This window comes from Pseudomonas sp. NBRC 111143 (assembly GCF_001320965.1).
GTDB lineage: Bacteria > Pseudomonadota > Gammaproteobacteria > Pseudomonadales > Pseudomonadaceae > Aquipseudomonas > Aquipseudomonas machongensis.
This window is the reverse complement of sequence record NZ_BCBT01000003.1, coordinates 56,149-171,491: the sequence shown is the minus strand read 5'-3', so window position 1 is coordinate 171,491 and position 115,343 is coordinate 56,149. Positions and strand designations below refer to the sequence as shown.

Sequence of the window (115,343 nt, the reverse complement as noted above, 5' to 3'; positions counted from 1 at the left end):
AGCTCGAAGATGCGCACCCGCACAGGTGCCGGCGTGCCATCGGCACCGGGGTTGAGCCCGGCGGCGGCGCTGAAGTACAGGGTGACGCCTGGCTCTGCCGGCTCAGCGTCGGAGCTCGGCACCACCGACGCATCCTTGCTGCAGGCACTGAGCAGCACGAAGGCCAGGGCTGCCATCAGTCTTGTTGCACTCATCCTCGTCCTCATGACGTATTGGTGTTCTTCCTGCCTTGAGAATCAGCCTCAAGAGCGTTGCAGTCGGGCGTTGTGTGCCTCGTAGGCACGGCTGAACTCGCGGCCGAACAAGTCCTGGAAATCGTCCTGGGCTTCAGCTGATATCTGCCCGTACAGCTCGGTGAACTGCTGCCAGCAATGGGCCTGGCGCGAGCCGCCGAATACCTTCGACAGGCCTGTGGCCGGCGCCAGGCGAGCCTCCAGGCGGGCGGGCTCGAAACGCGTCAGCACGTGCTTGATCGCCGCCTCGACGCCGGCCATGACCGCCAACTGGTGGGCGCGCAGGTCATCGAAACTGTCGCGTACCGCCTGGTCGGCGGGCATGAACGCCTGGTTGCCCTGGCGCAGCAGCAGCAACAGCGCCTCATCGGCGTTGGGGGCGAATTTCAGCGGGTTGTTCTGCACCGGCGCGATGGTGGTCTGCTGCATGCGGAACTCGCCCTTGAGGCTGCTGCGCGCGCGCAGCACGTCGATCAGGCCCTCGACCATCAGGCGGTAGCTGCGGCCCACCGCCTCCATCTGCGCTGCGGCATCGCCAGCGTCGATGCGCAGGTGCTCGATGCCCGCACCGCGCAGGAACGCCTGCAGCAGTGCCTGGTCGGGCATAGCCTGGGTGGGGGGCGGGGCGGGTGCGGGTGCGGGTGCGGGTGCGGCGACAGGTGCAGGCGGCGGAGGCACTGCGGCAACAGGCGCGATTGGCTCTTGTGCAGGCAGCGGACTGGACGCCGGGGCCTCGTCGAACAGGTTCCAGTCCGCCGGAATCACCCCCGGGGCGGGTGCGGCAGGCGACACGACGGGCGTTACCGGCGCGGGCGGACGAAAGTCGTGCTGCTGGGCCGGCACATGGTCAGGTTGGCTCGCCGCCGGCACGCTGGCGGGTCCAAGGAAATCGAAGATGTCGGGCAGCGTGTCGTGGCTCGAAGCCCCTTGCAGGAAAGCAGCCGGGGCGGGTGCAAGGGGGGGCTCGGAGGGCGTCGCCTGCCCGGCCATCAGCGCCTCGAAGCTCTGTGCGCCAGGCTGGCGATTCTCCTCCAGCGAGAACCCCGAATCGATGCGCGCCTGGATCTCGTACTCGCCAATCCGGATAACTTCGCCATCCATCAAGGGCTCGCTGTTTCCGCGGCGCAAACGCACGCCAGCGTGTACCAACTCCACGCCATTGGTGCTGCTATCGGTCAGGTAATAACGGCCATCTCGAAACTGGATGACACAATGATTCGACGATACCAATCGCTCAGGATCCGGCAATACCCAATCATTGTCCGGACTTCGCCCGATGGTGACGGCACCAGTCTCCACAAGCATCTCCGCACGCTGGCCCGGAGTAATCTTGTGATAACTAGTGATAGTTAGGCAAAGTGCCATCACGCCTCCTGCATATAATGTGTATCGTGATTCCATTCAAATGAGTGGATAGCGAAAAGCACCAATAAATCCTTCAAAAACAACAACCTAAATAACGTCTTTAGCTGTTTTATCGCGACATATCGGCGAATTTAACCACAGCAGCAAGGCACATTGATGGCATCCGACAGATGGGCCTTCAAAGCTGCAAACTCGGTCACACCTCCACTCGGGGGCGGGTAGCTTACCTTGACAGCATTTTGGAAATAAACCATAAATGCGCAACTTTGGAGCCTGCCATTGATATCACGCTGACATCAATCGCCCGCTCCTCTACAAGTTTTTGTGCGCCAGTTCACATTTGCAACTTCGCGCAACTAACGCCCCGCCACGGGCCGATATGGAGATCGATTCCTGGTGAACTCGCCGCTGCTGCTCGCCGCTATTTCCGATGACTTCCCATGCGGTGAAGATCTCGAATACGACGCGGACTTCCTGCAACTCGAACGCGATGCGCAAGGGCGTCCGGAGCGGGTCATGGGCGATGCGGTACAACCTGCCGAACCGCCGCAGTGGCGCACCATCGAGCAGACCTGCACCGACCTGCTGCAACGGAGCAAGGACCTGCGCATTACCCACTTCCTGGTGCAGTCCAAACTCGCCTTGCAAGGCTTCGTCGGCCTGGCCGCCAGCCTGGAACTGATCCGCGACCTGCTCGGCGAATACTGGCTGCACCTGCATCCGCAACTCGACGCCTCCGACGACAACGACCCGACGGTGCGTGTCAACGCCCTGTCCGGCCTGACCTGCGACGCCAACATCGCCCTGCTGCGCGAAGCCGTGCTGGCACGCTCGCGCGCCTTCGGCCCGGTCACCTTGCGCGCGGCCTTGCACGCCGCCGGTCTTCAGCACTTCGCCAGCGAAGACCTGAGCGTCGAAGCGCTAGCCGCTGCGCTGCGTGATGCCGACCCCGATGAGCTCGAACAGACTCGCCAAGCCCTGAGCCTGGCCCGCGAGGCCTGCGAAGCGATCGAGCGCCGGGTCAGCGACCAGGTCGGTTCGGCCAGCGGCGTCGACCTGTCGGCACTCAAGCAACCGCTGCGCCTGGCACAGCAGGTGCTGGCCGACTACGCCCCTGGCGGCTCGCCGCCAGCCGCCGAGAACAGCGAAGCGCCGCAGGAAGATTTCCAGAACGACCATTCGACGTCCGCCGCCGCAGTGCCAGCCGCTCGTGCCGCTGCACGCCCTGGCGAGATCAACAACCGCGACGACGTTCAGCAAAGCCTCGAGCGCCTGCTCCAGTACTACGCCCGCCACGAGCCTTCCAGCCCGTTGCCGGTGCTGTTGCGCCGGGCCAAGAACCTGGTCAACGCCGATTTCGCGACCATCGTGCGCGACCTGATTCCCGAGGGCCTTTCGCAGTTCGAGAACCTGCGCGGGCCCCAGGACGACTGATACCACCGACAGCCGCAACGAACGACAGCGCCCCCAGCGGCGACCAGGAGGAACCACGTGGCCAAAGACAGCTCCCAGAAATTCATCGCGCGCAACCGCGCGCCGCGAGTGCAGATCGAGTACGACGTCGAACTGTATGGCGCCGAGAAGAAGGTACAGCTGCCCTTCGTCATGGGCGTGCTCTCCGACCTCGCCGGCAAGCCGGCCGAACCACTGCCCGCCGTGGCCGACCGCAAGTTCCTGGAAGTCGATGTCGACAATTTCGACTCGCGCCTCAAGGCCATGAAGCCACGGGTGGCATTCAACGTCCCCAACGAGCTGACCGGCGAAGGCAACCTGAGCCTGGACATCACCTTCGAGAGCATGGACGACTTCAGCCCGGCCGCCGTTGCGCGCAAGGTCGATGCCCTGAACCAGCTGCTCGAGGCGCGCACCCAACTGGCCAACCTGCTGACCTACATGGACGGCAAGACCGGTGCCGAGGACATCATCCTCAAGGCCATCAAGGACCCTGCCCTGCTGCAAGCCCTGGCCAGCGCCCCGAAACCTTCCGATAACGAGCCGAGCGCCTGAGGAGCCCGCCATGACCGATCCGTTGCGCGATACCCAGGCCCAGCCGGCCACCACCGAGCAGGCCAGCGAATTCGCCAACCTGCTGCTGCAGGAATTCAAACCCAAGACCGAGCGTGCCAAGGAAGCCGTCGAAAGCGCCGTGCGCACCCTGGCCGAACAGGCCCTGGCGCAGACCAACCTGGTCTCCAACGATGCCATCGGCTCGATCGAGCAGATCATCGCCGCCATCGACGCCAAGCTCACCGCACAGGTCAACCAGATCATCCACCACGATGACTTCCAGCAGCTGGAAAGCGCCTGGCGCGGCCTGCACTACCTGGTCAACAACACCGAGAGCGACGAGCAGCTGAAGATCCGCGTGCTCAACATCTCCAAGACCGACCTGCACAAGACCCTGAAGAAATTCAAGGGCACCGCCTGGGACCAGAGCCCGGTGTTCAAGAAGCTCTACGAAGAGGAATACGGTCAGTTCGGCGGCGAGCCCTACGGCTGCCTGGTGGGCGACTACTACTTCGATCAGTCGCCGCCCGATGTCGAGTTGCTGGGCGAGATGTCCAAGATCTGTGCGTCGATGCATGCGCCGTTCATTGCCGCTGCATCGCCAACGGTGATGGGCATGGGCTCGTGGCAGGAGCTGTCCAATCCGCGTGACCTGACCAAGATCTTCACCACTCCGGAGTATGCCGGCTGGCGTTCGCTGCGCGAATCGGAAGACTCGCGCTACATCGGCCTGACCATGCCACGCTTCCTGGCCCGCCTGCCCTATGGCGCCAAGACCGACCCGGTCGAGGCCTTCGCCTTCGAGGAAGATACCGACGGCGCCGACAGCAGCAAGTACACCTGGGCCAACGCCGCCTACGCCATGGCGGTCAACATCAACCGCTCGTTCAAGCACTACGGCTGGTGCTCGCGCATCCGCGGCGTCGAATCGGGCGGTGAAGTGCAGGATCTGCCGGCGCACACCTTCCCCACCGACGACGGTGGCGTGGACATGAAGTGCCCGACCGAAATCGCCATTTCCGACCGCCGCGAGGCGGAGCTGGCCAAGAACGGCTTCATGCCACTGCTGCACAAGAAGAACACCGACTTCGCCGCCTTCATCGGCGCGCAGTCCTTGCAGAAGCCGGCCGAGTACGACGACCCGGACGCCACCGCCAACGCCAACCTGGCTGCCCGCCTGCCGTACCTGTTCGCCACCTGCCGCTTCGCCCATTACCTGAAGTGCATCGTTCGCGACAAGATCGGCTCGTTCAAGGAAAAGGACGAGATGCAGCGCTGGCTGCAGGACTGGATCCTGAACTACGTCGACGGCGACCCGGCGCACTCCAGCGAAACCACCAAGGCACAGCACCCGTTGGCGGCGGCTGAAGTGGTGGTGGAAGAAGTCGAGGGCAACCCTGGCTACTACAACTCGCGCTTCTACCTGCGCCCGCACTACCAGCTCGAAGGGCTGACCGTGTCGTTGCGTCTGGTCTCGAAGCTGCCTTCGGCCAAAGGCGCCTGAGCCTGAACCGGGGCCGCTGCGCGCCCCATCGCGGGGCAAGCCCGCTCCTACAAGGGCCGCGCCGCCCCTCGGAACGGTGCGATCCCTGCAGGAGCGGGCTCACCCCGCGATGGGCTGCGCAGCAGCCCCGATAGAACTGCCAACCGACGCGAAATACCGAGGACATCATGGCTGTAGATATTTTCATCAAGATCGGCGACATCAAGGGCGAGTCCGCAGACAAGACCCACAAGGAAGAAATCGACGTGCTGAACTGGAGCTGGGGCATGTCCCAGTCCGGCAACATGCACATGGGCGGAGGCGGCGGTGCCGGCAAGGTCAACATCCAGGACCTGTCGATCACCAAGTACGTCGACAAGTCCAGCCCCAACCTGATGGCCCACTGCTCCAGCGGCAAGCACATCGACAAGGTCAAGCTGACCGTGCGCAAGGCCGGTGGCGAGAGCCAGGTCGAGTACCTGATCATCAACCTCGAAGAAGTGATCATCAGCTCGCTGAGCACCGGCGGTTCGGGCAGCGATGACCGCCTGACCGAGAACGTCACCCTGAACTTCGCCAAGGTCACCGTGGACTACCAGCCACAGAAAGCCGACGGCACCAAGGATGGCGGCGCCATCAAGTACGGCTGGAACGTGCGTCAGAACGTCAAGATCTGATAGCGCTGTCGACTGCTTCGCGGGCAAGCCCGCTCCCACCGGGAAAAGTGCGCACCCCTGCTCCTTTCTGGGAGTGGGCTTGCTCGCGAAGCAGTCGACACGACCCCGAACCCTTGAAGGAACCCGACCGTGGTAGCCGACATCGCCGCCCGTGACCGCCTGCAACCCTCGCTGCTGGATCGTCTGACCGACGATGATCCCGGCAACCCGCAGGAAGCCCCGGACAAGCGCGTGCTATCGCTGCAGCAGCTCAAGGCATCGGTACTGCGCGACCTGGCCTGGCTGCTCAACACCACGTCGCTGCTCGACAGCGCCAGCACTTTGAACACTCCCGCAGGCAACTCGGTGGTCAACTACGGCCTGCCCGCCCTGGCCGGCAACTGCGCCTCGAACATCGACCTGCTGGCCCTGGAGCGCATCATCCACCAGGCCATTTCCACCTACGAACCGCGCATCCTGGCCCACACCCTCAAGGTGCGCGCCATGGTCGCCCCCGGCGAGATGAACGCCAACGCCCTGAGCTTCGAGATCGAAGGTGATCTCTGGGCCCAGCCTGCGGCGCTGCCACTACTGCTGCAGACCGACCTGGACCTGGAGTCCGGACAAGTGCACGTAGCCCCCGCCGAACGCAGGAGACGCGCATGAACCCGCGCCTGCTCGACCTGTACAACCAGGAACTGCGGCACATCCGCGAAAGCGCGGCGGAGTTCTCCCGCGAGTACCCGAAGATCGCTGGGCGCCTGACCCTGTCCGGCATCGACTGTGCCGACCCGTACGTCGAGCGCCTGCTCGAAGGTTTCGCCTATCTCACCGCGCGCGTGCAGCTCAAGCTCGACGCCGAGTACCCGACCTTCACCCACAACCTGCTGGAAATCGCCTACCCGCACTACCTGGCGCCGACGCCCTCGATGACCGTGGTGCAGCTGCAGACCGATCCTGACGAAGGTTCGCTCAGCGCAGGTTTCCCGCTGCCACGCGGCAGCGTATTGCGCGCCAACCTTGGCCGCGACTCGCAGACCCCGTGCGAGTTTCGCAGCACCCAGGACGTCACCCTGTGGCCGCTGCAGGTGGCCCGCGCCGAATATTTCGGCAACCCTGGCACCGTGCTCGGCCGCCTCGCCGCCAGCGAACCCAAGGCCCGCGCCGCATTGCGGCTGACACTGCGCAGCGGTGCCGAGATCCCGTTCTCGAGCCTGCCGCTGACGCACCTGCCGCTGTACCTCAACGGTGCCGACGAAACGCCCTACCGTCTCTACGAACAACTGCTGGGCAACGCCTGTGCAGTGTTCGCCCGCCAGCCCGGCGCTGATTGGGTCGAGCGTATCCCGCTGGAGCACGCCCTGCGCCCCTGCGGTTTCGATGACAGCGAAGCGGCATTGCCGGTGGTGCCGCAGGCGTTCCAGGGCTACCGACTGCTGCAGGAATACTTTGCCCTGCCACAACGTTTTCTGTTCGTCGATTTCGCGGGCCTGGAACGGGCGGTCAAGCGCTGCAACGGCCAGGAGCTGGAGCTGCTGGTGCTGTTCGAGCGTTTCGACTCGGCGCTGGAAAGCAGCGTCGGCGCCGAGCGCCTGGTGCCCTTCTGTACCCCGGCGATCAACCTGTTCCCCCGCCGGGTCGACCGCATCCACCTGACCGATAAGGTCAACGAACACCATGTGATCGCCGACCGTACCCGCCCCACCGACTTCGAGATCCACTCGCTGCAGCGCGTCACCGGCCACGGCACCGGTGCAGACCAGGAGTTCCTGCCCTTCTACGCCGTGCGTGACCCCTCGCGCTATGGCCGCGATCAGGCCTACTACATCGTACGCCGCGAGCAGCGAGTGCTGTCGAGCGAACAGCGGCGCAACGGCACGCGCTCAAGCTACATGGGCAGCGAAACCTTCATCAGCCTGGTCGATGGCCAACAGGCGCCACACCGCCACGACCTGCGCCAGCTGGGCATCAGCGCGCTGTGCAGCAACCGCGACCTGCCGCTGTTCATGAGCGTGGGCGATGGGCGCAGCGACTTCAGCCTCGCCGACAGCGCACCCGTGTCTGCCGTGCGCTGCCTGGCCGGCCCCAGCCGCCCCAAAGCCAGCCATGCCCATGACAACCGCGCCTGGCGCCTGATCAGCCAACTGTCGCTGAACTACCTGTCGCTGGCCGAGCAAGGCCAGGGTGCCGCCGCCCTGCGCGAGCTGCTGCGCCTGTACGGCGACAGCCAGGACAGCGCACTGCACCTGCAGATCGACGGCCTGCGCGAGGTCAGCAGCAAGCCCTGCACCCGGCGCCTGCCGATGCCCGGCCCGATCGTTTTTGGCCGTGGCCTGGAAATTACCCTGGAATTCGACGAGAACGCTTTCCGCGGCACCGGCGTATTCCTGCTCGGCGCGGTGTTCGAACGCTTCCTGACCCGCTACGTGTCCATCAACAGCTTCACCGAAACCGTGCTGCGCACCAGCGAGCGCGGCGAGATCATGCGATGGAAAGCCAAGCCCGGACGCAGGCCGACCCTGTGAACATACTCGAGGCCATGCAGGCCGAACCCTGGGAGTTCGACTTCTTCCAGGCGCTGCGTCGCCTCGAGGCCGAGCACCCCGAGCTGCCTCGCTTCGGTCACGCCCAGCGCCTGGCCGATGAGCCGGTGCGCCTGGGCCAGCGCCTGGACTGCAGCTTCGCCCCGGCCACCCTGGCCTCGGTAACGCAAGACGGCGAAGGGCCGGCGCGCCTGGAACAGTTCTTCTTCGGCCTCGGCGGCCCCAACGGACCGCTGCCGTTGCACCTGACCGAGTACATGCGCGAACGCCAGCGCAACCACGCCGACCACACCAGCAAGCGCTTCCTCGACATCTTCCATCACCGCCTGCTGAGCCTGTTCTACCGTGCCTGGGCCGAAGCGCGGCCAACCGTCAGCCACGACCGCCCCGGCGATGACTACTGGGCCGCGCGTCTGGCGGCCCTGAGCGGGCGCGGCCAGCCCGAACTGCAGGACCAGGGCCCGCTGCCGCATACCGCCAAGCTGCACTACTCCGGCCACCTCGCCGCACAGACGCGCTATCCGGACGGGCTGGCGAGCATCCTGGCGAGCTATTTCGGCGTGCCAGTGCGCATCGAGGAGTACGTCGGCCAATGGCTGGAACTGCCCGAGCGCAGCCGCCTCGGCGTGCACGCCAACCGCCTGGGCATGGACCTGTGCCTGGGCCGCTACGTCTGGGATCGCCAGCACAAGTTCCGCCTGTGCCTCGGCCCGCTGACGCTGGAGCAATACCACGCGCTGCTGCCGGGCGGGCAGGCGTTCATCGAACTGGCGGCCTGGGTCGCCGAGTACCAGGGCCACGAACTGGACTGGGACCTGAACCTCATTCTCGCGCGCGAGCACGTGCCCGCGCTGGAACTCGATGCCGGCAGGCGCCTGGGTTTCGACACCTGGCTCGGCCGTCCACAACACGATGCCAACGACCTCAAGCTCGCTCGCTACTACGCCGCGCAGCCGGTCAAACCGTCTTGCACAAGGAGTCAGGAACATGGGTGAAATCAGCCGCGCCGCGCTGTTCGGCAAACTCAACAGCGTCGCCTACAAGGCCATCGAAGCCGCCACGGTGTTCTGCAAGCTGCGCGGCAATCCCTACGTGGAGCTGGTGCACTGGTTGCACCAGTTGCTGCAATTGCAGGACAGCGACCTGCACCGTATCGTGCGCCAGTTCAACGTCGAGCCGGCGCGCCTGGCCCGCGACCTGACCGACGCCCTCGACCGCCTGCCGCGGGGCTCTACCTCGATCACCGACCTGTCCTCGCAGGTCGAAGAGGCAGTGGAACGCGGTTGGGTCTACGGCAGCCTGATGTTCGGCGAGATCCAGGTGCGCACCGGCTACCTGCTGGTCGGCATCCTCAAGACCCCGAGCCTGCGCAATGCCCTGCTGGGTCTGTCGAGCGAGTTCGCCAAGCTCAAGGTCGAGGCCCTGAGTGAGCGCTTCGACGAGTACGTCGGCGACTCCCCCGAGAACAATCTGGCCGCCAGCGACGGCTTCACCGCGGCAGCGCCGGGCGAAGCCAGCGGCGCCGTGGCCCCCGCAGCGATGGGCAAGCAGGAAGCACTCAAGCGCTTCACCGTCGACCTGACCGAACAGGCGCGCAGTGGCAAGCTCGACCCGATCGTGGGCCGCGACGAAGAGATCCGCCAACTGGTCGACATCCTCATGCGTCGCCGCCAGAACAACCCGATCCTCACCGGCGAGGCCGGCGTCGGCAAAACCGCTGTCGTCGAAGGCTTCGCCTTGCGCATCGTTGCCGGCGACGTACCGCCTGCGCTCAAGGACGTCGAGTTGCGCAGCCTGGATGTCGGCCTGCTGCAAGCCGGCGCCAGCATGAAGGGTGAGTTCGAGCAGCGTCTGCGTCAGGTCATCGAGGACGTCCAGGCCTCGCCCAAGCCCATCATCCTGTTCATCGACGAAGCCCACACCCTGGTCGGTGCCGGTGGCGCTGCCGGGACCGGCGATGCCGCCAACCTGCTCAAGCCGGCACTGGCCCGTGGCAGCCTGCGCACCGTGGCCGCGACCACCTGGGCCGAGTACAAGAAACACATCGAGAAGGACCCGGCACTGACCCGCCGCTTCCAGGTGGTGCAGGTCGATGAGCCGAGCGAGCCAAAGGCGCTGCTGATGATGCGCGGCGTGGCCTCGACCATGGAGAAGCACCATCAGGTGCAGATCCTCGACGAAGCGCTGGAAGCCGCGGTCAAGCTGTCGCACCGCTACATCCCCGCACGCCAACTGCCGGACAAGTCGGTGAGCTTGCTCGATACCGCCTGCGCACGCGTGGCCATCAGCCTGCATGCAGTGCCTGCAGAGGTCGATGACAGCCGCCGGCGTATCGAGGCGCTGGAAGTCGAGCTGCAGATCATCGCCCGCGAAGCTGCCATTGGCGTCGCCACCGAGCAACGTCAGGCACAGGCCGACACGCTGTTGACCGAAGAGCGTCAGCGTCTGCTCGAGCTGGAAGGCCGCTGGGCCGAAGAAAAGACCCTGGTCGACGAACTGCTGGCCACCCGCGCCCAGTTGCGTGAGCAGGTCGGGGTGGTCGATCAGGAGGTCGATGCCCAAGGCAGCCATGAGCTGCGCGAGCGACTCGTCGACTTGCAGCAGCGCCTGAGCGCCCTGCAAGGCGAAAGCCCGCTGATCCTCCCGACCGTCGACTACCAGGCCGTGGCCTCTGTGGTTGCCGACTGGACCGGCATTCCGGTGGGGCGCATGGCACGCAACGAGATCGAGACGGTGCTCAACCTCGACAGTCACTTGGGCAAGCGCATCATCGGCCAGGACCACGCCTTGAAGATGATCGCCAAGCGTATCCAGACCTCCCGCGCCGGCCTCGACAACCCCAACAAACCCATTGGCGTGTTCATGCTTGCCGGCACCTCGGGTGTGGGCAAGACCGAGACCGCCCTGGCGCTGGCCGAGGCCATGTATGGCGGCGAGCAGAACCTGATCACCATCAACATGAGCGAGTTCCAGGAAGCGCACACCGTCTCCACCCTCAAGGGCGCACCGCCCGGCTATGTCGGTTACGGCGAAGGTGGCGTGCTGACCGAGGCCGTGCGCCGTCGCCCCTACAGCGTGGTGCTGCTCGACGAGGTGGAAAAGGCCCACCCTGACGTACACGAGATCTTCTTCCAGGTGTTCGACAAGGGCGTGATGGAAGATGGCGAGGGGCGCCAGATCGATTTTCGCAACACCCTGATCCTGCTCACCACCAATGCCGGCACCGAGCTGATCGCCGACATCTGCAAGGACCCGCAGACCTTGCCCGAACCGGATGCGGTCGCCACCTTGCTGCGCAAGCCGCTGCTGGAGATCTTCCCGCCCGCGCTGCTCGGTCGCCTGGTGACCATCCCCTACTACCCGCTCAGCGACGCCATGCTCAAGGCCATCACCCGCCTGCAACTGGAGCGCATCCGCAAGCGCGTGGAGGCTACGCACAAGGTCGGCTTCGCCTACGACGACGCGGTGGTGGACCTGATCGTCTCGCGCTGCACCGAGACCGAGAGCGGCGGGCGGATGATCGATGCGATCCTGACCAACGGCCTGCTGCCGGACATGAGCCGCGAGTTCCTCACCCGTCTGCTCGAAGGCAAGCCGCTGGCCAGCGTCAGCATCGGCGCGCGCGATAACGAACTGCACTATGACTTCAGCGCGGCCTGAGTCTCGCGCATACAGGAACATCCATGCTGTTCACGCAACTGACGCGCCTGGCGCAGATCAACAGCCCCCTGGGGCCGAACGTGCTGATCCTCAGCGAGATGGGCGGCAGCGAGGAGCTCGGCCGCCTGTTCGACTATGAGCTGCAGCTGACCAGCGACGATCCGGCCATCGACCTCAACCAGCTGCTCGGCAAGCCCATGAGCCTGTCGCTGCAATTGAGCGGCATGGCTTCGCGTCACTTCCACGGCATCGTCGCGCGCTGCAGCCAGTCGGTCGATCGCGGGCAGTTCGCCAGCTACCGCGTCACCCTGCGGCCTTGGCTGTGGCTGCTGACGCGCACCAGCGATTGCCGGATCTTCCAGCACCTGAGTGCACCGCAGATCATCAAGCAGGTATTCCGCGACCTGGGCTTTTCGGACTTCGAGGATTCCCTGAGCCGCAGCTATCGCGAGCGCGAGTACTGCGTGCAATACCGCGAGACCAGCTTCGACTTCGTCAGCCGGCTGATGGAAGAAGAAGGCATCTACTACTTCTTCCGCCATGAGGAGGCGCGTCACGTCCTGGTGCTGGCCGACGCCTATGGCGCACACCAGAAGGCACCCGGCTACGAGTCGGTGCCGTTCTATCCGCCCGACGGCCAGCACCGCGAGCGCGACCACATCAACGACTGGCACCTGGCGCAAGAGGTGCAGTCCGGCTCGATGGAGCTCAACGACTACGACTTCCAGCGGCCCAGCGCACGCATCGATGTGCGCTCGGCCATGCCACGCCCGCACCAGGCCGGCGACTACCCGCTGTACGACTACCCCGGCGCCTATGAGCAGACCCAGGACGGCGAGCACTATGCGCGCACCCGTCTCGAGTCGCTGCAGAGCCTGCATGAACGCGTGGAGCTGCGCGGCAACGCCCGTGGTCTTGGCAGTGGTCACCTGTTCAGCCTCAGCGGCTTCTCCCGCCAGGATCAGAACCGCGAGTACCTGATCGTCGCCGCCCGCTACTACGTGGTGCAGGAGCGCCTGGAAACCGGCGGCGGCAGCGGCTCGGCGCAGTTCGAGAGCAACCTGAGCTGCATCGACGCCCAGCAGAGCTACCGGCCGGTATCGAGCACCCTGCGCCCGCTGGTCAAGGGCCCGCAGACTGCCGTGGTGGTTGGCCCGGCCGGCGAGGAGATCTGGACCGACCAGTACGGTCGGGTGAAGGTGCACTTCCACTGGGACCGCCACGACCAGTCCAACGAGAACAGCTCGTGCTGGATCCGCGTATCCCAGGCCTGGGCCGGGAAGAACTGGGGCTCGATGCAGATCCCGCGGATCGGCCAGGAAGTGATCGTCAGCTTCCTCGAAGGCGACCCCGACCGGCCGATCATCACTGGCCGGGTGTACAACGCCGAGCAGGCCGTGCCCTACGATCTGCCCGGTAACGCCACCCAGAGTGGCATGAAGAGCCGTTCGAGCAAGGGGGGCAGCCCGGCCAACTTCAACGAGATCCGTATGGAGGACAAGCGCGGGCAGGAGCAGTTGTATGTGCATGCCGAGCGCAACATGGACACGGTGGTGGAGCAGAATGAGACGTTGTCGGTGGGCGCTAGTCGAGTGCAGACCGTCGGCATGCTGGAAACCATCACCATCGGCCAAGACCGCATCCGGGCGGTGCGCCGTGACGACATGCTGATGGTCGGGGCGAGCAAGACCGACAGCGTCAGCACCAGCTACCTGATCGAAGTCGGCGAGAACCTGCGCCTGGTCTGCGGCAAGAGCGTGATCGAGCTCAACGCCAGCGGCCAGATCAACATCAGTTGCGAGCAGTTCAGCTTTCACGCCAGCAAGGATGGGGAAATCAACACGGACGGCACCCTCGACCTGAACGTCGGAAGCGGCGCACAGACTGCGCCGGACAAACAAGGGGTGAAGAAGACCATCGATGACGCGGTGAAAGCGCTTTTCCCGAATACAGGCAAGTAACGAGAACGACCATGAGCTACCGCCTCAACGAATTCCGTCTGGTCCTGCCCGACGCCGACGTACGCGATACCAGCATCAATATCCTGCGCTTCGAAGCCCTGGGCACTTCGCTGATCGTCAGCCGCAGCCTACTCGCCGAAGGCGAGACCCTGCAGAGCAACTTCGATGGCCAGTTGCAGCGCCTGCAACAACAGGTCAAGGACCTGCAATTTCAGCCGGCCCAGGCGCTTCGGGTAGGCACATCGCAGGACATCGACGCTATCGAGTTGAGCAGTCAGTTCAGCAAGGGCCAGGAGAAGGTCTACCAGTATCAGCTCGCCCTGGTATTGCCCGGCACACGCAAGATGTTCGCGCTGAGCTACGTCAAGCCCACGCCGCTGGGGGCAGCGGAAGCGGCGCACTGGGCACGTCTGAAGCAGTCACTCGAATTCGACAACCTCGGTTGACCTGACCTATGTCCGACGCACTCTGGGCCGCACGCGAAGGCGACGCGCTGATGCATACCTCGATGATGGCCGATATCGTCGGAGGTGTGCTGGAGGTTGCCGCCAACATCGCCATCGGCGCCCTGGCCACGGCAGCGGTGGCAGCAGCGCTGGGCCTGACGGTGGCCACCGGCGGCCTGGGCTGCTTCGTGCTTGGCGCGGTGGTGGGGCTGGTGGTGGGCGTGGTGATGGCCAAGACCGGAGCGGACACCGGGCTCAGTCGATTATGCGAGGGCATCGGCAATGCCCTGTTCCCACCAAGCGTACAAGCCAACATCCTCACCGGCTCCTCCGACACCAAGACCAACGGCAAGCGTGCAGCACGCGCTGCCGGAATCGTCACCGGCCCTGCGCAAGCCTTGGCAGCGGGTGGCGAAGGCGCGCCGGGAGCGGAGAAGGAAGAAAGCTTCCTCGACATGGCCAAGGGCTTCTTCTCCCAGATGTGGCGACCGACCGTCGCCAGCCCTGCCGCCAACACGGAGCAGGCCGAAGACGACAAGATCCTCTGCAGCAAGCATCCACCAATGCCCCCGCAATACCTGGCGGAGGGCTCGAGCAAGGTGCTGATCAACGGTCATCCCGCCTGTCGCAGCGGTGATCGCAGCACCTGCGAGGCGGTCATCGTCGATGCCGGGGAAATTTCCGAAAACGTGCGCATCGGTGGCGAGCCGATCGTCGTGCGTGAGATCCGTAGCGGCAAGACCCCGGGCATCGGCCTGGCCATCACCGCCCTGCTGATGCTGCGCGGGCGCGGTGGCAAGTTCTACAGCCGCTTCGGCTGCATGCTGGTAGGGGGTGTAACCACGCTGATCACCAGCGAAGTGACCGGTGCCCTGACCTCGGCAATTGCCGGCTCGCCGAATCCGGTCCACGCTCCGACCGGCGCCAAGGTGCTCGCTGACGACCTGGATTTGGACTTCAGCCTGCAGAGCCTGCTGCCGCTGGACTGGCAGCGCTCCTACAACAGCCGCGACGAGCGTCGCGACGGCCTGTTCGGCGCCAGCTGGAGCGTACCTTACGAAGTCTTCGTGACCGTCCAGGCCGATCGCCTGCTGTACAACGATGAACAGATGCGGGTCATCGACATGGGCCAGATCCCGCCAGGTGATGCCGTGTTCAGCGCTGCCGAGGGCCTGAGCGTACGTCATGCCCTCAATGGCGAGCTGCTGATCGAGGATATCGAGACAGGCCTCTATCGCCTGTTCGAGCCTGCACCGACGAACCCTTCACACCTGCGCCTGAGCAAACTGGGCGACCGCAACGACAACCGCATTCATCTCGACTACGACGATCAAGGGCGCCTTTCAGGTCTGCGCGACACCTTTGATCGCGTCTGCGTCCAGCTCATTGCTCACGAGCGCTGGCCGCAACGCCTGGGTCGGATCGAACAAGTATTCGAAGACGGCAACCGCCAGACGCTCGTCAGCTACGGCTACGACCATCGCGGCGACCTGAACGAGGTGCGCGACGCGCTCGGCCAACTGCAGCGCCGATTCGCCTATGACGACGGCCAGCGCCTTATCGAACACCAGACTCCCGCAGGCCTGCGCTGCTTCTACGAGTGGATGCACAGCGAGGATGGCTGGCGGGTGTCACTGCACACCACCAGCGAGGGCGAGCGATACCAGTTTCGCTACGACATTGCCCAGGGTGTGACCGAGGTCACCGACAATCTTGGGCGTACCAGCATCCGTCACTGGAACCGCCAGTACCAGGTCGAACGTTATCTCGATGTGCTGGGCAACTGCTGGCAATTCCAGTGGAACGACGAACGCCAGTTGCTGGGTGCGACCGATCCGCTTGGCGGCCAGTGGCAGTATTTCTATGATGAGTCCGGCAACCTTGCCCAGACCATTGATCCACTGGGGCGAAGTGAATCGACCTTGTGGCTGGAACACTGGAGCCTGCCACGAGAGGAATGTGACAGCGCCGGGAATCGCTGGCGCTACCGTTATGACCAGCGTGGCAATTGCATCAGCGAAACCGATCCCTTGCACCAGGTGACCCGTTACCAGTACGACGAACGCGGGCAGGTCATCGTCATCACCGATGCCGCGGGGCGCCAGCGCCACCAGCGCTGGAACACCCGCGGCCTGCTGGTCGAGGATATCGATTGCTCCGGCTATCGCACCCGCTACGAGTACGATCGCCACGACTTTCCCTGCCGGATCACCGATGCCGATGGCGAAAGCACCACTTACACCTATGACGTGCTGGGGCGGATGATCGAGCAGGTCGAGCCCGATGGTCGGACCCACCGCTACAGCTACACCGTTGCCGGCCTGCTGTCGGCCTATGTCGACCCGCTGGGGCACCAGACCCTCTACCACTACGATCGGCACGGCCAGTTGACCGAGCAGCGCGATCCGCTGGGCCGCAGCGTACGCCTGGGTTACGACCTGTTCGCCCGCCTGGTGACGCTGACCAACGAGAACGGCGAACACTATCGGTTCGAATGGGATGCTGCTGATCGCCTGCAGCGCCAGCACAACCTGGACCTGAGCAGCAAAGGCTACCGCTATGACGCGCTCGGCGAGCTGCTGGAAATCGACTGGCACCCCATACCTGGCAGCCCCGAGCCGGTGCTGCGGCACACCTATGTGCGTGATGCCGGCAGTCGGCTGCTGTCATTCACCACCGACGATGGCTGTACCGAGTATTGCTACGACGGCGTGGATCAGTTGCTATCGGTCACCTTCACCGACACTCAGGGGCAGTCGACCAGTGTCGCTTTCGAATACGACGGCCTTGGCCAACGCCTGGCCGAAATCACCGACGCCGGCAAGCTGCTGCATCGCTACGATGAACTGGGCAACCTTATCCAGACACAACTGCCCGATGGCCGTACGGTGAACCGTCTGTATTACGGCAGCGGTCACCTGCATCAGGTCAACATTGATGGCACTGTGGTCTGCGACTTCGAGCGCGATCGCCTGCATCGAGAAGTCAGCCGGACTCAGGGGCGCATGAGTTTGACCCGCGAGTACGATCGCTGCGGCCGCCTGCGCACCCAATTACGCCGCAACGCGCAGCAGCCGGCTCACGGTCCGGCGCCCTGGCAGCAGCGTTTCGTGTTCGATGATCTGGACAATCTGGTCCAGCGCTACATCCAGCAACCCGGCAAGCAGCACCAGGTGCTGTTGCCGCACGATGCCAGCGGCCGGGTGATGGCCTGCCAGAGTGCCCTGGCCGGGCAGAACGAAAGCTTCCACTATGATCCCGCGGCCAACCTCACCGAGACGCCTGGCGTTGCAGTTCGCCACAACCAGTTGCAGCGCTATCGCGACAACCGCTATCGCTACGATGGCTTCGCTCGCCTCCTTGAGCGGCGCAGCAGCCAGTATGGATTGCAGACCTTTACCTACGATGCGCAAGAACGCCTGGTTCAAGTAGCGACCGTCCTTCACGGCAGGGAACGCAAGGTCAGCATGCACTACGACCCGCTGGGGCGACGCATTGGCAAGGACGAGCACGATGATCGCGGCAACCTGCTTGGCAGCACCCGGTTTCTCTGGGACGGCCTGCAACTGCTGGGCGAAACCCGCAACGGTCACAGCACCCTGTACCTGTATGGCGATGAGTACGAGCCCATGGCGCGGGTCGACGGGCTGGGTGAACACCAGCAGATCCGCTACTACCAGACCGACCTCAACGGCCAGCCTGTCGAGTTGAACGATACCGACGGCCAGACCTTGTGGGAATGCGAGTATCGAACCTGGGGGGCCACCTTGAACGAGCGCAATACCGCTCCGTTCAGCGAACAGCAGAACCTGCGTTTCCAGGGCCAATACCTGGACCGCGAAACCGGGCTTCACTACAACCTGTTCCGCTATTACGACCCGCAGGTAGGGCGATTCACCCAGCCGGACCCCATCGGCCTGGAAGGCGGCATCAACCTGTACCAGTACTCGCCGAACCCATTCACCTGGATCGACCCTCACGGGCTGGACTGGAACTACATCCTGACCGACCGCAACGGCAAGGCTTACTATCACGGCCGGGCTTCCGACAAGGCTTCGCTGGAAGATGTGATGCGTCGCCATGGCAAGACCAAAGGCACCGACGGCTATCGTTTCAGGTATGGCGACCGTATCAACCAGGTCACGCCCCATGGCACGCCCAAAGACGTGGCACGCGGTATCGAGAACGCCGGCATCCGCGAACGCAAGCAGGTGCTCGGACGCAAGAATCCCAAGGTCCGCGGCAACAAGATCCACGGTATTTCCGATGCCAAGGCCAAGACGGTGCGCGGCAGACGCAGGATCAAGGCTGCCAAGACCTATCTGCGCAATTCGGGCGTCAGCAAGGTCAGTTCACTGCCGGTCCTGGCCAGCAAGGCGGCACCGAGAAAGGTCAACACGAGGACATGTGGCAAATGACGACAAGCAAGCAACTGGCGGCGATTCGCGAGGCGCTGGAAGATTACGAAGAAGGCGAAGCGATCGACCCGGTGCTGAAGAAGGCCGGGCTGGCACCTGCAAGCCAGAAAATGTCCCACGACCAGGTAGTGCAGTGGCTGCTGCAGGAGCGTGACAAGGCTGACAAGGCAAATATCGTCGCCCAGTTCCTGCACGGTGTGGAAACGAACCAGGCACACTTGCGCGCCGGCCTTTCCTCACTCGCCAGCGCAACTCACTTCATGCAGCACCCGTTCAGCGTCGACAAGCAGCTCAACTGCCAGGTGTGCGGTGCCTTCGAGCATCTGGACATCGATTTCGTCCTGCTGAACCAGACACGCTACCTGTGCGGCAGCGTGCTGAGTGGCGATATCGCCGAGATGGCGTTCTTCCTGCAACAGGCCAACGCCATCGACAGCCCCCGACCTGAGGCACTGCCGCTCACGACCCGCATCTTCGAGATGATCCGGGCGATGCCAGACAGCGCCAGGCCCAAGGATATGCTCAAGCAACTGCGCAAGCTCAAGGGCGTGAAGATGAGCGAAGAGGAAGCGCGCAGCTTTATCGATCTGCTGGGGCATTGCGCCATCCTGCAGACGCCCGAACACCCTGGGCTTTTGCAGCGTTTCACCAATCAGGGTCTGGCGCCCAGCAGCTCGCGCTCGTCGGACTGGAGCTATCCGGTGGATTTCTGGACCGGGGCAAACGGTGTGGACGCCGACGCGATGGAATATTGGTTCGGCGACTATCCGCAACTGTTGGCGCGCTAGCCTTGAAACGAAACAGCCCCGGCAAATGCCGGGGCTGTTTCGTTACGCCAGATCAGTATCAGAAGATGCTGATCGGGTACTCGACGAACACGCGAACTTCGTTGCCGTCGTCGTTGTAGCCGTTCTGCTGGACGGCGTTGTTGGTGCGAACCCACGAGCCGCGCAGCTTGACCGACAGGTCCTTGGCTGGACCTTCCTGAACCACGTAACGCAGCTGGTTGAAGATCTCGCGCTCCTTTCCTTCGCCGAAGCCCTGCGGATTGCTCAGGTTGCGGGTGTTGATGTTGTCACCCACCACGTAAGCGATCTTGTAGGTCAGGCCTGGGATGCCGAAGGCACCGAAGTCCAGGCCGTAGCCCAGTTGCCAGGAACGCTCGTCTTCGGCGTTGAAGTCGGACCAGTACGAGTTGGCCAGGTAGATGGTCGAACCACCGTCACCCACGCCCCATGGCTGGTTCTTGTAACCGCCATAGTTGTAGCCGGTGCTGCCGGTGTTGCGCTGGTGCGCCAGGGTGATCGAGTGTGGGCCGAAGGCGTAGGTGGCCGCCAGGCTCCAGATGGTGTTGCTGTCGCCGTTCAGTTCGGCGCGCTGGACGAACTGCTTGTTCAGGCTCGACTTGTAGCCGTTGAAGTCCAGGGTCAGGGACTGGTCGGCCGCAATCGGGAAGACGTAGTTCAGGCCCAGGTAGTGCTTGCGCATCACGTCTTCGTTGTCGGCGGTGTACAGCGACGCGGTGAAGTTGTCGGTAAACTTGTAGCTACCACCGAAGACGTTGATCGACTTCAGTGCACCGCTGTCACGGCCCTGGGCGCTCTTGCGCGCTTCCTGGGTGAAGCGACCGGCGTTCAGCTCCAGGCCCTTGATCTCCTTGGAGGTCAGCAGGGCACCGGTGAAGCTTTCCGGCAGCAAACGCGAGTCGTCGTACTGCAGAACCGGAAGAGCCGGCATCTGGTCACCGTACTTCAGCACGGTGTTGGAGATGCGGAACTTGATCGCCGCGCCACCACGGGCCAGGTCGTTGGCTGCGGAGCTGCGACCATCGGCATCGACGGTGTTCTCGCGCTTGAAGAAGTCGATACCGGCGCCGCCGTTACGACCCTTGCCACCATCCAGACGCACGGCGTACAGGCCGAAGGCGTCGACACCGACACCCACGGTGCCTTGAGTGAAGCCGGAGGAGAAGTTGGCGATCACACCCTGGCCCCACTGGGACTGGTCGTTGGTGTGGTGCTTCTTGTCACGGTTGATGAAGGCGTTGCGCAGGAGGACGTTGGCGTGGCTGTCCTCGATGAAGCCTTTGCTTTCGGCCTGGTCGTTGGCCTGGGCCTGAGTGGCGGCGATGAGTGCCAGCGCTACCAGGCTGATCCTTGTATTCAACATGTTGTTTTCCTTATTACCGAATCAGAACGCTCTGCTACCTAAAACGCCAGGAACCAACGCCCCTTCGTAGGTTCGACGCTTGTATCCAAACTGAAAACCCCGCTCCTTTTGCAGGTAGCGGGCTTCGTCCGGCGCTCGGCCAACTGATGGCCGGCAGGCGTAGAGGCCGAATCCTAGCCGCGTGTGCTTCGCAATGTCAAAAAAACGTGAAATGAAGGTTGATATAACCAAATTAAAGGCCAGAGCTGGTGCAAAACTGTGCTGAATCGCAGAGCAGACAGTTATTCCCTCTCTTTTCTGTACTTTCGTACAGGCAACTCACTTCTGGTTGGCTTGACAAAAACACCTCGATAAAAGCGAATAATTATCAGTTACAATTTGATACATTCGTAAATACTCGCCTTTACAAATAGCCAAGCAAGAGCAAATAGCAAGCATTACCATTCGCATCCTTTTCATAACAATCTCTGCTGGATGCCTGCCGATGCTTGTCCCCTGCCGCTTGTCTCCCCTGTCTCTGGGCCTCTCACTGATGTTCAGCGCGGGCCTTGCCAGCGCTGCCACCACTACCCTGCCTGAGCTCTCGGTCACTGCTGAAAGTGAACGCGAGCGCGATAATCCGCGGGTCAAGGACGTCAGCACCGCCACCCGCACCTCGACGCCGGTGCGCTACGTTCCGCAGGCGATCGACACGGTCAAGACCGCCAACGTGCTGGACTACGGCAACAACAGCCTGGGCAAGACACTGGAAGGCATCCCCAACGTCAGCAGCGGCGCCGACACACGCTTCGACAGCCTGCGTATCCGCGGCTTCGACGCCAGCAACGACTTCTATCTGGACGGCGTGCGTGATGACAGCCAGTACGTACGCGACCTGCACAACATCGAGCGCATCGAGGTGCTCAAGGGCCCGGCAGCCGTGCTCTATGGCCGTGGCAGCCAGGGCGGCATCGTCAATCGGGTGAGCAAGGCGCCCGAGCATGGCCGGCGCTCGACCATCGAAGCCCAGGGCGGCAGCGAGGACCTGCGCAGCCTGTACGCCGATCTCAGTGCCGACCTGAACGACGACATCAGCGTGCGCCTGAACATGGGCAACCAGGACAACAACAGTTTCCGCGATGGGGTCGATGGCAACCGCCAACTGTTCGCCCCGTCGCTGAGCTGGCAACTGAACCCCGACCTGAACTGGCTGGTGCAGTACGAATACAGCCGCTACAACCGCACCCCGGATCGCGGCATTCCTGGCGTCGGCGGTCGTCCGGCGGATGTCGGGCGCAGCACTACGTACGGCGACACGCAGCGCGATTTCATCGACGACAAGTCGCAGTCGCTACGCTCGCGCCTGAACTACCAGCTCAGCGACAACTGGCAAGTGCGCCATACCCTGAGCCTGTTCAAGCTCGACAGCGACTTCGACAACACCTACCTCACCGGCTACACCCCCAGCACCAATCTGGTGACCCGCCAGCGCTGGCAGCAGGACCTGAACACCCGCAACCTTTTCAACAACCTCGAGGCCGAGGGCGATGTCAGCACCTGGGGCCTGGAGCACAAGCTGCTGCTGGGACTGGAATTCGGCAATCAGCGCCGCGATCCGCGCCTGTACACCGCGCGGGCGGTGAGTGCCGGTGGCCAGGCGGTGCCGTCGCTGAACCTGGACAACCCCAACCGGCGCCTGCAACACAACGGTCCCATGGTGCCGTCGAGCTACAACCACACGGTGGTCGATAGCCGTGGCGTCTACCTGCAGGACCAGATCCGCCTCAACGACCAATGGCAGATCCTGGCGGGCGTGCGCTTCGACCAATTCGAGGTGGAAACCACCAACAAGCTGCGCGGCATCTCGGAAAAACAGGACGACAACAGCACCAGCCCGCGCCTGGGAGTGGTCTATTCGCCATGGCAGGAACATTCGTTCTATGCCTCCTGGAGCAAGACCTATTCCCCGGTCGGCGGCGGCCTGATCGGTATCACCCCCGGCGCTGCCGGCAACACCAACGAAACGGCTCCGGAGAACACCCGGCAGAAGGAAATCGGGGTCAAGAGCGACTGGTTCGACGAGCGCCTGAGCACCACCCTCGCCGTCTACGAGCTGGAGCTCTACAACCGTCGCACCACTGACCCGGACAACCCTGGCATCACCATCCTCACCGGCCTGCAACGCTCGCGTGGCGTGGAGCTGACCGCCCAGGGCAATGTGGTCGGCAACTGGTACGTACGCGGCGGCATCGGCCTGCAGGATGCCATCATCGCCAAGGACAACAGCGGCCTGGAGGGTAACCGGGTCAACAACGTGGCGCGGCGCAACGCCAGCCTGTTCGTGACCTGGAAGCCGGAGCTGGGCTGGTACGCCGAAACCGGCCTGGTACTGGTCGGCGAACGCTACGCCGACAACCAGAACACCACGGTGCTGCCAGGCTATGGGCACTGGGATGCACTGGCCGGCTACCGCACCCACGACTGGGACGTTCGCGCTGCGCTGAACAACATCACCGACAAGACCTACTACAGCTCGGCGACCAGCGCCGCGCAGATCCAGTTCGGCGATCCGCGCAGCCTGGTGGTGACAGGCACCTACAGCTTCTGACCGATGGGCCCTATCCAGAACTGCGGCAACTAGGCTTCAATACGCGTTTTTTCCGGACACACCCAAGGATTCACCCATGGCTTCCAACACCAAGCAACAGAAACGCGCCAAGCGCGCCGCCTCCAAGGCCAAGCAGAACCGCATGGTCCGCGGCGGCCAGGCGGTCAAGGCCAGCGCTGGCGACAGCGCCAGTGTCGAGCAGGTGTACAACAAGGCCATGGAGTCTGGGAGCTATGACGCCCTGTTCGACAAGATGAAGGAGGCCCAGGAAGCCAGCCTGGTGTCGATGATCTCGGTGTTCCTGGTCGATCCATTGCTGGCGCTGGTACTCAAGGGGCACAAGGAAGAGCACGCCACCGACTACATCGTCCTGGTGTTCACCGCTTACCGCGCCTGGCTCGATGGCGCCGATGAAGCGGCGACCATGGCCTGGCTGGAGAGCGACGAGTTCCAGGAAGCCTACGTGGCAGCGTCGGAGGCAGTGGCCAAGCAGCAGCAACAACAGAAGCAGTTCGGCTGAAGTTCGGCTTGCGCCCATAAAAAAACCCTCGGGTCGATCCCGAGGGTTTTTTATGCCGCGCGATAACGATTACTGCAGGGAAGGCGCTTCGCCGGCTTCCTGCATGCGCTGCAGCTCCTGAGCGTACAGGGCATCGAAGTTCACCGGCGACAGCATCAGCGCCGGGAACGAGCCACGGGTCACCAGGCTGTCGAGGGTTTCACGCGCGTACGGGAACAGGATGTTCGGGCAGAACGCACCCAGGGTGTGGCTCATGGAAGCTGCGTCCAGACCCGAGATCAGGAAGATGCCCGCCTGCTGAACTTCAGCGATGAAGGCGACTTCTTCGCCGTTCTTGACGGTAACCGACAGAGTCAGCACGACCTCATGGAAGTCACCTTCCAGGGCCTTCTGGCGGGTGTTCAGGTCCAGCGCGACGCTGGGTTCCCACTGCTGGCGGAAGATCTGCGGGCTTTTCGGGGCTTCGAACGACAGGTCACGCACGTAGATGCGCTGCAGGGAGAATTGTGGGCTGTTCTCTTCGGCGGCGCCGTTGTTCTGTTGGTCAGTCATGGCAGATCCTTTTCTGAAAATGGTTGAAAGAGGCGTGAATCAGGCCTCGAGCAGGGCGTCGAGCTTGCCCGAGCGCTCCAGCGCAAACAAGTCATCGCAACCACCAACGTGGGTGCTGCCGATCCAGATCTGCGGCACCGAGGTACGCCCGGCCTTCTGCGCCATCTCGGCGCGCAGCTGGGGCTTGCCGTCGACACGGATTTCCTCGAACGCCACCTGCTTGCTCGCCAGCAGTTGCTTGGCGCGCATGCAGTAGGGGCAGTAGTCGCTGGAGTAGACGATGACGGGCTTCATATCACTTCACCAGGGGCAGGTTATCGGCTTTCCAGCTGGACACACCACCGCTGAGCTTGGCAGCGGTGAAGCCAGCCTTGAGCAGCTCGCGGCAGATGGTGCCGGACTGCTGGCCCATCGCATCGACGATGATCAGGGTCTTTTCTTTGTGTTTTTCCAGCTCGGCAATGCGGCCGATGACTTTGTCCTGCGGAATGTTCAGCGCCCCGACGATGTGGCCGGCGGAGTATTCCTTGCTGGGACGGATATCGATCACCACGCCCTTCTCGGCGTTGACCAGCGCGGTCAGTTGGCCGTTGCTCAGGCTCTGGCCGCCGCGGCGGATTTCATTGACCAGCAGCAGGATCAGCAGGACGAAGAAGATCGCAACCAGGATGAAGTGATCTGTCGCGAATTGAATCAGGTGAGCAACCATCAGGGGTGTTCCAGGCGATTGAAAATGCCGGCCAGTATACACAGCCACCCATGCCCGCCAAAGCCCGCCGGGCCGGCTCGGAAACAGCCTTCATCTGCAACCCGTCGGGACGCTGGTCGTACGAACCGACGAATATTCGCCGTCGCTGGCCGATTTGCCCTAAAATGCGTGTCTTTATCATCTTTGAACAACCGTGAGTTTGATTGATGACGAGCACGCCCAAGCCCCTGGTCCTGATCATCCTGGATGGTTTCGGTCACAGCGAAAGCCCCGAATACAACGCCATCTACGCCGCCAACACACCGGTCTATGACCGCCTGCGCGCCACTCAGCCGCATGGCCTGATCTCCGGTTCCGGCATGGATGTCGGCCTGCCGGACGGGCAGATGGGCAACTCCGAAGTCGGTCACATGAACCTCGGCGCCGGCCGTGTGGTGTACCAGGACTTCACCCGGGTCACCAAGGCTATCCGCGACGGCGAGTTCTTCGAAAACCCGGTGCTCACCGGCGCCGTGGACAAGGCAGTTGCAGCCGGCAAGGCCGTGCACCTGCTGGGCCTGCTCTCCGACGGCGGCGTGCACAGCCACCAGGACCACATCGTCGCCATGGCCGAACTGGCCGCCCAGCGTGGCGCCGAGAAAATCTACCTGCACGCCTTCCTCGACGGTCGCGACACCCCTCCGCGCAGCGCCCAGTCGTCCATCGAACTGCTCGATGCGACCTTCGCCAAGCTGGGCAAGGGCCGCATCGCCAGCCTGATCGGCCGTTACTACGCGATGGACCGTGACAACCGCTGGGACCGCGTCAGCGCCGCCTACAACCTGATCGTCGACAGCACCGCCGAGTACAGCGCAGACAGCGCCGTGGCTGGGCTGGAAGCAGCCTATGCACGCGATGAGAGCGACGAATTCGTCAAGGCCACGCGCATCGGCGAGGCGGTCAAGGTCGAAGACGGCGACGCGGTGATCTTCATGAACTTCCGCGCCGACCGCGCCCGCGAACTGTCGCGGGTATTCGTCGAAGCCGATTTCAACGAGTTCCCCCGTGCGCGCCTGCCGAAGCTCGCGGCCTACATCGGCCTGACCCAGTACTCGGCGAAGATCCCCGCCCCCGCGGCCTTCGCCCCAGCCAGCCTGAACAACGTGCTGGGCGAGTACCTGGCCAAGAACGGCAAGACCCAGCTGCGCATCGCCGAGACCGAAAAGTACGCCCACGTGACCTTCTTCTTCTCGGGCGGGCGTGAAGAGCCGTTCGAAGGCGAAGAGCGCATCCTGATCCCGTCGCCGAAGGTCGCCACCTACGACCTGCAGCCTGAAATGAGCGCGCCGGAAGTGACCGACCGCATCATCGAGGCCATCGAGCAACAGCGTTATGACGTGATCGTGGTCAACTACGCCAACGGCGACATGGTCGGCCACACCGGCGTATTCGACGCGGCGGTCAAGGCCGTCGAGGCACTGGACGGCTGTGTCGGGCGCATTGTCGAGGCGCTGGACAAGGTCGGTGGCGAAGCACTGATCACCGCCGATCACGGCAACGTCGAGCAGATGGAAGACGAGTCCACTGGCCAGGCGCACACCGCGCACACCACCGAGCCGGTACCGTTCATCTATGTCGGCAAGCGCAGCGTGAAGGTCCGTGACGGTGGCGTGCTGGCCGATGTGGCGCCGACCATGCTCAAGCTGCTGGGGCTGGAGAAGCCTGCCGAAATGACCGGAACATCGATCCTGATCGACGCTTGAGACTGCGCGTTGGGGCCGAGACGCAGCGCACCCTGACGTGATTTCCGGACAAACGCCCCGCCGCACCCGCAGCGGGGCGTTTTTTTTGCACGCTCAGGCGGGCATACTAGGCCAGTCTCCATCCCTGGTACGCCCGATTCCATGCGCCGCGCCCTCATACTCCTAGCCCTGTCATGCCTGCTCAGTCCGGCGTTCGCCGACGAGCGCGCGCAGACCCAGCAACAACTGGACGCCACTCGCCAGGACATCGCCGAGCTCAAGAAAATGCTGGGCAAGCTCCAGGAAGAGAAAGCCGGCGTGCAGAAAGACCTCAAATCCACCGAGACCGATATCGGCAATCTCGAAAAGCAGGTGGAGGGTCTTCAGCAAGAACTAAAAAAGACCGAGGGCGAACTGGAGCGCCTTGACCACGAGAAAAAAAAACTCCAGAGCGCCCGCGTTGAACAGCAACGACTGATCGCGATCCAGGCCCGCTCCGCTTACCAGAACGGTCGCGAGGAATACCTCAAGCTGCTGCTCAACCAGCAGAATCCCGAGAAGTTCGCTCGCACCCTCACGTACTACGACTACCTGAGCAAGGCGCGCCTGGAACAATTGCGCACCTTCAACGAAACCTTGCGCCAGCTGGCCAATGTCGAACTGGAAATTTCCGGCCAGCAGGAACAGCTGATGGCCCAGCGCGCCGACCTCGACAGCCGCCGCCAGGCACTGGAGGCCGAACGCAGCAAGCGCCAGCAGGTACTGGCCAAGCTCAACAGCGACGTCAAGGATCGCGACCAGAAGCTCCAGGCCCGCGAACAGGACCAGGCCGACCTCGCCAAGGTGCTCAAGACCATCGAGGAAACCCTCGCCCGCCAGGCCCGTGAAGCCGAAGAAGCGCGGCAGAAGGCGCTGCTGGCCAAGCAGGAAGAAGAGAAGCGGCGCAAGGAACAGGCGCTGGCCGACGCTCGCCGCGACGAGCCGCAAGAGCCACCGAAAAAGGCCCGCACCGTGCTCGGCCCGCTGGTGTCCAGCGATGGCGCCAACTACGGTGGTGCATTTTCCGCCGCCCGTGGAAAACTTCCATGGCCAGTCAATGGTCGATTGCTGGCACGCTTCGGCGACACGCGAGGCGGTGATGCGCGTGCCAAGTGGGACGGTGTGATGATCAGCGCCAGCGCCGGCACTCAGGTGCGCGCCGTACATGGCGGGCGCGTGGTGTTCGCCGACTGGTTGCGCGGCGCTGGACTTCTGGTCATTCTCGACCATGGTAATGGCTACCTGAGCCTGTACGGCCATAACCAGAGCCTGCTCAAGAGCGCCGGCGACATCGTCAAGGCCGGGGAAGCCATTTCTACCGTCGGCGACAGCGGCGGCCAGGACAGCGCAGGTTTGTACTTCGCGATTCGCCAGCAGGGCCGGCCCACCGACCCTGCGCAATGGTGCCGAGGCTAGGCACCGCAACATTTACGGTCAGGCCCGACGGTGGGCCGCACCGATGCTCCCGCGGGAGCACCTACAGGATCAGGAGTTCGTTCGACATGCTGCACTCGTCTCGCCTCACCCAGCTGGCCCTGACCATAGCTCTGGTCGTCGGCGCGCCCCTGGCCAGCGCCGCAGAGCCGGTCAAGCCCGCCAAGGCGGCTGCCGTGCCGGCCACCGAGGTGACGGCCAAGGCGCCGCTGCCGCTGGACGAACTGCGCACCTTCGCCGAGGTCATGGACCGCATCAAGGCAGCCTATGTCGAGCCGGTGGATGACAAGACCCTGCTGGAAAATGCCATCAAGGGCATGCTCAGCAACCTTGACCCGCACTCGGCCTACCTCGGCCCTGAAGACTTCCAGGAGCTGCAGGAAAGCACCAGCGGCGAGTTCGGCGGCCTGGGCATCGAGGTTGGCATGGAAGACGGCTTCGTCAAGGTGGTCTCGCCCATCGACGACACTCCGGCCTCACGCGCCGGCATCGAAGCGGGCGACCTGATCGTCAAGATCAACGGCGCCCCGACCCGTGGCCAGACCATGACCGAGGCCGTCGACAAGATGCGCGGCAAGATCGGCCAGAAGATCACCCTGACCCTGGTACGCGACGGCGGCACGCCCTTCGATGTGACGCTGGCCCGCGCGGTCATCCAGGTCAAGAGCGTGAAGAGCCAGTTGCTCGAGAACGACTACGGCTATATCCGTATCACCCAGTTCCAGGTCAAGACCGGCGAAGAAGTCGGCAAGGCGCTGGCCAAGCTGCGCAAGGATAACGGCAAGAAGCTGCGCGGCCTGGTGCTGGACCTGCGCAACAACCCCGGCGGCGTCCTGCAGTCGGCGGTGGAAGTGGCCGACCACTTCCTCACCAAAGGCCTGATCGTCTACACCAAGGGCCGTATCGCCAACTCCGAGCTGCGCTTCTCCGCCGACCCGGCCGACGCCAGCGAAGGCGTACCGCTGGTGGTGCTGATCAACGGCGGCAGCGCCTCGGCTTCGGAGATTGTCGCCGGTGCCCTGCAGGACCAGAAACGCGGCGTGCTGATGGGCACCGACAGCTTCGGCAAGGGCTCGGTACAGACCGTGCTGCCACTGGCCAACGACCGCGCACTGAAGCTCACCACCGCGCTGTACTTCACCCCCAACGGCCGCTCGATCCAGGCACAGGGTATCGTGCCGGACATCGAGGTACGCCAGGCCAAGCTCACTGCCGAAGCCGACACGGACAACTTCAAGGAAGCCGATCTGCAGGGTCACCTGGGCAACGGCAATGGCGGCGCTGACCGCCCGACCGGCAGCAGCAAGCGTACCGAGCGCCCGCAGGACAACGACTTCCAGCTGAGCCAGGCGCTCAGCCTGCTCAAGGGCCTGAACATCACCAAGGGTGATTGATAACCACCATGCGTTTTCTGCTGTTCACGCTGTTCTGCCTGCTGGCCGGTACCGCACATGCGGCACCGGCCAAGGCCTACATGAGCATCATCATCGACGACCTGGGCCAGAGCAGCGAGCGCGACAGCCGAACCCTCGCCCTGCCCGGGCCGGTCACCATGGCGATCATGCCCGACACCCCGCACGCCACCGAATTCGCCCGCCAGGCCCACAAGGCAGGGCGTACGGTGATCCTGCACATGCCCATGGACCCCGCCACCGGGCCCTATGCCTGGCATCCGGGGCTACCCCTCGAGGAGCTGGCACGACGCCTCGACGCCGCGCTGCTCAAGGTGCCCTTCGCCGCAGGCATCAACAACCACATGGGCAGCCGCATGACCGCACAGCGCGACGCCATGGCCTGGTTGATGGGTAACTTGCAGGGCCGCGAGCTGTTCTTCGTCGACAGCCGCACCAGCGCCGCCACGGTGGCGGCGGCCGAGGCCCAGGCGATTGGATTGGCGCACGTCTCGCGGGATGTGTTTCTGGATGACGTACGCACAACCGAAGCCATCGCCGGCCAATTGCGCCAAGGCATCGAGCTTGCCCGCAAGCAAGGTTCAGCGGTGCTGATCGGCCACCCCTACCCGCAGACTCTCGAAGTGCTCGAACGAGAGATGCCCGGGCTCAAGCGCCAGGGCATCGAGTTGATCGAACTGCGCCAGATGATCGCCGAGCGCAGCAACCAGGCCATGTCGGCGCACGGTCGCAATGGTCGCTACAGCAACCGTTGATCTCGTGGCCGTTCAGAGTGCCTACAGGCTGTTGAAGGGAATGACGTCCTTGGCCTGGGTGTAGGTCAGGTTGCCCCGGTAGATGCTCAGCACCTGTCCCTCGCTCGCAGCCCTCATCTGCTCCCTGTAGCCCATCTTGCGCTGGCTCCAGAGCTTCAGATGGCCTTTGCCGAATGCTGTGGGCGCCGCCTGTGAGTCGGCGAAGTGGAAGTGCGCGGCCCACAGGGGCCGGCCTTTGCTGTCGCCGGGTGACTTGAGCAGATTGATGCGGTATTCATCCAGATAGCCATCTGAAACCTGCTTGCGCGGCCCCACGTACTCAACCGTGATCAAGCCTTGCTGATGGAGGAAGCTCAGACCCCGGGCAGCGGGATAGCTCGTCTTGGTATAAAGCTCGATCAGGCATTCGCGCTTCTGCTCGCGCAACCGGATCACCGCGTCATCCAGGCGGCCTAACAGGCTGTCGGTGCTATCCGCGTCCGCCAACTGCTCGCGCAACTCCAGTACTTCAGCGATCTGCGCATCAAGCATCGAGATCAACCCGCTGTCCTGCGCGTCATTGCTCACCAATGCCTTGGCCTGCTCGATGACGCTCTCGTTTTGCGCCAGTATGCCTTCGGCCAGTTCACGGCTTTTCTTCTCGGATTCCGGCGTCGAGGTCCGCGACTGCGACTCAGGCTCCGTGCTCTCGACCTCCTCTAACCAGGTCCCGCCTACCTTTTGAAACCGGTGCTGGATCTTGGTGCTGAACGCGCCCTTGACCTGCAATTGCGCCTGCCCATCGAGCATCACCTCTGTACCTAGCACTGTCTGACCTGCAAGGGTCCGCGCCACTTGCAGTACCCGCAGTGGATAAACCATTCGGCGCGAGGCCTGGGTTTGTCCGGAAGCTTGCTCACGCATGGCTTCTACCAGCGCATCGCCTGCCATCTTCTTCAGGCTCACCATCTGCTCTCTGTAGGCTGCCAGGCGCTGGGTATCGACCAGCCCGCTGCCCAGCTTGCTGATGCGGTCGCAGTTGAGAATCGCCGCCAGATACTCATCCCAGGCACCTTGCAGCACCTCGATGCGCTCGGCGATAGGCAGTTCGCAGAACATCGACAGATGGTGGGCATTTGCGGCTACACGCAAACGGTAGCTGGCAATCGCGTCGCGGAAGATCGTGTAATGCTGGCTGGCGGCACCCTCCTCGAAGCGAAGTGCCAGTTCGGCCAGGCTCATCGCCTGGAAGAAGCGAATCATGACCGTAGAAGTCTTGCGCGAGGCGATGACCTGAGCGACGGTGACCGAGCCCCTGCTCGATTGGATGTTCATATCGATATCGCTGACCGCCAGCACATGATCCATTTGGCTTGAGACCTCCATGATCCTTGGTTGGTCCAGGACCATGCCCTCGAGCAACTCTCGACACTTGGCGTAGAGAACCGCGCGGTTTTCTGGCGTAGCTCCGCTCAGGTTGCGGACGATCTGGTCATACTCGCGGAAACTACCCACAGCCACCGCTTCATCCAGAAGGAACAGGCCATAGCCAATCAAGTCGTGACGTGCATTCGAAAGGGCTTGTCGCAGGTCCCTGCCATGGGCGGTTGTGCGCGTATAGTTGGGGTTATCCAGCAGCTCGACAATGCTCTGCTGCGCGCTGGCTTGGTGCTCGAACATGGAGTAGACCAGCTCGACACGCTGCCGGCGCAGGTCCTGCATCGCGCGCAATAGCTCATCGCGCTTTGCTGTGTACAGTTCGGACAACGTCTTGAATCGGGAGAGGTCTTCCGGGTTCGTGGGAGGAGGTTGGTTCAATGTTTCCTCCAGCTTCACGATCTTGGCCCGCAGCTCCTGGATCTGGCTGTTCTGTCTCAGGTACTCAGGAATCGGCTTGTTTGCCTCAAGCAAATGATGCTCCACCTCTTCCAGCGACTTTTGGATCGTAGCGGCAATCTTCTGGCGCAGCCGTTCCTGCGCAGCGCTGCGTCCACGCCCACCGCCCCCCTGCAACCGTGTATCGATGCGCCAGCCACCGCCATCGTTGTGCAGGCAAGGTCCTGACGTCAGGTCAGGCCCCACGATTCTCACCACCCCTTCATGGAGAACGACCTGATAGACCTCTTGCCCCAGCTTGACGTAGTACCTGCCCTCGACGGCAGTCAAGCCCGCCGTTGCGCCTTGCGTGTCGGGCGCGTGTCCAGCCAGCGATACCTCGACCGCCAATTCGCGCACGCGACTGCGTTGAGAAGCCGAAAGTCCGTTGAGGCCGCCAGCCCCACGCCACGAAAAGTCCAGGTGTGTCTGCGTGGTGCCGTACAAGTCACGCACCAGCACCGCAGGCTTGCGTTCAGGCTCCGGCAGCGGGTGAAGCGCTACGTCCTGCGCCGCGGGCAGTTCTTCGAGCGACGTAACATCGTACTGCGGCCCCAGCACAGTGTTCCTGGGGGTCTGCAGATGGATCAATGCCATCAAGGTATTGTTCAAAAGGTCGATCACGGCCTGAATGCGTTCCCCCGTGCTGTCACTGCCAAGCCCCTGTACATCGCTGGCCAGGCTGCGGATGCCCATGTACAGCCAGGCAATCGAAACCACCGGGCCTGGCAGCACAGGCAATACCGCATTGAGCAGCTCCCAGCCAAACGCGATCACTACCCCCCACCGCAACTCGCTGTTGCTCACCGCCGAACGGTCGGCAAGCTCGACCAACACCTGATGCCGCGCCTGGAACATCCGTGCGTCGATGTCCTGCTCCCAGAATTCCAGCGCCAGTTGAGCAGGATCAGGCTTGTCCAATGGACTGGAGGGGTCGAACACCCAATGCGGCAGGTGAGGTTCATTGAATCCACCATTGTCGTAAACAGGGCGCTCGTTCTGATCCATCCACATCAGCGCGAAATTCTGTAGTTTGCCAGGCTTGCGGATGGCCCCCATCAAAGTATCGACGTCCTTGAAGACATGGACCGCGCCGTCTGTGTACATAGGGCAATACAGCACAACCTGGCCGGAGTCGACGATTTCAATGACATAGAAACCGTGCACTCGATCCACTTTCTTCGAGGTCGGAGAACGCCTGAAGGCCAAGGGTGCAATTCTCACCCCGGCTGCTTGCGCGTCTCCATCGCGACAGAAGCGGGCGACTGCACCATAGGCAAACGTATCCAGGCGATTGACCACCACCGCCCGAGCGGTATCGAACATCAAAGTGATACGCCATTGGCGACCGAAACGGGCGATACGCTCGGCGTTGTCGGTGGCATCGGCGAGCAGGTCGTTGACGTAGGTCGGGTAGGTACCGCCGATATCGACGCGTGCGACCAGTTCACGGATGTAATCGACATTCATCCAGTCCATGATCAACTGTTCATTACGGTGGGCGATATGTGTCACCACGCCACCCTGCGACGCAGCCAGCCGACCGATGGCCAGCTCGGTCAGGGTCACGGTACGGCTGTCGATCTTTTGCCCAAAACCCAGGCCATGACCGTCGCTGACAAAAGTGTCGATGGTCAGGAGCAGATCATCGGCAAAGTAGTTGGCATCGACTGGATGATCGGCAAGCATCTCTTCGCGAAGACGACGGGCTGCATAGGTGTGCAGATCGTCCACGCCGTCCAGGGCGCGCTCACCACCGTCACTCCCCTGCAACAGCGTCAGATCGAGCATGGCCTGCAAGTAGGTGGCCTGCCCCTCAGACCCGGCCCTCCGAATCCCAGCAGGTAGCGACAGGGCCACCGGCTTGGCAGGCACATTGCTGCGCTGAGCAAAAAACTGCGAGGGGTCAAAGGCACCATCGACCCGGCGCTCCAGCTCGGCGACGCTATCAGCCGCCCCCCAGCGCACACGCGCCTGACGCTCGAGCAGGACCTCCAGCAGCAACCCGCTTTGCAGGGCGAACGCATCGCCCTCCGACGTGAAACCACTCCAGCTCATACGATCGAACTCGCAACGCCGCGCCATCTGCAGCTGCAGCCCTCGCCCAAAGGCACTCAGTGACTCGAAGCTACGCACCTCCCCATCCGGTTGGCACCACAAGACCAGCGGACGCGGTGTGTCGAGGGTCGTCACCAGTAAGCCGGGCAACAGTTCACTGCTTTGTCGATCGCCCAAGTGCATCTGCACGCGAACGGCCTGCACCTCGATGTTACGCGTGTTCCCCAACAGCAGTTGGCGCAGGCAGGCGCGCTCGGCCTCCTCAAGGTCAGCCTCGTCCAGGCCTTGCAGCAGGCTGGCACGCAGCACTTGCTGCAACCAGAGATCCAGGTTGCCCTGGCCGTCGCCATTCCAGTAGCCGATCTGCGCCTGCTGCAGATAGTGGGGCAACAGAGGCAGCATCTTCTCGAGCGGTTCGACCAGTTTCTCAGGCTTGACCAGGTCTCCATCACCGGTTTCGAAAGGCGACTTGATGGCGAAGAGGCGTTGGTACGGATTCAGGCTCAGCGCATAAGCGCCCATGCTGGCGAAATCCACGCGCTTGCCATCGAGGACCAACTGCAGCAGATGGTCGACCAGCAACTCATTGCTGTAAGTGTCATCTGCGGTGGAGCAAAGCAGCGAGAGAGGCTGTGCCGAAGTCATCTCGGGGCGATGAATCGCGATCAGCGGATACTGCTCGACGATTATCTTCATGACCTGCTGGTCGAGTACTTCGCGCAAGGTCGGTCGATTAGCGAACTGCGCAGCGACTGCGCTGTACAGGTCGTAGGGTGGGTGACTCACGGAGGTAGTAGACATGCTCAAGGCTCGTTGTGAAATGAAGCCAAAGCCTCCGCGCCAGTCGATATCACTGGGGGGTACATAATGCTTTTGCGCACCGGTTGACCATGGGCAACGGCAGTCGGCGGTCCGCCACGACGTGATCGCCCACTGAAGAAAAAAGGGCCCTGTCATTCGACAGAGCCCTTTTCACAACGATACGCCGCTTACGCAATCAGCTGTAGACACGCCCCAGCAACTGGCGGTGACTTTCGAACTGATCGAGCACATCGCGCACGATCTGCTCAGGCAGGAAGCCCATCAGGTCGTACTCCTGGCTGCCGTTGTGCAGGTACACCTCGGCGCGGTAGAAGCGCTGGCGCACTTCTGGCTCACCCCCGGCAGACGCCTCGCTCGGTGCCGCCAGGTAGCCGTCCAGGCTGACTTCATAAACGAACGGGTTGCCCTCTTCCATCATCACCCGCACGCCCATCATGTTGCGCGACTGACCGACGCGGGTCTCCACCTCGAAGCCCAGGGCGCGCAGTTGTTCCGCCGCCTCCTTGAGGGCCGGGCTGACCTGTTTGTCCATGAAGCGCTGTACCACCGCCTGGGTCGGCTCAAGCTCCAGTTGCGTGAGGCGCTCGCTGAAGCCGCGACGGCCACGGGCAGCCAGCTCCGCGCGCTCCTGCTCGACCGCGACATCCTGCTTCATCGCCTTGTACAGGCCGAACATGAACAGCACCAGCACCACCGAGAACGGCAGGCCGGCCAACACCACCATGGTCTGCATGGCTTCGAAATTACCGGCGAACAGCAGGCCGATGGTAACCAGGGTGATGATCACCGACCAGAACACCACCATCCAGTGCGGCGCATCCTCGTCGACCTGGCCACCTTTGCACGAAAGGTTGGCCATCATCACCGCGCCCGAGTCGGCCGGGGTGAGGAACAGCACGAAGCCGACGAACACCGCCACACCGATCACGATCTTGGCCGCCGGGAAGTACTCCAGCAACTGGTAGATCGACATCGAGGGCTGCTCCAGCGCGGTCTTGCCCAGCTCAACGGCGCCCTGGTTGATCACCAGGTCCAGCGCGGTGTTGCCGAAGATCGACAGCCACGCCAGGGTGAAGCCCAGCGGGATCAGCAGCACGCCGCTGACCAGCTGGCGCACGGTACGCCCCTTGGAGATACGGGCGATGAACATGCCGACGAACGGACCCCAGGAGATCCACCAGGCCCAGTAGAACACGGTCCAAAGGCCCAGCCAGCGCTCGGACTTGCCGGCCTCGCCTTCATAGACATACAGGTCGAAGGTCTTGAGCACGATGCCGTTGAGGTAGTCGCCGACGTTTTGCACGAAGCCGTTGAGCAGGTGCAGGGTATTGCCGCCGAGCAGGACGAAGATCAACAGCCCGCTGAACAGCATGATGTTGAGGTTGGACAGGCGGCGAATGCCGTTTTCCACACCCGACACAGCGGCTACGGTGGCCACACCGGCCATCACCAGAATGACCACCAGCAGGTTGGTCTTGCTGTGGTCCATGCCGAACAGGTACTCCAGGCCCGAGGAGACCTGCATCGAGCCGATACCGAGGTTGGTCACCAGGCCCAGCAGGGTGACGAACATGCCGAAGATGTCCACGGCATTGCCGGCCGCGCCCTTGACCCAGCGCTCACCGACCAGCGGGTACAGCGCCGAACGCAGCGCCAGCGGCTGGTTGTGGCGGTAGGCGAAGTAGCCCACGGCCAGGCCCACCAGGGCGTAGATCGCCCAGCCGTGCAGGCCCCAGTGCAGGAAGGTCAGTTGCAGGCCCTGGCGCGCAGCCTCGAGGCTGGCAGGGGTGCCTTCCGGCGGATTGAAGTAGTGGTCCAGCGGTTCGGATGCGCCGAAATACAGCAGCGAAATGCCAATACCGGAGGAGAACAGCATGCCGGCCCAGGCGCCGTAGCTGAAGTCTGGCTGGTCGTCCTTGCCGCCCAGTTTGAGCTTGCCGTAGTCGGAGAAGGCCAGGTAGACGACGAACACGAGGTAACCGCAGATCACCAGCATGTAGTACCAGCCGAAGGTGCGCGTCAGCCACTTCTGGGCTACGCCCAGCACCTGGCCGGCAGTTTCGGGTACAGCGATAAGCAAGGCAGTCAACGCGAGGACCAGCAGCGCGGAGGTGAGGAACACCACGCGGTTGACCCGAACCCTCTCGGCGGGGGGCTTTGTCAGGGAGGCAGAACTCATTGCACGAATGCTCCGGGCAGTACGGCTGTGGAGGCTAATCAGTCATTTCCCGCGCAATTGGTGCAATAGCTCCACTGCGTCAGGTGTTATAAAAGCACCTTGGAAACCGTGATCCCGAATCGAAACGCTGCAAAAAAACAGACCGGCGGACTGCACCTGAGCGCCCTCATCCTCACTGGATGCGCGCATTGGTCACAGCTCGCCTGACCCGCTCCAAGGGTCGTCCGCGCGGTCGTCGACCGCTCGGCAGAATCTGTCCATGCACCGTTCTTGCCCGTCAACGCCTTGTATTCCGGGGGTTACACGTTTTCCTGGGGTGTCAATCCGTGCCTTCTCGACCGCCTGAAAGACTGTCAATGGCACAAATTGTCGCAGAGCTTATTCTTTATTGATTGAACGTTCAATCAAAAAAAAATAGACTGGCCCTCGCCGAGTCGGATGCGTGTTGTCCGCTCGCAGGCCTGAGGAGATAGCAAGATGCCCAAGGTCGGTATGCAACCCATCCGCCGCCAGCAGTTGATCGACGCCACATTGCAGGCTGTCGACCAGGTCGGTCTGGGAGATGCCAGCATTGCGCTGATTGCCCGTTTGGCCGGTGTGTCGAACGGCATCATCAGTCACTACTTTCAGGACAAGAACGGCCTGATCGCAGCGACCATGCGCTACCTCATGAACGCGTTGAGCGAAGGCACCGTCGCCCGCCGACAAGCCCTCACCGACGACAGCCCGCGGGCGCACCTGAGAGTGATCGTCGAAGGCAACTTCGACGCAAGCCAGGTCAGCGGCCCGGCAATGAAAACCTGGTTGGCCTTCTGGGCCGCCAGCATGCACCAGCCGTCCTTGCACAGGTTGCAGCGGATCAACGATCACCGCCTTTACTCCAACCTGTGCTGCCAGTTCCGTCGTGTCTTGCCGCTCTACCATGCACGCAAGGCTGCTCGCGGACTGGCGGCCCTGATCGACGGCCTGTGGCTGCGTGGTGCGCTCTCGGGCGACGCGTTCGACACCGAGCAGGCAATACGGATCGCCTACGAATACATGGATCTACAACTGGCTAAGCAGCACGACCTGGCTACCAACCCCCAGGCGGCTGAACGATCGCACGCAGCGACTGCCCAACCGGCAGGAGCACGACGCGGCTAGCCAATCACACACTGCACTTGCGAGGACTCTATGGCCCGTTTCGGAACGCAAAAACTCTACATCGATGGTGGTTATGTCGACGCTGGCAGCGATGCCACCTTCGAAGCCATCAACCCGGCCACCGGCGAAGTCCTTGCCCACGTCCAGCGTGCGACCGAGGCTGACGTCGAGCGCGCCGTCGAGAGCGCCGAACGTGGCCAGAAAGTCTGGGCCGCGATGACCGCCATGCAGCGTTCGCGCATCCTGCGCCGCGCCGTCGACATCCTGCGCGAACGCAACGACGAGCTGGCCATGCTGGAAACCCTGGACACCGGCAAGTCGTACTCCGAAACCCGCTACGTCGACATCGTCACCGGTGCCGATGTGCTGGAGTATTACGCAGGCCTGATCCCGGCCATCGAAGGCGAGCAGATCCCGCTGCGCGAATCGTCCTTCGTCTACACCCGCCGCGAGCCGCTGGGCGTGACTGCCGGTATCGGCGCGTGGAACTACCCGATCCAGATCGCCCTGTGGAAGTCTGCGCCAGCCCTGGCCGCCGGCAACGCGATGATCTTCAAGCCATCTGAAGTCACCTCGCTGACCACCCTGAAGCTGGCCGAGATCTTCACCGAAGCCGGTCTGCCGGATGGCGTGTTCAACGTCCTGACCGGCAGCGGCCGTGAAGTCGGCACCCTGCTGACCGAGCACCCGCGCATCGAGAAAGTCTCCTTCACCGGCGGCACCACCACCGGCAAGAAAGTCATGGCCAGCGCTTCGAGCTCCTCGCTCAAGGAAGTGACCATGGAACTGGGTGGCAAGTCGCCGCTGATCATCTGCGACGACGCCGACCTGGACAAGGCCGCCGACATCGCCATGATGGCCAACTTCTACAGCTCCGGTCAGGTCTGCACCAACGGCACCCGCGTGTTCGTTCCGGCAGCGATGAAAGCCGCCTTCGAAGCCAAGATCGCCGAACGCGTCGCCCGCATCCGCATCGGCAACCCGGAGGACGAGAACACCAACTTCGGTCCGCTGGTCAGCTTCGCGCACATGGAAAGCGTCCTGGGCTACATCGCCAAGGGCAAGGAAGAAGGCGCCCGCGTGCTGTGCGGCGGTGAGCGTCTGACCGAAGGCGCGTTCGGCAAGGGCGCCTTCGTCGCCCCGACCGTGTTCACCGACTGCCGCGACGACATGACCATCGTCAAGGAAGAGATCTTCGGCCCGGTGATGAGCATCCTCACCTACGAAACCGAAGAAGAAGTCATCCGCCGCGCCAACGACACCGAATACGGCCTGGCTGCGGGCGTATGCACCAACGACATCACCCGCGCGCACCGCATCATCCACAAGCTCGAAGCCGGTATCTGCTGGATCAACGCCTGGGGTGAATCGCCAGCCGAGATGCCGGTTGGCGGCTACAAGCAGTCGGGCGTCGGCCGTGAAAACGGCGTCAGCTCGCTGGCTCAATACACTCGCATCAAGTCGGTGCAGGTCGAGCTGGGCGGCTACAACTCGGTCTTCTAAGACCGGTCTGGCCACGCCCGTGCCACTGCGCACGGGCGCTCCCGCTCCCTGAACACTGCCAACGAGGGTACTTTGCATGTCCCAAGAATTCGATTACATCATCGTCGGTGCCGGTTCGGCCGGTAACACCCTGGCCACCCGCCTGACCGAAGACGCCAACGTCTCGGTGCTGCTGCTGGAAGCAGGCGGCCCCGACTACCGCTTCGATTTCCGCACCCAGATGCCGGCGGCCCTGGCCTTCCCGCTGCAAGGCCGCCGCTACAACTGGGCCTACGAGACCGACCCTGAGCCACACATGGATGGCCGCCGCATGGAATGTGGCCGCGGCAAGGGCCTGGGTGGCTCCTCGCTGATCAACGGCATGTGCTACATCCGTGGTAACGCCATGGACTTCGACGGCTGGGCTGAACTGCCAGGCCTGGAAGACTGGACCTACCTCGACTGCCTTCCGTACTTCCGCAAGGCCGAAACCCGCGACATCGGCCCGAACGACTACCACGGTGGCGACGGCCCGGTCAGCGTTGCCACGCCAAAAGCCGGCAACAACCCACTGTTCCATGCCATGGTCGAAGCCGGTGTACAGGCCGGTTACCCACGCACCGAAGACCTCAACGGCTACCAGCAGGAAGGCTTCGGTCCGATGGACCGTTCGGTGACCAAGAACGGTCGTCGCTCCAGCACCGCCCGTGGCTACCTGGACCAGGCCAAGAAGCGCCCTAACCTGACCATCGTCACCCACGCCCTGAGCGATCGCGTGCTCTTCGAAGGCAAGCGCGCCGTGGGTGTGACCTATCTGGTCGGTGACAGCGAAGAGCGCGTCGAAGCCCGTGCCCGCAAGGAAGTCATCGTCAGCTCCGGCGCCATCGCTTCGCCGCAGCTGCTGCAGCGCTCCGGTGTTGGCCCGCGCGCCCTGCTGGAGAGCCTCGACATTCCGGTGGTCCACGACCTGCCGGGCGTCGGCGAGAACCTGCAGGACCACCTGGAACTGTATCTGCAGTACGCCTGCACCCAGCCGGTGTCGCTGTACCCATCGCTGCTGTGGTGGAACCAGCCGGCCATCGGTGCCGAGTGGCTGTTCAACGGCACCGGCATCGGCGCCAGCAACCAGTTCGAGGCCGGTGGTTTCATCCGCACCCGTCCTGAGTTCGAATGGCCGAACATCCAGTACCACTTCCTGCCGGTAGCGATCAATTACAACGGCTCCAACGGCGTGAAAGAACACGGCTTCCAGGCGCACATGGGTTCGATGCGTTCGCCAAGCCGTGGCCGTATCCAGGCCAAGTCAAAGGATCCGCGCCAGCACCCGAGCATCCTGTTCAACTACATGGCCACCGAACAGGACTGGCAAGAGTTCCGCGACGGCATCCGCCTGACCCGCGAGATCATGGCCCAGCCGGCGCTGGACCCGTATCGCGGTCGCGAAATCAGCCCGGGCGCACACGTGCAGACCGATGAAGAGCTGGACAAATTCATCCGCGAGCACGCCGAAACCGCGTTCCACCCGTCCTGCTCGTGCAAGATGGGCACCGACGACATGGCGGTGGTCGATGGCGAAGGCCGCGTGCATGGCATGCAAGGCCTGCGCGTTGTCGATGCGTCGATCATGCCGATCATCATCACCGGCAACCTCAACGCCACCACGATCATGATCGCCGAGAAAATCTCCGACAAGATCCGTGGCCGCAAGCCACTGCCACGCAGCACGGCCAAGTACTACAAGGCCAACGGTGCGCCGGTGAAGGGCAAGCCGATGCGTGAGGTGAAGCAGGCGTAATCCTGCACCGGCCTCTTCGCGGGCAAGCCCGCTCCCACAGGTACTGCACAAGTCTTCATGCCTGTGGTGAATCTGTGGGGGCGGGCTTGCCCGCGAAAGGGCCCGCATAGTCAGCACAACAAAAGGCACCCACCGCGGTGCCTTTTGTACATCTGCAGAAACGCTTTACATGCTGGCAATTCATCAGGTTAGAATCGATTGGCACGCGACTTGCCAGTCAAGTCATCTTTCTGCGATATCCCGGAGTACCTGCCTTTGGATGCCAGCACCATCAACAGCCTGTTCCTGATCGGCGCACTGCTGGTGGGCGCAAGTATCCTGGTCAGCTCTCTGTCGTCGCGCCTGGGCATCCCTATCCTGGTCATCATCCTCGCGGTCGGCATGGTCGCCGGTGTCGATGGTGGCGGCATCATTTTCAACAACTACCCGACCGCCTACCTGGTGGGCAACCTCGCGCTGGCCGTGATTCTGCTCGACGGCGGCCTGCGCACGCGGGTGGCGAGTTTCCGCGTGGCCCTGTGGCCAGCCTTGTCGCTGGCCACGGTGGGCGTGCTCATCACCACCGGCCTTACCGGCATGGTCGCTGCCTGGCTGTTCGACCTGAGCCTGATCCAGGGCCTGCTGATCGGCGCCATCGTCGGCTCTACCGACGCCGCGGCGGTGTTCTCGCTGCTCGGTGGCAAAGGCCTGAACGAACGGGTCACGGCAACGCTCGAGATCGAGTCGGGCAGCAACGACCCGATGGCGGTATTTCTCACCGTCACCCTGATCGACATGATCGCCAGCGGCCAGACCGGCCTGCACTGGAGCCTGCTGACCCACCTGCTGCGCGAGTTCGGCATCGGCGGCCTGCTGGGCCTGGGCGGCGGCTGGCTGATGCTGCAACTGGTCAACCGCATCAACCTGGCCGGCGGCCTGTACCCGATCCTGGTGGTCGCCGGCGGCCTGGTGGTGTTTTCGCTGACCAACGCCCTGCACGGCAGCGGCTTCCTTGCTGTCTACCTGTGCGGCCTGGTGCTGGGCAACAAGCCGATCCGCAGCCGCCACGGCATCCTGCACATGCTCGACGGCATGGCCTGGCTGGCGCAGATCGGCATGTTCCTGGTGCTGGGGCTGCTGGTCACCCCGCACGACCTGCTGCCCATCGCCCTGCCCGCCCTGGGCCTGGCGCTGTGGATGATCCTCTTCGCCCGCCCGCTGTCGGTGCTGGCCGCACTGCTGCCGTTCAAGGCGTTCCACGGCCGCGAAAAGGGCTTCATTTCCTGGGTTGGCCTGCGCGGCGCGGTACCGATCATCCTTGCGGTGTTCCCACTGATGGCGGGCCTGCCGGATGCGCAGTTGTTCTTCAACCTGGCGTTCTTCATCGTGCTGGTGTCGCTGCTGGTGCAAGGCACCAGCCTGCCGTGGATGGCCAAGCTGCTGAAGGTCACGGTGCCGCCAGATCCAGCGCCGATCTCGCGCTCGGCGCTGGAAGTGCACATCACCAGCGAATGGGAGCTGTTCGTCTACCGCCTGGGCGCTGAAAAATGGTGCATCGGCGCAGCCCTGCGCGAGCTGAAGATGCCCGAGGGCACGCGTATCGCCGCGCTGTTCCGTGGCGAGCAATTGCTGCACCCCTCGGGCAGTACCGTGCTGGAGGTCGGCGACATGCTTTGCGTAATCGGCCACGAGCACAACCTGCCCGCCCTGGGCAAACTGTTCAGCCAGGCGCCACAGCGCGGCCTGGACCTGCGCTTCTTCGGCGACTTTGTCCTCGAAGGCGATGCCGAACTCGGCGCGGTGGCAGCGCTTTATGGCCTGAAACTCGACGGCCTGGATGCGAAAATGCCGTTGGCGCAGTTCATCCGACAGAAGGTCGGAGGCGCTCCAGTCGTAGGCGACCAGGTCGAATGGCACAGCACGATCTGGACGGTCGCGACCATGGACGGGAACAAGATCCAGAAAGTGGGCGTCAGATTCCCCGAAGGAACCCGGCCCGGCCCGGGGCTGTTCCTCTAAACTCCGTTAGTGCCCTCTCGCAAGTAGTCTGCCTATGTCCCTGCGCGTGTATGCCCGCGCAGCCCTCCTCGGGCTGTGCCTTTCCCTGTCGTTCGCCGCTGTGGCGGCCGAGGTGCCGGCCGCTCCCGGTATTCAGAACAGCCTGGACAAGATTGCCGAGCGCAAGCTGCCGGAGCCCGAGCAGAAGGCGCTCCAGCAGGTCCTGGAACAGACCCTCACGCTGATCGCGAGCAAAGAGGATAGCGAGAAGAAACTCGCCGACCTCAAACAGCAGTTGGCCGGTGCCCCCCAGGAAACCCGCGACAGCCAGCGCGAACTGGCCAAGCTCAAGGACAGCAAGGTCACGCCCGTAGCCCAGCGCTATGCCAGCCTCAGCGTACCGCAGCTCGAGCAGATGCTCAGCGAGCGCAGCACCCAGCAGGGCGAGCTGCAAAAGGCGCTGTCCGAAGCCAACAGCCTGATCATCAACTCCCAGACCCGCCCCGAACGTGCCCAGGCCGAGATCAGCAACAACCAGACCCGCGCCCAGCAGATCAACAACGCGCTGAAGTCGGGCAAGGACAACGGCAAGGCAATTTCCGCCGACCAGCGCAACCAGCTCAATGCCGAACTGGCCTCGCTCAACGCCCTCACCCTGCTGCGCCGCCAGGAGCTGGCCGGCAACAGTCTGCTGCAGGACCTGGGCAACGCCCGCCACGACCTGCTGATCGAGCGTGCCGCACGCCTGGAGCAAGAGATCCAGGACCTGCAGACACTGATCAACGAGAAGCGCCTGGCACAGTCGCAACAGACCGTCACCCAGCAGTCGATCGAAGCGCAGAAAGCCGGCGGCAGCACCCTGCTGGCCAACGAGAGCGCCGCCAACCTCAAGCTCTCCGACTACCTGCTGCGCAGCACCGACCGCCTCAACGAACTCACCCAGCAGAACCTGCAGACCAAGCAGCAGCTCGACACCCTGACCCAGGCCGACCAGGCGCTGGACGAGCAGATCAACGTGCTCAAGGGCAGCCTGCTGCTGTCGAAGATCCTCTACAAGCAGAAGCAGGCGCTGCCGCACCTGAAGGTAGACCGCGACCTGGCCGACCAGATCGCCGATATCCGCCTGTACCAGTTCGAGGTCAACCAGCAGCGCGAGCAGATGAGCAGCCCGGTCAGCTACGTCGACAAGCTGCTGTCCACCCAGCCTGAGCAGGATGTCACCCCGCAACTGCGCAAGGCGCTGCTGGAAGTCGCCATCACCCGCAGCGACCTGCTCGAGCGCCTGAACCGCGAGCTTTCGGCATTGCTCAATGAGTCCATCACCCTGCAGCTCAACCAGAAGCAACTGCTGGGCACCGCGCAGAACCTGCGCACCACCCTCGATGAGCAGATGTTCTGGATCCCCAGCAACAAGCCGCTGGACTGGGACTGGCTGCGCTATGTGCCCGAGCGCTTCGCCGACCAGGTCGCCAGCCTGCCCTGGGGCTCGGGCATCAAGGAACTGGCCGACGGCCTGAGCCAGCGTCCGCTGCTGTTCCTGCCGCTGCTGCTGGTGATCGGCGCGCTGCTGTGGCGGCGCAAGTACCTGTACCAGCGCCTGGGCAAGGTGCACCAGGACATCGGCCACTTCCGTCGCGACAGCCAGTGGCACACGCCACAAGCGATCCTCATCAACATCCTCCTGGCCATGCCGGTAAGCCTGGGCCTGGCGCTGTGCAGCTACGCCTTGCAGATCGACGCCCGCGGCCAGAACGCCAACCTCGGCGCTGCGCTGTGGCAACTGGCCCAGGCCTGGCTGGTGTTCTACACCGCCTACCGCGTGCTGGCCCCCGGCGGCGTGGCCGAGGTGCACTTCCGCTGGCACAAGCCGCAGGTGGAGTTCCTGCGCGGTTGGGTACGCAGGCTCGGCACGGTGGTGCTGGCCCTGGTGGGTGTGGTCGCGGTGGCCGAGCACCAGCCTTCGGCGCTGGCCGACGACGTGCTGGGCATCGGCGTGGTGCTGGCGTGCTATGCGCTGATGGCCTGGCTGCTCAGCCGCCTGCTGCTGAGCAGCCCGGCGCACCGCGACACGTCGCTGTTCCGCAAGGCGGTCGGGGTAGCGTTCACCGCGCTGCCGATCGCACTGTTCGTCGCGGTGTGCTTCGGCTACTACTACACCGCACTGAAACTCACCGACCGCCTGATCTATACCCTCTACCTGCTGCTGTTCTGGCTGGTGATCGAGGCGGCGTTCGTCCGTGGCCTGTCGGTGGCGGCGCGACGCCTGGCCTACCAGCGCGCGTTGAGCAAGCGCGCGGCTGCCAAGGAAGGTCTGGACGGCGAAGTCATCATCGAGGAACCGACCCTGGACATCGAGCAGGTCAACCAGCAGTCCCTGCGCCTGATCCGCCTGGCCCTGCTCGGTGGCTTCATCGGTGGCTTGTACTGGGTATGGTCGGACCTGATCACCGTGTTCTCCTACCTCAACAACGTCACCCTGTACGAATACGCCAGCGGCACCGGCGCGGCGGCCAGCATGGTGCCGATCAGCCTCGGCGACCTGCTCGGTGCGCTGGTCATCGCCGGCATCACCATCGCCCTGGCCAGCAACCTGCCAGGCCTGCTGGAAGTGCTGGTGCTGTCGCGCCTGAGCCTGGCCCAGGGCAGTGCCTACGCGATCACCACGCTGCTGTCCTACGTGATCGTCGGGGTGGGCATCGTCAGCACCCTGGCCACCCTCGGGGTGAGCTGGGACAAGCTGCAGTGGCTGGTCGCCGCCCTGTCTCTGGGCCTGGGCTTCGGCATGCAGGAGATCTTCGCCAACTTCATCTCCGGCATCATGATCCTGTTCGAGCGCCCGGTGCGGATCGGCGACACCATCACCATCGGCAACCTGTCCGGCACGGTGAGCAAGATCCGCATTCGCGCCACGACCATCACCGACTTCGACCGCAAGGACATCATCGTCCCCAACAAGACGTTCATCACTGGCCAGTTGATCAACTGGTCGTTGACCGACACGGTTACCCGAGTGACGCTCAAGCTGGGCATCGACTACGGCTCCGACCTGGACCTGGTGCGCGACCTGCTGCTCAAGGGTGCCCACGAAAACCCACGTGTGCTCAAGGACCCTGAGCCGATCGTGTATTTCCTGCAGTTCGGCGAGAGCTCGCTGGATCACGAGCTGCGCATGCACGTGCGCGACCTGGGCGACCGCAACCCGACGCTGGACGAGATCAACCGCTACATCAACCGTGAGTTCAAGGCCCACGACATCAAGATCTCGGTGCGCCAGGTGGAGGTGTTCCTGATGGACACCAAGGGCGGCAAGCAGCAGATGATCCCGCTGGAGAGCAAACCCGACAGCACGCCACCGAGCTGAGTGGACGCTGATGGGTGCAAGCGCCCAGAATGCCTGCGAGGGCTTTGCCCTCGACCGCGGGGCAAGCCCGCTCCCACAGGAAACCGATTTCTGTAGGTACGGGCTTTGCCCCGCGCAGGGCCGCAAGGCGGCACCATGTCACCGATAGCCAGGAGCCGGCCACGTGAAAGCCCTCGACCAACTCACCTTCGATAACCGCTTCGCCCAACTCGGCGACACCTACTCCACCCAGGTGCTGCCCGAGCCGATTGCCGAGCCGCGCCTGGTGGTCGCCAGCGAATCGGCCATGGCCCTGCTCGACCTCGACCCAGCCCAGGCCGATGAGCCCGTGTTCGCCGAGCTGTTCAGCGGCCACAAGCTCTGGGAAGAAGCCGATCCACGGGCGATGGTCTATTCCGGCCATCAGTTCGGTTCGTACAACCCGCGCCTGGGTGACGGCCGCGGCCTGTTGCTGGGCGAAGTATTGAACGACGCGGGCGAGCACTGGGACCTGCACCTCAAGGGCGCCGGCCAGACCCCGTACTCGCGCATGGGCGACGGCCGCGCGGTGCTGCGTTCGTCGATCCGTGAGTTCCTCGCCTCAGAAGCGCTGCACGCCCTGGGCATTCCCAGCAGCCGGGCGCTATGCGTGGTCGGCTCGAGCACCCCGGTATGGCGCGAGACCCGCGAAAGCGCGGCCATGCTGCTGCGACTGGCGCAGAGCCATGTACGCTTCGGTCATTTCGAATACTTCTACTACACCCAGCAGCCCGAGCAACAACGCGTGCTGATCGATCACGTGCTCGATCAGCACTACCCCGGATGCCGCGACGCCGAGCAGCCGTACCTGGCGATGTTCCGCAGCATCGTCGAGCGCAACGCCGAGCTGATCGCGCGCTGGCAGGCCTATGGTTTCTGCCACGGGGTGATGAACACCGACAACATGTCGATCCTGGGCATCACCTTCGATTTCGGTCCCTACGCCTTTCTCGACGACTTCAACGCCAACTTCATCTGCAACCACTCCGACGATCGCGGCCGCTACAGCTACGCCAACCAGGTGCCGATCGCCCACTGGAACCTGAGCGCCCTGGCCCAGGCCCTGACCACGGTGATCGACGTGGAGGCGCTGAAGGAGACGCTCGGCCTGTTCCTGCCGCTGTACCAGGCCCATTACCTGGACTTGATGCGCCGCCGCCTCGGCCTGACCACCGCCGAAGACGACGACATGGCCCTGATCGAACGCCTGCTGCAGCGCATGCAGAGTGGCGGCGTGGACTACACCCTGTTCTTCCGCCGCCTTGGCGAGCAGCCAGTGGAACAGGCACTGAAAGTGGTCCGCGACGACTTCATCGACCTCGCCGGCTTCGACGCCTGGAGCGCCGACTACCTCGCACGCTGCCAGCGCGAAGCGGGCAACGCCGAAGGTCGGCGTGAGCGCATGCATGCGGTCAACCCGCTGTACATCCTGCGCAACTATCTGGCGCAGCGCGCCATCGAGGCGGCCGAAGGTGGGGACTACAGTGAAGTGCGACGGCTGCACCAGGTACTGTGCAAGCCATTCGAGGAACAGCCCGGGATGCAAGCCTATGCCGAGCGACCACCAGAGTGGGGCAAGCATCTGGAAATCAGCTGTTCTTCCTGAACAAAACCTGATCCTGTGACAGCGGGCTTGCCCACTGTCACAGGTTATATGTGAAGCCTATTGCGGAGAAAACATGTCCGACCCACTGGTAATCCCCTGCCCGCACTGCAACGGCCTCAACCGCCTGCCCAGCGAACGTCTGGGCGACAGCCCGAAATGCGGGCGCTGCAAGCAAACGGTATTGCTCGACAAGCCCTTCGAGCTCAGCGAAAGCACCTACGCCAGCCAGATAAAGGGCGACCTGCCTTTGCTGGTGGACGTCTGGGCCGACTGGTGCGGCCCGTGCAAGAGCTTTGCACCGACCTTCGAACAGGCGGCCCGCCAGCTCAGCGGCCGCTGCCGCCTGGCCAAGCTCGACAGCGAGGCCAACCGCAACCTCGCCGGGCAACTGGGCATCCGTTCGATCCCCAGCCTGATCCTGTTCAGGAACGGCCGCGAAGTCAGCCGCCAGGCGGGGGCGTTTCCACTCCAGTCGTTGCTGGAATGGGTGCGCAGCCAAGGGATCTAAGCGTTTTCTTCGAGCAGCGAGTGCAACTCGACGAACTGCTGCGTCAGCTTGTGCCGCGGCTCCAGGTGGATCAGCGGCAGGCTGGCGTGGTGGGATTCGCGCATCTTCACCGAGCTGCCCAGGTAGACCGGCAGCACCGGCAGGCCCTCGGCGAGCAGCTCGTCGAGCATCTGCTGAGGCAGGCTGGCACGTGACTGGAACTGGTTGACCACGATGCCCTCTACCTGGAGGTCTTCGTTGTGGTCGTCCTTGAGTTCCTCGATCTCGGCCAGCAGGCCGTACAGGGCCTGGCGCGAGAAGCTGTCGCAATCGAAGGGAATCAGCACACGATCTGCGGCGATCAACGCGGAAACCGCATAGAAGTTTAACGCTGGCGGGGTATCGATGTAGATCCGCTCGTAATCCTCGTCCAGCTCATCGAGCAATTTACGTAGCTTGTTGATCTTGTGCTTGGCCTCGAGCTTGGGCTGCAGGTCGGCCAGCTCGGCGGTGGCGGTGACCACGTGCAGGTTGTCAAAGGGCGTTTCATAGATATCGACCTTGTTCTTCTTGCTGAACGGCCCGCTGGACAGGCTCTGCTTGAAGAAATCGGCAATACCCATGGGGATGTCGTCACCCGTCAACCCAGTGAGGTACTGGGTCGAGTTGGCCTGGGCATCCAGGTCGATCAACAGGGTCCGGTAGCCTTCGTTGGCACTGACCGCCGCCAGGTTGCAGGCGATGCTCGACTTGCCCACGCCACCTTTCTGATTGAACACCACGCGCCGCATGACTGACCTCCGTGTATCAGGGAATGCCCGAGTATGTGTCCGGCGCAGCGGTTTAGCCAGCACCTTCGGGCTTTTCCAGGCCCGCCAGCAGGTCGACGAACGCCCGGGCCATCGCCGAGCCCGCGCCCTCGCGACGCACCAGCCAGACCGCACTGGTCGCCTGCTCGTCGAGCAGCGTGCGATACACCACGCCGTCGATGCGGATGCGCTGGAACGACGCAGGCAACACCGAAACCCCAAGGCCCGCCGAGACTAACCCGATGATGGTCAGCGCCTCACCGGCTTCCTGGGCGAAATGCGGGCTGAAGCCAGCCTGGCGTGCCAGGTCCATCAGTTGCGCATACAGACCGCTGCCGTAGCTGCGTGGGAAGAATACGAACGGCTCGTGGGCCAAGTCCCGCATATACAGGCCCTGCTCGCCGCCCAGCGCCAGCGGATGAGAGGCATTGAGCACCACGACCAACGGCTCGCGAAACAACTCGGTGACCGCCAACCCTTCCGGCACCGGTAGCGGCCGCATCAGGCCGACCTCGATGGATTCGTCGAACACCGCATCGACCACTTCACGGCTGCTCATCTCCTTGAGGTGCAGGTGCACTGCCGGGAAGCGCTGGCGGAAGGCGTGGATCGCCTGGGGAATCCTCGAGGTGAAGGGCGCCGACGAGGTGAAACCGATCTTCATCTCGCCCAGCTCGCCCAACTGTGCGCGACGTGCCACGTCGGCCGCCTTGTCGACTTGCGCCAGCACCTGGCGCGCCTCCTCGAGGAACAGTCGTCCGGCCTCGCTCAGCTCGACCCGACGATTGGTGCGCTCGAACAGACGCGCCCCCAGTTCCTGTTCCAGCGCCTGGATCTGCTGGCTCAGGGGCGGCTGGGAGATACCCAGTTGCTGGGCTGCACGGCCGAAGTGCAGTTCTTCGGCGACGGCGATGAAGTAACGCAGGTGACGCAGTTCCATGATCGGCTCCGAACGAGTCGCTAAAGCTATCAAATAGGTCGAACAATATATTGGATCTAATCATTAGCCAGCTATATGCTTTTTTCATTGCGCCAGAGGTATCACCCGTGAAAACTGCTGTAGCCCCCCTCCCCGCCGAACCCGAAGTGCTTCCCCTGAACGACTTGTGGATCGAAAAAGGCACCCCAGCCTTCATGAAAACCGTACTGGCGCTGTTCAGCGGCGGTTTCGCCACGTTCGCGCTGCTCTACTGCGTGCAACCGATGATGCCGCTGCTGTCGCAAGAGTTTTCGATCAACGCTGCGCAGAGCAGCCTGGTGCTGTCGGTGTCCACCGCCATGCTGGCGTTCGGGCTGCTGGTGACCGGGCCCATTTCCGATCGAATCGGGCGCAAACCGGTGATGGTCTCGGCCCTGGTGTGCGCTGCCCTGGCGACACTGGCCAGCGCAGTGATGCCAACCTGGGAAGGCGTGCTCGCCACCCGCGCACTGGTCGGCCTGTCGCTGAGCGGCCTAGCGGCGGTGGCCATGACCTACCTGAGCGAAGAAATCCACCCGCAGCACATCGGCCTGGCCATGGGCCTGTACATCGGTGGCAATGCGATCGGCGGGATGAGCGGGCGGCTGATCACCGGGGTGCTGATCGACTTCGTCAGTTGGCACACCGCGATGCTGGTGATCGGCGGCCTGGCGCTGCTGGCCGCGGTGGTGTTCTGGAAGGTGCTGCCGGAATCGCGCAACTTCCGCGCGCAGTCGCTGAAGCCGCGCAATCTGCTCGATGGCTTCCTCATGCACTTCAAGGATGCCGGCCTGCCCTGGCTGTTCCTCGAAGCTTTCCTGCTGATGGGCGCCTTCGTCACCCTGTTCAACTACATCGGCTATCGCCTGCTGGCCGAGCCCTATCACATGAACCAGGCACTGGTCGGCTTGCTGTCGGTGGTGTACCTGTCAGGCATCTACAGTTCGGCACAGGTCGGCGCGCTGGCTGACCGGCTGGGGCGTCGCAGGGTGTTCTGGGCGAGCATCCTGGTGATGGCCGCTGGCATGCTGATGACCCTGTTCACCCCATTGCCAGTGGTGATCGTCGGGATGCTGGTGTTCACCTTCGGCTTCTTCGGTGCCCATTCGGTGGCCAGCAGCTGGATTGGTCGACGCGCGCTCAAGGCCAAGGGGCAGGCCTCTTCACTGTACCTGTTCTGCTACTACGCGGGATCGAGTGTCGCCGGGACGGCGGGCGGGGTGTTCTGGCATTACGCCGGATGGAACGGCATCGGCCTGTTCATCGGTAGCCTGCTGGCGGTGGCGTTGCTGGTGGCGCTACACCTGAGCAAGCTGGCACCTAAATCGGTGTGAGGCATTCGCGGCGGTTCGGGGCGCAGAACCACCGCGAAACGGCGTTCGTCAGTTGACGATCTCGACGATGTCCACATCCACTTCACGGCTCATCAGGTGTTTCTCCACCTCGCCGGTCAGCTTGACCTTGGTCTTGTCGTTGAACGGGGTTACCGGCAGGTCTTCGTTGTCGATCTCGACGGTGATGGTGCCGGTGTTGTCCTTGAACTCGTACTTGTCGTCGTTGTTGATCTTCTTGGTCACATAGCCTTGCAGCACTACCGGGGTGTCATCGGCGGCCTCCTTGGCGGCAGCGACGGTGGTCACCGGCTGGGCGCCCGGACCCGTGTAGCCGGCAGCGAGGGCGGCGGTGCTGAACAGTGGGGCGAGGATCAGGGGCAGGTAACGGGCTTTCATGATGATCGGGTCCTGTTTGCGTTTTGATGGCTCTAGATTACCGACGATCGCTGAATTGAAGCTTAATGAAGCAAAACGCCCGGCACAGGGCCGGGCGTTTGCCGAGATAGCCGATTCTACTGATGATATTGCGCCGAGAACTCGTGCACGGCGTTGATGAACACACCGGCATGTTCCGGGTTCACCTCCGGCGTGATGCCATGACCCAGGTTGAACACATGGCCGCTGCCCTTGCCGTAGCTGGCCAGGATCCGCTGCACTTCGTTGCGGATCGCCTCGGGCTTGGCGTACAGCACGGTCGGGTCCATGTTGCCCTGCAGCGCAACCTTGTCACCGACGCGACGACGGGCGTCGCCGATCTCGCAGGTCCAGTCCAGGCCCAGTGCGTCGGCACCGGCCTCGGCGATGCTTTCCAGCCAAAGGCCGCCATTCTTGGTGAACAGGATGACCGGCACCTTGCGCCCTTCATGCTCGCGAATCAGACCGCTGACGATCTTGCGCATGTAGGCCAGGGAGAATTCCTGATAGGCCGCTGCCGACAGTGCACCGCCCCAGGTGTCGAAGATCTGCACCGCCTGAGCGCCGGCCTTGATCTGGCCATTGAGGTAGCTGGTGACCGACTGTGCCAGCTTGTCGAGCAGCAGGTGCATGGCCTCGGGCTGGTCGTAGAGCATCGCCTTGGTCTTGCGGAAGTCTTTCGACGACCCGCCTTCGACCATGTAGGTCGCCAGGGTCCAGGGGCTGCCGGAGAAGCCGATCAGTGGCACGCGCCCGTTGAGCTCACGGCGGATGGTGCTGACCGCGTCCATCACATAGCCCAGGTCCTTGTGCGGATCGGGAATCGGCAGCGCCTCGATATCGGCCAGGGTGCTGACGACCTTCTTGAAACGTGGGCCTTCGCCCGTCTCGAAGTACAGGCCCTGCCCCATGGCATCGGGGATGGTGAGGATGTCGGAGAAGAGGATTGCGGCGTCGAGCGGATAGCGGTCCAGCGGCTGGAGCGTCACCTCACAGGCGAACTGTGGGTTCATGCACAGGCTCATGAAGTCGCCGGCATTGGCGCGGCTGGCGCGGTACTCTGGCAGGTAGCGGCCGGCCTGGCGCATCATCCAGACTGGGGTCACGTCTACGGGTTGCTTGAGCAGTGCACGCAGGAAACGATCGTTCTTCAGGGCAGTCATGTCGGCATCCAGCAAAAAAGTGCGGGCATTTTCTCAGACGCCAGCGCAAAAGGCACGGCCAGGGCCATGCGTTTTGTCTATCGGGTGCCGTGGATCAAGGATTTTTGTATACAAAATGCATCGCGGGGCAAGTCGGAACGGCGGTTCGACGCTCCGACTTGCCCCGCGAATGGCCAGGATCAGACTTCGAGGTAGTCCAGAATCCCTTCCGCAGCAGTACGCCCTTCGAAGATCGCCGTCACCACCAGGTCAGACCCGCGCACCATGTCGCCACCGGCGAAGACTTTCGGGTTGCTGGTCTGGTGCTTGAACTTGCCCTTCTCAGGAGCCACCACGCGGCCCTGGCTGTCCATCTGGATACCATGCTGTTCGAACCAAGGCGCCGGGCTCGGGCGGAAGCCGAAGGCGATCACCACGGCGTCGGCCGGAAGGATCTCTTCGGAGCCCGGGATAGGCTCGGGGCTGCGGCGGCCACGGGCGTCTGGCTCACCGAGACGGGTCTCGACCACCTTGACGCCTTCCACCTTGTCCTCGCCGACAATGGCGATGGGCTGGCGGTTGTAGAGGAACTTCACGCCTTCTTCCTTGGCGTTCTTCACCTCTTTGCGCGAGCCAGGCATGTTGGCTTCGTCGCGACGATAAGCGCAGGTCACGGCCTTGGCGCCCTGGCGGATGGAGGTGCGGTTGCAGTCCATCGCGGTGTCGCCACCGCCGAGCACAACGACCTTCTTGCCCTGCATGTCGATGAAGTCTTCCGGCGACTTCTCGAAGCCCAGGTTGCGGTTGACGTTGGCGATCAGGAAGTCCAAAGCGTCGTGCACGCCCGGCAGATCTTCACCCGGGAAACCGCCTTTCATGTAGGTGTAGGTGCCCATGCCCATGAACACTGCATCGTACTCGGCGAGCAGTTGTTCCATGGTGATGTCCTTGCCCACCTCGGTGTTCAGGCGGAACTCGATGCCCATGCCGGTGAAGACTTCGCGGCGATTGCTCAGCACGGTCTTTTCCAGCTTGAACTCGGGGATGCCGAAGGTCAGCAGGCCACCGATCTCGGGATTCTTGTCGAACACGACCGGCGTTACTCCGGCACGCACCAGCACATCGGCGCAGCCCAGGCCCGCAGGGCCGGCACCGATGATCGCAACGCGCTTGCCGGTTGGCTTGACCTTGGACATGTCCGGGCGCCAGCCCATGGCGAAGGCGGTGTCGGTGATGTACTTCTCCACCGAGCCGATGGTCACTGCGCCGAACCCGTCGTTCAGGGTACAGGCACCCTCGCACAGGCGGTCCTGTGGGCATACGCGGCCGCACACTTCCGGCAGGGTGTTGGTCTGGTGCGACAGCTCCGCTGCCGCCAGGATGTTGCCTTCGGACACCAGCTTCAACCAGTTGGGGATGAAGTTGTGTACCGGGCATTTCCACTCGCAATAGGGGTTGCCGCAGCCCAGGCAGCGGTGTGCCTGCTCCACGGACTGCTGCGGCTTGAAGGGTTCGTAGATCTCGACGAACTCCTTCTTGCGCTGGCGCAGCAGCTTTTTCTTCGGGTCCTTGCGGCCCACTTCGATGAACTGGAAGTCGTTGCTCAGACGTTCAGCCATTTTTCAAAACCTCTCAACAGCAGCTGCAAGCTACACGCTGCAAGCCGCAAGACGATCACTTAAGCCGGACGAACCGCACGCTGCCTCGACGTGCAGCGTGCAGCTCGCCACTTGCAGCTGCTCTTACTGCGGGTTGGCACGGGTGCTGGACAACAGTTGCTTCAGATTGGCCGCCTTCGGCTTCACCAGCCAGAAGCGCCGCACATAGTCGTCCAGGTTCTCGGAGAGCTCACGCCCCCACTCGCTGCCGGTTTCTTCCACGTACTCGCCCAGGACGCGCGCCAGGTGGCTGCGGTAGGCCTCCATCGCCTCACCACTGATACGCTGGATTTCCACCAGCTCGTGGTTGAGTTTGTCGAAGAAGGTGTTGTCCATGTCGAGCACATAGGCGAAGCCGCCCGTCATGCCAGAACCGAAGTTGTAACCGGTCTTGCCCAGAACGCAGACAAAGCCGCCGGTCATGTATTCACAGCAGTGATCACCGGTGCCCTCGACCACAGCGTGGGCGCCGGAGTTACGCACAGCGAAACGCTCGCCCGCGGTACCGGCGGCGAACAGCTTGCCGCCAGTGGCGCCGTACAGGCAGGTGTTGCCGACGATGGCGCTGTGCTGGGTTTCGAACGGACTGCCGGCTGGCGGCACGATGGTGATCTTGCCACCGGTCATGCCCTTGCCGACGTAGTCGTTGGCGTCACCTTCCAGGTGCAGGTTCAGGCCACCGGCGTTCCATACGCCGAAGCTCTGACCCGCCGTCCCCTTGAAGCGGAAGGTGATCGGGTTAGCCGCCATGCCCTGGTTGCCATGCAGGCGGGCGATCTCGCCAGAGATACGCGCACCGATGGAACGATCGCAGTTGCAGATGTCGAGGGCGAACTCGCCACCGGCCTGGTCGCGGATCGCCGGCAAGGCCATCTCGACCATCTTCTCGGCCATCTCGCCCTTGTCGAACGGCGGGTTCTTGTCGACTTCGCAGAATTGCGGCTTGTCGGCCGGAATGTGCGAGCTGCCCAGCAGCGGCGTGAGGTCCAGGTGGTGCTGGCGCTCGGTGTCGCCCGGCAGCACTTCGAGCAGGTCGGTACGACCGATCAGCTCGCCGAGGCTGCGTACACCCAGCTTGGCCAGCCACTCGCGGGTTTCTTCAGCGACGAAGGTGAAGAAGTTGATCACCATGTCGACAGTGCCGATGTAGTGATCCTTGCGCAGCTTGTCGTTCTGGGTGGCGACGCCCGTGGCGCAGTTGTTCAGGTGGCAGATGCGCAGGTACTTGCAGCCCAGGGCGATCATCGGCGCGGTACCGAAGCCGAAGCTCTCGGCGCCGAGGATCGCGGCCTTGATCACGTCCAGGCCGGTTTTCAGGCCACCGTCGGTCTGCACCCGCACCTTGCCGCGCAGGTCGTTGCCACGCAGGGTCTGGTGGGTTTCGGCCAGGCCCAGTTCCCACGGGGCGCCAGCGTACTTGATCGAGGTCAGCGGCGAGGCGCCGGTGCCACCGTCGTAGCCGGAGATGGTGATCAGGTCGGCATAGGCCTTGGCCACACCGGCAGCGATGGTGCCGACACCGGCTTCGGCCACCAGCTTGACCGACACCAGCGCCTGCGGGTTGACCTGCTTGAGGTCGTAGATCAGCTGCGCCAGGTCTTCGATCGAATAGATGTCGTGGTGCGGTGGCGGCGAGATCAGGGTCACGCCCGGCACCGCGTAGCGCAGCTTGGCGATCAGGCCGTTGACCTTGCCGCCTGGCAACTGGCCGCCCTCGCCGGGCTTGGCGCCTTGGGCCACCTTGATCTGCAGCACTTCGGCGTTGACCAGGTATTCCGGGGTCACACCAAAGCGGCCGGTGGCCACCTGCTTGATCTTCGAGCTCTTGAGGGTGCCATAGCGGGCCGGGTCTTCGCCGCCCTCACCGGAGTTGGAGCGCGCGCCCAGGCGGTTCATCGCCTCGGCCAACGCTTCGTGGGCCTCCGGCGACAGCGCGCCCAGGGAGATACCAGCGGAGTCGAAGCGCTTGAGGATCGCGTCCAGCGGCTCGACCTGATCCAGTGCCAGGGCCTGATCGGCCACCTTGACCTTGAGCAGGTCGCGGATCATCGACACCGGACGCTGATCGACCAGCGTCGTGTATTCCTTGAACTTGGCGTAGTCGCCCTGCTGCACTGCAGCCTGCAGGGTGTTGACCACGTCCGGGTTGTAAGCGTGGTATTCACCGCCGTGGACGAACTTGAGCAGGCCGCCCTGCTGGATCGGCTTGCGCGCGCTCCAGGCCTCGGCCGCAAGCAGCTTCTGGTCGCTCTCCAGGTCTTCGAAACGCGCACCCTTGATACGGCTGGACACGCCCTTGAAGCTCAGGCCGACCACTTCGTCCGACAGGCCGATGGCCTCGAACAGCTGCGCGCCACGGTAGGACGTGATGGTCGAAATACCCATCTTCGACAGAATCTTCAGCAGGCCCTTGGAGATGCCCTTGCGGTAGTACTTGAACACTTCATCCAGATCGCCCAGCACTTCGCCGGTGCGGATCAGGTCGGCCAGCACTTCGTACGCCAGGTACGGATAGACAGCCGAGGCGCCGAAGCCCAGCAGCACGGCGAAGTGGTGCGGGTCGCGGGCGGTGGCGGTTTCCACCAGGATGTTGCTGTCGCAGCGCAGGCCCTGCTCGGTCAGGCGGTGATGCACCGCACCAACGGCCAGCGAAGCATGTACCGGCAGCTTGCCCGGGGCGATGAAGCGGTCGCTCAGCACCAACTGGGTCTTGCCGCTGCGCACCGCTTCTTCGGCCTGGTCGGCGATGTTGCGAATGGCCGCTTCAAGGCCGACATCCTGCTCGTAGTTGAGGTCGATCAGGTGACGGTCGAAGCCTTCGCGCTCCAGGGCCATCAGCGAGCGCCACTTGGCTGGCGAGATCACCGGCGAGCTGAGGATCACACGGGAGGCGTGTTCAGGGGATTCCTGGAAGATATTGCGCTCGGCGCCCAGGCAGATTTCCAGGGACATCACGATGGCTTCGCGCAGCGGGTCGATCGGTGGGTTGGTCACCTGGGCGAACTGCTGGCGGAAGAAGTCGTACGGCGAGCGCACACGCTGCGAAAGCACGGCCATCGGCGTGTCGTCGCCCATCGAGCCGACCGCCTCCTGGCCTTGTTCGCCGAGCGGGCGCAGCACCTGGTCACGCTCCTCGAAGGTGACCTGGAACATCTTCATGTATTGCTTGAGCTGGTCAGCATCGTAGCTGGCCACGCCCTGGTCGTCGGTCAGCGTCGCCTGGATGCGGGTGGCATGCTGACGCAGCCAGCGCTTGTAGGGGTGGCGCGACTTGAGACGGTTGTCGATGGCGTCGGTGTCGAGGATCTGACCGGTCTCGGTGTCCACGGCGAAGATCTGGCCTGGGCCAACACGGCCCTTGGCGATGACGTCCTCGGGCTTGTAGTTCCACACGCCGATTTCCGAGGCGAGGGTGATGTAGCCGTTCTTGGTGGTCACCCAGCGCGCCGGACGCAGGCCGTTGCGGTCGAGCAGGCACACGGCGTGGCGGCCTTCGGTCATGACGATACCGGCCGGGCCGTCCCACGGCTCCATGTGCATGGAGTTGTACTCGTAGAAGGCGCGCAGGTCGGCGTCCATGGTCTCGACGTTCTGCCAGGCTGGCGGCACGAGCATGCGCACGCCACGGAACAGGTCGATGCCGCCGGTGACCATCAACTCGAGCATGTTGTCCATGCTGGAGGAGTCGGAGCCGACACGGTTGACCAGCGGACCGAGTTCTTCCAGATCGGGGATCAGGTCGTTGGCGAACTTGGTGCGACGGGCCATGGCCCAGTTGCGGTTGCCGGTGATGGTGTTGATCTCGCCGTTGTGGGCGAGGAAGCGGAATGGCTGCGCCAGCGGCCATTTCGGCAGGGTGTTGGTGGAGAAGCGCTGGTGGAAGACACAGATGGCGGTCTGCAGGCGCTCATCGCCCAGGTCCGGATAGAAGGCGGTGAGATCCGCCGGCATCATCAGGCCTTTGTAGATGATGGTCTTGTGCGAGAAGCTGCAGATGTAGTGGTCGGCGTCATGGGCGTTGGCCACGGACGAACGGCGACGGGCACTGAACAGCTTGATGGCGAATTCCTGGTCGGTAAGACCTTCACCACCGATGAACACCTGCTCGATCTGCGGCAGGCGCTCAAGGGCCAGGCGACCGAGCACGCTGGTGTCGATCGGCACTTTGCGCCAGCCGACCAGTTGCAGGCCGGCAGCGAGGATCTCGCGGTCCATGTTGGCGCGCGCAGCCTCGGCTTTTACCGGGTCTTGATTGAAGAACACCATGCCGACGGCGTACTGCTTGGGCAGCTCGGCGGCGAAGTGCTCCAGGGCCACGGCACGCAGGAACTGATCGGGCTTCTGCATCAGCAGGCCGCAACCGTCACCGGTCTTGCCATCTGCGTTGATCCCACCACGGTGGGTCATGCAGGTCAGGGCCTCGACGGCAGTTTGCAGAAGGTGGTGACTCGGCTCGCCCGTCATGTGGGCGATCAGGCCAAAACCACAGTTATCCTTGAACTCTTCGGGATGGTACAGACCTGTTTTCATAGACACTTTCTCACCAGGTTCGCCTCTCAACCAAGGCAAATCTCTTTTTAGTACAACCACTTACCATCCACGCCGATCGAATGCCAGCTTTTTTGCGGTGGGTATAGGGAAACCATTGTTGCACAGCGACAGGGAAGCCCACAAATTTTCACGACGAATCGTTGAAAGTTTATGTCGCATTTTTGAATGTTTTTGCGTCATGCGCCGTGGTAGCGGCTTGAGCAGAGTCTGAAGCGTTTCAGCCGTGACTGCAACAGAAGGCTTGTGGCCGGCAGTCTGGGACAGAAAAGCCTGCCGCGCATCAGCACAGCAGGCTTTGTCGAGTCCGGGATTCGCTCAGCAACTGGGCGGCGGGGGTGGTGCCGCCCGGAAGGATCAGCGGGCCGTGGCCAGCTCTTGTTGAACGCTGCCGACGGTACGAGGCCAAGGTTTACCAGCCTGGACCTTCGCTGGCAAGTTCTTGATTGCCGCAGCTGCGGCATCGCGGCTGCTGAAGTTGCCGTAGGTCACCACATACAGCGGCTTGCCCTGCAGGGTTTTCTTGAAGTAGCGATAGTCGCCACCCTGTTCCCTGACGAACGATTGGGCAGCGGATTCATTGCTGGTACCGAACACCTGAACCACATAGTTGCCCGGCTTCTGGCCGCTGTACCAGCCGCTGTTGCCTGCGCCACCGGTGGCGGGTTTTTCGGCAGGCTTGGCAGCGGGCTTGGCGGTCGCCACCTGGGTCGGCGCCGGCGCTGGCTTGGCGGCAGGCGCAACCGGCTTGACCGGCTGGGTTGCGACAGGCTTCTGCACAGGCGCAACCGGCTGGGCCGGAGCGGGTGCAGGACCGGCGGCGACACCTTGGGGCGGCGCAGTCGTGGTGACGGTAGGAGGAACGGCAGCAGAGGGCGCTGAAGGCTGCAGTGCAGTATCACCAGCAGGGCCCGCCTCGTCGCCATCTCCCATGCCTGCAGCCTGGGCCAGCGGCTCACGCATGACCGGCTGCGACTGCCCTACCAGCGGCAGTGGCATGGGCTGCGAAGAACCGGAGAATTCGACGGTCGGTCCGCCATTGCCCGACTGCCCCAGCGGCAACTGGGCCTGGGCCGCAGGTGCTTCGGTCGGCGCCTTGTCCCCTTTCTTGGGCATCAGGACCGCGGCCGCGACAGCGACCACAACGACAGCGGACAACGCGAGCACATGTTTCTTAGGCATTTTGAACCCCATGGATGGTCGCTTTTCCGTACTGCGGGTAGCGATCATGGCTTCGATCAAGGTATCGCGGGCGACCTGGTTGATGTTTCCTGGCCAGCCGTCGGAGTTTTCGTGGATATCGGCGATCTGCTCGGCGCTGAATACTTCAAGGCCCCGGCCAGCACCTTCCAGGCGCTGCTCCAGATACTCACGAGTCTCTTCTTCACTGTAGGGGGCGAGCTCGATGATGTGGAAGCGCTCTTCCTCGACACTGAGTTCGTCCAACCCGGCAATCAGCGAAGGTTCACCGAACAGGAACACATGCGGGCGCCCTTCCGGAACGCCTGCCGCCAGCTCCAGCAACGCTTGGAGTGCCGACTCGTCGAGTTGTTCCGCATCGTCCACCAGCAGATAGACTTCCTGCCCGGTCAACGCCAGCTGGACGACCTGGGAAAGGATTGCCTGCACTTCCGGCTGGGCGACGTTCAGCGCCTGGGCCACTTGGCCCAGCACGCTGGCAGCATCGCTTGCGCCACGCGCGGAAACGACCACGCTCTGCACCGACTGCTTGTTGGTGCTGGCCACCAGGGCCTGGCGCAGCAGGGTCTTGCCGCTGCCAAGCGGGCCGGTTACCACCAGCATCAGGTGGCTGTAACGCGCCAGGTGATGCAGTTGGCCCAGCACCGGCTTGCGCTGGGCAGGGAAGAACTTGAATCCGGGCACCCGAGGTGCGAACGGATCGTGACTCAACTGGTAGTGATCGAGGAACGCCTCATCGGCATGCAAACTGGTCATTGCGCTGTCACAACCTCAAAGCTGCGCCACGATCGCGCGGTAATCCGCTGCAAGCGTGGCCTGAAGAATCTCTTTCGGATAGTCGTCGGTGATTACGGCCTCGCCCATCTGGCGCAACAGCACCAGGCGCAGGCGTCCGTCGAGCACCTTCTTGTCGACCGCCATATGTTCCATGAAATGCGCCGGGGTCATTTCCTGTGGAGGCACCACCGGCAAGCCTGCATCCTGCAGCAGGCGAATTCCGCGATCACGCGCCGACTGGTCGATCCAGCCCAAACGCATGGACATCTCCAGGGCCATGACGGTCCCGGCAGCGACGGCCTCGCCATGCAACCATACCCCGTAACCCATGTGGGTTTCGATGGCATGACCGAAGGTGTGGCCGAGGTTCAGGGTGGCGCGCACGCCAGACTCACGCTCGTCGGCACCGACCACGGCCGCCTTCGCCGCGCAGGAGCGGCGGATGGCTTCGGTCAGGGCCACGGAATCGAGCCCGCGCAGGGCTGCCATGTTGTCTTCCAGCCAGCCGAGGAATGGCTCGTCGCAGATCAGGCCGTACTTGATCACTTCGGCGAGGCCCGCCGACAACTCGCGGGCTGGCAGGGTGCGCAGGCTGGTGGTGTCGATCAGCACCGCGTTGGGCTGATAGAAGGCACCGACCATGTTCTTGCCCAGTGGGTGATTGATGCCGGTCTTGCCACCAACGGACGAATCCACCTGGGACAGCAGCGTGGTCGGCACCTGGATGAAGTCGACGCCGCGCTGGTAGCAGGCCGCGGCAAAGCCGGCCATGTCGCCGATCACCCCGCCGCCCAGCGCGACCACAGTGGTGCGCCGATCATGGCGGGCCGTGAGCAGGGCATCGAAAATCAGCTGGAGGGTTTCCCAGTTCTTGTGGGCTTCGCCGTCAGGCAGCACCACCGGCAGCACCGACCAGGCGCCGAGTGTCTTGCTCAACCGCTCGAGATACAGGGGCGCGACGGTTTCGTTGGAGACGATGGCGACCTGCCGCCCGGCAATGTGCGGCGCCAGCAGCTCGGGCTGGTCCAGCAGGCCCTCGCCAATGTAGATCGGATAGCTACGTTCGCCCAGATCGACCTTCAATGTCTGCATGTATCCCCACAATATGCTTTGGCGCGGCCTTGCCTGAGCGGCCAGCGCGGTAACGTTCAACGTCGCCCCGGCGTTGGTCGCCGAGGATAGTCCCGGCTCAGCGGGGCGGCAACTGCTGCAAACGCTCGAGAATGTCGAGCACTACCATGCGCGGCGGCCGTTCGTCGGTTTCCACCACGAGGTCGGCGATTTCGCGATAGAGCGGGTCACGCGTTTCCAGCAACGCACGCAGCGTGGCTTCCGGGTTGGCGGTCCGCAGCAGTGGACGGTTGCGATCACGTGCGGTACGGCCGACCTGCTGTTCCACCGAGGCATGCAGGTAGATGACACGCCCGCCCCTGTGCAACGCCTTGCGATTGGCCTCGCGCATCACTGCGCCGCCACCTGTTGCGACAACCACGCCGTCGAGCTCGCAGAGTTCGGCAATCATCGCCTGCTCACGATCACGAAAGCCCGGCTCGCCTTCCTTGTCGAAGATCCACGGGATGTTGGCGCCGGTTCGCAGCTCGATTTCCTTGTCGGAATCCTTGAACAGCAGGCGCAGCTCTTTGGCCAAAAGGCGCCCGATGGTGCTCTTACCGGCGCCCATGGGCCCTACAAGTATCAAATTTCGCACAGAATCAACGACTCACAGCAATCGCCCGGTCACTCATGATACGCGGAGTCAGGAAGACCAGCAGCTCAGATTTTTTCTCTTGTAATACATCGCGTCGAAACAGCCGTCCAACATACGGCAGATCGCCAAGAAATGGCACCTTGTCCACTACATTGTTATGCGACGTCGAGTACACGCCACCAATCACAATCGTCTCGCCATCGGCCACGCGCACCTTGGCATTGACCTCGTTCTTGCGGATCGGTGGCACGTCGTTGAGGGCATTGACGTAGTCCGGCTCGTCCTTGGTCACCCGCACCGCCATGATGACCTTGCCATCCGGGGTGATCTGCGGCGTGACCTCCAGTGACAGCGATGCCTCGCGGAAAGCCACCGAGGTGGCGCCGCTCTTGCTCGACTGCTGGTACGGCACTTCGGTGCCCTTGAGAATCCGTGCGGTTTCCTTGTCGGCAGTGACCACCTTGGGCTGGGAGATGACCTCGCCATTGCCGCTTTTCTCCATGGCACTGAGCTCCAGATCAAGCAGCACATCGCCGCGCACCACCCCTACGCCCACGCCAGAGGTCACCCCCTGCGCGCCAAGATCGACAAACAGCTCACTGCCTGACCGCGCTGGCATACCGCCCAGCTGTGCGCCCCAGCGAATACCGAGCGCATTCTCGTAATCGACGTTGGCCTCGACGATCCGAGCCTCGATCATCACCTGGCGCACCGGCACATCCAGATCCGCAACCAGTTGCCGCAACTCAGCCAGGCGCGCGGCCGACTGGGTGGCTATCAGGGTGTTGGTCCGCGAATCCACGCTCAAACTGCCGCGCCCTGCCGCAGGTTCGTCATCCGCGAGGCTCTCCAACAATAGTTTCGCCAGGTCGGACGCATCGGCATGATGAATCGGCAGCAACTCCCGATGCAGCGGCTGCAACTGCGCCTCGAGCGCCTGGTCGATGCGCGCCTCGCGCGACTGCTCGGCGAGCTCTGCGGCGGGGGCGACCAACAGCACATTGCCCTCCTCACGCTTGGCCAGCCCGCGGCTGCGCAACACCAGCTCCAATGCCTGATCCCAGGGCACCTCGTGCAGCCGCAGGGTGATATTGCCCTGAACCGTGTCACTGGCCACCAGGTTGATGCCGGTATAATCGGCGAGCAACTGCAGCACTGCCCGAACCTCGACGTCCTGGAAATTCAGCGAAAGCGGCTCACCTTTGTACAGGGGCTCCGCCATTGCCCGTAGCGTCAGCAGCATCGCCACGACGCCGATCAGCAGTCTTTTCACGTTCGCTCCTTGCGCCTGCGGGCCGGCTCAACGTCAGGTAGCTCGAGCGCTCTTGCCACTCGCCACCGTTGAACAGCCGCTCCCTGATCTCGACCTGATCCTGGTCGACCTTTATGACTTCACCCTCTTCACGCCCCAGGCGCTCCCCCTTGGCAACCCGGTAAACACGCCCGGCCCAGCGCACCAGCGCCTGGGATTGCCCCGCGCGGGACAGGCTGCCCACCATCTCCAACTGCTCCAGCGGCACCCCCGCCAACCCCTCCGTATGCCGACGCGACGACCAGGCTGCAAATGGGTCCAGCGCGGGCGTCCGACCGAGGGGCCGAGCGGGCTCATCGGCCAGCGAAGCCGGCATTGGCAGCGCCTCGCCAGCATGAAATGCCTGCACCCACACATGAAGCTGCAGCAACCCCGGCCGTTCTGTTGCAGGCTCCAACTGCAAACGGGTCACCCGCAGCAGGCGCAACTGGCCCAGCCACTCGTCCAGCCAGGGTCGCAGGGCGGCATAGCGCCCACTCACCTGCATCTGCAAGGGCACCTGGCGGTAACCCGGCCCCTCGACCTCTTCCTCCACGTCGAGGCGCTCGAAGACCAGGCCGTAGGTGCGCCCCGACACGGCCAACTGGTCGAGCAGATCGCTCATGCCCTCGCCGCCCGACAATCGCCAACGCGCATCCCGCAGCCGCTTCGCCTCGCTCGCCAGCGCCACCTCGGCGTCATCCAGCGCCAGAACCTGTTGCTCCCGCGCCTGCAACAGCGTCCGCTGCTCGACTTCGCTCGCCACGCCTTGACGGTGGGCAGCGCGCACCTCCTGCAGACGGAACTGATAGCCGCAGGCAAGCACCAGCGACACGCCAATGACTACAACCGCGCCCCTGTACATACGCGAGCGCCCCGCCATCTCGTGCCAGACGAGCATCTCAGCGATACGCATGTTCAGGAGGCCACCACCCGGGCCACGAGTGAGAACGCATCGCCACCGGCCCGCGCCAAGACGTGCTTGAGTTCAAGGTCCAGGAGTATCGGCGAGCGCTGCAGGTCGCGCATGAACTGGGCCAGCACCGCAGGAGAAACCGCTAGGCCATTGATCTGCAGCCGGTCGCCCTGCACGTCCAGGCGGGTCAGTTGCATCCCATGCGGCATCGCCAGTTCGATCTCGATCAACAGCTGCGGTACTCCTTGCTGCGAGGAGCGCAACGCGCCAAGCGCATCAACCTGCCTGCGCAGGCCCGTGTGCGCCTCACGCAACTGTTCCAGGCGTGCCACTTGCCCATCCAGCGACTGCAGCTGTTGCTGACGCTGCAATCCGGCAGCTGCTTGCTGCTTCAGGCGCAGGTGGGCGAACCGATCGACCAGCATGACCACGACAAACGCTGCGAACAGACTGCCCAGAAACACCAGCCTGAAGTTGCGCAGCTCCACCAGACGCTGGCGCTCACGCCATGGCAGCAGGTTCAGGCGCAGGTTCATTGCGTACCTCCCAGGGCGAGGCCGAGGGGCAGGACCATGGCGCCGCAGCGGTCTGGCAGCGAAGCCGCATGGACCCGCTGCGGACAAACCCACTCACAGGGGAATCCGAAATGCCGCGCCAGCGACCGCACGCAAGCGTCCGTCGCCGCCCCGCCGCCGACCATCAACCCTGCGCTCAGCTCGAACGGAGGATCCCCCTCCAGCAAGCTCTCGAGATGCGCCAGAAACTCGGTCGAACCCACGCCAGGCTCGATCCTCTGCGCCTTTCGCCAAGGTAGAGGTCCATCGGGCCAGCCATGCAGGGTCAGGCTGTCGGCCTCGACCTGCAACAGCGGCCGACAGCTGTCGCTGGCCTGCAAACGACGCAGCGCCAGACTGTCCACCTCGACGGCAACCACCTCCAGGCCTGCCGCCTCGAACGGCTGCAACAGCGGCGCCAGGACGCTCTGGCGAGCGGCCCCGACCAGCACATCGAGCATGTGGGGGGCCTGCTGGGAAATGCCCAGCACCTGAAAGTCCAGGGCCAGATCGTCAATCGGGAAAGGGAAAAGGCGCTCGGCATCGGCAAGCAGATGCGCTTCTCGTTCAGGCTCCGCCAATGCGGCGGGCAACTGGCCCACCTTGCAAATCACCTGCGAGCCCGGCACCGCCAACGCAACCCGTCGAGACCGGCTGCCACAACGGCGCCACGCCTGACGCAGGGCCATGGCCTGCACCTCGGTATCGCCACCACCCCGCAAAGCCCCCCGGATTGGCTCGACCACCCAGGCAGCCACCTCATGGCGCCCTCGTCGCCGCTGCAACTCAAGAATCCTCACCGAATCGGAGGCAATTTCCACCCCCAATACTGAACCGGCATCCCTGCCAAAGCGTCCAAGCATCGCTGCTCCTTTTCATGAACGTGGCAAACCCTTGCCATCCGGGGCGATTGCGCCCATTGCCCCGACCGACCGATGACCCGGCGGGGCGAAAATGCTTATAATGCCCAGCGTTTTTCCCCGTCCGCCGGGCCTGCGTGCACTCCACTTCTCAACCTGGACACCCAAAAGCCTTGATACGCCTGCTGAAGTTCTTCTGGTGGTCTTTCGTCGCCGTCATCTGCGCGCTCGTGCTCGGTCTGAGTGGTGCGTTTCTGTATCTTAGTCCCAGCCTGCCTTCGGTCGACTCGCTCAGAAGCATCCAGTTGCAGATCCCCCTGAGGGTGTACAGCAGCGACGGCAAACTGATTGCCGAGTTTGGCGAAATGCGCCGCTCGCCAATCCGTTTTGCGGAAATTCCCCCACAGTTCATCCAGGCGCTTCTGTCAGCCGAGGACGACAATTTCCTCAATCACTACGGGGTCGACCCGAGCAGCCTGATGCGCGCTGCGACCCAACTTGTGAAGTCTGGTCATATCCAGACCGGCGGCAGCACCATCACCATGCAGGTGGCGAAGAACTTCTTCCTCACCAGCGAGCGCAGCTTCTCGCGCAAGACCAACGAGATCCTCCTGGCGCTGCAGATCGAACGTGAGCTGACCAAGGACGAGATCCTCGAGCTGTACGTCAACAAGATCTACCTGGGCAACCGCGCCTACGGCATCGATGCCGCCGCGCAGGTGTACTACGGCAAGTCGATCCGTGATGTCAGCCTGGCGCAGATGGCGATGATCGCCGGCCTGCCCAAAGCCCCTTCGCGCTTCAATCCGCTGGCCAACCCGGTGCGTGCCAAGGAGCGCCGCGACTGGATCCTCGGCCGCATGTACAAGCTCGGCAAGATCGATGAGGCGAGCTACCAGGCCGCCCTCGCCGAGCCGCTGAACGCCAGCTATCACGTACCGACACCTGAGGTGAATGCACCGTTCGTCGCCGAAATGGCGCGCGCCGAGATGGTCGGCCGCTACGGCAGCGATGCCTACACCGAAGGTTTCCGGGTCACCACGACCGTGCCCAGCGACACGCAGGAAATCGCCAACAAGGCAGTCCTCAACGGCCTCTCCCAATACGACGAGCGCCATGGCTACCGTGGGCCCGAAGCGCGCTTCCCGGGCAAGACCCGCGCCGCCTGGCAGCAGGAACTGGGCAAGCAACGCACCCTCGGCGGCCTGGAGCCGGCCATCGTCACCCAGGTGGACAAGACCGGGCTGAAGGTCATGACGCGCGGCGGCCAGGACGAAGACGTGGCCTGGGACACCATGAAGTGGGCCCGTCCGTTCATCAACAGCAATGCCCAGGGTCGCGCGCCTCAGTCGCCGGCCGATGTCGCGCAGATCGGCGACCTGGTGCGCCTGCAACGCCTGGACGACGGCAAGCTCAAGTTCAGCCAGGTGCCGGGCGCCCAGAGCGCACTGGTCACGCTTGACCCGAACAGCGGTGCAATCCGCGCCCTGGTCGGTGGCTTCTCGTTCGAGCAGAGCAACTACAACCGCGCCATGCAGGCCAAGCGCCAGCCAGGCTCCAGCTTCAAGCCCTTCGTCTATAGCGCCGCACTGGACAACGGCTATACCGCCGCCAGCCTGGTCAACGACGCACCGATCGTGTTCGTCGACGAATACCTCGACAAGGTCTGGCGTCCGAAAAACGACACCAACACCTTCCTCGGTCCGATCCGCATGCGTGAGGCGCTGTACAAGTCGCGCAACCTGGTCTCGATCCGCCTGCTCCAGGCGATGGGGGTCGACCGCACCATCGACTACATTGCCAAGTTCGGCTTCAACAAGCAGGACTTGCCGCGCAACCTGTCGCTGGCACTGGGTACCGCAACGCTCACCCCGATGGAAATCGCCACCGGCTGGAGCACCTTTGCCAACGGCGGCTACAAGATCAACCCCTACCTGATCGAGCGCGTCGAAAGCCGCAACGGCGAAACCCTGTTCACCGCCAACCCGGCGCGCGTTCCCCAGGGCAATCAGGACCAGGCCGGAATCGCCGCGCCCGAAGAGCCGATCACCACGCTCCCGCAGCCGGGCACCGCACCTTCGGCACTGGGCCAGATCGCCCCGCCGCCGCAGACGCCGGCCATTGCCGAGCGCATCGTCGATGGCCGTACCACCTACATCCTGACCAGCATGCTGCAGGATGTGATCAAGCGTGGCACTGGCCGTCGCGCCCTGGCCCTGGGCCGCAGCGACATCGCGGGCAAGACCGGTACCACCAACGAATCCAAGGATGCCTGGTTCTCCGGCTACAACGCCGACTACGTGACCACGGTCTGGGTCGGTTTCGACCAGCCTGAAACACTTGGTCGCCGAGAATATGGCGGCACCGTTGCACTGCCGATCTGGATGGACTTCATGGGCCCGGCACTCAAGGGCAAGCCTGAACACGCACCGGCAGAGCCGGAGGGCATCCTCAGCCTGCGCGTGGATCCGGTCAGCGGTCGCGCGGCGACACCAAGCACGCCGAACGCCTACTTCGAGCTGTTCAAGGCCGAGGATTCACCACCATCGGTAGACGAGCTGGGCAACGGCTCAGCACCAGGCAGCCCGCTGCCGGCCGATGAGGCGGCGCCAATGGATCTGTTCTGAGTAGCGATCTGATCCTGTAGCAGCGGCCTTGTGTCGCTTCTACAGGTGGAGCGGTCATCTGTAGAGCAACGGCCAACAAAAAGCCCCGACTCTTGCGAGCCGGGGCTTTTTTCTGTCGCTACAACGGGATCAGCCGTTGAACACGTCATCCACACTCTTGAGCGGGTAGTGCTTCGGATACGGCAGGGTCGCCACGCCGGATTCGATGGCGGCCTTGGCCACGGCATCGGAAACGACGGTGATCAGGCGAGCGTCCAGCGGCTTCGGAATGATGTACTCACGGCCGAACTCCAGACCTTCAACACCGTAGGCCTCGCACACTTCCTTCGGAACCGGCAGCTTGGCCAGGTCTTTCAGGGCGATAGCGGCGGCAATCTTCATCTCTTCGTTGATGCGCTTGGCGCGAACGTCCAGGGCACCACGGAAGATGAAGGGGAAGCCCAGAACGTTGTTGACCTGGTTCGGGTAGTCGGAACGACCGGTGGCCATGATCACATCGCTGCGGGTGGCGTGGGCCAGCTCTGGAGCGATTTCCGGATCCGGGTTCGAGCAGGCGAACACGATCGGGTTGGCAGCCATCGACTTCAGGCCTTCCGGGCTCAGCAGGTTCGGGCCGGAGAGACCAACGAACACGTCAGCGCCTTCCAGCGCGTCAGCCAGGGTGCGCTTGTCGGTGGCGTGAGCGAACTGCGCCTTGTACTGGTTCAGGTCGTCGCGGCCAGCGTGGATGACACCGCTGCGGTCGATCATATAGATGTTCTCGACCTTGGCGCCCATGCTGACCAGCAGCTTCATGCAGGAGATGGCGGCAGCGCCAGCACCCAGGCAGACGATCTTGGCGTCTTCGAGCTTCTTGCCTGCGATTTCCAGGGCGTTGATCATGCCGGCGGCAGTCACGATGGCGGTGCCGTGCTGGTCATCGTGGAAGACCGGAATGTCGCACTGTTCGATCAGGGTACGCTCGATCTCGAAGCACTCAGGTGCCTTGATGTCTTCGAGGTTGATGCCACCGAAGGTGATGGAAATGCGGCGAACGGTGTCGATGAAGGCCTGCGGGCTTTCCGACTCGACTTCGATGTCGAACACGTCGATACCGGCGAAACGCTTGAACAGAACACCCTTGCCTTCCATGACTGGCTTGGAAGCCAGCGGGCCGAGGTCACCCAGGCCGAGGATGGCAGTACCGTCGGAGATCACAGCGACCAGGTTACCCTTGCCGGTGTATTTGTAAGCCAGCTCTGGATCACGGCCAATTTCGCGTACCGGCTCGGCGACGCCTGGGCTGTAGGCCAGGGCAAGGTCACGGGCGGTGGCGGTTGGCTTGGAGAGTTCGACGCTCAGTTTCCCCGGGCGAGGTTGAGCGTGATATTCGAGAGCGGCGGTTTTCAAGTCTGACATGGTGGGCATTCCGCTTGTTTACTGTTCTGACGGACCGCCGAGGATACGCAAAGAGCCGGGAGGCGACAAGACTGCCCGGTCACATGTGTCAAGGCCCTTGGCCTACGACTTTACGCTACAACCCGCGGGGCTTACGGCCTTGAGTGTGTACAATCCAAACCAATAATGTCTACAACTATTTTTTCACCGAAACCTGTTCCAACATGCTCGGATCGCTCAGCGTCAACAGCCAGCGTCGCTGCCCAGGCTTGAGCCCGCCCTTGCGGGAACGGTCCAGCACCCAGCCGCGCGCCTCAAGCTGACGCCCCTTGAGATTATCGAGGAAACCGTCGGGGAAGGCGCGTTGCAGACGAGCGGGAACCTGCAGCACCACAGCCTCGTCAAGCTCCAGCCAGACGCCTCCTCGATTGTGATCGATCGCGCTCACCCTGCCGCCGATCACAGCGAACCCGGATTGCCTCAGGCGCCCCGCTGCGATGATAGGTGACTGCCGCCAGAGCCCGAGCCTACCTGTGCGTGCGGCCTGTTCGGCCTGTTGCTGGCAACCAACCAGACGCACGTTGGGTGCCACCGCAACGCGATAGGCCAAGCCTTCACTGAGCAACTGCGCCTCAAGATTGTCGCCATTACGGCCATAGAGGTGCGCCAAGGTGCGCCCGTACTTGTCCCTGGGCTCCACACCCGGCACCAGCCCCACCCGGCCATCACTGGCCTGCACCAGTGCCTCCAGCCGTCGCCTGGCCGCTTCGGCATAGGGTTCGCTGGTGCGACCTTTGCGCCCGATCTCAGGTGCATTGATGCCAATCAGCCGCACGCTGCGGCCATCCCCCAGACGCACGGTATCGCCATCGACGACCTGACGCACCGTCACTGGCTGCACGGCCTCGGGCACCGGGCAGAAGGCCTGCGCGGAAACATGCCAGATTGCGCCCACAAAAAAGGCGCCCACGAGGGGCGCCTTCTTTTGCAGCAATGCGAAACCCGAAGGGCTCGCCGTGCGCATGATTACTTCTTGGTACCGAACATACCGAAGCGATCGGCGAACTTCTGTACGCGACCACCGGTGTCCAGGACTTTCTGCTTACCGGTGTAGAACGGGTGGCAGAGGTTGCAAACGTCGATCGCCAGGGTGTTGCCCAGGGTCGAACGGGTTTCGAATTTGTTGCCGCAGCTGCAGGTGACAGCAACTGCTTCGTAGTTCGGATGAATATCGGCTTTCATGGTCACTTCCTCGAGCTGCGTGCCGCCACCCAACACCAATTGTTGAATACCGCACGTAATTAGGCGGCGAATAATACCAGACCGTCAGGCCAGCGCAAGTTGTCGCTTGCACCGGCCGTCGTCTGCTAGGCTCGTGCGATTCCCGACCAGCTACGAAGACCTGCCGCGTGTCCGACGTCATCCTGCGCCTTGCCCTGCCCTCGCCCCTGCGTCGCTTGTTCGACTACCGGGCCCCGGCCGCCATGGCACGCCAGCAACTGACACCCGGCATGCGCATCCGCGTACCGTTCGGCCGTCGCGAGATGATCGGCGTGCTGGTGGAGGTCTGCGAGCAGAGCGAAGTCCCCGCCGACAAGCTCAAGCCAGCGAGCATGCTGCTCGACCCGGTCTCGCCGCTGCCTCCGGCACTGTTCAAGCTGTGCCTGTGGACCGCCCACTACTATCAGCACAGCCTGGGCGACACCCTGAGCTGGGCATTGCCGGTGTTGCTGCGTCAGGGCGAAGCAGCCGAAGTGCGCCAGGAGCGTTTCTGGCATGCCACCCCCGGCGCGCGCCTGGACGACCCACGTATCGCCCGGGCACCGCGCCAGAAAGAGGCCTTGCAGACCCTCGCCCAGCACCCTCATGGCGTAGCCCACAGCGTGCTGGCCAAACTCGGCCTGAACAAAGATAGCCTCGACCTGCTGCTGGCCAAGGAACTGGTGCAGGTCGAGGTGCGCCGGCACCTGCCGACGCCACGCCATGACCGCTGGCTGGCCCAGCCGGAACTGCCGCTCAACGAGGAGCAGAGCGCCGCCTTCCAGGCCGTGTGCGCAGGCTTCGGCAGCTTCCACGCCTTCCTGCTGGCCGGTGTCACCGGCAGCGGCAAGACCGAGGTCTACCTGCAGCTGATTCGCGAAACCCTGGAGGCCGGCAAGCAGGCACTGATCCTGATCCCCGAGATCAACCTCGGCCCGCAGACCCTGGCGCGCTTCGAGCAGCGCTTCAATGCCCGCATCGCCCTGCTGCACTCGGCAGTCAACGACCGCGAGCGCCTGGATGCCTGGCTCGCTGCCCGCGATGGCGAGGCCGACATCATCATCGGCACACGTTCGGCACTGTTCACGCCCATGAAGAACCCGGGCCTGATCATCATCGACGAAGAGCACGACGGCTCCTACAAACAACAGGAAGGGCTGCGCTATCACGCCCGCGACCTGGCCGTGGTACGCGCGCACCAGGAGAACATCCCGATCCTGCTGGGCTCGGCGACACCTTCGCTGGAAAGCCTGCACAACGCCCACAGCGGGCGCTACGGCCTGCTGCGCATGAACCAGCGCGCCGGCGGCGCCCGCCCGCCGCGCTTCATGCGCCTGGATGTGCGCAGCCTGCCGCTGGACAGCGGCATCAGTGGCCCACTGCAACAGGCGATCGGCCAGACCCTGGCAGCCGGCCAGCAAGTGCTGGTGTTCCTCAACCGCCGCGGCTTCGCCCCGACGCTGCTGTGTCACGACTGTGGCTGGCTGTCGGAGTGTCCGCGCTGCGATGCACGCATGACCGTGCATCAGCGCTCCGGCGTGTTGCGCTGTCACCACTGTGGTTACGACGAACGCCTGCCCCTGCAATGCCCGCAGTGCGCCCACGTCGACCTGCGCCCGGTCGGCGCCGGAACCGAGCGCGCCGAAGAGCGCCTGAAGACCCTGTTCCCCGATTACCCCGTCCTGCGCGTGGACCGCGACAGCACCTCGCGCAAGGACGCCATGCACCACCTGTTCACCACCATCCAGCGCGGCCAGCCGAGCATTCTGGTCGGCACCCAGATGCTGGCCAAGGGGCATCACTTTCCACGGGTAACCCTCGTGGCCATCCTCGATGCCGATGGTGGACTGTTCTCGGGTGATTTCCGCGCCAGCGAGCGAATGGCGCAGCTGATCGTGCAGGTCGCAGGCCGAGCCGGGCGGGCCGAGGAGCCTGGAAAGGTGATCGTGCAGACCCACCTGGCCGAGCATCCACTGCTGGTGCAACTGACCGAGCAAGGCTATTTCGCCTTCGCCGAGCAAGCCCTGAGCGAGCGGCGCGCCGCCGGTCTGCCGCCCTTCTCGCACCTGGCCCTGCTGCGCGCCGAAGCGCACAAGCCAGGGCAGGCGGAAGCCTTTCTCGACGAGGCCTGCGCCGCCGCCGAGGGTGTGCTGGCAGAGCAGGGCTTGAGCGGCATCGAGCTGCTCGGCCCGGTACCAGCCCCCATGGAGCGCCGTGCCGGCCGTTTCCGCGCGCAGCTGTTGATCCAGGCCAATGCCCGGGCGCCGCTGCATCGACTGATCAGTAGCTGGTTGCTAGTGTTGGAACAGATGCCGTCGGGACGGCAGGTGCGCTGGTCGCTGGATGTGGACCCGGTCGATCTCTACTGAATCCCTGAAAGCCAGCGCAATCCTGAGCGAGCCGTAAAGGTTGGCAATCAAGCCCCGGCCACGGATAATGTTCCGTTTTTCCACCTGCGCATCGAAGCGCTGCACCGCGCTTGCGGTCGAAAAGAGAACCCGATGAAAGACACCATTCGCCAGCTGATCCAGCAAGCCCTCACCCAACTCGTCAACGAAGGTGTGTTGCCTGAAGGCCTGACGCCGGCGATCCAGGTGGAAAACGCCCGCGACAAGACCCACGGCGACTTCGCCAGCAACATCGCCATGATGTTGGCCAAGCCGGCAGGCATGAAGCCGCGCGACCTGGCCGACAAGCTGATCGCCGCCCTGCCTGCCAGCGCCGACATCAGCAAGGTCGAGATCGCCGGCCCCGGCTTCCTCAACTTCTTCCAGAACACCGACGCCCTGGCCAATCGCCTGGAGGCGGCACTTGCAGATGCCCACCTGGGCGTGCGCAAGGCCGGCGCAGCGGAAAAAGTGGTCATCGACATGTCGGCGCCAAACCTGGCCAAGGAGATGCACGTCGGCCACCTGCGCTCGACCATCATCGGCGACAGCGTCGCGCGCGTGCTGGAATTCCTCGGCGACGAGGTGATCCGCCAGAACCACGTGGGCGACTGGGGCACCCAGTTCGGCATGCTGCTGGCCTACCTGGAAGAAAACCCCATCACCAGCGACGAGCTGTCGGACCTGGAAAACTTCTACCGCGCGGCGAAGAAGCGCTTCGACGAATCGGAAGACTTCGCCAACCGCGCTCGTGGCCTGGTGGTCAAGCTGCAAGCCGGCGACCCCGAGTGCATGGCGCTGTGGACGCGCTTCAAGGATATCTCGCTGTCGCACTGCCAGAAGACCTACGAACTGCTCAACGTCAAGCTGACCATGGCCGACGTGATGGGCGAAAGTGCCTACAACGCCGACCTCGCCAACGTGGTCGCCGACCTCAAGGCCAAGGGTCTGCTGGTCGAAAGCCAGGGCGCGCAGTGCGTGTTCCTGGAAGAGTTCAAGAACACCGAAGGCGAGCCACTGCCGGTGATCGTGCAAAAGGCCGACGGCGGCTACCTGTACGCCACCACCGACCTGGCTGCGGTGCGCTACCGCAGCAATGTGCTCAAGGCCGATCGCGCCCTGTACTTCGTCGACCAACGCCAGGCGCTGCACTTCAACCAGGTGTTCGAAGTGGCTCGCCGCGCCGGCTTCGTCGGGCACCCGATGAAAATGGAGCACATGGGCTTCGGCACCATGAACGGCGCCGATGGCCGTCCGTTCAAGACCCGCGACGGCGGCACCGTGAAGCTGATCGACCTGCTGAGCGAAGCCAAGGAGCGCGCCTACGCGCTGGTCAAGGAAAAGAACCCGAGCCTGGCCGAGGACGAGCTGCGCCACATCGGTGAAGTGGTCGGGATCGGCGCGGTGAAGTACGCCGACCTGTCCAAGCACCGTACCAGCGACTACAGCTTCAACTTCGAACTGATGCTCAACTTCGAAGGCAACACCGCGCCCTACCTTCTCTACGCCTACACCCGCGTGGCCGGTGTGTTCCGCAAGCTGGGCAAGGGCTTCGACGAAGTCGAGGGCGACATCGTGCTGCAGGCTGCCCACGAGCAGGACCTGGCGGCTCGCCTGGCACAGTTCGGCGAAACGCTGAACAACGTCGCCGAAAAAGGCACCCCACACGTGCTGTGCAGCTACCTCTACGACCTGGCCGGCCTGTTCTCCAGCTTCTACGAGAACTGCCCGATCCTCACCGCCGAAACCGTCGAACAGCAGCAGAGCCGCCTGCGTCTCGCCGCGCTGACCGGCCGTACTCTCAAGCAGGGCCTGGAGCTGCTCGGCCTGGAAACCCTGGAGCGCATGTAAGTTGGCTGCCAAGAAAAAACCCGCGCCCAAGCGCGGCGCCAGCCGTCACCAGCCACCCGCCAAACAGCCGATCCCGGGCTGGGTGTGGCTGGCGGTCGGCCTGACCGTAGGCGCATTCATCGTTTTCCTGATGAAGCTCGAGCCCGGCGGCGACGACATCAAGCGTGCCAAGCCTGAACAGCAGAAGCCCGCCAAGGTCGCCGAGGCGGCCAAAGGCAGCACGCCGACCACGCCGCAGCCGATCAAGCCCAAGTACGACTTCTACACCCTGCTGCCAGAGTCGGAAGTGATCGTGCCGCCTGAAGCGGTGCCGGAGAAGACGCCGCCCGTGCCGGCCCAGCCGGTCACGCCGGTCACTCCTGCCGAAGCCGCGAAGATCGACACGGCCCGAGCCCAGGCTGCGCTGTCGGGGCAGACGCCGCCACCGGCTCCACCAGTGATCAAGCCTGCAGCGACCACGCAGTTCTTCCTTCAGGCCGGTTCGTTCCGCAAGGAAGCCGATGCCGACAAGGTACGTGCGCAGATCATCCTGCTCGGCCAGGTGGTCAAGGTGGAATCGGGGACGGTGAAGGAAGAAACCTGGTACCGCGTACTGGTCGGTCCGTTCAGCAACCGTGAACAACTGACCGTGGCACAGAAACAGCTGGCCGGAGCAGGTTTCAGCAACCTGCTGCTGCAGCAGCGACAGACCCGCCAGTAACGAAAAAGGCCTTGCCGCACTGCGACAAGGCCTTTTTTCTGACGGAGTCAGCGCTGCTTGCCATTGACCTCGGACACCTGGGTGTTGAGGGTCCAGAAGTCATACAGCACGCCAATCAGGAACAGGCCGCCAGTAAACAGGTAGATCAGTGCGCTGATCCACTTGCCCTGGTAAAGCCTGTGAATGCCGAAAATACCCAGGAACGTCAGCAGCACCCACGCCACGCTGTAGTTCACCGGCCCTGGCTGGAACCGCAGGTCAGCCTCGCGGTCCATGGACGGGATCAGGAACAGGTCGATCAGCCAGCCGATACCCAGCAAGCCCAGCGTGCAGAACCAGATCGTCCCGGTGATCGGCTTGCCGTAGTAGAAACGGTGCGAGCCGGTGAAGCCGAAGATTCACAGCAGGTACCCGATGACCTTGCTGTGCGTGTCATGAAGCGGCGCACCCTGTTGATACGTATTCATTCAAAACCCTCGTGGGATAGCCGAAAATTTTCTAACGAAAAATGTGACTTTTTCGTTTTGCCCCGACGTATGGTACCCAGCCACACGACCAACGGATCAGATTTTGATCAAAAAGCTGTTATAAAGTTGCGCGCCAACATCTATAAACATCCATAAAGAGCTTCAACTATGCCGCCTTTCTTCAAGACATGGCTGACCCTCTGCCTATTGTTACCCCTGGCCGCCCACGCCACCAACCGTGAGCAACGACTCCCCAACGGATTCACTGGCTACACCTCCAACGCCGATGTTTCCGTGAAACGCACCCCCGCCAAGCAGGTCAGCCTGCGTGCGCGTCCGGCAAATGCCGCGAAGAACCACGCGCTGAAAGTGGCGGCGATGTCGCCCAAGCAGAGCAGCGAAGTACTCAGCCGTGCCGTCAACGTGCTCGGCACCCCCTACCGCTGGGGCGGTAGCACGCCTGGCAAGGGATTCGACTGCAGCGGGCTGGTCAAGTACGCCTTCAACGATGTCGCCGACGTCGATCTGCCGCGCACCTCGAACGCCATGGCCCAAGGGCATGGCGTGAAAGTGGCGCGGGATGACCTCAAGCCCGGCGACCTGATCTTCTTCAACATCAAGAGCCGTCGGGTCAATCACGTTGCCATCTACCTTGGCAACGACCGCTTCATCCACGCGCCGCGCACCGGCAAGCGGGTGAGCATCGACAGCCTCGAGAAGCCGTACTGGCAGAAGCATTATGTGGTTGCCAAGCGCGTGCTGCCCAAGGAGCAGGAGGCGCTGCGGCTGGCCAAGCGTTGATGTAGGTTTCTCTCGCTGGCCTCTTCGCGGGCAAACCCACGAAGAGGCCAGCAGTTTCACCCTGCCCCGTCGATCACTCCCCGCTTCGTCAACGCCTGCATCGCCCCTTCCATCGTCGCCATCCCCTGCGCCGTGCCGGTCTGCATCACCGACTGCAACTGCGCCATCCGCCCTTCGCGAATCAGGTTGCGCACCGCTGGCGTCGCCACCAATACCTCCCGCGCCGCCACCCGGCCACCACCCACCCGACGCACCAGCACCTGCGCCACCACCAGACGCAACGACTCGGCCAACATGGCGCGCACCAGCGGCTTCTCTTCGGCGGCGAACACGTCCACCAGGCGATCGATGCTGCTCGCCGCTGTTCGCGTATGCACCGTGGCCAGCACCAGATGCCCGGTCTGCGCCGCTCGCAGCGCCAGACGAATGGTATCCAGGTCACGCAATTCCCCGATCATGATCACATCCGGATCCTGGCGCAGGGCACTGCGCAACCCCTGGGCAAAATCGCGACTGTGGCGGCCGATCTCGCGCTGAGTGATCAGGCAGCGCTCGGCGCGGTGCACGAATTCGACCGGATCTTCCAATGTGAGGATGTGGTTTGAGCGCTCACGATCAATCTGCGCGATCAACGCAGCCAGGGTGCTGGACTTGCCACTGCCGGTCGGACCACCCACCAGCACCAGACCATCACGGCACTGGGCAATGACTCGATACACTTCCATGAGGTCGAGTTCTTCGACCGTTGGCATCTGTGCAGGTATCAGCCGCAGGCTTGCGGCCAATCCCCGATACTGCCGGTACAGGTTCAGACGAAAACGGCCAAGCCCAGGCAGATCAAGGGCCAGATCGATTTCATCAGCCGCCAGCCACAGGCGCCGCTGATCAGCATCGAGCCAGGCTGCCAAGCCTTTCTCGATCATTTCGCTTTGCAAAGCAGGCAACGCCAGGCGCTGCAATTCGCCATCCAGGCGCCACAGCGGCGCCTCGCCCGCAGCCAGGTGCAGGTCCGAAGCCCCCGCTGCCACGGCCCGGGCCAACAGGTCGGTCACATCCATGAGACTCCCCAAAGGCCATCAAGCAGGTAGAATGCCGCACACCACTGAGCTGCCGGCATCGATCCATGTCCACCCTAGCAGACAACCTTCGCGCTATCAGCGAACGCATCGACAACGCGGCCCGAGCCGCTGGACGCGACACCGCCAGCGTGCACCTGCTGGCCGTGAGCAAGACCAAACCCGCCAGCGCCATTCGCGAAATCCACGCCGCTGGCGTACGCGACGTCGGCGAAAACTACCTGCAGGAAGCCCTGGCCAAGCAAGATGAATTGCGCGACCTGCCCTTGATCTGGCACTTCATCGGCCCCATCCAGTCGAACAAGACCAAGGCCATTGCCGAACACTTCGACTGGGTACACAGCGTGGATCGCCTGAAAATCGCCCAACGCCTGAGCGAGCAGCGCCCCAGCGGCCTGCCAGCGCTGAACGTCTGCCTGCAGGTGAACGTCAGCGGCGAAGACAGCAAATCCGGCTGCACCCCGGCCGATCTGCCGGCACTGGCCCAGGCCGTGGCCGAACTGCCCAACCTGCGTCTGCGCGGGCTCATGGCGATTCCCGAGCCCAGCGACGACCGCGCTACCCAGGAGGCCGCCTTCGCCCGCCTGCGCCAGTTACAGGAAAATCTGGGCCTTGGCCTGGACACGCTGTCCATGGGCATGAGCCACGACCTGGAAGCGGCCATCGCCCAGGGTGCGACCTGGGTCCGTATCGGCACCGCCCTGTTCGGCGCCCGCGACTACGGCCAGCCCTGATTCCATGCTTTACTCACTCTCTCCTTCAAGGACCTGACATGAGCAAGACTCGTATTGCCTTCATCGGCGCCGGCAACATGGCCGCCAGCCTGATCGGCGGCCTGCGCGCCCAGGGCCTGGACGCCGCGCAGATCCGCGCCAGCGACCCGGGTGCCGAGACCCGCGCCCGGATCAAGGCCGAGCACGGCATCGAAACCTTCGAAAGCAACGCCCAGGCCATCGATGGCGTGGACGTGATCGTGCTGGCGGTCAAGCCACAGGTCATGAAAGCCGTGTGCGAGACCCTGAAACCAACCCTGGCGCCGGGCCAACTGGTGGTCTCCATCGCTGCCGGCATCACCTGCCAGAGCCTGCAGAGCTGGCTGGGCGAAATCCCGGTGGTGCGCTGCATGCCCAACACGCCATCGCTGCTGCGCCAAGGTGCCAGCGGCTTGTACGCCACCGCTCAGGTCTCCGGCGAACAACGCCAGCAGGCAGAGCAACTGCTGACTGCGGTCGGCACCGCCCTGTGGCTGGAACAGGAGCAACAACTGGACGCCGTGACTGCGGTCTCCGGCAGCGGCCCGGCGTATTTCTTCCTGCTGATCGAGGCCATGACCGCTGCCGGCGAGAAGCTCGGTCTGCCGCGTGAAACCGCCTCGCAACTGACCCTGCAGACGGCCCTGGGCGCCGCGCACATGGCGGTTGCCAGCGATGTCGATGCCGCCGAACTGCGCCGCCGCGTGACCTCGCCGGCCGGCACGACCGAAGCGGCGATCAAGTCGTTCCAGGCCAACGGTTTCGAGGCCATCGTCGAGCAGGCGCTGCAGGCTGCGGCCACGCGCTCCGCCGAGCTGGCCGAACAATTGGGCAAATAAGGAGCTGTCGATGAATGCACTGTCCGACGCCGCGATCTTCGTGGTGCAAACCCTGGTCAGCCTGTACCTGGTGATCGTCCTGCTGCGCTTCGTGCTGCAACTGGTCAAGGCCGACTTCTACAACCCGCTGAGCCAGTTCGCCGTGCGCGCCACCCAACCGCTGCTCAAGCCGATCCGCCGGGTCATTCCCAGCATCGCTGGCCTGGACACCTCTTCGCTGCTGCTGGCGATCGTGATCCAGGCGCTGCTGATGGCCTTCGTGCTGATGGTCACCTACGGCACCTTCGGCGACATCCTGCACCTGCTGATGTGGGCGATTCTCGGCATCACCTCGCTGTTCCTGAAGATTTTCTGGGTCGCGATGATCGTCATGGTGATCGTCTCGTGGGTCGCGCCGAACAGCCACAACCCCGCCGCCGAACTGGCCTACCAGATCAGCGAGCCAGTGCTGGCGCCGTTCCGCCGCCTGGTGCCCAACCTCGGCGGCATGGACATTTCGCCGATCTTCGCCTTCATCGCCATCCAGGTGATCCAGTCGTTCCTGATGCCACAACTGGCTGCCTATGCCGGCATGCCGGAACAGCTGTGGCGGATGATCTGAACCACCGCGTCATCCAGCGGCAGCCTTTGCTTGCCGCTGGGGGTAGCGCTCTTTAGACTTACGCTTCCGTCAAGCGTGAGCAGGGTCGATGTCCACTGTCTTTCCCGAAGATTCCGTCGGTCTGGTAACCCCCCAGATCGCCCGGTTCGATGAACCGCTGGCCCTGGCCTGTGGCCGCGCGCTGGCCTCGTACGAACTCATCTACGAAACCTATGGCCAGCTCAACGCCAGCGCCAGCAATGCCGTGCTGATCTGCCACGCACTGTCCGGTCACCACCACGCCGCCGGCTACCATGCCGCCACCGACCGCAAGCCGGGCTGGTGGGACAGTTGCATCGGCCCGGGCAAGCCGATCGACACCAACCGCTTCTTCGTGGTCAGCCTGAACAACCTCGGCGGCTGCAATGGCAGCACTGGCCCGAGCAGCCTCAACCCGGCTACCGGCAAGCCCTATGGCGCGGACTTCCCGGTCCTGACCGTGGAAGACTGGGTACACAGCCAGGCCCGCCTGGCCGATCGCCTCGGCATCCAGACCTGGGCCGCCATCGTCGGCGGTAGCCTGGGCGGCATGCAGGCGCTGCAGTGGACCATCACCTACCCCGATCGCGTGCGCCACTGCGTGGACATCGCCTCGGCGCCCAAGCTGTCGGCCCAGAACATCGCCTTCAACGAAGTGGCACGCCAGGCCATCCTCACCGACCCCGAGTTCCACGGCGGTTCGTTCCAGGACCAGGGCGTGATCCCCAAGCGCGGGCTGATGCTGGCGCGCATGGTCGGGCACATCACCTACCTGTCCGACGACTCGATGGGCGAGAAATTCGGCCGGGAGCTCAAGAGCGACAAGCTCAACTACGACTTCCACAGCGTCGAGTTCCAGGTCGAGAGCTACCTGCGCTACCAGGGCGAGGAGTTTTCGGGGCGCTTCGATGCCAACACCTACCTGCTGATGACCAAGGCGCTGGACTACTTCGACCCGGCCGCCGCCCACGATGGCGACCTGGCCGCCACGCTGGCGCATGTCACCGCACATTACTGCATCATGTCGTTCACCACCGACTGGCGCTTCTCGCCAGCACGCTCGCGCGAGATCGTCGATGCCCTGATGGCTGCGCGCAAGAACGTCTGCTACCTGGACATCGACTCGCCCTACGGCCACGACGCCTTCCTCATCCCGACCCCGCGCTACATGCAGGGTTTCGCGAACTACATGAACCGCATCACCCTCTGAGGACCGCATGAGAGCCGACCTGGAAATCATCCACGACTGGATCCCCGCCGGCAGCCGGGTACTCGACCTGGGCTGCGGCAATGGCGAACTGCTGGCCTCGCTGCGTGATCGCAAGAACGTCACCGGCTATGGCCTGGAGATCGACGCCGACAACATCGCCGAGTGCGTAAACAAGGGCGTCAACGTCATCGAGCAAGACCTGGACAAGGGCCTGGGCAACTTTGCCAGCAACAGCTTCGACGTGGTGGTCATGACCCAGGCCCTGCAGGCCGTGGAATACCCCGACCGCATTCTCGACGAGATGCTGCGGGTAGGCCGCCAGTGCATCATCACCTTCCCCAATTTCGGCCACTGGCGCTGCCGTTGGTACCTGGCCACCAAAGGACGCATGCCGGTGTCGGACTTCATGCCCTACACCTGGTACAACACCCCGAACATCCACTTCTGCACCTTCGAAGACTTCGAGAACCTGTGCCACGAGCGCAATGCCAAGGTGATCGATCGCCTGGCCGTCGACAACCGTCACCGCAACGGGTGGGGCGGTCGGCTTTGGCCTAATCTTCTGGGAGAGATCGGCATCTATCGGGTCAGCAGTCCTGGGCTGCAGGAGCACCAGGTCGCGGTCTGATCCACCTATCGGAGGAATGGCACCATGCGTCGTCTCGCTCTCTTGCTGATCAGCCTGTGCGTGGCCTGGCCAGTGCTGGCTGCCGATGCCGTCCGTCCCGAGCGCAAGCAGGACTTCGGCGACGTCACGGTGCACTACAGCGCTTTCACTTCGAGCATGCTGCAACCGGACATCGCCGCAGCCACCGGCCTTGTCCGCAGCAAGAATCAGGGCGTGCTCAACATCGCTGTGCTCAAGGCCGGCAAGCCTGGCACGGCGGTGGTCAGCGGCACGGTCAAGGACCTCACCGGCCGCAGCAGCCCGCTGTCGTTCAGGCAGATCACCGACCAAGGTGCGGTGTACTACATCGCCCAGTTCAAGATCGCACAGGCTGAAACCCTGACCTTCGACCTCAACATCGAAACCGGCGGCCTCAGCCACACACTCAGCTTCAACCAGGAAGTGTTCCCAGGCGAATGATGAATTTCCAGCAACTCGTATTGGCCAGCCACAATGCCGGCAAACTGAAAGAACTCCAGGCCATGCTTGGCGGCTCCGTGCAACTGCGCTCGATCGGCGAATTCAGCCAGGTCGAGCCGGAGGAGACCGGCCTGTCGTTCGTCGAGAACGCCATTCTCAAGGCCCGCAACGCCGCGCGCCTTTCCGGTCTGCCGGCACTGGCCGACGACTCGGGCCTGGCGGTGGACTTCCTGGGCGGCGCACCGGGCATCTACTCGGCTCGCTACGCCGACGGCAAGGGTGATGCGGCGAACAACGCCAAGCTGCTCGATGCCCTGAAGGACGTGCCCGAGGAGCAGCGCGGCGCGCAGTTCGTCTGCGTCCTGGCCCTGGTGCGCCATGCCGACGACCCTCTGCCGATTCTCTGCGAAGGCCTGTGGCACGGTCGCATCCTGTTCGAGGCCAGCGGCGACCATGGCTTCGGCTACGACCCACTGTTCTGGGTACCGGAGCGAAACTGCTCCAGCGCCGACCTCGCACCGCTCGAGAAGAACCAGCTCAGCCATCGCGCCCGCGCCATGGCCTTGCTGCGTCAGCGTCTGGGCCTGGCATGACCGAACAGCCGTCCCTGCAGCCGGCGGGCCTGATCCTTCCAGAGCGCCCGCCGCTGTCGCTGTACATCCACATCCCCTGGTGCGTGCGCAAGTGCCCTTATTGCGACTTCAACTCGCACCAGGCCGGCCCGACGCTGCCCGAAGACGACTACATCGACGCCCTGCTCGCCGACCTGGACCAGGAACTGCCTGCGGTGCAGGGCCGCCAGATCAGCACGATCTTCTTCGGCGGCGGCACGCCAAGCCTGTTCAGTGCCGCCTCGCTGGGGCGCCTGCTGCAAGGCATCGAGCAACGGATCCCGTTCGCCCCGGACATCGAGATCACCCTCGAAGCCAACCCCGGCACCTTCGAGCAGGACAAGTTCAAGGCCTACCGCCAGACCGGCATCAACCGTCTATCCATAGGTGTGCAGAGCTTCCAGCCGAGCAAGCTCGAAAAGCTCGGGCGCATCCACAACGGCGATGAGGCCGTGCGCGCTGCAGACATGGCCCGCGCAGCAGGTTTCGACAACTTCAACCTGGACCTGATGCACGGCCTGCCGGACCAGTCGCTGGACGAGGCGCTGGGTGACCTGGGCCAGGCCATCGCACTCGCGCCTACGCACTTGTCGTGGTACCAGCTCACCCTGGAACCGAACACCGTATTCTGGAACCAGCCGCCCGAGCTGCCCGAGGACGACATCCTCTGGGACATCCAGGAGGCCGGCCAAGCGTTGATGGCCGAACATGGCTACCACCAGTACGAAGTTTCGGCCTACGCCCAGCCAGGACGCGCAGCACGGCATAATCTCAACTACTGGCGCTTTGGCGACTTCATCGGCATCGGTGCGGGAGCGCACGGCAAGCTGTCGTTCCCCGACGGGCGTATCCTGCGCACCTGGAAGACCCGCCTGCCCAAGGACTACCTCAACCCGGCGAAGCCCTTCAAAGCCGGCGAGAAGCTGTTGCCCGCCGATGAGCTGCCGTTCGAATTCCTGATGAATGCCCTGCGCCTGACCGATGGCGTGGAGGCCGAACTCTTCACCCGACGCACCGGCCTGCCGCTGGCACAGTTGGCAGAAGCACGCCGCGCTGCCGAACAAAAGGGCCTACTGCAGGTCGAACCCGATCGACTGGCGGCGACACCGCGGGGCCAGTTGTTCCTCAACGACCTGCTGCAGTACTTCTTGAATTAAGGATGACCCATGGACCTGGTACTTGACCTGCTCTCGACCGTTTCCCGCTGGAGCCGCAGCAACCTGTCAGAAATTTCGCTGGCGCTCGTGGGGTGTTTGCTGGTGTTGTTCGGCACCGACCTCAAAGGCTGGGTCGATCAGCGCCTGGGGGGCCTCGCTGGCGCCCTGCGCGTGCCTTTCATGGCGCTGCTGGTGATGATCGGCAGCGGCGCGGCGCTGATCTATGCCACGCCCTGGGTGGTGAAGGCGCTGGCGCAATTCAACAACTATGCGCTGGCGCCGGTGCTGCTGGTGGTGCTGGTGCTCATCGGCGTGGTGGCGGATCGTCGCGGTTAACCCACGCGTACAGGCCAGCCAAATGAAAAACGCCCTTCTCAGGGCGTTTTTTCGATCAGTCCAGCTTCTCGAACTTCAAATCCCAGACGCCATGCCCGAGCCGCTCGCCGCGACGCTCGAACTTGGTGATCGGCCGCTCTTCAGGCCGCGGCACGTAAGCGCCGTCAGCCGCCTGGTTACGGTAGCCCGGCGCGACCTTCATCACGTCCAGCATGTGCTCGGCATAGGGCTCCCAGTCGGTGGCCATGTGGAACACACCGCCGACCTTGAGTTTGCGCCGTACCAACTCGGCGAACTCGGGCTGGACGATGCGGCGCTTGTGATGGCGCGCCTTGTGCCAGGGATCGGGGAAGAACAGCATCAGGCGATCGAGGCTGTTGTCGGCCACGCAGCGGTTGAGCACCTCGATGGCATCGCAGTCGTACACCCGCAGGTTCTTCAGCCCTTGAGTCAACACGCCGTTGAGCAGCGCGCCAACACCCGGGCGGTGCACTTCCACGCCAATGAAGTCCAGCTCAGGCGAAGCAGCGGCCATCTCCAGCAGGGAGTGCCCCATGCCGAAGCCGATCTCCAGGGTGCGCGGTGCCGAGCGGCCGAACACCTGGTCATAATCCACCGGGCTGTCGGCCAGGGGCAGGATAAACAGCGGGCCACCCTGATCAAGGCCACGTTGCTGGCCTTCAGTCATGCGGCCTGCGCGCATCACGAAACTCTTGATGCGGCGGTGCGGGCGCTCTTCGCCTTCAGCGGTGATCGGCGTTTCTTGCGATTCAGTCATCAGGGGCTCTTACTTGATCAGACCATCCAGCGGCGACGAGGCGCTGGCATAGAGTTTCTTCGGCATACGCCCGGCCAGATAGGCCATGCGACCGGCGACGATGGCGTGCTTCATCGCTTCGGCCATCATCACCGGCTGCTGGGCGTGCGCGATAGCGGAGTTCATCAGCACGGCTTCGCAACCCATTTCCATGGCAATGGTGGCGTCGGAGGCGGTACCTACACCGGCGTCGACCAGTACCGGCACCTTGGACTCTTCCAGGATGATCTGCAGGTTGTAGGGGTTGCAGATCCCGAGCCCGGTACCGATCAGGCCCGCCAGCGGCATCACGGCGATACAGCCGGCTTCGGCCAGTTGACGGGCGATGATCGGATCGTCGCTGGTGTAGACCATCACGTCGAAACCGTCCTTGACCAGCACTTCGGCAGCCTTGAGGGTTTCGATCACGTTGGGGAACAGAGTCTTCTGGTCGGCCAGCACTTCCAGCTTCACCAGGTTGTGGCCATCGAGCAGCTCACGGGCCAGGCGGCAGGTGCGTACGGCTTCGACGGCGTCATAGCAACCGGCGGTGTTCGGCAAAATGGTATAGCGGTCCGGCGGCAGCACATCGAGCAGGTTCGGCTCGCCCGGGTTCTGGCCGAGGTTGGTACGGCGCACGGCGACGGTGACAATCTCGGCACCCGAGGCTTCGATGGCCAGGCGGGTTTCTTCCATGTCACGGTACTTGCCGGTGCCGACCAGCAGGCGCGACTGGAAAGTGCGTCCGGCCAGGGTGAAGGGCTTGTCGCTACGAACGTTGCTCATCGTTGTTCCTCTGGAAAGGTTGCGGGACTTGCGGGTGGGGCACGGCAGAAGCGTCAGCCGCCACCGATGGCGTGGACCACTTCGACCTGGTCACCCTCGTTCAACAGGGTGCTTTCGTGCTGGCTGCGCGGCACGATGTCCAGGTTCAGCTCCACCGCCACACGACGCCCGACCAGCTCCAGCCGGCCCAGCAGGGCCGCGACGCTCTCGCCCGCAGGCAGTTCGTAAGGTTCACCGTTCAGTTGAATGCGCATGCGCACGGCCACCATCGTTCATTGGGGCCCGCATTCTAGCCCCGATCAGCCTTGCAACCCAAGGGCGACACACGCCATTAGTCGCGATTCCCGACCGCTTGGTCAGCCCAGGCGCCAGGCTGCCAGCCCCAGGCACAGCCAGCCGGCGAGGAAGCACAGGCCGCCGATGGGGGTGATGATGCCAAGCTTGCCCAACCCGGTGAGGGTCAGCACGTAAAGGCTGCCGGAGAACAGCAGGATACCGACTGCGAACAGCCCGCCCGCCCAGCCGACCAGACGCCCCGGCAAGTGTACCGAAAGCAGCGCGACCGCCAGGATCGCCAGGGCATGGACCAGTTGATAAGTGACGCCGGTGTGGAAGATCGCCAGGTAATCGGCGGTAAGACGGTTCTTCAAGCCGTGTGCGGCAAAGGCACCCAGGGCCACACCCGTAAAGCCAAAGAACGCGGCGAGCATCAGGAAGCTGCGAAGCATGGGACGACTCCTCGAGAGGGGTCTGTATAATGGCCCGTTCCATCGGTCCGGCCAAGCTATCGACATGCTGTCATCCCTGATCCGCCGTCTCGCCCGCGCACTGCTCTGGTTCGCTGCCGGCAGCATTGTGCTGGTGCTCGCGCTGCGCTGGGTGCCACCACCGGGCACTGCGTTGATGGTCGAACGCAAGGTGCAGTCCTGGTTCAGTGGCGAGCCGATCGACCTGCAGCGCGACTGGACGCCCTGGGACGAGATCTCCGACGAGCTCAAGGTGGCCGTTATCGCGGGCGAGGACCAGCACTTCGCCAACCACTGGGGTTTCGACATTCCCGCGATCCAGGCGGCGCTGGCACATAACGAGCGCGGCGGCAGTATCCGCGGCGCCAGCACGCTCTCCCAGCAAGTGGCGAAGAACCTGTTCCTGTGGTCGGGGCGCAGCTGGTTTCGCAAAGGTCTGGAGGCCTGGTTCACTGGCCTGATGGAGCTGTTCTGGTCGAAGGAGCGGATCCTCGAGGTCTACCTCAACAGCGCCGAATGGGGTCCGGGCGTATTCGGTGCCCAGGCAGCGGCGCGCTATCACTTCGGCGTCGATGCCAGTCGCCTCACTCGCCAACAGGCCAGCCAGCTCGCTGCAGTGCTGCCCAGCCCGATCAAGTGGAGTGCCAGCCGCCCGAGCACCTATGTCGCCAGCCGAGCGGGATGGATTCGACGGCAGATGAGTCAGCTCGGGGGAACCAGTTACCTGATGCAGTTGGAGAGCGCACGCAAGCCTTGATGCGCTTGCAGTCCCATGCGACCAACAAAAAGCCGCCTGCCCCGCGAGGGACAGGCGGCTTTTCAGTCAGGGCGCCGATCAGATCGTGATCAGTGCCTTGACCTTGCTCATCGCGTTCTTCTCGAGCTGACGAATCCGCTCGGCCGATACACTGTACTTCTCTGCCAGCTCGTGCAGCGTGGCCTTTTCCTCGGCCAGCCAGCGCTGATAGAGAATGTCGCGGCTGCGCTCATCCAGGCCACTGAGTGCCTCATGCAGGTTGCTGCTGGAGTTGTCGTTCCAATCGGCATCCTCGAGCTGCATGGCAGGATCGTAGCGGTGATCCTCAAGGTAGTGCGCAGGCGACTGGAAGGCGCTGTCGTCGTCGGCATCGGCTGCCGGATCGAAGGCCATGTCCTGACCGCTCAGGCGGCTTTCCATCTCGCGCACTTCCCGAGGCTCGACGCCCAGGCTTTCGGCGACACGGTGCACTTCATCGTTATTAAGCCAGGCCAGACGCTTCTTCTGGCTGCGCAGATTGAAGAACAGCTTGCGTTGCGCCTTGGTGGTGGCGACCTTGACGATACGCCAGTTACGCAGGATGAACTCGTGGATCTCTGCCTTGATCCAGTGCACGGCGAAGGACACCAGGCGCACGCCCATCTCGGGGTTGAAGCGCTTGACCGCCTTCATCAGGCCGACGTTGCCTTCCTGGATCAGGTCAGCCTGGGCCAACCCGTAGCCGGCATAGCTGCGGGCGATATGTACGACGAAACGCAGGTGGGCCATCACCATTTGCCGAGCGGCCTCAAGATCCTGCTCATAATAGAGACGCTCGGCCAGTTCACGCTCCTGCTCGACCGTCAGCAGCGGAATGCTGTTGACCGTGTGCACGTAGGCTTCCAGGTTCGCACCGGGCACCAGGGCATAGGCAGGTTGCAACGAAGTGGTCATTCAAGTACCTCCGACTCACTGGACTCGTGCCTTGTGGGCACTGCCATCATTGACCCCGGAACCATGAAAGAAGTTCCTGGATGAAAAAAAGTCAATGCTGGCAAGAAAGCATTATCGCGGTGCAAGCTCGTTCAGGTGGCGAGCGACCGCAATCCAAGCACCGATATACCCCAAGAGCACCGCACCAATCAAGAGTGACAGACCATCGGACCCCGGTACCCCGCCCAGGGCGAAGTCACTGTTGTACAGCCCGGAAAGCCCGACAACCGCGTCGTTCAGCCAGTTCAGGCCAAACGCCAGGATGCCCCATGCCAACACGCCCGCACCCAGGCCGTACAAGGCTCCCATGTAGAGGAAGGGGCGCCGCACGTAGCTGTCGGTACCGCCGACCAGCTTGATCACTTCGATCTCGACACGGCGGTTCTCGATGTGCAGCCGAATTGTGTTACCAATTACCAAAAGCAGTGCGGAAATCAGCATGACCGCCAGGCCGAAGACAAAACGGTCACCCAACTTGAGGATCGCCGCCAGGCGCTCGACCCAGACCAGATCCAACTGAGCCACTTCGACCCGCGGCAATTCCGACAGGCGCTGACGCAAGGTTTCGAGCGCCGGCTTGTCGACTTCGGTCGGCGTGACCACCACCACACCCGGCAGCGGGTTGTCCGGCAACTCGCGCAAGGCCTCGCCCAGGCCGGATTGCTGCTGGAACTCCTGCAGCGCCTGCTCGCGGCTGACGTAGGTCGCCTCGGCCACGCCGGGCATGCCCTTGATCTCATCGCGCAGCGCTTCTCCTTCCTTGCTACCCGCATCGAGCTTGAGATAAAGCGAGATCTGCGCTGCGCGCTGCCAGGAACCCCCAAGCTTCTCGACGTTCTTCAGCAGCAGCGACAGGCCCATGGGCATGCTCAGTGCCACAGCCATCACCAGACAGGTGAAGAAGCTGCCGATTGGCTGCTTGCCCAGGCGGCGAAGGCTGTCGGCGAGGCTGGCGCGATGGCTTTCCAGCCAGGCGTTCAACAGGGTGCGGAAATCCGGGCCATCGTCATCATGGCCACCGCGCTGTTTTTCCGGCTTCGGGTCAGCGGCCTTGGGCGCAACGCGCTCGGAGACCTTTGGCGTACGCGTAGTGCTCATTGTCCGGCCTCCCCATCGCCGATCAGTCGTCCGCGCTGAAGCGTAAGCATGCGGTGACGCATGCGCGCGATCAGCGCCAGGTCGTGGCTGGCGATCAGCACCGTGGTGCCCAGGCGGTTGATGTCTTCAAACACGCCCATGATCTCTGCGGCCAGCCGCGGGTCGAGGTTACCGGTGGGTTCGTCCGCCAGCAGCAGCGCCGGCTGGTGGACGATGGCACGGGCGATGCCCACGCGCTGCTGCTGACCGGTCGACAGGTCAGCGGGGAACAGCTCGCCCTTGTCCGACAGCGACACGCGCTCCAGCGCCGAATCCACGCGCTTGGCGATCTCTGCCTTGGACAGCCCGAGAATCTGCAGCGGCAATGCGATGTTGTTGAACACGGTGCGATCGAACAGCAGTTGGTGGTTCTGGAACACCACGCCGATCTGGCGGCGCAGGAACGGGATCTGCGCATTGCTGATCTGACCCAGGTCCTGGCCGGCCAGCAGCAGCTTGCCGCTGGTCGGGCGCTCCATCGCCAGCAGCAGGCGCAGCAAGGTGCTCTTGCCCGCGCCGGAGTGGCCGGTGACGAACAGGAATTCGCCCCGGCGTGCCCGGAAACTCAGCTCATGCAGGCCGACATGGCCATTGGGGTAGCGCTTGGCGACCTGCTCGAATCGGATCATGGGTGCTCACGCTCGGCAAACAGGGCTTTGACGAAGGGTTCGGCCTCGAAGGTGCGCAGATCGTCGATACCCTCACCGACCCCGATGAAGCGGATCGGCAGGCTGAACTGCTTGGCCAGGGCGAAGATAACACCGCCCTTGGCAGTGCCGTCCAGCTTGGTCAGGGCCAGGCCGGTCAGCTCGACGCTCTGGTTGAAGTACTTGGCCTGGCTGATGGCGTTCTGTCCGGTGCCCGCGTCCAGCACCAGCAGGACCTCGTGCGGCGCGTCAGCGTCGAGCTTGCCGATGACCCGACGGACCTTCTTCAGCTCTTCCATCAGGTTGTCCTTGGTGTGCAGACGTCCGGCGGTGTCGGCGATCAGCACGTCGGCGCCACGGGCCTTGGCGGCCTGCACGGCATCGAAGATCACCGAGGCCGAATCGGCGCCGGTGTGCTGGGCGATCACCGGGATCTGGTTGCGCTCGCCCCAGACCTGCAACTGCTCTACCGCAGCCGCACGGAACGTATCGCCGGCAGCGAGCATGACCTTCTTGCCTTCGAGTTGCAGCTTCTTGGCCAGCTTGCCGATGGTAGTGGTCTTGCCTGCGCCGTTCACGCCGACGACAAGGATCACATAGGGCTTGCTCTGGGCTTCGATCTTCAGAGGCTGCTCGACCGGACGCAGCAGCGCGGCCAGCTCTTCCTGCAGCGACTTGTACAGTGCATCGGCGTCTGCCAACTGCTTGCGGGCGACCTTCTGTGTGAGATTCTGGACGATCAGCGAAGTGGCCTCGACGCCTACGTCGGCAGTGAGCAGGCGAGTCTCGATCTCGTCGAGCAGGTCGTCGTCGATGACCTTCTTGCCCAGGAACAGGCTGGCCATACCTTCGCCAATGCTGGCACTGGTCTTGGACAGGCCCTGCTTGAGGCGGGCGAAGAAGCCGGGCTTGGACTGCTCGGCAGCGGCAACCACGGCAACCACGGGTTCTGGCTCGACAAGGGCAGGCTCGGGCTGGGGCTCCACCGGTGCAGGCGCAGGCGCCTCGGCCACGGGCGTGACAACTACCGGCTCAGGCTCGACGACAACCGCGGCCACAGGATCAGGGATCGCGACAGGGCGCTCGGGAATGACTGGCGGTTCGCTCGGTTCCAGGTCAGGGACCAGCGCCACGGGTTCCTCGGCGACAGGCAGTACCAGACTGCTGACCGGCGCAGCCACCGGGGCCGGGATTTCGACCTCGATGGGCTGCGCAGGTATGGCCTGGGAAGCCTCTACCGACGGCGGCACTTCATCTGGCACAACCGGCGCATCGGCGGCAACCGGCTCGGGCGGAGCGACAACGGCCTGCTCGACGGGCGTGGCTGGCGCTACCGGCTCGTTAACGGGCTGCTCGAGGGCTTGCGGCTGTTCGGCGACAGGTTGCTGCGGCTTCTTGCGAAACCAGCCGAACAGGCCTTTCTTTTCACCGGCCTCGGCCGGCGCTTTCTTGTCGTCGTTGGAACCAAACATGGAAGACGGCTATCTCAGGGTAGCGATGCACCATCATTGGGCATCGGGAATTCTCTATACGCAGAACAGACTCTCTTGAAGCCGGCTGGTTCATGCGCAACGTTTTGTCGTAGTGTCCTGTGGGCCAGAACGGCGACAGGCATGGTCGCCAGGCAACCGGATCAGTATCCTAGCACCTCCTGGCCCGCCTACGCTAAACCCCGCGGGCCGTCGTACAGGTTATCCATCGTATGAATGCTCTAGCCCGCCGCGCCGCTGGCCTGTTGCTCGGCACGCTCTGCCTGCCGCTTGCGGCCCTGGCCGCCGATACGCAACCGACCCACGAATTCATCCTCGACAACGGCCTGAAGGTCGTAGTGCGCGAAGACCATCGTGCGCCAGTGGTGGTATCGCAGATCTGGTACAAGGTCGGCTCCAGCTACGAGACGCCAGGCCAGACCGGTCTGTCGCATGCGCTTGAGCACATGATGTTCAAGGGCAGCGCCAAGGTCGGTCCGGGCGAAGCCTCGCGCATCCTGCGCGACCTCGGCGCCGAGGAAAACGCCTTCACCAGCGATGACTACACCGCTTATTACCAAGTGCTGGCCCGCGACCGCCTGCCGGTAGCCCTGGAGCTCGAGGCCGACCGCCTGGCCAGCCTGCGCCTGCCGGCCGACGAGTTCAGCCGTGAAATCGAAGTCATCAAGGAAGAGCGCCGCCTGCGCACCGACGACCAGCCCAACGCCAAGGCTTTCGAACTGTTCCGCGCCATGGCCTACCCGGCCAGCGGCTACCACACCCCGACCATTGGCTGGATGGCCGACCTTGAGCGGATGAAGGTCGAGGAACTGCGCCACTGGTACGAATCCTGGTACGCACCGAACAACGCCACGCTGGTGGTGGTGGGCGATGTCACCGTCGATGAGGTCAAGGGCCTGGCGAACAAGTACTTCGCCGCCATCCCCAAACGCGCCATTCCTCCCGCCAAACTGCCACTGGAACTGGCCGAACCCGGCCAGCGCCAGCTCACTCTTCACGTACGCACCCAGCTGCCCAGCCTGATCTACGGCTTCAACGTCCCAGGCCTGGCCACCGCCAAGGACCCACGCAGCGCCCAGGCCCTGCGCCTGATCTCGGCGCTGCTCGACGGCGGCTACAGTGCGCGCATGCCGGCACGCCTCGAGCGCGGCCAGGAGCTGGTGGCCGGTGCCTCGAGTAGCTACAACGCCTTCACCCGGGGTGACAGCCTGTTCCTGATCTCCGCCACCCCCAACGTGCAGAAGCAGAAAACCCTCGCCGACGTCGAGAAGGGCGTCTGGCAGTTGCTGGACGAGCTCAAGAACACGCCACCCACTGCAGAAGAACTGGAACGCGTGCGTGCCCAGGTCATCGCCGGCCTGGTCTACGACCGCGACTCGATCAGCAGCCAGGCCACCACCATCGGTCAGTTGGAAACCGTGGGCCTTTCATGGAAGCTGATCGACAGCGAGCTGGACGACCTCAAGCGCGTCACTCCACAGGACATCCAGGACGCCGCGCGCACCTATTTCACCCGCGAACGCCTGAGCGTTGCCCATGTTCTGCCCGAGGAGTCCGCTCATGAGTGATCGCAGCGCCCCCCGCTATACCCTGTTCGGCCTCGGCATTCTGGCTGCGATCGTGGCGCTGGCCCTGCTGCTGGCCCGCCCGGCGCAATCGGATAATGCCGCCGGTCAGCCCGACAGCAACGCCGCACGCCCGGCCAACACCCTGCAGTCGCTGGCCGAGCTCGACGGCAAATCCCCCAGCCGACGCCAGCTGAACATCCAGAACTGGACCACCGCCGAAGGCGCGCGGGTCTTGTTCGTCGAAGCCCGCGAGCTGCCGATGTTCGACCTGCGCGTGACCTTCGCCGCAGGGAGCAGCCAGGACGGCAACGTCTCCGGGCTGGCCACCCTGACCAACGCCATGCTCAACGAGGGTGTGGCCGGCAAGGACGTCACCGCGATCGCCCAAGGCTTCGAGGGGCTCGGTGCCGACTTTGGCAACGGCTCGTACCGCGACATGGCCATCGCCTCGTTACGCAGCCTGAGCGCCCCGGACAAACGCGACCCGGCGCTGAAACTGTTCGCCGACGTGGTCGGCAAGCCGACCTTCCCCGAAGATGCCCTCAAGCGCATCAAGAACCAGCTGCTGGCCGGCTTCGAGTACGAGAAGCAGAACCCTGGCAAGCTGGCCGGCAAGGCGCTGTTCGCCAACCTCTACGGCAGCCATCCCTACGCCCACCCCAGCGACGGCAGCGCCGAAAGCATCCCGGGTATCAGCCAGGCACAACTGCGCGACTTCCACGCCAAGGCCTACGCTGCCGGCAATGCCGTGATCGCCTTGGTCGGCGACCTCAGCCGCAGTGAAGCCGAAACCATCGCGGCGCAGCTCTCCGCCACCCTGCCCAAGGGTCCGGCACTGGCCGGCCCTGGCGAACCAGCAGAGCCCAAGCCGGGCGCGACTCATATCGATTTCCCGTCCAAGCAGACCCACCTGATGCTCGCCGAACTGGGCATCACTCGCCAGGACCCTGACTGGCCAGCACTGTCGCTGGGCAACCAGATCCTCGGCGGCGGCGCCTTCGGCACGCGCCTGATGAGCGAAGTGCGTGAAAAACGCGGCCTCACCTACGGTGTGTACTCGGTATTCAGCCCGATGCAGGTGCGCGGCCCGTTCATGATCAACCTGCAGACGCGCGCCGAACTCAGCGAAGGCACGCTCAAGCTGGTCCAGGACATCCTCGCCGACTACCTGAAGAACGGCCCGACCCAGCAAGAGCTGGACGATGCCAAACGTGAGTTGGCCGGCAGCTTCCCGCTCTCCAATGCCAGCAACGCGAGCATCGTTGGCCAACTGGGCGCCATCGGCTTCTACAACCTGCCGCTGACCTGGCTCGAAGACTTCATGCAACAATCCCAGGCGCTGACCGTCGAGCAGGTCAAGGCGGCGATGAACAAGCACCTGGCGGTGGACAAGCTGGTGATCGTCACCGCAGGCCCGAGCGTGCCGCAAAAGCCGCTGCCACCGCCCACAGACAAACCGTCCGAGCAACCGCTCGGCGTACCGGAGCACTGATGGCAAGACCCTCCAACCCCGCCCAGACCCAAAGCAAGGGAGCTGGGCACCTGCGCATCATCGCCGGCGAGTGGCGCAGCCGTCGCCTGGCGGTGCCCGAGGGCGAAGGCCTGCGCCCGACACCCGATCGCGTGCGTGAGACCCTGTTCAACTGGCTGGCCCCCTACATCGAAGGCGCCCGCGTACTGGACGCCTTCACCGGCAGCGGCGCGCTGGTGCTCGAAGCCCTTTCGCGCGGCGCCGACGATGCGGTGGCACTGGACAGCAACCCTGCAGCCATCGCCAACCTCAAGCACAACCTCGAATTGCTGCGCTGCCCCCGTGGGCAGATCCTGCAGACCGACGCCCTGCGCTATCTCGGCGGCCCGGCCAAGCAGCAGTTCGATGTGGTGTTCCTCGACCCGCCCTTCCACAAGGACCTGCTGGCAGACGTGTGCAACCTGCTGGAAGAGCATCAGTGGCTGCGAGAACAGGCCTGGATCTATACCGAAAGCGAAGCCTCGCCCTCCAGCTTGCCGATGCCCGGCAACTGGCGCTTGCACCGGGAAAAGAAAACGGGTCAGGTGAACTACGCCCTTTGGCAGCGTAGCTGACACCATCAGTACCAGATATAGATAACACCTGGCGCCAAGCCCTCTGATCGAAGCTGCTCCGCTCCCAGCCCCCACCGGAGCAGCTCGACCATGCCAGCACCCACTATCAAACCCATCAATCTGATCACCCCACCAAGCACACCACTACAGCACTTGCGCCTGGAGAATGGCCTGAAGGTCTATCTCCAGCGTGATCAACGCAGTCCGCTGGTTTGTGCACAGCTTCATTATCACGTTGGCTCCAGCCATGAAGCGCCAGGCCATAGCAATCTGTCTCATGTGCTTGAGCACATGGTGTTCGAAGGCAGCGGAAAACTCGCAGCCGGACAATACCTTCGGATCATCAGTTGGTTGGGTGGCACCGCCGGCGCCTCTACGTTTGACGATGCAACGGTCTACAAGATGACCCTGCCCGCCTCACGCCTCGAGGTAGGCCTGGAGATCATGGCCGACGCCATGGTCAATGCTCGTCTCGGTGAAGAGGCCCTTGAAAAGGCCAAGACCGCAGTGCGCGATGAGCGTCGCCTGAAAATCGACAATCAGCCGGTACAACAGGCCCTCGAAAGCCATAGAAAGCTTGCTCACCAAACCAGCCCCTACGCCACTCCCAACTACGGCAACCCGCAAGATCTCGAAAACATGACCCAGCGCATGATTCGCACGTGGTACAGGAATCGTTACGCCCCTAACAACGCCACCCTGGTAGTCGTTGGCGACATCGAGCTGTCTCACCTCGAAGAATGGGTGCAGCGGCACTTCGCAGGTCTCGAGGAAGTCCCCCTGCCCCCACCCCAAACGCCTCGCCATCCTCAGCAATTGGCGTACCGTCAACAGGCACTGACACTGCCAAACCTGCGCGACGGGCTGCTGATGTCCTTCAATGTGCCAAGCCTGGCAACGGCAGAGTCGCCCCGCAGCGTGCACGCCTTAAGAATCGTCGCTGAATTGCTGGGCAGAGGCGCGTCGTCTCTCCTGCATGACAAACTGGTGCGCCAACGACAGGTCCTGATAGGCATCGGCCCGTCCTATGACTACCAGGTGCGCGGCGATTCTCTGCTGTCATTCTCCGGCTATGTCGCACTCGGCAATACTCCGGCCAGCGCCGAAAAGGCAGTTATGGACATCATCGAAAGCGTCCAATTGACCTCTTTCACCGCGCAGCAGATCGAAGATGCCAAGTTGCACCTGCTGGCGCAGCACGCGGAGGCCCTGGCCAACCTCACCGGCCAGGCTGATGCGCTCAGTTGGAGAGTGATCGGCGGCCTGGACCCAACGCAACTGCATGATGAATTTCAGACACTGGCATCGCTCACCGAGCAGGACATCCAGCTCGCGATCAAGACTTACCTCACCCGTGAACGCCTTGCCGTGACTCATATGTGCGCGCCCGAGGCAACGATAGTAGAGACTCCCGTACTGGCATGCGGCGACCTGGCCACTGGTAGCTCTGCGCTAGACCTGTCCGGCCTGAACTCGGCGCAAGGCCTTTCAGAGGCCGCCCTGGACACCCCGAAACAGGAGATACAGCAGTGGCATACCGAGCTGGGCAGCAAGGTGTGTTTCGTTCCGGTACGAGGTGCTCCTGCAGTCGATCTGCAATTACGCTTCAAGGCGGGTGCCTACCATGACGGCGACACACCCGGTTTGGCCGCAATGACGCTGTACATGCTCGACCAGGGTTGTGACCAGCTGGACGCCGCGCAGCTAGCCAGCCAACTCAAATCGCTTGGCGCCACACTCAAACGCAACGTGACACACGACGACGCCATCTTGCGTCTGCGCAGTCCACTCACCGACGGCCTGTACAAGGAAGCCGTGGCGTTGCTGGTTGCAACGAGTGCGCGGCCTAGTTTCGAGGCCACGGCGCTGGAAGGCATACGCAACCGCGTCATCAACTATCTGCGCCGTCGCGAAGCCAAACCTGAACACCGGCTCGATGTGGAAAGGCTTCGTAACGTGTATGACAGCCACCCTTACACGCGGGACAGTCATGGCACTGCGAGCAGCGTCATGACGATCAGCCGGCAGCAGATAGCGGATTTTCACCAACGGGCCTACTGCGCCGGAAACCTGGAAATCACCTTGGCCGGGGACCTGTCTCGAGAGGATGCCGAAACACTGGTCAACGACCTTTGCCAGGCCCTGCCGGTTACCCAGCTTGCGCTTCCCGCCCTGGAAAAAGCCCGGCCATCCAACCAGGCCAGGACTTTGCACATCGAACAGCCAAGCAATAACCCAGACACCGACAACGTAAAGGTCAGCCTGGCGTTTGCGGTAGAAATTCACCCCGGCGATACACAGTTTCCTGCGCTGATCATGGCCAACCAGATTCTGGGCGCCAGCTTCGAGTCGCGCCTGGTATCCGAACTGCGCGAACGGCGATCCCTCACCTACGCCATTCGCAGCTACTTCGACGGCTACCGTGGCGCCCTGGTGCTGCTCGTCGAATGGGATATCAAGCCCCACTATCTGCAAGCATCCATCGACCTCGTCAAACTCGTGCTGCGCTGCTTCATCGAGCAAGGCCCAAGCGAGTTCGAGATGAAGCTGGCACGCAGCCAACTGTGCGGTGACCTGTTGCGCACCCTCGCCGACGACCAGAAGCTTGCGCACCTGCTGGCACAGATCAACGCATCCGGATTACCGACGGATCATTTCCAGCGCTACCAGGAACAACTCGCGCAAACCACGGCAACACAAATCCAGGCGGTCGCTCGGCAGGTCTTCGACAGCAATCGTTGTGTCGTGACCTGCCTCGGACCCAAGGTGACGCAGCAGCCCCTGCCTGCACTACCAAAAGCCAACTGATAGCACGACCACAGGTGCGGTGTTTCGTGGCACTCTAGGCAGGCACACCAAGAGCCGCCTAGCATGTCCAGTCTCACCGCCACCTTCAGCCCAGCCACCGGCCTGTCAAACCCTCACCTGCAGACACTGTGGGGCCCGCTCTGGCGCAGGCTTCCAAGCCTTGAGCGCAGCCGCGAGCGCCTGTGGCTGACCGACGGCGACTTCCTCGACATGGACTGGCATGGTCCGCATCAGGCTGACACGCCGCTGGTGCTGGTATTGCACGGACTGACCGGCTCCTCCGACTCCCCGTACGTAAAAGGTCTGCAGCAAGCGCTGCAGGCGTTTGGCTGGGCCAGCGTTGCACTGAACTGGCGGGGCTGCTCCGGCGAGCCGAACCTGCTTGCTCGCAGCTACCACTCCGGCGCCAGCGAAGATCTTGCCGAAACCATCCGCCATCTGCGCGCGCTACGACCGCTGGCGCCGCTGTATGCCGTGGGCTACTCGTTGGGCGGCAACGTGCTGTTGAAGTACCTGGGCGAAAGCGGTTCGGCCAGCCAGCTTGAAGCAGCGGTGGCGGTGTCGGTGCCGTTTCGTCTGGATCAGTGCGCCGATCGCATCGCCATAGGCTTCAGCAAGGTCTACCAGGCGCACTTCATGCGCGAGATGCTGGCTTACGTGCAGGACAAGCAGCGGCACTTCCAGGCCCGGGGCCACAGCGAAGGGCTGGCCGCGCTGGAGCGCCTCGGGCCGCTACGCAACCTGAGGACCTTCTGGGATTTCGATGGCCGAGTGACCGCACCGCTCAACGGCTTCAGCGATGCCCACGACTACTACCGCCACGCCTCGAGCCGCTATTACCTGGGGGAAAACCGCACACCGACACTGATCATCCACGCGCAGGACGATCCGTTCGTGTTCGACCACAGCCTGCCAGCACCGCAGGAGCTGGCGCCGCAGACGCACTTCGAGTTGCACCGCCGCGGCGGACATGTGGGCTTTGTAGAGGGCAGCCTGCGCAATCCGGGCTACTACCTTGAGCGCCGGATTCCGCAGTGGCTGCTGGAGGGCCGCTAGCGCTTCGCTGCCTCAATCGCCAGTGGCGACACCGTGCCTGGAATCGTTGATCCACTCGCTCCAGGACCCGGCATACAGGCGCCCCAACGGGTATCCCGCCAGCGCCAGCGCAAACAGGTTATGGCAAGCCGTCACACCGGATCCGCAATAGGCGACCAACTGCTCCGGCGCACGCCCTGCCAGCTTTTCGGCGAAGCGCTGCTTTAGCTGCTCGGCTGGCAGGAAACGCCCATCTGCACCCAGGTTGTCAGTGAACGCTGCACACTGCGCACCAGGAATATGCCCAGCGACAGGATCGATCGGCTCGACTTCGCCGCGAAAACGCGGCAAGGCGCGGGCATCGATCAATGTCAGGTCGGCGCTGCCCAGACGCATGTCCAGGTGCTCGGCATCGATCAGCAGCTTCGCATCGGCCTCGCCTGTGAAGTTGCCCTCGCGCTGCACCGGCGGATCCAGGCTCAGCGGCAGATGCGCCGCGTGCCAGGCCTTGAGGCCGCCGTCGAGGATGAACACCGCGTTGCGCTTGCCCAACCAGGCCAGCAGCCACCAGGCGCGGGCAGCGAAGGCACCGGGACCGTCGTCGTACAGCACCACCTGGCTATCATTGTCCAGGCCCCACTCGCGCAGGCGCTCAACCAGGCGGCGCGGCTCAGGCAATGGATGACGGCCAGTCTGCCCCTTGACCATAGGCCCGCTCAGGTCGCGCTCCAGGTCCGCGAAATGCGCACCGGCGATATGCCCCTCGGCATAGCTGCGCTGGCCGTAATCCACGTCTTCCAGGGCAAAGCGACAGTCGAGGATCACCAGCCCCGGCGAGTCCAGACGCTCGGCCAGCTGCTGCGGGGTGATCAGTTGCGCAAGGGACATGACAATCTCCTATCGATGGCACGAAAGGCCCGGATCAGTGTTCCAGGGCCTGGTTGAACGGAACGTGAAATTCATCGCACAGCGCATCCACGGCAGCGCGGGAGCCAGCGGTGACGAACCCCAGCTCCAGCACCAATACCTGATAGACGCCACGCTTGAAGGCTTCTTCACCCATATGCGCAGAGTGCTCGCGGGTGGTGCTGAGAAAACGCACCCAGGAGGTGAGCACGATCCAGGCATTGATGGTCAGCGACTCGATCTGGGTCGGCAGCATATCCAGGATGCCCGCTTCGACGAAGCCACGATAGATCGCCTGGCCCTGCTGCAGGCACCGCTGGGAGAAACGCCGGTAACGTGCGGCCAGCTCTGGATCACTCTCCAGCAGATGCTCGAGATCGCGGTGCAGGAAGCGGTAGTTCCACATCGCCGCAAGCAGTGCCTTGAGGTAGAAACGCTTGTCCTCGACCGTGGCTGCTCGGCCTTGGGGCGGGCGCAGGAAGCTGTCCACCAGCTCTTCGTACTGGCTGAACAGCAACGCGATGATCGCCTGCTTGTTGGGGAAGTGGTAGTACAGGTTGCCGGGAGAGATTTCCATGAACGCGGCAATGTGATTGGTGCTGACGCTGCGCTCGCCTTGCTGGTTGAACAGTTCGAGGCTGCTTTGCACGATGCGCTCACGGGTCTTCATGCGCGGGGCCATGCGGGTATCCAGGTCTGCGGGCTTCGAATGACGAGCCATCTTACGGTTTATTCCACGGGCGGTGCACCCCGCCAACGTTCACAGATCGAGGCCGATTAGAGTATAAGCTCAACAAATCGCCCCTCTGCGCGGAGCTGCCATGCGTTCGTCCACAACCATGCCTCTTGAGCCATCCGACCTTGTTCTCGAGCGGTTGTTCACCGCGCAAACTCAGGCCTTCGCAGCCAATCCCATGCCGCCGGCCGCGCAGCGCATTCAGTGGCTGAAGAGCCTGCGTGAGGCCCTGGTTGCACAGCAACAGGCGCTGATCGAGGCCATCGATGCGGACTTCGGCGGGCGCAGCGCCGATGAAACCCTGTTGGCCGAGCTGCTGCCTTCAGTGCAGGGCCTGCGCCACTCCGAGCGCCATGTGCGGCGCTGGATGAAACCTGCCCGGCGGCGCGTTGGCCTGGCCTTCCAGCCGGCCAGCGCGCGAGTGCTGGCGCAGCCACTGGGGGTGGTGGGCATCATCGTGCCGTGGAACTACCCGCTGTTTCTGGCTATCGGCCCGTTGACCGGTGCCCTGGCGGCGGGTAACCGGGTCATGCTCAAGCTCAGCGAAGCCACGCCGCGCGCCGGCGAAGCCCTCAAGCATTTACTCGAGCAGGTATTCCCCGCCGACCTCGTCTGCGTTGTGCTGGGCGAGGTCGAAGTCGGCCAGGCCTTTGCCCGCCTGCCCTTCGACCACTTGCTGTTCACCGGCGCCACCAGCATCGGCCGCCAGGTCATGCTGGCCGCTGCACACAACCTCACGCCGGTCACGCTCGAGCTGGGCGGAAAGTCGCCAGCCATCGTCTCCCACGACGTGCCACTGGCCACTGCCGCCGAGCGCATCGCCTTCGGCAAGACCCTCAATGCCGGGCAGACCTGCGTGGCTCCCGATTACGTGCTGGTCCCGCGTCAGCGTCTGGACGACTTCGCCCAGGCCTATCGACGGGCGGTGCAGCGCCTCTTCCCACGCATCGCAGACAACGCCGACTACAGCGCGATCATCAATTCGCGCCAGTTGCAGCGCCTCGAACGCCTGCTCGCCGACGCCCGTGACAAAGGCGCCCAAGTGCTCGACCTGTACCCCGACGAGCCGCGCCAGGGCCGCAGGCTGCCTCCCCATCTACTGCTTGATGTAAACGACGACATGCAGGTGATGCAGGACGAGATCTTCGGCCCAGTGCTGCCGCTGGTTGCCTATGACGAGCTGGATGAGGCGCTGGCCTACATCAATCAGCGCCCACGCCCGCTGGCGCTGTACTACTTCGGTTACGACCGCAGCCAACAGGCGCGGGTGCTGCAGCACACCCACTCCGGCGGCGTATGCCTGAACGACACCCTGCTGCACGTCGCCCAGGACGACTTGCCTTTCGGCGGCATCGGCCCATCTGGCATGGGTCATTACCATGGTCGCGAAGGTTTCCAGACCTTCAGCAAGGCCAAGGCGGTACTGGCCAAACAGCGCATCAACGCCGCCCGGCTGATCTACCCGCCTTACGGAAAAGCCCTGCAGCGCCTGGTATACAGGCTTTTCATCCGCTGAGCGCAGAGGGTGCATGACAGCCAATAGCCGCACTGTCTATAGTGCCATCTTCCAGTCGCATGACTTGGCCGGGCAGCAGTCGCTGCGCTACCATCCGACTCCCCAACGCACTCCAGCCAGGATGACGCGATGAACCGAGTGTTGTACCCGGGTACTTTCGACCCGATTACCAAAGGCCATGGTGACCTGGTCGAGCGCGCCTCGCGGTTGTTCGATCACGTGATCATCGCCGTGGCGGCCAGCCCCAAGAAGAACCCCCTGTTCCCGCTGGAACAACGGGTCGAGCTGGCCCGCGAGGTCACCAAGCACCTGCCAAATGTCGAAGTCATCGGCTTCTCCTCTCTGCTGGCACACTTCGCCAAGGAGCAGGGCGCCAATGTGTTCCTGCGGGGGCTGCGCGCGGTGTCCGACTTCGAGTACGAGTTCCAGCTGGCGAACATGAACCGTCAACTGGCGCCGGACGTCGAGAGCCTGTTCCTCACGCCGTCGGAGCGCTACTCGTTCATTTCCTCGACGCTGGTCCGCGAGATTGCGGCGCTGGGCGGTGATATCACCAAGTTCGTCCACCCGGCGGTGGCCGAGGCGCTGACCATACGCTTCAAGAAGTGATCGCAGCGGCCTGAGTTCGGCTTTGTACGCCACGTCGCCAAGCGGCACTTGCGCGACAAAGCCTCGCGCCCGCGTGCACTGCGGGCGTTAATGCGGCACAATTATGCCCATTGCTTTGATACATGCCCGGGCGCCGAGCCCCGGCCGGAGTCCCAATGTCCCTGATCATCACCGACGATTGCATCAACTGCGACGTCTGCGAACCCGAGTGCCCGAACGCCGCCATCTCGCAAGGCGAAGAGATCTACGTGATCGACCCGAACCTCTGCACCCAGTGCGTGGGCCATTATGACGAACCCCAGTGCCAGCAAGTTTGCCCGGTCGACTGCATCCCGCTGGATGAAGCCCATCCGGAAACAGAAGACGAGCTGATGGCCAAATACCGCCGGATCACCGGCAAGGCCTGATGCCGTTCGTCGCCGCGATTCGCCGCGCATTGCTCGGCGCCGCACTGGCGCTGCTGGCTACCGCCGCCCTGGCGGACGGGCCCGGGCGCGCTGCCATAGCCAGCCCCCATGCCGAGGCCACGGCAGCGGCGCGACAAGTTCTGGAACAGGGCGGTAACGCCTTCGATGCCGCCATCGCCATCAGCGCCACGCTGGCGGTGGTCGAGCCCTATGGATCGGGGTTGGGCGGCGGCGGTTTCTTCCTGCTGCGCGAACAGTCCGATACTGCGCACTACCGCTTCCTGGATGCCCGCGAGCGCGCGCCGGGCGCCTCCACCCCGGACATGTACCTGGAAGACGGCAAGGTCCGGCAGGGCCTATCGATCAACGGTGCGCTGGCGGCCGCCATCCCAGGTCTGCCCCAGGCCCTGGCAGATCTCGCTGCAACCCACGGCAAATTGCCGCTCAGGGACAGCCTCGCGCCAGCCATCCGCCTCGCCAACCAAGGCTTTGCCGTCGACCGCATCTACCGCGATCGCGCGACCATGCGCCTGAACGCGCTGCGTGACGACCCGGAAAGCGCCCGGCTGTTCCTGCGCGAGAACCAGGTCCCTGCCCTGGGCACCCTGATCCGCCAGCCGGAACTGGCCGCAACGCTGCAGGCAATGGCGGATCAGGGGCGGGACGGCTTCTACCGCGGGGCGGTTGGCCGCAAGCTCGTCGAGGGTGTGCGCCGCGCTGGCGGTGTCTGGACCCTCGACGATCTCGCAGGCTACCGCACGGCCTGGCGCCAGCCACTGCGCTATCCCCTGGCAGGCCAGCGCGAACTGATCAGCAGCCCACCGCCGTCTGCCGGCGGCGTGGCCTTGGCCCAGAGCCTGGCGATGCTCCAGCGCCTGCCGTGGCAGGGCGCAGAGCCCGTGCAACGCACTCACTACGTGGTAGAAGTCCTGCGCCGCGCCTACCGCGATCGCGGCTTGCTCGGCGACCCGGACTACGTCACCAACCCCATCAACCGCCTCCTGGCGCGCCAGTACCTGAGCGGGCTCGCCGACAGCATCGACGTGCACGATGCCACGCCCAGCAGCGCCCTGCCCCCCGCACCCGCGTGGCGCGAGGGCGACCACACCACCCACTTCAGCGTGATCGACGCTGCGGGCAATGCCGTATCGGCCACACTGTCGGTCAACCTGCCCTTTGGCGCAGCCTTTACCGTACCCGGCAGCGGCGTGGTGCTGAACAACGAGATGGACGATTTCGCCGCCGACCCCACTGGCAGCAACAGCTACGGCCTGGCCGGCAGCCAGGCCAATGCGGTGGCCGCGGGCAAGCGTCCGCTGTCGAGCATGAGCCCAAGCTTCATCGAGAGCCCGTCACAGTTCGCCAGCTTCGGCACGCCCGGCGGTAGCCGGATCCCGAGCATGGTGCTGCTGTCGATGCTCGGCTTCCTCGAAGGGCGACCAGTGAGCGAATGGCCAGCGATCCCGCGCTATCACCATCAGTACCTGCCAGATGTGATCGAGCACGAGCCCAACACCTTCGACGATGAGCAGAAGGCCGCGCTGCGTGCACGCGGGTACGCGCTCAAGGACGTGCAGCGCAGCTATGGGAACCAGCAGGTGTTGTACTGGGACAAACGGGCCGGGACGCTCGAGGCAGCCAGCGACCCGCGTGGTGTCGGTGAGGCCGCAGTGCTGGAGTGACCAGCAAAGCTGGCGGCAAATGGGTGTTCGCAGAACGACTATCAGCGCTGACAGCGCGGGCAGAACACGCTTGCGCGCTGCCCCAGCTTCACGTCCCGCAGCTCGGTCCCGCACACCTTGCAAGCCTCGCCACCCCGTCCATAGACGAACAACTCCTGCTGGAAGTACCCCGACTGCCCGTCGCCGCCGATAAAGTCGCGCAACGTGGTGCCACCACGTTCGATGGCCGCCGCCAGCACGCGCTTGATCTCGATCGCCAGCTTCAGATAACGCGCCCGGCTGATCCCGCCCGCTTCGCGGCGTGGATCGATGCCCGCGGCGAACAGCGCCTCGGTGGCGTAGATATTGCCCACCCCCACCACCACGGCGTTGTCCATGATGAACGGCTTGACCGCCATCGACCGCCCGCGTGACAGCTGGAACAACCGCTCGCCGTCGAACAGGTCGGTCAACGGCTCCGGCCCCAGGCGCACCAGCAGCTCGTGACCAAGCGGATCCTGGCTCCAGAGCATGGCGCCGAACCGACGCGGGTCGGTGTAGCGCAGCATCAGCCCCGACTCCAGCTCGATGTCCACATGCTCATGCTTGGCCGCCGGCAGGCCGAGCTCGACCAGCCGCAGGTTGCCAGACATCCCCAGGTGGCTGATCAAGGTGCCAACCTCGGCGTTGATCAGCAGGTACTTGGCCCGCCGCTCGACGCTGACGATGCGCTGCCCCGACAGGCGCACATCCAGATCCTCGGGGATCGGCCAGCGCAGGCGCCGATCACGCACCACCACGCGGCTGACCCGCTGGCCTTCCAGGTACGGCGCGATCCCGCGCCGCGTGGTCTCGACTTCAGGCAACTCAGGCATGGATCAGTGGCCACTCATTTCACGGATATTCTGCTTGAGGCTCTCGAAGTCGTACTCCGACAGCCCGATGTAGTCCAGCACCAGCGGCCCGACGACATTCCACTCGTGGTCGACGCTCTGGTTGCCCAGCACGCGGTACGACGCACAAATGTGTTCGGCCATTTTCAGCACCGCCAGCAGATTCTTGAGCTGGGTCTGGGTGTTGCGCGAAGACTCGTCGCGGAACACCGCCAGGGCGTTGTGGTGGTTGGCGATGGCCGCGCTGATGTGTTCCGGCAGGCGCCACGACTTGGCGGTGAAGTAGCCGACCACCGAGTGGTTGGTGTTGAAGGCACGATTCTCGGTATCGACCACCCGTACCTCTTCGCCGGCCTTGGCGTAGGCGTCTTCCAGCACCTCCATGTACGTGGGGAAGCGCTTGAGCATGAGCGGCACGCCGCAGTCATGGAACAGGCCAAGGGTGTAGGCCTCGTCCACCGCCTGGATGCCGGTGCGCTTGGCCAGGGTCAGGCAGGTCATCGCGACGTCCTGGGCAGTGTCCCAGAAGCGGTTGAGGGTAACGATGGTTTCGTCGCTCATCTCGCCCTTGATCGACTGGGCATTGATCAGGTTGATGATCGAGCGGCTGCCCAGCAGGTTCACGGCGCGCTGGATCGAGCCGATCTTGTTGGCCAACCCGAAATGCGGGGAGTTCACCAGCTTGAGCAGCGCACCGGCCAGACCAGGATCCTGCGCGATCAGCTTGGCGATCGTCTCCAGGTCCGGGTCGGGCATGTATTGCTCGAACTGCAGGTCCACCATGATCTGCGGCTGCGGCGGAATGGTGATGCCTTGCAAGGCTTGCTGGATCTGTTCGGCGGAAAGTTCCTGGGACATGGGTACACACTCGGAAATGACGAGAGATTCTAACCCTGTACTCCTGCAGGGCACCAACCACTGGATCGTTCCCTGGACGGTTAACTTTAGCCGCGAGGGAGCCGACACTTCATCCACCCCACCAGCGAACCCCGGGCCAACGCGGTATACTCCCGCTCTTTTTTCCGGAGCGACGTCATGTCCCTGCCCAGCCTTCGCCTCAAAGCCAATGCCGACCGCCGCCTGCGCGCCGGCCACCTGTGGGTCTACAGCAACGAGGTCGACGTTGCCGCCACTCCGCTGCAAGGCCTGAAGGCCGGTCAACAGGCGATCCTCGAGGCAGCCAACGGCAAGCCACTGGGCGTGGTGGCGGTGAGCCCGAACAACCTGATCTGCGCGCGCCTGCTGTCGCGCGACGCCAAGCTGCCGCTGGACAAGTCGCTGCTGGTGCACCGCCTGAACGTCGCCCTGTCGCTGCGCGAACGCCTGTTCGACAAGCCCTGCTACCGCCTGGTCTACGGCGACTCCGACCTGCTGCCGGGCCTGGTGGTCGACCGCTTCTTCGACATTCTCGTGGTGCAGCTGGCCTCGGCCACCATGGAGGCGCACAAGGATGATGTGATCGCCGCGCTGGTGCAGGTACTCAAGCCCAGCGGCATCCTGTTCAAGAATGACTCCGCTGCGCGCGATGCCGAAGGCCTGGAGCGCTATGTCGAGACCGTCTACGGCGAAGTACCCGACTGGGTCGCGCTGGAAGAGAACGGCGTGAAGTTCGAAGCGCCGGTGCGTGAAGGCCAGAAGACCGGCTGGTTCTACGACCACCGCATGAACCGTGCGCGCCTGGCGCCCTACGTCAAGGGCAAGCGCGTGCTCGACCTGTTCAGCTACATTGGTGGCTGGGGCGTGCAGGCCGGGGCCTTCGGCGCCAGCGAAGTGTTCTGCGTCGATGCCTCGGGCTTCGCTCTGGATGGCGTCGAGCGCAATGCCGCGCTCAACGGCATCGCCGAGAAGCTGACCTGCATCGAGGGCGACGTGTTCGAGGCGCTGCGCGAGCTCAAGGCCGCCGAAGAGCGCTTTGACGTGATCATTGCCGACCCACCCGCCTTCATCAAGCGCAAGAAAGACCTGAAGAACGGCGAGGCTGCCTACCGTCGTCTCAATGAGCAGGCCATGCGCATGCTCAACAAGGACGGCATCCTGGTCAGCGCTTCGTGCTCGATGCACCTGCCCGAAGATGACCTGAACAACATCCTGCTGACCAGCGCCCGTCACCTGGACCGCAACCTGCAACTGCTCGAGCGCGGCGGCCAGGGGCCGGATCACCCGGTGCACCCGGCGATCGCCGAGACCCGCTATATCAAGAGCATCACCTGCCGGTTGCTGCCCAACAGCTGACCCACCCAACCGGGGCTGGTCTACAGCCCCAAGTCATACGGCTTGCGATGATTGCTGACACTTGTTCCGGCAATCAGCAAGCCCCCGGGGAGTCGGCAATGCTGCTGCCCTTGTAGCGTCTCCTCAGATATCCAGCACCATCGACGCGATGCCAAAGTAGATCAACACCCCCACGGCATCGGCAATCGAGGTCACCAGCGGCCCGCTGGCCGTCGCCGGGTCAAGTTTCAGGCGACTGAGCATGAATGGCAGGCTCATGCCGATGAGGCTGCCGATCAGCACGATCACCAACATGCTGCTGGCCACGATCAGTGCGATTTCCGGGCCGCCGCGCAATACCCCCAACGAAGCGACAGCCACTGCCATGGTCCCGCCCAGGGCAAGCGCAACACCGCACTCGCGCGTGAGCATGCGCAACCAGTCACGCAGCACCACCTCGCCCGTGGCCAGGCCGCGCACCATCAGGGTTGCCGACTGGGCGCCGGCATTGCCGCCGCTGTCTACCAGCAACGGCAGGAAGAACACCAGGGCGATATGGGCGGCAATGGTGTCCTCGAACGCGGCGATTCCCGCACCTGAAAACAGGTTGCCGAATACCAGCAGCACCAGCCACAGCACGCGTTTGCGGTACATCAGGCTGACGGTTGCATCCTTGAGATTGCCGATGTGATTGGTGATCGATGCGCCCTTGTGAAAGTCTTCGGTAGCCTCCTCCACCATCACATCCAGCGCTTCGTCGCAGGTGACGATCCCCACCAGCCGCCCCAGCTCGTCGAGCACCGGTACCGCCAGCAGATCGTGATCGCCAATCAGCCGCGCAACCTCTTCCTGACGGGTCGCCGTGGTCACGCAGATCACCTGCCGCACCATGATGGCCTCGATAGGCTGGTCGGGCGGCGCCAGGATCAGTTCACGCAGCGATAGCGTGCCGAGCAGATTGCGCTGGGCATCGAGAACATAGGATTGATAGATGGTTTCGGCGTCGGCGGCTTCGCGCCGCAGCATATCGATGGCCTGGCGCGCGCTCAGTCCACTGTCCAAGCTGGAGTATTCGCTGATCATCAGCGCGCCGGCGCTGCCGTCTTCGTACAGTGCGTGCTGCAGGAGTCGATCGCGTCGGGCCTGGGCCGCCTGGCGCAAGTCGAGGGGTGTGGCGAGGGTGTCGGTTGGTTGTTGCATGGGAGGTTCTCCAGGCGCCGAAGCAGGCGCCCGCAGACCTCAGCCACGCGGGCTCAAGCCTCCGGATGCCCTGGCGACGGTGCGCTCAGTGCCAGATTGCAGGTTCGCGATGAACTGAAACTGGGAAGGTCCATTGAGGGGCTTGGCTCGTGAAGCCGCACATGCGGCGCGGGGATGATAGGTGCAGCGAGATCCGGAAAATACCGCCAGGACGGCATTTGGGAGATGTCCTACATCACCCTGCCCAAATGACGAAAAGCACCGTCCAGACACATCGTCATTCCCTCGTCGCGCCAGCGGTGTAGAATCGGCCTATTCATCGCCAGACATCCCCAGGCGGGTTTATGAGCTCTGGCCAAGCACGCGGCGATCCCGCGCTGTCTTCGGCCCCATCCGTGCCAGCGGCAACCGGCCTTCGGCGCAAAGGACAAGAGAAGCTCACTCCCCTTTCCAGAGACCTGATCAAGCCGCCAGGAGTGCTTCATGCCTGATTATCGTTCCAAGACTTCCACCCAGGGCCGCAACATGGCGGGTGCCCGCGCACTGTGGCGCGCCACCGGGATGAAGGACGAAGACTTCAAGAAACCGATCATCGCCATCGCCAACTCGTTCACCCAGTTCGTCCCGGGCCACGTGCACCTGAAGGACCTGGGCCAGCTGGTCGCCCGCGAGATCGAGCGCGCCGGTGGCGTGGCCAAGGAATTCAACACCATCGCCGTCGACGACGGCATCGCCATGGGCCACGACGGCATGCTGTACTCGCTGCCGAGCCGCGAGATCATCGCCGACGCCGTCGAGTACATGGTCAACGCCCACTGCGCCGACGCCATCGTCTGCATCTCCAACTGCGACAAGATCACACCCGGCATGCTGATGGCTGCCCTGCGCCTGAACATTCCGGTGATCTTCGTCTCCGGCGGCCCGATGGAAGCCGGCAAGACCAAGCTGGCCAGCCACGGCCTGGACCTGGTCGACGCCATGGTCATCGCTGCCGACTCGACCGCCAGTGACGAAAAGGTCGCCGAGTACGAGCGCAGCGCCTGCCCGACCTGCGGTTCGTGCTCCGGCATGTTCACCGCCAACTCGATGAACTGCCTGACCGAAGCCCTGGGGCTCGCCCTGCCGGGCAACGGCTCCACCCTGGCCACCCACGCCGACCGCGAGCAGCTGTTCCTTACCGCCGGACGCACCATCGTCGAGCTGTGCAAACGCTACTACGGCGAGAACGACGAGTCGGTACTGCCGCGCAACATCGCCAACTTCAAGGCGTTCGAGAACGCCATGATGCTCGACATCGCCATGGGCGGTTCGACCAACACCATCCTGCACCTGCTGGCTGCCGCCCAGGAAGCGGAGGTCGACTTCGACCTGCGCGACATCGATCGCCTGTCGCGCAAGGTGCCGCAGCTGTGCAAGGTGGCGCCGAACATCCAGAAGTACCACATGGAGGACGTCCACCGCGCCGGCGGCATCTTCAGCATCCTCGGCTCGCTGGCCCGTGGCGGCCTGTTGCACACCGACCTGCCGACCGTGCACAGCCGCAGCATGGAAGAAGCCATCGCCAAGTGGGACATCACCCAGACCGATGACGAAGCCGTGCACACCTTCTTCAAGGCTGGCCCGGCCGGTATCCCGACCCAGACCGCGTTCAGCCAGTCGACCCGCTGGGAAACCCTCGACGACGACCGCGAGAACGGCTGCATCCGCAGCTTCGAACACGCCTACTCGCAGGAAGGCGGCCTGGCCGTGCTGTACGGCAACATCGCCCTGGACGGTTGCGTGGTCAAGACCGCAGGCGTCGACGAGTCGATCCACGTGTTCGAAGGCACCGCGAAGATTTTCGAAAGCCAGGACAGCGCCGTGCGCGGCATCCTCGCCGACGAAGTGAAGGCCGGCGACATCGTGATCATCCGCTACGAAGGCCCGAAAGGCGGCCCGGGCATGCAAGAAATGCTCTATCCGACCTCGTACCTGAAGTCCAAGGGCCTGGGCAAGGCCTGCGCCCTGCTCACCGACGGCCGCTTCTCCGGCGGCACTTCGGGCCTGTCGATCGGCCACGCTTCGCCGGAAGCGGCCTCGGGCGGTGCCATCGGCCTGGTCAAGGACGGTGACAAAGTGCTGATCGACATTCCGAACCGCTCGATCAACCTGCTGGTCAGCGACGAAGAGTTGGCTGCACGCCGTGTCGAGCAGGACAAGAAGGGCTGGAAACCTGCCGAAGTGCGCCCACGCAAGGTGACCACTGCACTGAAGGCCTACGCCCTGCTGGCGACCAGCGCCGACAAGGGTGCTGTGCGGAACAAGGCGATGCTCGACGGGCTGTAAGGCTTTTAGGGCATGAATGAAAAACCGGCGCCTTGAGCGCCGGTTTTTTTATGCCTGTGGAAAAGTATTGGCCTCTTCGCGGGCAAGCCCGCGAAAAGGCCGGCATAGGCGCTACAACGCTTACTGAATCTGCTCCGGCGTCACGATCACCCAGTTCTTGTCCGCCGTCACCGGCAGCCCTTCCTTCGCTTGCGCCGCCGCATGCTTGGCGATCATTCCGTTCAGCTGGTCCATGTACTTGGCCTTGCGGTTTATCCACAGGTGAATGCCGCCCTTGCCCACGTCGACACCATGGAACTGCATGTAGCCGTCGCTGGTTGGCGTATCGCCGCCTACCAGCACCGGCCGCTTCCACTCATCGATGTAAGTCAGGATGGCCGCCTGCTTGCCGGCCATCCAGGTGGCCGGGGTCCACAGGTAGGGCGTCAACTCCAGGCCCTCGTTGGCCTTGGCATCATAGTGGCCTTCGCTGATCTGCTTGCGCGCCGTGGTCAGCTCGCCGCTGGCGCGGTCCTTGAGCAGCAGGCTGACGCCGATTACGTTCTGAGGCTTGACGTTGTAGCCGTACTTGGGATCGGACGCGACCATGCGCACCAGCTCCTCGGACGCGGCCGAGATCACATAGACCTCGATGCCGTTCTCCATCAGCTTGTTGTACAGCTCGGCCTGGCCGGTGAAGACCTTCGGCGGCTGCACCTCGATGGTCTTGACCTGATCGCCTTCGAAGTAGGTGCTGGGGACAGGCTTGTTCAAGGCCATCAGCTCATCGACCTGAACCTTCAGCTCCTTGAGCGTGAAGCCCGAGAACACCTGTGCCACCCAGGGGTAGCAGACCATGTCATCGATTTCGCACAGGCGATAGTAGTAGCTGAACAGGCTCTCCTTGTGCTCGGCGGTATCCTTGAACGGGATCAGCTTCAAAGAAGGGTCGAGCTTGTCACGAGTCAGCAGGCCTTTGTTCTCCATGAACGGCAGCAGCGCTTCCTCGAGGTCGTAGCGATAGCTGGTGTTGTCCATGTCGAAGACCGCGTAGTTACCCTTGTGGGCATTGGCAGCGATCATCGTGTCGAGCTGTTTGGCGGCCTCGGCGGGCCAGTGCTTGAGTTCGGTTGCCGCCCAGGTGCTGGCGCTGAGCAGCAGGGCGAGACCGCCCGCGAGAAGTTTCGGAGCAGACATCATGTGCGTTCTCCAGAGACATGGCCGCTGAAGCCTAGACCGCCTGCATGACAGGCAGACGTCTGGCACCGACCTCGAGAGAGCCCGAAACGGCATGT

The 115,343-nt window shown here is 63.6% G+C and carries 93 protein-coding genes (1 of these 93 running past the window's edge); 53 read left to right on the top strand and 40 right to left on the bottom strand.

The annotated features are described in order from the left end of the window. Both tssJ and tagH read right to left on the bottom strand, forming a co-directional pair. Window positions 1-194, bottom strand: the start of a protein-coding gene (tssJ, locus tag APH44_RS03105) for a type VI secretion system lipoprotein TssJ (RefSeq protein ID WP_054891232.1). 304 nt of this gene lie to the left of the window's left edge; the window shows 194 of its 498 coding nt (coding positions 1-194); it begins with the start codon at window positions 192-194; its stop codon lies off the left edge, out of view. A gap of 48 nt (window positions 195-242) precedes the next feature. After that, a complete protein-coding gene (gene tagH / locus APH44_RS03100; RefSeq protein WP_054891231.1) occupies window positions 243-1,598 on the bottom strand; it encodes a type VI secretion system-associated FHA domain protein TagH in 1,356 nt (451 codons plus the stop codon). A 396-nt stretch (window positions 1,599-1,994) separates the two neighbouring features. Between tagH and tssA the strand changes: the two genes are divergently transcribed. From tssA to APH44_RS03040, 12 genes are all read left to right on the top strand, one after another. After that, on the top strand, window positions 1,995-3,032 hold the full coding sequence (tssA, locus tag APH44_RS03095) for a type VI secretion system protein TssA (RefSeq protein ID WP_054891230.1): 1,038 nt from the start codon (window positions 1,995-1,997) through the stop codon (window positions 3,030-3,032). 57 nt (window positions 3,033-3,089) lie between these two features. Then, complete coding sequence (tssB, locus tag APH44_RS03090) at window positions 3,090-3,605, top strand: type VI secretion system contractile sheath small subunit (RefSeq protein WP_054891229.1); 516 nt, start codon at window positions 3,090-3,092, stop codon at window positions 3,603-3,605. 10 nt (window positions 3,606-3,615) lie between these two features. After that, a complete protein-coding gene (gene tssC / locus APH44_RS03085; RefSeq protein ID WP_054891228.1) occupies window positions 3,616-5,109 on the top strand; it encodes a type VI secretion system contractile sheath large subunit in 1,494 nt (497 codons plus the stop codon). A gap of 167 nt (window positions 5,110-5,276) precedes the next feature. Further along, window positions 5,277-5,765, top strand: a complete 489-nt coding sequence (locus APH44_RS03080; protein WP_054891227.1) for a type VI secretion system tube protein Hcp — start codon at window positions 5,277-5,279, stop codon at window positions 5,763-5,765. A gap of 129 nt (window positions 5,766-5,894) precedes the next feature. Then, window positions 5,895-6,410 carry a type VI secretion system baseplate subunit TssE gene (gene tssE, locus APH44_RS03075; protein ID WP_054891226.1) on the top strand — a complete coding sequence of 172 codons (516 nt, stop codon included), beginning with the start codon at window positions 5,895-5,897 and terminating at the stop codon, window positions 6,408-6,410. Then, a complete protein-coding gene (gene tssF / locus APH44_RS03070; RefSeq protein WP_054891225.1) occupies window positions 6,407-8,269 on the top strand; it encodes a type VI secretion system baseplate subunit TssF in 1,863 nt (620 codons plus the stop codon). The genes tssE and tssF overlap by 4 nt, the downstream gene beginning before the upstream one ends. After that, window positions 8,233-9,282 (top strand): type VI secretion system baseplate subunit TssG, encoded by a 1,050-nt coding sequence (tssG, locus tag APH44_RS03065; RefSeq protein WP_054891224.1) that lies wholly within the window; start codon window positions 8,233-8,235, stop codon window positions 9,280-9,282. Before tssF ends, tssG begins: the two co-directional genes overlap by 37 nt. Beyond that, entirely contained in the window at window positions 9,275-11,947 is a 2,673-nt protein-coding gene (gene tssH / locus APH44_RS03060) for a type VI secretion system ATPase TssH (protein WP_054891223.1), read from the top strand. Before tssG ends, tssH begins: the two co-directional genes overlap by 8 nt. A gap of 23 nt (window positions 11,948-11,970) precedes the next feature. Further along, entirely contained in the window at window positions 11,971-13,908 is a 1,938-nt protein-coding gene (locus APH44_RS03055) for a type VI secretion system Vgr family protein (RefSeq protein ID WP_054891222.1), read from the top strand. Window positions 13,909-13,919: 11 nt separating this feature from the next. Beyond that, window positions 13,920-14,354, top strand: coding sequence for a DcrB-related protein (locus APH44_RS03050; protein ID WP_054891221.1), 435 nt, complete (start codon window positions 13,920-13,922; stop codon window positions 14,352-14,354). An 8-nt stretch (window positions 14,355-14,362) separates the two neighbouring features. Beyond that, window positions 14,363-18,772 carry an RHS repeat-associated core domain-containing protein gene (locus APH44_RS03045; protein WP_054891220.1) on the top strand — a complete coding sequence of 1,470 codons (4,410 nt, stop codon included), beginning with the start codon at window positions 14,363-14,365 and terminating at the stop codon, window positions 18,770-18,772. Further along, window positions 18,769-19,560, top strand: coding sequence for a hypothetical protein (locus tag APH44_RS03040; RefSeq protein WP_054891219.1), 792 nt, complete (start codon window positions 18,769-18,771; stop codon window positions 19,558-19,560). Before APH44_RS03045 ends, APH44_RS03040 begins: the two co-directional genes overlap by 4 nt. 58 nt (window positions 19,561-19,618) lie before the next feature. Here the strand turns inward: APH44_RS03040 and APH44_RS03035 are convergent, their stop codons facing one another. Further along, window positions 19,619-20,941, bottom strand: a complete 1,323-nt coding sequence (locus APH44_RS03035; RefSeq protein ID WP_054891218.1) for an OprD family porin — start codon at window positions 20,939-20,941, stop codon at window positions 19,619-19,621. Between the two features lie 484 nt (window positions 20,942-21,425). On the opposite strand from APH44_RS03035, the gene APH44_RS03030 reads away from it, so the two are divergent. Then, on the top strand, window positions 21,426-23,528 hold the full coding sequence (locus APH44_RS03030; protein ID WP_054891217.1) for a TonB-dependent siderophore receptor: 2,103 nt from the start codon (window positions 21,426-21,428) through the stop codon (window positions 23,526-23,528). A 76-nt stretch (window positions 23,529-23,604) separates the two neighbouring features. Next, window positions 23,605-24,048, top strand: a complete 444-nt coding sequence (locus APH44_RS03025) for a hypothetical protein (protein ID WP_054891216.1) — start codon at window positions 23,605-23,607, stop codon at window positions 24,046-24,048. 69 nt (window positions 24,049-24,117) lie between these two features. Here the strand turns inward: APH44_RS03025 and secB are convergent, their stop codons facing one another. The 3 genes from secB to APH44_RS03010 are packed head-to-tail and all read right to left on the bottom strand — an operon-like array spanning window position 24,118 to window position 25,309. Continuing rightward, window positions 24,118-24,600, bottom strand: coding sequence for a protein-export chaperone SecB (gene secB, locus APH44_RS03020; RefSeq protein ID WP_054891215.1), 483 nt, complete (start codon window positions 24,598-24,600; stop codon window positions 24,118-24,120). 39 nt (window positions 24,601-24,639) lie between these two features. Continuing rightward, window positions 24,640-24,894 carry a glutaredoxin 3 gene (gene grxC / locus APH44_RS03015; RefSeq protein WP_054891214.1) on the bottom strand — a complete coding sequence of 85 codons (255 nt, stop codon included), beginning with the start codon at window positions 24,892-24,894 and terminating at the stop codon, window positions 24,640-24,642. A 1-nt stretch (window position 24,895) separates the two neighbouring features. Beyond that, entirely contained in the window at window positions 24,896-25,309 is a 414-nt protein-coding gene (locus APH44_RS03010; RefSeq protein WP_054891213.1) for a rhodanese-like domain-containing protein, read from the bottom strand. A gap of 206 nt (window positions 25,310-25,515) precedes the next feature. On the opposite strand from APH44_RS03010, the gene gpmI reads away from it, so the two are divergent. The 4 genes from gpmI to APH44_RS02990 all read left to right on the top strand — a co-directional run bounded on the left by gpmI (window position 25,516) and on the right by APH44_RS02990 (window position 30,670). Then, complete coding sequence (gpmI, locus tag APH44_RS03005) at window positions 25,516-27,051, top strand: 2,3-bisphosphoglycerate-independent phosphoglycerate mutase (protein WP_054891212.1); 1,536 nt, start codon at window positions 25,516-25,518, stop codon at window positions 27,049-27,051. 141 nt (window positions 27,052-27,192) lie between these two features. Then, complete coding sequence (locus tag APH44_RS03000; protein WP_054891211.1) at window positions 27,193-28,485, top strand: murein hydrolase activator EnvC; 1,293 nt, start codon at window positions 27,193-27,195, stop codon at window positions 28,483-28,485. 86 nt (window positions 28,486-28,571) lie between these two features. Then, window positions 28,572-29,897, top strand: a complete 1,326-nt coding sequence (locus APH44_RS02995) for a S41 family peptidase (protein WP_054891210.1) — start codon at window positions 28,572-28,574, stop codon at window positions 29,895-29,897. An 8-nt stretch (window positions 29,898-29,905) separates the two neighbouring features. Continuing rightward, a complete protein-coding gene (locus tag APH44_RS02990; RefSeq protein ID WP_054891209.1) occupies window positions 29,906-30,670 on the top strand; it encodes a divergent polysaccharide deacetylase family protein in 765 nt (254 codons plus the stop codon). Between the two features lie 21 nt (window positions 30,671-30,691). Here APH44_RS02990 and APH44_RS02985 read toward each other — a convergent pair whose 3' ends face one another. Then, the gene (locus APH44_RS02985; RefSeq protein WP_256250259.1) at window positions 30,692-34,660 is read right to left on the bottom strand and encodes a dermonecrotic toxin domain-containing protein; all 3,969 of its coding nucleotides are present in this window, start codon (window positions 34,658-34,660) and stop codon (window positions 30,692-30,694) included. Between the two features lie 84 nt (window positions 34,661-34,744). Here APH44_RS02985 and APH44_RS30305 point away from each other — a divergent pair, with 84 nt between their 5' ends. Further along, the gene (locus APH44_RS30305) at window positions 34,745-35,401 is read left to right on the top strand and encodes a hypothetical protein (protein WP_256250258.1); all 657 of its coding nucleotides are present in this window, start codon (window positions 34,745-34,747) and stop codon (window positions 35,399-35,401) included. Between the two features lie 178 nt (window positions 35,402-35,579). Here APH44_RS30305 and APH44_RS02980 read toward each other — a convergent pair whose 3' ends face one another. Next, a complete protein-coding gene (locus APH44_RS02980) occupies window positions 35,580-37,583 on the bottom strand; it encodes a BCCT family transporter (protein ID WP_054891207.1) in 2,004 nt (667 codons plus the stop codon). A gap of 477 nt (window positions 37,584-38,060) precedes the next feature. Here APH44_RS02980 and betI point away from each other — a divergent pair, with 477 nt between their 5' ends. The 7 genes from betI to trxC all read left to right on the top strand — a co-directional run bounded on the left by betI (window position 38,061) and on the right by trxC (window position 49,473). Further along, entirely contained in the window at window positions 38,061-38,726 is a 666-nt protein-coding gene (gene betI, locus APH44_RS02975) for a transcriptional regulator BetI (RefSeq protein ID WP_054891206.1), read from the top strand. A gap of 30 nt (window positions 38,727-38,756) precedes the next feature. Next, window positions 38,757-40,229: a betaine-aldehyde dehydrogenase gene (betB, locus tag APH44_RS02970; protein WP_054891205.1), complete on the top strand. Its 1,473-nt coding sequence runs from the start codon at window positions 38,757-38,759 to the stop codon at window positions 40,227-40,229. Between the two features lie 76 nt (window positions 40,230-40,305). Continuing rightward, a complete protein-coding gene (gene betA, locus APH44_RS02965; protein ID WP_054891204.1) occupies window positions 40,306-42,003 on the top strand; it encodes a choline dehydrogenase in 1,698 nt (565 codons plus the stop codon). A 255-nt stretch (window positions 42,004-42,258) separates the two neighbouring features. Next, window positions 42,259-44,001, top strand: a complete 1,743-nt coding sequence (locus tag APH44_RS02960) for a potassium/proton antiporter (RefSeq protein ID WP_054891203.1) — start codon at window positions 42,259-42,261, stop codon at window positions 43,999-44,001. A gap of 34 nt (window positions 44,002-44,035) precedes the next feature. Next, window positions 44,036-47,341, top strand: a complete 3,306-nt coding sequence (gene mscK / locus APH44_RS02955) for a mechanosensitive channel MscK (protein ID WP_054891202.1) — start codon at window positions 44,036-44,038, stop codon at window positions 47,339-47,341. Window positions 47,342-47,504: 163 nt separating this feature from the next. Continuing rightward, a complete protein-coding gene (selO, locus tag APH44_RS02950; RefSeq protein WP_054891201.1) occupies window positions 47,505-48,965 on the top strand; it encodes a protein adenylyltransferase SelO in 1,461 nt (486 codons plus the stop codon). A 73-nt stretch (window positions 48,966-49,038) separates the two neighbouring features. Continuing rightward, entirely contained in the window at window positions 49,039-49,473 is a 435-nt protein-coding gene (gene trxC / locus APH44_RS02945) for a thioredoxin TrxC (protein WP_054891200.1), read from the top strand. Here trxC and APH44_RS02940 read toward each other — a convergent pair. After that, a complete protein-coding gene (locus APH44_RS02940) occupies window positions 49,470-50,243 on the bottom strand; it encodes a ParA family protein (protein ID WP_054891199.1) in 774 nt (257 codons plus the stop codon). The two genes, trxC and APH44_RS02940, sit on opposite strands and share 4 nt — an antisense overlap. A 52-nt stretch (window positions 50,244-50,295) precedes the next feature. Beyond that, on the bottom strand, window positions 50,296-51,201 hold the full coding sequence (locus tag APH44_RS02935; RefSeq protein WP_054891198.1) for a LysR family transcriptional regulator: 906 nt from the start codon (window positions 51,199-51,201) through the stop codon (window positions 50,296-50,298). A gap of 194 nt (window positions 51,202-51,395) precedes the next feature. On the opposite strand from APH44_RS02935, the gene APH44_RS02930 reads away from it, so the two are divergent. After that, a complete protein-coding gene (locus tag APH44_RS02930) occupies window positions 51,396-52,553 on the top strand; it encodes an MFS transporter (protein ID WP_253781902.1) in 1,158 nt (385 codons plus the stop codon). 48 nt (window positions 52,554-52,601) lie between these two features. Here APH44_RS02930 and APH44_RS02925 read toward each other — a convergent pair whose 3' ends face one another. From APH44_RS02925 to pilM, 11 genes are all read right to left on the bottom strand, one after another. Further along, a complete protein-coding gene (locus tag APH44_RS02925; protein ID WP_054891196.1) occupies window positions 52,602-52,949 on the bottom strand; it encodes a YgiW/YdeI family stress tolerance OB fold protein in 348 nt (115 codons plus the stop codon). A gap of 116 nt (window positions 52,950-53,065) precedes the next feature. Further along, complete coding sequence (hemE, locus tag APH44_RS02920) at window positions 53,066-54,130, bottom strand: uroporphyrinogen decarboxylase (RefSeq protein WP_054891195.1); 1,065 nt, start codon at window positions 54,128-54,130, stop codon at window positions 53,066-53,068. A gap of 179 nt (window positions 54,131-54,309) precedes the next feature. Continuing rightward, on the bottom strand, window positions 54,310-55,728 hold the full coding sequence (locus APH44_RS02915) for an FAD-dependent oxidoreductase (protein ID WP_054891194.1): 1,419 nt from the start codon (window positions 55,726-55,728) through the stop codon (window positions 54,310-54,312). 123 nt (window positions 55,729-55,851) lie between these two features. Then, window positions 55,852-60,297 carry a glutamate synthase large subunit gene (gltB, locus tag APH44_RS02910; protein ID WP_054891193.1) on the bottom strand — a complete coding sequence of 1,482 codons (4,446 nt, stop codon included), beginning with the start codon at window positions 60,295-60,297 and terminating at the stop codon, window positions 55,852-55,854. A 375-nt stretch (window positions 60,298-60,672) separates the two neighbouring features. Further along, window positions 60,673-62,271: an AAA family ATPase gene (locus tag APH44_RS02905; protein WP_054891192.1), complete on the bottom strand. Its 1,599-nt coding sequence runs from the start codon at window positions 62,269-62,271 to the stop codon at window positions 60,673-60,675. A gap of 15 nt (window positions 62,272-62,286) precedes the next feature. After that, on the bottom strand, window positions 62,287-63,384 hold the full coding sequence (gene aroB / locus APH44_RS02900; protein ID WP_054891191.1) for a 3-dehydroquinate synthase: 1,098 nt from the start codon (window positions 63,382-63,384) through the stop codon (window positions 62,287-62,289). A 97-nt stretch (window positions 63,385-63,481) separates the two neighbouring features. Continuing rightward, a complete protein-coding gene (gene aroK, locus APH44_RS02895; protein ID WP_054891190.1) occupies window positions 63,482-64,000 on the bottom strand; it encodes a shikimate kinase AroK in 519 nt (172 codons plus the stop codon). Between the two features lie 4 nt (window positions 64,001-64,004). Further along, the gene (locus tag APH44_RS02890) at window positions 64,005-65,243 is read right to left on the bottom strand and encodes a type IV pilus secretin PilQ (protein ID WP_082430639.1); all 1,239 of its coding nucleotides are present in this window, start codon (window positions 65,241-65,243) and stop codon (window positions 64,005-64,007) included. Then, complete coding sequence (locus APH44_RS02885) at window positions 65,197-66,207, bottom strand: pilus assembly protein PilP (protein ID WP_054891188.1); 1,011 nt, start codon at window positions 66,205-66,207, stop codon at window positions 65,197-65,199. Before APH44_RS02885 ends, APH44_RS02890 begins: the two co-directional genes overlap by 47 nt. Before the next feature lie 2 nt (window positions 66,208-66,209). Continuing rightward, complete coding sequence (locus APH44_RS02880) at window positions 66,210-66,743, bottom strand: PilN domain-containing protein (RefSeq protein ID WP_054891187.1); 534 nt, start codon at window positions 66,741-66,743, stop codon at window positions 66,210-66,212. Then, window positions 66,740-67,624: a type IV pilus biogenesis protein PilM gene (gene pilM, locus APH44_RS02875; protein ID WP_054891186.1), complete on the bottom strand. Its 885-nt coding sequence runs from the start codon at window positions 67,622-67,624 to the stop codon at window positions 66,740-66,742. Before pilM ends, APH44_RS02880 begins: the two co-directional genes overlap by 4 nt. Window positions 67,625-67,797: 173 nt before the next feature. Between pilM and APH44_RS02870 the strand changes: the two genes are divergently transcribed. Then, entirely contained in the window at window positions 67,798-70,248 is a 2,451-nt protein-coding gene (locus tag APH44_RS02870) for a penicillin-binding protein 1A (RefSeq protein WP_371264424.1), read from the top strand. A gap of 129 nt (window positions 70,249-70,377) precedes the next feature. Here APH44_RS02870 and APH44_RS02865 read toward each other — a convergent pair whose 3' ends face one another. The 3 genes from APH44_RS02865 to rpmE all read right to left on the bottom strand — a co-directional run bounded on the left by APH44_RS02865 (window position 70,378) and on the right by rpmE (window position 72,867). Continuing rightward, window positions 70,378-71,646 carry a malic enzyme-like NAD(P)-binding protein gene (locus APH44_RS02865; RefSeq protein ID WP_054891184.1) on the bottom strand — a complete coding sequence of 423 codons (1,269 nt, stop codon included), beginning with the start codon at window positions 71,644-71,646 and terminating at the stop codon, window positions 70,378-70,380. A 175-nt stretch (window positions 71,647-71,821) separates the two neighbouring features. Then, window positions 71,822-72,649, bottom strand: a complete 828-nt coding sequence (locus APH44_RS02860; RefSeq protein ID WP_054891183.1) for a thermonuclease family protein — start codon at window positions 72,647-72,649, stop codon at window positions 71,822-71,824. Window positions 72,650-72,651: 2 nt separating this feature from the next. Next, complete coding sequence (rpmE, locus tag APH44_RS02855; protein ID WP_054891182.1) at window positions 72,652-72,867, bottom strand: 50S ribosomal protein L31; 216 nt, start codon at window positions 72,865-72,867, stop codon at window positions 72,652-72,654. A 167-nt stretch (window positions 72,868-73,034) separates the two neighbouring features. Between rpmE and APH44_RS02850 the strand changes: the two genes are divergently transcribed. The 3 genes from APH44_RS02850 to APH44_RS02840 all read left to right on the top strand — a co-directional run bounded on the left by APH44_RS02850 (window position 73,035) and on the right by APH44_RS02840 (window position 77,823). After that, window positions 73,035-75,254, top strand: a complete 2,220-nt coding sequence (locus tag APH44_RS02850) for a primosomal protein N' (RefSeq protein WP_054891181.1) — start codon at window positions 73,035-73,037, stop codon at window positions 75,252-75,254. Window positions 75,255-75,386: 132 nt separating this feature from the next. After that, window positions 75,387-77,123, top strand: coding sequence for an arginine--tRNA ligase (gene argS, locus APH44_RS02845; RefSeq protein ID WP_054891180.1), 1,737 nt, complete (start codon window positions 75,387-75,389; stop codon window positions 77,121-77,123). Window position 77,124: 1 nt separating this feature from the next. Further along, window positions 77,125-77,823, top strand: a complete 699-nt coding sequence (locus APH44_RS02840; protein ID WP_054891179.1) for an SPOR domain-containing protein — start codon at window positions 77,125-77,127, stop codon at window positions 77,821-77,823. A 47-nt stretch (window positions 77,824-77,870) separates the two neighbouring features. Here the strand turns inward: APH44_RS02840 and APH44_RS02835 are convergent, their stop codons facing one another. Beyond that, on the bottom strand, window positions 77,871-78,221 hold the full coding sequence (locus APH44_RS02835) for a TM2 domain-containing protein (RefSeq protein WP_256250260.1): 351 nt from the start codon (window positions 78,219-78,221) through the stop codon (window positions 77,871-77,873). 237 nt (window positions 78,222-78,458) lie between these two features. Here APH44_RS02835 and APH44_RS02830 point away from each other — a divergent pair, with 237 nt between their 5' ends. After that, window positions 78,459-79,091: a C40 family peptidase gene (locus APH44_RS02830; RefSeq protein ID WP_054891178.1), complete on the top strand. Its 633-nt coding sequence runs from the start codon at window positions 78,459-78,461 to the stop codon at window positions 79,089-79,091. Between the two features lie 56 nt (window positions 79,092-79,147). Here APH44_RS02830 and APH44_RS02825 read toward each other — a convergent pair whose 3' ends face one another. Further along, window positions 79,148-80,149, bottom strand: coding sequence for a type IV pilus twitching motility protein PilT (locus APH44_RS02825; RefSeq protein ID WP_054891177.1), 1,002 nt, complete (start codon window positions 80,147-80,149; stop codon window positions 79,148-79,150). Window positions 80,150-80,214: 65 nt separating this feature from the next. Between APH44_RS02825 and APH44_RS02820 the strand changes: the two genes are divergently transcribed. The 9 genes from APH44_RS02820 (at window position 80,215) to APH44_RS02780 (ending at window position 86,778) form a co-directional block, all read left to right on the top strand. Further along, window positions 80,215-80,901 carry a YggS family pyridoxal phosphate-dependent enzyme gene (locus tag APH44_RS02820; protein ID WP_054891176.1) on the top strand — a complete coding sequence of 229 codons (687 nt, stop codon included), beginning with the start codon at window positions 80,215-80,217 and terminating at the stop codon, window positions 80,899-80,901. 38 nt (window positions 80,902-80,939) lie between these two features. Beyond that, entirely contained in the window at window positions 80,940-81,758 is an 819-nt protein-coding gene (gene proC, locus APH44_RS02815; RefSeq protein ID WP_054891175.1) for a pyrroline-5-carboxylate reductase, read from the top strand. Between the two features lie 10 nt (window positions 81,759-81,768). Next, on the top strand, window positions 81,769-82,359 hold the full coding sequence (locus tag APH44_RS02810) for a YggT family protein (RefSeq protein WP_054891174.1): 591 nt from the start codon (window positions 81,769-81,771) through the stop codon (window positions 82,357-82,359). A gap of 88 nt (window positions 82,360-82,447) precedes the next feature. After that, complete coding sequence (locus tag APH44_RS02805) at window positions 82,448-83,587, top strand: homoserine O-acetyltransferase (RefSeq protein ID WP_054891173.1); 1,140 nt, start codon at window positions 82,448-82,450, stop codon at window positions 83,585-83,587. Between the two features lie 7 nt (window positions 83,588-83,594). Beyond that, complete coding sequence (gene metW / locus APH44_RS02800) at window positions 83,595-84,215, top strand: methionine biosynthesis protein MetW (RefSeq protein ID WP_054891172.1); 621 nt, start codon at window positions 83,595-83,597, stop codon at window positions 84,213-84,215. Window positions 84,216-84,239: 24 nt separating this feature from the next. Continuing rightward, complete coding sequence (locus tag APH44_RS02795; RefSeq protein WP_054891171.1) at window positions 84,240-84,674, top strand: DUF4426 domain-containing protein; 435 nt, start codon at window positions 84,240-84,242, stop codon at window positions 84,672-84,674. Continuing rightward, window positions 84,671-85,267, top strand: a complete 597-nt coding sequence (gene rdgB / locus APH44_RS02790) for an RdgB/HAM1 family non-canonical purine NTP pyrophosphatase (protein WP_054891170.1) — start codon at window positions 84,671-84,673, stop codon at window positions 85,265-85,267. The genes APH44_RS02795 and rdgB overlap by 4 nt, the downstream gene beginning before the upstream one ends. Then, on the top strand, window positions 85,264-86,442 hold the full coding sequence (hemW, locus tag APH44_RS02785; RefSeq protein ID WP_054891169.1) for a radical SAM family heme chaperone HemW: 1,179 nt from the start codon (window positions 85,264-85,266) through the stop codon (window positions 86,440-86,442). Before rdgB ends, hemW begins: the two co-directional genes overlap by 4 nt. A gap of 9 nt (window positions 86,443-86,451) precedes the next feature. Beyond that, the gene (locus APH44_RS02780) at window positions 86,452-86,778 is read left to right on the top strand and encodes a DUF3392 family protein (RefSeq protein ID WP_054891168.1); all 327 of its coding nucleotides are present in this window, start codon (window positions 86,452-86,454) and stop codon (window positions 86,776-86,778) included. A 55-nt stretch (window positions 86,779-86,833) separates the two neighbouring features. On the opposite strand, the gene trmB is transcribed toward APH44_RS02780, so the two are convergent. From trmB to APH44_RS02760, 4 genes are all read right to left on the bottom strand, one after another. After that, a complete protein-coding gene (gene trmB / locus APH44_RS02775; RefSeq protein ID WP_054891167.1) occupies window positions 86,834-87,556 on the bottom strand; it encodes a tRNA (guanosine(46)-N7)-methyltransferase TrmB in 723 nt (240 codons plus the stop codon). A 9-nt stretch (window positions 87,557-87,565) separates the two neighbouring features. Next, the gene (locus tag APH44_RS02770) at window positions 87,566-88,360 is read right to left on the bottom strand and encodes a thiazole synthase (protein ID WP_054891166.1); all 795 of its coding nucleotides are present in this window, start codon (window positions 88,358-88,360) and stop codon (window positions 87,566-87,568) included. A gap of 53 nt (window positions 88,361-88,413) precedes the next feature. Continuing rightward, entirely contained in the window at window positions 88,414-88,614 is a 201-nt protein-coding gene (thiS, locus tag APH44_RS02765) for a sulfur carrier protein ThiS (RefSeq protein WP_054891258.1), read from the bottom strand. A 102-nt stretch (window positions 88,615-88,716) separates the two neighbouring features. Beyond that, window positions 88,717-89,088: a DUF423 domain-containing protein gene (locus APH44_RS02760; RefSeq protein WP_054891165.1), complete on the bottom strand. Its 372-nt coding sequence runs from the start codon at window positions 89,086-89,088 to the stop codon at window positions 88,717-88,719. A gap of 64 nt (window positions 89,089-89,152) precedes the next feature. On the opposite strand from APH44_RS02760, the gene mtgA reads away from it, so the two are divergent. Continuing rightward, on the top strand, window positions 89,153-89,863 hold the full coding sequence (mtgA, locus tag APH44_RS02755) for a monofunctional biosynthetic peptidoglycan transglycosylase (RefSeq protein ID WP_054891164.1): 711 nt from the start codon (window positions 89,153-89,155) through the stop codon (window positions 89,861-89,863). A gap of 78 nt (window positions 89,864-89,941) precedes the next feature. Here the strand turns inward: mtgA and rpoH are convergent, their stop codons facing one another. From rpoH to ftsY, 4 genes are all read right to left on the bottom strand, one after another. Continuing rightward, entirely contained in the window at window positions 89,942-90,796 is an 855-nt protein-coding gene (gene rpoH, locus APH44_RS02750; RefSeq protein WP_054891163.1) for an RNA polymerase sigma factor RpoH, read from the bottom strand. A 111-nt stretch (window positions 90,797-90,907) separates the two neighbouring features. Further along, entirely contained in the window at window positions 90,908-91,933 is a 1,026-nt protein-coding gene (gene ftsX, locus APH44_RS02745) for a permease-like cell division protein FtsX (protein WP_054891162.1), read from the bottom strand. After that, entirely contained in the window at window positions 91,930-92,601 is a 672-nt protein-coding gene (gene ftsE / locus APH44_RS02740; RefSeq protein ID WP_011531723.1) for a cell division ATP-binding protein FtsE, read from the bottom strand. The genes ftsX and ftsE overlap by 4 nt, the downstream gene beginning before the upstream one ends. Further along, complete coding sequence (gene ftsY, locus APH44_RS02735) at window positions 92,598-94,091, bottom strand: signal recognition particle-docking protein FtsY (protein ID WP_054891161.1); 1,494 nt, start codon at window positions 94,089-94,091, stop codon at window positions 92,598-92,600. The genes ftsE and ftsY overlap by 4 nt, the downstream gene beginning before the upstream one ends. Before the next feature lie 230 nt (window positions 94,092-94,321). Here ftsY and APH44_RS02730 point away from each other — a divergent pair, with 230 nt between their 5' ends. The 5 genes from APH44_RS02730 to APH44_RS02710 all read left to right on the top strand — a co-directional run bounded on the left by APH44_RS02730 (window position 94,322) and on the right by APH44_RS02710 (window position 101,626). Then, window positions 94,322-95,677, top strand: a complete 1,356-nt coding sequence (locus APH44_RS02730; RefSeq protein WP_054891160.1) for a pitrilysin family protein — start codon at window positions 94,322-94,324, stop codon at window positions 95,675-95,677. Then, window positions 95,670-97,169, top strand: a complete 1,500-nt coding sequence (locus tag APH44_RS02725) for a pitrilysin family protein (protein ID WP_054891159.1) — start codon at window positions 95,670-95,672, stop codon at window positions 97,167-97,169. Before APH44_RS02730 ends, APH44_RS02725 begins: the two co-directional genes overlap by 8 nt. Continuing rightward, window positions 97,169-97,762 carry a 16S rRNA (guanine(966)-N(2))-methyltransferase RsmD gene (gene rsmD / locus APH44_RS02720; protein ID WP_054891158.1) on the top strand — a complete coding sequence of 198 codons (594 nt, stop codon included), beginning with the start codon at window positions 97,169-97,171 and terminating at the stop codon, window positions 97,760-97,762. Before APH44_RS02725 ends, rsmD begins: the two co-directional genes overlap by 1 nt. Before the next feature lie 90 nt (window positions 97,763-97,852). After that, window positions 97,853-100,570: a pitrilysin family protein gene (locus tag APH44_RS02715; protein WP_082420996.1), complete on the top strand. Its 2,718-nt coding sequence runs from the start codon at window positions 97,853-97,855 to the stop codon at window positions 100,568-100,570. A 63-nt stretch (window positions 100,571-100,633) separates the two neighbouring features. Next, entirely contained in the window at window positions 100,634-101,626 is a 993-nt protein-coding gene (locus APH44_RS02710; protein ID WP_054891156.1) for a hydrolase, read from the top strand. A gap of 12 nt (window positions 101,627-101,638) precedes the next feature. On the opposite strand, the gene APH44_RS02705 is transcribed toward APH44_RS02710, so the two are convergent. Together APH44_RS02705 and APH44_RS02700 are read right to left on the bottom strand one after the other, a co-directional pair. Beyond that, entirely contained in the window at window positions 101,639-102,493 is an 855-nt protein-coding gene (locus APH44_RS02705) for a sulfurtransferase (RefSeq protein WP_054891155.1), read from the bottom strand. Between the two features lie 34 nt (window positions 102,494-102,527). Continuing rightward, the gene (locus APH44_RS02700) at window positions 102,528-103,193 is read right to left on the bottom strand and encodes a TetR/AcrR family transcriptional regulator (protein ID WP_054891154.1); all 666 of its coding nucleotides are present in this window, start codon (window positions 103,191-103,193) and stop codon (window positions 102,528-102,530) included. A 139-nt stretch (window positions 103,194-103,332) separates the two neighbouring features. On the opposite strand from APH44_RS02700, the gene APH44_RS02695 reads away from it, so the two are divergent. From APH44_RS02695 to ggt, 4 genes are all read left to right on the top strand, one after another. Further along, the gene (locus APH44_RS02695) at window positions 103,333-104,763 is read left to right on the top strand and encodes a coniferyl aldehyde dehydrogenase (RefSeq protein ID WP_054891153.1); all 1,431 of its coding nucleotides are present in this window, start codon (window positions 103,333-103,335) and stop codon (window positions 104,761-104,763) included. Between the two features lie 129 nt (window positions 104,764-104,892). After that, window positions 104,893-105,372, top strand: coding sequence for a pantetheine-phosphate adenylyltransferase (gene coaD / locus APH44_RS02690; RefSeq protein ID WP_054891152.1), 480 nt, complete (start codon window positions 104,893-104,895; stop codon window positions 105,370-105,372). A gap of 155 nt (window positions 105,373-105,527) precedes the next feature. Continuing rightward, the gene (locus APH44_RS02685; protein ID WP_011531711.1) at window positions 105,528-105,779 is read left to right on the top strand and encodes a YfhL family 4Fe-4S dicluster ferredoxin; all 252 of its coding nucleotides are present in this window, start codon (window positions 105,528-105,530) and stop codon (window positions 105,777-105,779) included. Further along, window positions 105,779-107,461, top strand: a complete 1,683-nt coding sequence (ggt, locus tag APH44_RS02680) for a gamma-glutamyltransferase (protein ID WP_054891151.1) — start codon at window positions 105,779-105,781, stop codon at window positions 107,459-107,461. The genes APH44_RS02685 and ggt overlap by 1 nt, the downstream gene beginning before the upstream one ends. A gap of 41 nt (window positions 107,462-107,502) precedes the next feature. On the opposite strand, the gene mutM is transcribed toward ggt, so the two are convergent. Both mutM and APH44_RS02670 read right to left on the bottom strand, forming a co-directional pair. After that, window positions 107,503-108,315, bottom strand: coding sequence for a bifunctional DNA-formamidopyrimidine glycosylase/DNA-(apurinic or apyrimidinic site) lyase (mutM, locus tag APH44_RS02675; RefSeq protein WP_054891150.1), 813 nt, complete (start codon window positions 108,313-108,315; stop codon window positions 107,503-107,505). A gap of 3 nt (window positions 108,316-108,318) precedes the next feature. Then, window positions 108,319-109,137 carry an HDOD domain-containing protein gene (locus APH44_RS02670; protein WP_172964843.1) on the bottom strand — a complete coding sequence of 273 codons (819 nt, stop codon included), beginning with the start codon at window positions 109,135-109,137 and terminating at the stop codon, window positions 108,319-108,321. Between the two features lie 231 nt (window positions 109,138-109,368). On the opposite strand from APH44_RS02670, the gene APH44_RS02665 reads away from it, so the two are divergent. Continuing rightward, a complete protein-coding gene (locus APH44_RS02665) occupies window positions 109,369-110,565 on the top strand; it encodes a class I SAM-dependent rRNA methyltransferase (protein ID WP_054891148.1) in 1,197 nt (398 codons plus the stop codon). A 123-nt stretch (window positions 110,566-110,688) separates the two neighbouring features. Here APH44_RS02665 and mgtE read toward each other — a convergent pair whose 3' ends face one another. After that, the gene (mgtE, locus tag APH44_RS02660) at window positions 110,689-111,744 is read right to left on the bottom strand and encodes a magnesium transporter (RefSeq protein WP_054891147.1); all 1,056 of its coding nucleotides are present in this window, start codon (window positions 111,742-111,744) and stop codon (window positions 110,689-110,691) included. A 483-nt stretch (window positions 111,745-112,227) separates the two neighbouring features. On the opposite strand from mgtE, the gene ilvD reads away from it, so the two are divergent. Beyond that, window positions 112,228-114,069 (top strand): dihydroxy-acid dehydratase, encoded by a 1,842-nt coding sequence (gene ilvD / locus APH44_RS02655; RefSeq protein ID WP_054891146.1) that lies wholly within the window; start codon window positions 112,228-112,230, stop codon window positions 114,067-114,069. A gap of 120 nt (window positions 114,070-114,189) precedes the next feature. On the opposite strand, the gene APH44_RS02650 is transcribed toward ilvD, so the two are convergent. After that, complete coding sequence (locus tag APH44_RS02650) at window positions 114,190-115,245, bottom strand: haloacid dehalogenase-like hydrolase (protein WP_177339388.1); 1,056 nt, start codon at window positions 115,243-115,245, stop codon at window positions 114,190-114,192. Between the last annotated feature and the right edge of the window lie 98 nt (window positions 115,246-115,343).

Excerpts from the sequence above, each read along its gene's own strand:
- tagH (WP_054891231.1), bottom strand. The coding sequence starts at position 1,598 with ATGGCACTTTGCCTAACTATCACTAGTTATCACAAGATTACTCCGGGC.
- tssC (WP_054891228.1), top strand. The coding sequence starts at position 3,616 with ATGACCGATCCGTTGCGCGATACCCAGGCCCAGCCGGCCACCACCGAG.
- APH44_RS03080 (WP_054891227.1), top strand. The coding sequence starts at position 5,277 with ATGGCTGTAGATATTTTCATCAAGATCGGCGACATCAAGGGCGAGTCC.
- tssF (WP_054891225.1), top strand. The coding sequence starts at position 6,407 with ATGAACCCGCGCCTGCTCGACCTGTACAACCAGGAACTGCGGCACATC.
- tssG (WP_054891224.1), top strand. The coding sequence starts at position 8,233 with ATGGAAAGCCAAGCCCGGACGCAGGCCGACCCTGTGAACATACTCGAG.
- tssH (WP_054891223.1), top strand. The coding sequence starts at position 9,275 with ATGGGTGAAATCAGCCGCGCCGCGCTGTTCGGCAAACTCAACAGCGTC.
- APH44_RS03055 (WP_054891222.1), top strand. The coding sequence starts at position 11,971 with ATGCTGTTCACGCAACTGACGCGCCTGGCGCAGATCAACAGCCCCCTG.
- APH44_RS03050 (WP_054891221.1), top strand. The coding sequence starts at position 13,920 with ATGAGCTACCGCCTCAACGAATTCCGTCTGGTCCTGCCCGACGCCGAC.
- APH44_RS03045 (WP_054891220.1), top strand. The coding sequence starts at position 14,363 with ATGTCCGACGCACTCTGGGCCGCACGCGAAGGCGACGCGCTGATGCAT.
- APH44_RS03040 (WP_054891219.1), top strand. The coding sequence starts at position 18,769 with ATGACGACAAGCAAGCAACTGGCGGCGATTCGCGAGGCGCTGGAAGAT.
- APH44_RS03035 (WP_054891218.1), bottom strand. The coding sequence starts at position 20,941 with ATGTTGAATACAAGGATCAGCCTGGTAGCGCTGGCACTCATCGCCGCC.
- APH44_RS03030 (WP_054891217.1), top strand. The coding sequence starts at position 21,426 with ATGCTTGTCCCCTGCCGCTTGTCTCCCCTGTCTCTGGGCCTCTCACTG.
- APH44_RS03025 (WP_054891216.1), top strand. The coding sequence starts at position 23,605 with ATGGCTTCCAACACCAAGCAACAGAAACGCGCCAAGCGCGCCGCCTCC.
- secB (WP_054891215.1), bottom strand. The coding sequence starts at position 24,600 with ATGACTGACCAACAGAACAACGGCGCCGCCGAAGAGAACAGCCCACAA.
- grxC (WP_054891214.1), bottom strand. The coding sequence starts at position 24,894 with ATGAAGCCCGTCATCGTCTACTCCAGCGACTACTGCCCCTACTGCATG.
- APH44_RS03010 (WP_054891213.1), bottom strand. The coding sequence starts at position 25,309 with ATGGTTGCTCACCTGATTCAATTCGCGACAGATCACTTCATCCTGGTT.
- gpmI (WP_054891212.1), top strand. The coding sequence starts at position 25,516 with ATGACGAGCACGCCCAAGCCCCTGGTCCTGATCATCCTGGATGGTTTC.
- APH44_RS03000 (WP_054891211.1), top strand. The coding sequence starts at position 27,193 with ATGCGCCGCGCCCTCATACTCCTAGCCCTGTCATGCCTGCTCAGTCCG.
- APH44_RS02995 (WP_054891210.1), top strand. The coding sequence starts at position 28,572 with ATGCTGCACTCGTCTCGCCTCACCCAGCTGGCCCTGACCATAGCTCTG.
- APH44_RS02990 (WP_054891209.1), top strand. The coding sequence starts at position 29,906 with ATGCGTTTTCTGCTGTTCACGCTGTTCTGCCTGCTGGCCGGTACCGCA.
- APH44_RS02980 (WP_054891207.1), bottom strand. The coding sequence starts at position 37,583 with ATGAGTTCTGCCTCCCTGACAAAGCCCCCCGCCGAGAGGGTTCGGGTC.
- betI (WP_054891206.1), top strand. The coding sequence starts at position 38,061 with ATGCCCAAGGTCGGTATGCAACCCATCCGCCGCCAGCAGTTGATCGAC.
- betB (WP_054891205.1), top strand. The coding sequence starts at position 38,757 with ATGGCCCGTTTCGGAACGCAAAAACTCTACATCGATGGTGGTTATGTC.
- betA (WP_054891204.1), top strand. The coding sequence starts at position 40,306 with ATGTCCCAAGAATTCGATTACATCATCGTCGGTGCCGGTTCGGCCGGT.
- mscK (WP_054891202.1), top strand. The coding sequence starts at position 44,036 with ATGTCCCTGCGCGTGTATGCCCGCGCAGCCCTCCTCGGGCTGTGCCTT.
- trxC (WP_054891200.1), top strand. The coding sequence starts at position 49,039 with ATGTCCGACCCACTGGTAATCCCCTGCCCGCACTGCAACGGCCTCAAC.
- APH44_RS02940 (WP_054891199.1), bottom strand. The coding sequence starts at position 50,243 with ATGCGGCGCGTGGTGTTCAATCAGAAAGGTGGCGTGGGCAAGTCGAGC.
- APH44_RS02935 (WP_054891198.1), bottom strand. The coding sequence starts at position 51,201 with ATGGAACTGCGTCACCTGCGTTACTTCATCGCCGTCGCCGAAGAACTG.
- APH44_RS02930 (WP_253781902.1), top strand. The coding sequence starts at position 51,396 with ATGAAAACCGTACTGGCGCTGTTCAGCGGCGGTTTCGCCACGTTCGCG.
- APH44_RS02925 (WP_054891196.1), bottom strand. The coding sequence starts at position 52,949 with ATGAAAGCCCGTTACCTGCCCCTGATCCTCGCCCCACTGTTCAGCACC.
- hemE (WP_054891195.1), bottom strand. The coding sequence starts at position 54,130 with ATGACTGCCCTGAAGAACGATCGTTTCCTGCGTGCACTGCTCAAGCAA.
- APH44_RS02915 (WP_054891194.1), bottom strand. The coding sequence starts at position 55,728 with ATGGCTGAACGTCTGAGCAACGACTTCCAGTTCATCGAAGTGGGCCGC.
- gltB (WP_054891193.1), bottom strand. The coding sequence starts at position 60,297 with ATGAAAACAGGTCTGTACCATCCCGAAGAGTTCAAGGATAACTGTGGT.
- APH44_RS02905 (WP_054891192.1), bottom strand. The coding sequence starts at position 62,271 with ATGACCAGTTTGCATGCCGATGAGGCGTTCCTCGATCACTACCAGTTG.
- aroB (WP_054891191.1), bottom strand. The coding sequence starts at position 63,384 with ATGCAGACATTGAAGGTCGATCTGGGCGAACGTAGCTATCCGATCTAC.
- APH44_RS02890 (WP_082430639.1), bottom strand. The coding sequence starts at position 65,243 with ATGCTGCTGACGCTACGGGCAATGGCGGAGCCCCTGTACAAAGGTGAG.
- APH44_RS02885 (WP_054891188.1), bottom strand. The coding sequence starts at position 66,207 with ATGCGTATCGCTGAGATGCTCGTCTGGCACGAGATGGCGGGGCGCTCG.
- APH44_RS02880 (WP_054891187.1), bottom strand. The coding sequence starts at position 66,743 with ATGAACCTGCGCCTGAACCTGCTGCCATGGCGTGAGCGCCAGCGTCTG.
- pilM (WP_054891186.1), bottom strand. The coding sequence starts at position 67,624 with ATGCTTGGACGCTTTGGCAGGGATGCCGGTTCAGTATTGGGGGTGGAA.
- APH44_RS02865 (WP_054891184.1), bottom strand. The coding sequence starts at position 71,646 with ATGTCAGACTTGAAAACCGCCGCTCTCGAATATCACGCTCAACCTCGC.
- APH44_RS02860 (WP_054891183.1), bottom strand. The coding sequence starts at position 72,649 with ATGCGCACGGCGAGCCCTTCGGGTTTCGCATTGCTGCAAAAGAAGGCG.
- rpmE (WP_054891182.1), bottom strand. The coding sequence starts at position 72,867 with ATGAAAGCCGATATTCATCCGAACTACGAAGCAGTTGCTGTCACCTGC.
- argS (WP_054891180.1), top strand. The coding sequence starts at position 75,387 with ATGAAAGACACCATTCGCCAGCTGATCCAGCAAGCCCTCACCCAACTC.
- APH44_RS02830 (WP_054891178.1), top strand. The coding sequence starts at position 78,459 with ATGCCGCCTTTCTTCAAGACATGGCTGACCCTCTGCCTATTGTTACCC.
- APH44_RS02825 (WP_054891177.1), bottom strand. The coding sequence starts at position 80,149 with ATGGATGTGACCGACCTGTTGGCCCGGGCCGTGGCAGCGGGGGCTTCG.
- APH44_RS02820 (WP_054891176.1), top strand. The coding sequence starts at position 80,215 with ATGTCCACCCTAGCAGACAACCTTCGCGCTATCAGCGAACGCATCGAC.
- proC (WP_054891175.1), top strand. The coding sequence starts at position 80,940 with ATGAGCAAGACTCGTATTGCCTTCATCGGCGCCGGCAACATGGCCGCC.
- APH44_RS02810 (WP_054891174.1), top strand. The coding sequence starts at position 81,769 with ATGAATGCACTGTCCGACGCCGCGATCTTCGTGGTGCAAACCCTGGTC.
- APH44_RS02805 (WP_054891173.1), top strand. The coding sequence starts at position 82,448 with ATGTCCACTGTCTTTCCCGAAGATTCCGTCGGTCTGGTAACCCCCCAG.
- metW (WP_054891172.1), top strand. The coding sequence starts at position 83,595 with ATGAGAGCCGACCTGGAAATCATCCACGACTGGATCCCCGCCGGCAGC.
- APH44_RS02795 (WP_054891171.1), top strand. The coding sequence starts at position 84,240 with ATGCGTCGTCTCGCTCTCTTGCTGATCAGCCTGTGCGTGGCCTGGCCA.
- rdgB (WP_054891170.1), top strand. The coding sequence starts at position 84,671 with ATGATGAATTTCCAGCAACTCGTATTGGCCAGCCACAATGCCGGCAAA.
- hemW (WP_054891169.1), top strand. The coding sequence starts at position 85,264 with ATGACCGAACAGCCGTCCCTGCAGCCGGCGGGCCTGATCCTTCCAGAG.
- APH44_RS02780 (WP_054891168.1), top strand. The coding sequence starts at position 86,452 with ATGGACCTGGTACTTGACCTGCTCTCGACCGTTTCCCGCTGGAGCCGC.
- trmB (WP_054891167.1), bottom strand. The coding sequence starts at position 87,556 with ATGACTGAATCGCAAGAAACGCCGATCACCGCTGAAGGCGAAGAGCGC.
- APH44_RS02770 (WP_054891166.1), bottom strand. The coding sequence starts at position 88,360 with ATGAGCAACGTTCGTAGCGACAAGCCCTTCACCCTGGCCGGACGCACT.
- thiS (WP_054891258.1), bottom strand. The coding sequence starts at position 88,614 with ATGCGCATTCAACTGAACGGTGAACCTTACGAACTGCCTGCGGGCGAG.
- APH44_RS02760 (WP_054891165.1), bottom strand. The coding sequence starts at position 89,088 with ATGCTTCGCAGCTTCCTGATGCTCGCCGCGTTCTTTGGCTTTACGGGT.
- mtgA (WP_054891164.1), top strand. The coding sequence starts at position 89,153 with ATGCTGTCATCCCTGATCCGCCGTCTCGCCCGCGCACTGCTCTGGTTC.
- rpoH (WP_054891163.1), bottom strand. The coding sequence starts at position 90,796 with ATGACCACTTCGTTGCAACCTGCCTATGCCCTGGTGCCCGGTGCGAAC.
- ftsX (WP_054891162.1), bottom strand. The coding sequence starts at position 91,933 with ATGAGCACTACGCGTACGCCAAAGGTCTCCGAGCGCGTTGCGCCCAAG.
- ftsE (WP_011531723.1), bottom strand. The coding sequence starts at position 92,601 with ATGATCCGATTCGAGCAGGTCGCCAAGCGCTACCCCAATGGCCATGTC.
- ftsY (WP_054891161.1), bottom strand. The coding sequence starts at position 94,091 with ATGTTTGGTTCCAACGACGACAAGAAAGCGCCGGCCGAGGCCGGTGAA.
- APH44_RS02730 (WP_054891160.1), top strand. The coding sequence starts at position 94,322 with ATGAATGCTCTAGCCCGCCGCGCCGCTGGCCTGTTGCTCGGCACGCTC.
- APH44_RS02725 (WP_054891159.1), top strand. The coding sequence starts at position 95,670 with ATGAGTGATCGCAGCGCCCCCCGCTATACCCTGTTCGGCCTCGGCATT.
- rsmD (WP_054891158.1), top strand. The coding sequence starts at position 97,169 with ATGGCAAGACCCTCCAACCCCGCCCAGACCCAAAGCAAGGGAGCTGGG.
- APH44_RS02715 (WP_082420996.1), top strand. The coding sequence starts at position 97,853 with ATGCCAGCACCCACTATCAAACCCATCAATCTGATCACCCCACCAAGC.
- APH44_RS02710 (WP_054891156.1), top strand. The coding sequence starts at position 100,634 with ATGTCCAGTCTCACCGCCACCTTCAGCCCAGCCACCGGCCTGTCAAAC.
- APH44_RS02705 (WP_054891155.1), bottom strand. The coding sequence starts at position 102,493 with ATGTCCCTTGCGCAACTGATCACCCCGCAGCAGCTGGCCGAGCGTCTG.
- APH44_RS02700 (WP_054891154.1), bottom strand. The coding sequence starts at position 103,193 with ATGGCCCCGCGCATGAAGACCCGTGAGCGCATCGTGCAAAGCAGCCTC.
- APH44_RS02695 (WP_054891153.1), top strand. The coding sequence starts at position 103,333 with ATGCGTTCGTCCACAACCATGCCTCTTGAGCCATCCGACCTTGTTCTC.
- coaD (WP_054891152.1), top strand. The coding sequence starts at position 104,893 with ATGAACCGAGTGTTGTACCCGGGTACTTTCGACCCGATTACCAAAGGC.
- APH44_RS02685 (WP_011531711.1), top strand. The coding sequence starts at position 105,528 with ATGTCCCTGATCATCACCGACGATTGCATCAACTGCGACGTCTGCGAA.
- ggt (WP_054891151.1), top strand. The coding sequence starts at position 105,779 with ATGCCGTTCGTCGCCGCGATTCGCCGCGCATTGCTCGGCGCCGCACTG.
- mutM (WP_054891150.1), bottom strand. The coding sequence starts at position 108,315 with ATGCCTGAGTTGCCTGAAGTCGAGACCACGCGGCGCGGGATCGCGCCG.
- APH44_RS02665 (WP_054891148.1), top strand. The coding sequence starts at position 109,369 with ATGTCCCTGCCCAGCCTTCGCCTCAAAGCCAATGCCGACCGCCGCCTG.
- mgtE (WP_054891147.1), bottom strand. The coding sequence starts at position 111,744 with ATGCAACAACCAACCGACACCCTCGCCACACCCCTCGACTTGCGCCAG.
- ilvD (WP_054891146.1), top strand. The coding sequence starts at position 112,228 with ATGCCTGATTATCGTTCCAAGACTTCCACCCAGGGCCGCAACATGGCG.
- APH44_RS02650 (WP_177339388.1), bottom strand. The coding sequence starts at position 115,245 with ATGTCTGCTCCGAAACTTCTCGCGGGCGGTCTCGCCCTGCTGCTCAGC.